The organism is Phenylobacterium sp., from assembly GCF_041691455.1.
Classification (GTDB): domain Bacteria; phylum Pseudomonadota; class Alphaproteobacteria; order Caulobacterales; family Caulobacteraceae; genus Phenylobacterium.
On sequence record NZ_JBEPUO010000006.1, the window covers coordinates 57672 to 168903 of the forward strand.

Consider the following 111232-nt stretch of genomic DNA (forward strand, 5'->3'; position numbering starts at 1 on the left):
ATGGCGGCTGGCGCCAACGCCGCCTCGCCGATGCCCACCGCGGCCCGGGCCGCGAAGAGCGCCCCGAAAGAAGGTGCGTAGCCGCAGGCGATGGTCGCCAGGCTCCAGATCGCCACGCCGGCGACGATCACTAGGCGACGGGGAAGCACATCCGCCGCGCGCCCCAGCGCCACGCCCGCAACGGCGTAGATCATACTGAAGGCTGCCCCCTGCAGCAGGCTCACCTGCACGTCAGTGATATGCAGATCGGCGCGGATCGGATCGACTAGCAGGCTCAAAATTTGCCGGTCGCTGTAGGATAGGATTGCGGCGATGCAGAACACGCCCACAGCCCACCACGCGCGGGACGCGGGCGGCCAGGGCGCTTCCCCGCCCGTCAGGCTCTCGGAGCTGGAGACGATCTTGATCGGTTGAATGGGACACCCCGCTTCGCTAAGACTTTACATATCTGAAAATGATTTGCCGCAACCGAAATGTGGGGCTTGCCATGCGCGTGTTCACCGCAGGACTGCAAAGCGAGACCAATACCTTTGCGCCGTGGCCGACCGGCGAGCGGGCGTTCGCCGAAGGGGGCATGCGCAGGGGCGGCGATGTCCTGAGGGGGAGCGCGCCGGATTACCAGACCGCGCAACGGTGGCGCGACCTCTGCGTCCGCGACGGCAACGACTTCGTCGCGGGCCTGTTCGCCTGGGCACAACCCTCCGGGCCGATCATCCAGAGTGTCTACGAAGCCATGCGCGACGAGATCCTGGCGGCTCTCCGCGAGCAGGGGCCGTTCGACATGGTGTTGCTGTTCCTGCACGGGGCCATGGTGTCGACGGGATGCGACGACTGTGAGACCGACCTCGTGCAGCGGGTGCGCGAGATCGTCGGGCCTAGTGCGGCCATCGGTGTCGAACTCGACCCGCACTGCCACCTCACCCAGGCCCTCGTGGACGTCGCCGACGCCATCGTGCTCATGAAGCAATATCCCCACGACGACTATCTGGAGCGCGGCGAAGACCTGTACGAAATCTGCCTGGCGAAGGCGCGGGGTGAGGTGCGTCCGACCTCGGCGCTCTTCGATTGCCGGATGGTGGGCTTCTATCGGACGACGCAGGAGCCCATGGCTTCGCTGGTGGCGGGCTTTCGGGCGGCGGAACAGCAGCCAGGAGTGCTGTCGGTGAGCTTCGCCCATGGCTTCCCCTGGGGCGATACGCCGAACACCGGCTCGCGGGTGTTGGTCATCACTGACGGTGACGCCGATCTGGCTGCCCGCCTGGCCGAGACGATCGGACGGGAAATCTATGACGCCCGGGAGGCGCTCCTGCCACGCTTCCCCACCGTCGAGACGGCCCTTAGCCAGGCCCTGGAGACTCGGGGCCTCGTCGTCCTCGCCGACACCGCCGACAACGCCGGCGGCGGCGCGCCGGGCGACAACACCAGCCTCTTGCGGGCGATGCTGGACCGCTGCGTGACGTCGGCCGCCCTGGGCGCCATCTGGGACCCGATCTCAGCCCTTGCCTGCGCCGATGCCGGCGTCGGCGCGACCCTGCGGCTGCGGATCGGCGGCAAGTCCGGACCGGCGTCGGCGGAGCCCCTGGATGTCGTCGCCACAGTGCGCGCGGTCCGCGAGCGCCACAGTCAGGCGGGTCTCGGCACGTCGCGCTCGGGGATGGGACTTTCCGTCTGGATCGAAGTCGCTGGGATCGACGTGGTGCTCATCTCGATCCGCACCCAGGTCTTTTCGCCTGACGCCTTCACCGGCCTTGGCATCGTTCTGGCGGACAAAAAGATGGTTGCAGTGAAGTCGAGCCAGCACTTCCAGACCGGCTTCGCGCCGATCGCGGCGAGGATCATCCCTGTGGCGACGCAGGGCGCGATCCAGATGGACTTCGCCACTTTGCCCTACGTGGAGAAGTCTGACCTCAACTACTTCCCGCGCGTCGCCGACCCGCTGGCTTGACACGCCTTGTCTTTTCGCCCGGCACCGCCAGGACTTTCGGACCTTCCAGGACGTCGCGAGGCGGCGGCGCCGGGGCCTGGGCGAGGGCTGCGATGAGCTGGGATTCCTCGCCCGAACAGATCGAAAGCACGCGGCATGGGCCCGGGCCGGCGTTCAAGTAGACGTGGCCCATTCCGCTATCGAAATAGATTGAATCTCCCGTGTTCAGCGTGGTGGGCGCGTAGAGGTCGGTGTGGAGTTCCGCCGTACCTTCAAGGACATAAGCATACTCCTCGCCCGGGTGACGAATGAGCTCGCTGAAATCCGAAATCGATCGGGCGTGAATCTCCGCGATGATTGGGATGAAGCGCTTGTTCAGCAGGTCGGCCACTGGATAGACATGCTCGTAAGGCTCGGTTTCGATCACCCGGCCTTCGCCCGCGCGCGTAATGCTGCGACGGCCCGTGACCAGGCTCAACGCCGCCGCGGCGCCTTCGGGCGAGAACAAAAGCCCTATGTCGATCTCCAGCCCCCGGCTGATCCGGGCCAGCTTGTCGTAACTGAGAGACATCTTGTCGTTCTCGACTTTCGAAAGAGTCGAAACCGGAAGGCCGGTGCGTTGGCTGACTTCAGATAGCGTCCAGCCATTGGCCAGTCGCAGGCTCTTCAGGACCGCACCCGGCTTTGCTTTCGTATTCACGCGAGATCAACTCCGCTGTCGCCCGCCACACCCTACTATGGGCTTTGTCGTCAGGTCCAACCAAGCGACCCAAGACGACCAAGTTTCGCGGCGAGCGGGAATATATCTAAACCGGAAAATGCTTGCGAAAAGAGAAATCACGTGACCTCATCGCGGCGATCAGCAGGTGTGGGGCGGATGACACGAGCTTCCCGAATTTCGGCGCTTGCCGCTCTTCTGTTCGCGCTTTCCGGCGCCGCGGGCGCTGACCCGGCGCCGCCTCCTGCCGTCCAGAGCGCCTGGCAGATGACGCACGCCCTGACGGCGGACGACGTCGGGGCCTATTTCGACGGCATGGTTCCCTCCGAAATGGAGCGCGCCGACATCGCCGGCGTCGTAATCGTGGTCGTCAAGGACGGCCAAACGCTATTCGAACGGGGCTACGGCCTGGCCGATGTCAAGGCGGGGCGACCCGTCGATCCCGACACCACGCTGTTCCGGCCGGGCTCCATTTCGAAGCTATTCACCTGGACGGCGGTGATGCAGCTGGTTGAAGCAGGCAAACTCAACCTCGACGCCGACATCAACAAGTACCTCGATTTCAAGGTCCCGCCCTACGACGGCGCGCCGATGACCATGCGGCAGCTGATGACCCACTCAGGAGGGTTTGCCGACACTTCCAAGGATCTATTTCCGCCCGATCTCAAGCATCTCAAGACACTCGGTCGGATGCGGGACGTGCCAATGCCCGCGCGCATCTTCCCGCCCGGGACCACGCCGGCCTATTCGAACTACGGCGCGTCCCTAGCCGGCTACATCGTCCAGCGCGTTTCCGGAGAACGGTTCGAGGGCTACGTCGCACAGCACATCTTCGCACCGCTCGGCATGACGCACTCGACCTTCGAGCAGCCGCTGCCCAAGGGCTGGTCGGCCAATATGTCGAAGGGCTACCGGACGGCGTCGGGCCCTCCAGGTCAGTATGAGCTTGTCCAGATGCCACCGGCGGGCGCGCTGGCGACGACCGGTTCGGATTTGAGCCGTTTCATGATCGCCCATCTGCAAGACGGAGAATATCAGGGCCAACGCATCCTGGGCGCCGCGACCGCGCAATACATGCACAGCCTGCAATTCCAGCCGGCGCCGGCGCTTCCCGGCATGGCGCTTGGGTTCTATCAGGAACCGGCGAACGGACACCGGGTGATCGGTCACGCCGGGGACACGGGCCAGTTTCACAGCGACCTGCACCTCTACCTGGACGACCACGTCGGCCTGTACATCTCGTTGAACAGCGCGGGTACGGGCGGCGCAGGCGCGCTTGGCAGCGGCCTTCGAACCTCAGTCTTCAGGGGATTCACCGACCGCTACTTCCCAGCGCCCAGGTCGGCGGCGCCGCCGACCTGGGCGGATGCCAAGACCGACGGTCGAATCCTGGCCGGCTACTACGTCGGCACCGGACGGTCCGACGCCGGTTGGACCAGAATCCTCAGCTTCCTGTTGGGGCAGACCAAGGTCTCCTCAGACCAGGATGGCGTCGTCACCGTTTCGTCCTATCGCGGGGTAAACCATCAGCTGCAGCGCTGGCGCGAAATCGGACCTTTCCAGTATCAGGCGATCGGCAGTGCCAGCCGGATGGCGGCGGTGATCAAAGGCGGCAAGGTCACCCTGGTCATGCGCGACGACTATCCGCCGGTGGAGGCGCTGCAGCCTGTGCCCACTGCCATGTCGGCGGTCTGGAACCCGCCGCTGCTGTATGTGAGCGGCGCGATCCTGGCGATCGCCGTCTTGACCTGGCCTTTGGCGGCGATCATTCGCCGGTGGTACGGGCACAGTTTCGAACTCACAGGCCGGGCCGCCTGGCTCTATCGGCTGACCCGCCTGGACTGCCTCGTCTACCTTGCCTTCGCCTGGCTCTGGTACTGGCTCATGTCTCAGCGGCATTTGGGCAGCGACACCGATTGGATCATCCGCCTCATCCAGGTCGTCGGGCTGGTGGCCGTCGTGGGTACCGTCGCACCGATCGCCAATGTCGGGCAGGTCTGGAACCAGCTTGGCCGCGGCTGGTGGGCCAAGGTCTCAAGTGTGGCAATCGCAGCGTCGTGCCTGGCCGCCATTTGGTTCGTGATCAGTTTGAAGCTGATCACACCTCAGATCGCTTATTGAGGTCGGCGCATGCAGCCCAGGTTCATCACTCGCGACGAGATCCGCCGGGTACTGACCTTCGAGGCCTGTGTGCCGCTCATGCGCGAGGCCATGATCGCCGTTTCCGGCGGCGGCATAAACCAGCCTCCACGGCAAATCCTCCCGCTGAGGAGCGGCAAGGGAGTCTTCGGCGTGATGCCCGGCGTGATCGCCGACGACCGTTTCGGCGCCAAGCTGATCAGCGCCTTCCGCCATCCGGAAAGCTCTCCGCTGCCGGCCCACCAGGGCGTCGTGGTGCTGTTCGATCCGCAAACGGGGTCACCCGCCTGTGTGCTGGACGCTGGCGAGATCACCCGCATCCGCACCGCCGCGGCCAGCGCGCTGGCCACCGACGCGCTTGCGCGGCCCGACGCCAGCCGGCTCGCGGTGCTTGGGACAGGCGAACAGGCTGAAGCCCACATCCGGGCGATTTCGGCCACGAGGCCGCTCAGCCGCATCGTCATCTGGGGGCGCAACCCGGATCATGCCCGAAGGCTGGCCATCGAGCTGCACGCCAACGAGGGCTTCGAGATCGAAGTCGCAGAAGACGTGCGGTCCGCGGTCGCCGAGGCCGACATCGTCTGCACAACCACCTCGGCGGCTGAACCCATCCTGAAGGGCGCCTGGCTGCCGGACGGCGCGCATGTGAACCTGGTGGGCTCCAGCCGCGCGGGACCGGCGGAGGTCGATGAGGATCTCGTCTCGCGGTCGCGCTACTTTGTCGACAGCCGCGAAAATGTCCTGGCTCAGGGGGCGGAGTTCATCAACGCCCGGGCCTCCGGACGGGTGGACGAGCACCACATCCTTGGCGAGATCGGCGAGGTCTTGGCGGGTCGTGTGGCCGGCCGCGCGTCGGCGTCTGAGGTCACCGCCTACAAATCCCTGGGCGCCATCGCTCAGGATCTGTGGAGCGGCTGGTACGTCTATCAAACCCTGCAATGACCCCGATCCACGCCACCTGTGAGAGCTCCAAAGATGCCCACGTTTCGTAGTAGCCTCTTTCTTGCCGCGATGGCGGCGGCCGCTATGGCCGTCGGAGCCTCGGCCGCCCAAGCGGCGCCGGCGTTCAGCATCGAGCAGTTGATGAGCGCGCCGTTTCCCTCCGCGCCAGTGACTTCGCCGCAGGGCGGCCGTGTCGCGTGGGTGTATGACGAACGCGGCAGCCGCAACGTCTGGTTCGCCGAGCCAGGGGCGAACGGAGCCTTCAGCGCCCATGCCATTACCGCCTACACGGGCGATGCGGGCGTCGATATGGGCGAGGTGAGCTGGTCTGCGGACGGCCGCCACGTGGTCTACAGCCGCGGCGGCAGCCTGGAAGGCGGCGGGCCGGTGAACACGCTGAGCCTACCCTCCGGCGCCCCGCCGCAGCAGGTGTGGATCGCCTCGCTGGACGGCGCCGCGCCGCGCGCGATAGGGCCGGGCCACTCGCCAGTGGTCTCGCCGCGCGGTGATGTGGTCGCCTATCTGCTGGGCGATCAGATCTGGACCGCGCCGGTGGCCGGCGGCCCGCCGGTCCAGCTGATCCACGATCGTGGCCGCAGCGGCTCGCCGGTCTGGTCGCCGGATGGCGGGAAGCTGGCGTTCAGCAGCTCTCGCGGCGATCACGGCTTTATTGGGGTCTATGACGTCGCGGCCAAGGCCATCTCCTGGATGGAGCCGAGCGTCGACCGCGACGTCGCTCCGGAATGGTCGCCGGACGGCAAGAGCGTCGCCTTCATCCGCATCCCGGCCGGGCGGCGCAGCCCCTTCGCCGACAGCCTGACCGCCCAACCCTGGTCGATCTGGACCGCCGACGCCGCGACCGGCGTGGCACATCAGGCCTGGATCGCTGGCGAAGGGCAGGGCAGCGCCTTCCGCTCGCTGGAGACCGAACGCACCCTGCTGTGGACCGCGAACGGGCGGCTGGTGTTTCCGTGGGAGCGCAGTGGCTGGCTGCAGCTCTATTCGGTCCCGGTGGCGGGCGGGGCGGTGACGCAGCTGACCAACGGTGACTCCGAGCTCTTCACCGCCGAGCTCAGCGAAGACCGCAAGCGGCTGGTCTATTCCTCCAACCAGGGCGACATCGATCACCGTCATATCTGGGAGGTCGCGCCCGAGGGCGGCGCACCTCGCCAGCTGACCCACGGTCCGACCATCGAGGACAATCCTGTGGTCACCAGCGACGGCCAGATCGTCGCCCTGAGCGGGGATTGGCGCCAGCCGATCCACATGGCGGCTTTGGCGAGCGGCGGCCGGCTCGTTGACCTGGCCCCGCAAGCGAGGCCGACGGACTTCCCGGCAGCGCGCCTGACCGAGCCCAAGCAGGTGGTATTCAACTCTCCCGATGGGCTGAAGATCCACGGCCAGCTGTTCATGCCGCCGCCCGGGCGCGCGCCGCGGGGTCCCGCCCTGCTGTTCTTCCACGGCGGGCCGACGCGGCAGATGCTGCTCGGCTGGCACCCGATGGACGCCTACAGCTACATGTACGCGCTGAACCAATATCTCGCGAGCGAGGGCTACATCGTCCTTTCGGTGAACTATCGCGGTGGCACCGGCTACGGCCTGAATTTCCGCGAGGCCAAGAACTTCGGCGCGGCGGGCTCCAGCGAGTTCCAGGACATCCAGGGCGCGATCACCTACCTCCACGGCCGCGCGGACGTCGATCCAAAGCGCATCGGCATCTGGGGTGGCAGCTACGGCGGCCTGATGACCGCGCTCGGCCTCTCGCGGGCGTCGGAAGACCTGGCGGCCGGGGTCGACTACGCCGGCGTCCACGACTGGAGCACCCTTGGGATCTATACCCTTCCGGGTACGGGTGAGGACGGAGGGAAGCGGGCTTTCAACGCTTCGCCCATGGCCAGCCTGGACAAGTGGACCTCGCCGGTCCTGGTGGTGCAGGCCGACGACGACCGCAACGTGCCGTTCTCGCAGTCGGTGGAGCTGGTCGAGGGGCTGCGCAAGCATGGCGTCGAGGTCGAACAGCTGGTCCTACCGGACGAGATCCACGACCTGCTGCGTCAGGCCTCGTGGATCCGCTTCTTCCACGCCACCGACGACTTCTTCCAGCGTCACCTGCGCCCCGGCCAGGACGCCGCCGCGGCGCCGGCCGCACGTCGCTAAGCAACAAACGAGGACGTCCATGCTTCCATCCCGCAAAGCCTTCGCCGGCCTCGCCTGCGTCCTCGGCCTGGCGGTCGTCACGCCGGGCTGGGCCAAGCCCAAGGCCGCGCCCGCCGCCGCGTCGGCGCTGCCCGCTGGCGCCCGCCCGCAGGAAGTCGACCAGCTCGCCCAGCGCATCCTGCAGACGTTCCAGGTGCCCGGCATGTCGGTCGCCATCGTCAAGGACGGCACGGTGCTGTTCGCAAAAGGGTACGGTGTCCGCGCGGTCGGCAAGCCCGAGAAGGTCGACGCCGATACCTTGTTCGGCATCGGCTCGAACACCAAAGCCTTCACCGTTGCGGCGCTCGCCGTGCTGGTGGACGAGGGCAAGCTGCGCTGGGACGACAAGGTCACCGACCTGATACCGGGCTTCCGGCTATACGACCCCTACGTCACGCGCGAGTTGACCGTGCGCGACCTGCTCAGCCACCGCAGCGGCCTGGGCCTGGGGTCCGGCGACCTGATGCTGTTTCCGCCCAGCGACTTCACTCGCGCGGAGATCATCCACAACCTGCGCTACCTGCCGCCGGCGTCGAGCTTCCGCGCGAAGTACGCCTACGACAACCTGCTCTACATTGTCGCCGGCGACCTGATCCCCAGGCTGACTGGGATCAGCTGGGAGCAGTTCGTTCAGACCCGCATCCTGGACAGGTTGGGGACCGGCTGCGCCGCGACCCTGACGCTCACAGCGGGCAACCGCGATGTGGCCGCGCCGCACGTGGTGATCGACGGCAAGCTGACCGAAGTCCCGCCGGACCCCAGCACGGCCTACGACCCGGCGGGCTCGATCCAATGCAACGCGTCCGGCATGGCCGCCTGGGCCAAGCTCCAGCTCGCCGCTGGCCGCATGCCGGACGGCTCGGCGCTGTTCAGCGAGGCGCGCCACAAAGAGATGTGGACGCCGCAGACCATCGTGCCCGTGCCGGACACCGGAGGCCTGACCCATACGCGTTTCCGCAACTATGGCCTGGCCTGGTTCCTGGAGGACTACGACGGCGCCGAGCGGGTGACCCATACCGGCGGTCTGATCGGCATGGTGAGCTACGTCTCCCTGCTGCCGGAGCAACATGTGGGCGTCGTTGTGCTGACCAACCAGCAGAGTGGGGCGGCCATGTCGGCCATGATGCAGACTCTGCTGGATGCATTCTTGCACCAGGCGCCCCGCGACTGGGTGGGGGTCTGGCAGAAGCGCAACGCCGAGCAGATGCAGAAGGGCGACGACGCCGACCGCGCCGCAGAGGCCGCGATCAAGGCCGCCGGCGGCCGCGCGTTCCTACCGCTGGAGGCCTATGTCGGGACCTACCACGACCCCTGGCGCGGCGACGCCACGGTGGCGAAGCAAGGCGACAAGCTGCGGCTCGCCTTCAGCCGCACCAAGGGCATGCAGGGCGACATGCAGGTGATGAAGGGCAATGTCTTCGCGGTGCGATGGGACGACAAGAGCCTGAAGGCCGACGCTCTGGTAAATTTCCGAACGGGGATGGACGGTGCGGTGAGCGGCATGACGATGGCCCCGCTGTCCCCGACGGTCGACTTCAGCTTCGATTTCCAGGACCTCGACTTCACCCGGACCGCGCGGACCGCGCCATGAGTGCGCCCTACGCCGCTGGCTCGGCGCCGACCTCTCCGTCCTCACCCGCTGGGCGCGACAGCCGCCACACGCCGTAGGTCATCAGCGGGGCGACGTAGATCGCCAGCAGGACGTAGGAGAGCCAGCGGTAGCCGTCGGCGATCAGCGACACCAGGCCCACGCGATCGGCGACGAATACGGAACCCGCCAGGATCGCCACGGTCACGGCTAGGCGCATCGGTTTGGTGAAGGTCCTGTCGTCGCCGCGCCGATAGGCCTGGGCGATGCGTTCATTGATCGCGTGCACGCCGCCCGTGCCGCTCTCGAGAAGCGCGGCAAAGATCATCACCTGGAAGAGGATGCGGAAAGCCGGGAACCCAAGTTGGTTCAGCAGGAAATCGGAGGGCAGCACCTGCTGTTGGATGGTCGGATAGAAGCCCGCCATGACGATGAAGAACAGAATGGCCGGGGCCATGGCCAGCGGCCCGGCCACCAGGCCGGCGATGACGGCGTCCTTGCGCGAGGTCAGGTGGCGGGTGACCGGTAGGATGATGATCGCCCCGATGATGTTGTAGCCAGCGTCGGTCAGGCCTCCAGATCCCCAGCCCGTGGTGGGGGTTTCGGCGGCGAACGCCGCGCCGATCCGGCCACCGAACTGCAGCAGGGACAGCACCAGGAAGACCGCATAGGTGCCGTAGAGCAGGAACGAAACGTACTTGAACAGCCGCTCGACCGAGTCGTTTCCCCACGCCGCTACGAAGGCGATCGACACGACCAGGGCAAGGGCGCCGGCGATGGGCGGCAGGCCGAAGACGGCCTGGGCGATGGCGCCGGCCGCCGCGGCGAAGGCGGCGAGAATAACCATCAGCGCCGCCAGATAAGCGACCTCGTAGAGCGGCCAGAATCGGCCGAGCAGGTTCTTGAAGAAGGTGCGGTAATCGCGGCTGGCGGTGCGTAAGGCGAAGAGGAAGGTAATGGCGCAGACGGTGCTCCAGATCACTGTCGCCAGGAGCATGCCGTAGAGGCCGCCCCGCGGCCCGCTGGGCAGGAAGTAGGACGCCAGCTCGCGGCCGGTGGCGTAGCCGCCGCCGATCACCACCGCCTTGAAGGCGAGGCCTGGAAGCAGCCAACGCTGGAACCAGTCAGTCTTCTTGTTCACGTCAATGTCCCCAGATCCCATCGATGTCAGTTTGCCGCCTGGGGTCGGCCCGCCGGAGCATCCAGGCCGGCCAATGTCGCCGCCGAAGGCGGCTCCGTGGCCTGAAGCCGGGCGGACACGGCTTCGGCCTCGCGCATGGCCCTCAGCACGTTGCCGCCCGCGACCTTGGCGATGTCGGCGTCAGACCAACCGCGGCGCATCAGTTCCATCAGCAGGGCGGGGAACTGGTCGACGCTACTCAGGCCGGTCACGGCCTCGGGGATGCCGTCGAAGTCCGACCCCAGGCCGACGTGGTCGACGCCGGCGACGGCGCGCACGTGGTCGATGTGGTCGGCGACGTCGGAGATTCCGACGGGCGGCTCCGGATGCTGCTGCTCCCAGAGCTTGAGTGCCGCGCTCGCCTTTTCAGGCTGGCCCAGGTCGATGCCGAAGGTCGGCGCATTCAGGCGCGCCTGCTCGCCGGACCGCGCGGCGGTCCAGCGGAACCGCGCGTCGGAATCGAACCCCGGATAGAAGTTGATCATCACCACACCGCCGTTCTTGGCGACCAGACGCAACACATCGTCAGAGACGTTGCGCGCATTGTCGACCAGCGCCCTGGACGACGAGTGCGAGAAGATCACCGGCGCCCGGGACACCTGAAGGGCGTCCTTCATGGTGTCCTCGGAGACGTGAGCGAGGTCGACAAGCATGCCCATCCGATTCATCTCGCGAACCACCTCGCGGCCGAACGGCGTCAGTCCGTGATGGACCGGCTTGTCGGTGGCGGAATCGGCCCACGCTGTGTTCTTGGTGTGGGTGAGGGTCATGTAGCGTGCGCCGAGCGCGTACATCTGGCGCAGCACGGGCAGCGAGTCATCGATCTGGTGGCCGCCCTCGACGCCGATCAGCGACGCGATCCGGCCGGCCTTGTGGATGCGCGCCACGTCGGCGGCGGAATAGGCCATCTCCAGATCGGAGGGATAGCGCTTGGCCAGGGCCTTCACGAGATCGATCTGCTCGATCGTCACCTGGACCGCGAGTGGTCCTTGGATTTCCACCGGAATGAACACCGACCAGAATTGTCCGCCGACATGACCTTTGTGCAGGCGGGGAATGTCGGTCATCAGCGCGCCGGCCCCCTGCTGCAGGTCCGTCAACGCCGCCTTCTCAGCGAAGCGCTCGCGCAGTTCCCAGGGCAGGTCGTTGTGGCCGTCGATCAGCGGTGTCTGCGCTAGGATGCGCTCGATCCGGGCCGCATCGGAAGCGGCGGAATCCGCCGACGCCGCGGCCGACGCCCACCCCAAAGCCATGGCCAGGGCCACCGCGCCGCCCAGGCTCATCGCCGCGCGCATGCTCGCCATCCCCATCGCCCCCGATTTCTACAATTTGCCATTTTGGAAAATTCACCATTGCATGCGTCAACACCATTCGTGAAGTTGCTTCAGTCAGCGCTGCGCCAGGCTGCGGAACCGCGGCTCGCGGGGCGTTGGGCGGACAATCGAAGGGGCCGGGGATGCGGAACTGCCAGAAGCTTTTGACGGGGGTGGCCGGCGCGGCGACCCTGCTGTGCGCGGGCGCGGGCGCGGGCGCGGGCGTGGCTCGGGCGGCGGACGGGTTCTCCATCCCCGACCTGTTGACCTATCCCTTCGTGGTCGGGCTGGTCAGCGCGCGGCATGCCGACCGCCTCGCCTGGGTGCGGGACGTCAAGGGCGTGCGCAACGTCTGGGTGGCGGAAGCGCCAGCCTTCATGCCCAGGCAGACGACCCAATTCACCGACGACGACGGTCAGGAACTCACCCAACTCACGTTTTCCGACGACGGCAAGGTCCTGGTGTTCGTCCGTGGCGGCGACCACGACGGGAACTGGCCGGCCGCCGGAAACCTGGCGCCTGACCCGACCTCCAGCGCTACGGAACCCAAAGTCACGCTTTGGCTGGCGGATCCGGAGGGCATGAAGCCGGCGGCGAAGATCGTCGAGGGCGATGCCCCCGCGGTCTCCTCCAAGGGCGATCTCGCCTATGTAAAAGACGGCGCGGTCTGGACCGCCAAGCTCGACGGAACAGGCGCGAAGAAGCTGTTCTTCGACCGCGGCAAGGACAGCGAGTTGACCTGGTCTACAGACGGCTCGAGGCTCGCCTTCTCGTCGATGCGCGACGGGGACCACGCGTTTGTCGGGGTCTTTGCCGGTGCGGACCAGCCGATCGAATGGCTGGCGCCTTCCACCGGCATCGACCGCGACCCGGTCTGGTCGCCGGACGGCAAGCGGTTGGCGTTCACGCGCCAGCCGGGCCGGGGCGGCGCGCCGGAACCGATCCTCATTCGCCAGCCCAGGCCGTGGTCGATCTGGACCGGCGATGTGGCGACGGCGGCGGCGCGCCAAGTCTGGAAGAGCCCGGACACTCTGCGCGGCTCCTACCCGGACTTCGAAGGCCAGGCCAATCTGCATTGGGCCGGCAACGAGCGGCTGACGTTCCTGTCGGAGGCTGACAACTGGCCGCACCTCTACTCGGTGGCGGCGAGCGGCGGCGAAGCGAAACTGCTGACGCCCGGCGCCTTCATGGCCGAGCACATCACCGCCAGCGGCGACGGCAAGACCCTGATCTATTCTGCCAACACGGGGGCGCTGGAGGACGACAACCAGCGTCGCCACCTCTACCGCGTCTCCGCCGAGGGCGGGCCGCCGATCGCGCTCAGCCAGGGGACGACGCTGGAGTGGAGCCCGGCGGCGCTTTCGACCGGCGTGGCGTTCATCGCGGCCGACGCGCGCCGTCCGCCGGCGGTGGATGTGGTGGCCTTCACCGGGTCCGGCCGCCGCGAGCTGGCTGGCCAGGCGCCTGATCCGAAGTTCCCCGGCGCCCGGTTCGTGATTCCGACAAAGGTGAGCTGGAAGGCGCCGGACGGCCTGACCATCGAGGGACAACTGTTCCAGGCGCCTGGCGCGAAGAACACCGCCGGCGTGATCTTCGTCCATGGCGGACCACCGCGCCAGATGATGCTGGGCTGGTCCTACATGGACTACTATTCGAACAGCTACGCGATGAACCAGTACCTCGCCGCCCACGGCTTCACGGTGCTGTCGGTGAACTACCGCCTGGGCATCGGCTACGGCTGGGACTTCCAGCACGCCGAGCACGGCGGGATGGCCGGCTCCTCGGAGTACCAGGACGTCGTCTCCGGCGGGCGGTTCTTACAGTCCGTTCCCGGTGTTGCCCCCATGCGGATCGGCATCTGGGGCGGCTCCTACGGCGGCCTGCTGACGGCACTGGGCCTGGCCCGTAACTCCGACCTCTTCAAGGCTGGCGTCGATTTTCACGGCGTCCACGACTGGTCGCGCTCTCTGGGCCGCCAGACCGGCGGGCGCACGGACCGCTATGAGGTGGGCGACCTGGCGGCGGCCATGGAGACGGCCTTCAAGGCCTCGCCGGACGCCGACATCGCCACCTGGACCTCGCCGGTGCTGCTGATACAGGGCGACGACGACCGCAATGTCCGCTTCGCCGAGACTATCGACCTGGCGCGGCGGCTGCAGGCCGAGGGCGTCGACTTCGAGGAACTGGTGATTCCCGACGAGATCCACGGTTTCCTGCGCTACGGCTCCTGGCTGAAGGCCGACGCGGCGACCGCAGAGTACCTCGCCCGGAAGCTCGGCGCAGCAACGGCCAAGTAGGACACAGCGCAAGCCGATCGCATCGCCCAGGCGGTGGTCGGTTGAATTTGCCAAATCGGAAAAAGTTTCTATTGCAACAAAGTGCGGATGGCGTTCAAGCTGTCGTTTCAATAGTTCTCGCGGGAAGATCATCATGGAACTGAGCCGACGCGCCTCGCTAGGGGGTCTGCTGGCGCTAACAGCCGGGTCAGCCGTTGCGGCGGCGAAGGTCAAGGGGGTCAAGTCCGCGGGAACCTGGTCCAAGGTCCGGGCGACCGCGAACAGGGTCGTGGCAGAGCGCCTGACCCCAGGGCTGCAGGTTTGCGTGTCGCACCACGGGAAGGTTGTCTTCTCGGAGGGGTTCGGCAAGGCGGACCTGGAGTGGGGGATGCCGATGACCCCGACCTCCGTCTGCCGGATCGGCTCGGTCAGCAAGCAGTTCACGGCCGCCGCTGTCCTGCTGCTCGCGCAGGACGGCAAACTCTCGCTCGACGACAAGTTGTCACGGTTTTTCCCAGACTTTCCGAACGCCGAGCGACTAACCCTGCATCGGATGCTCAGCCACACCGCGGGTCTCGGCAACTACACGGCGACAACGCCGCCCGAACTGGTCTGGCAGCAGTCCCGAACCGACCGCAGTTCTGCTGAAATTCTCGACCTGATGCGCGCCTCCAGCGCCAAGCTGATCTTCGAGCCGGGCACCGACTATCGCTATTCCAACACCGGGTTCGTCCTGCTGGGCCTGGTGATCGAAAAGGCCACCGACCGTCCCTACCGCGATGTGCTCCAGACCCGCCTGTTCGCCCCGCTAGGACTGACCCGCACCGCCGTCGATTCCGTCACCGAGATCGTGCCCCGGCGCGCCGCCGGCTACAGTAATGATCCCGCCGCGCCGAGCGGTTTCGACAACGCCTCCTTCACCTCGATGACCTACCCCGCCGGCGCCGGCGCCATCCGATCGACCTGCGAGGATCTCTGCGCCTGGCACGCCGCCCTACTGGGCGGCCGGGTGCTGCAGCCGGCCATGCTGAGCGCCATGCTGACTCCGGTGACGCTCAACGACGGTTCGCTGCCCACGCAGAAGGACCGCAAGGGCGAGGCGACGACCGTCCGCTACGGCTTCGGCATCGGCGTCAGTCCGATCGAAGGCCACCGCGCCGCGTCCCACGGCGGCAATATCCAGGGGTTCGCCTCCAACCTGGAGACCTTGCGGGACGCGGGCCTGTCGATCGCGATGATCATCAATTCGGATGGCGGCGCGAAGCCGACGCCAGCGTTTATCGCCGCGCCGGCCGAAATCCAGACGTCGCTGAGAACCGCGGGCCTCGCCGAGCTATGAGGCACAGTTTCACCGCTCGTATCGAGACGCACGGGGGAATCTGCGATCTCAGTCGCGTCGTCGGCGTGATGGCGCTGCTCGACCTGACGCCGAGCATACTCAACTCGTCGGGGAGTTCATCTGGCCTAACGATTGAAGCCGCGTTCGTCGCCAGCCGCCGCGAAGCCGAACTCTGCGCAAGCCGCCTGCGGGCCTTGGCCTCGGTGACCTCAGCCGACGTGGCGTCCGCGGTTCTGCGGCCGATTTGAAGAATGTGCCTCCGATCATCGTGTAGCCGATGCTGGTGAGCATCCTTACGCTCGGACTTCGCGGCGCGGCGGGTGGGGTTGCAGGCGGAGCTTGGCGGCGGCGAAGCCCTAGTTTGGCGCTGGCTGGAATTGTCCCCTGCCCAGTAATCGCGGCTCGTCACTTCTCCTTCGGGGCGAACGCCAACAATACGTTTCCCGGCGTTTCCCCATACAATCCATATCCCGAGGTCACGAACAGCATGCCGTGCCCCGCCATGACGCCGCCGGCATCGATTGAGCCGCCTTTGCCGGCGACACCGTTGATGCCGGTGAAGGTTTGGGCCGTGTCGAACTTCCACAGAAGCCGCCCATTCCGCCCATCAAGGACATAGAGAAAGCCATCGACGCCCCCTTGGATAACGGTCCCGTCGATGACGCTCGGGACCGACGAAAACCCATAGAGCCAGACACACGAAGGGATGACCTGGGCGCGTCCGGGCGCACAGCCAGGCGTGGTTGCGAAGCTCCATTTTGTGGCGCCTGTCGCGGGATCCAGAGCGTACAGGCCCGAGCTTAGAGCTGACACGTCGACGGGCTCGTCAGCGCGTTGCTCGCCGACCATGCTGATCGGCGCGTAGACGGTCTTCCCATCGTAGGCGATCCCCCAGTGAACCCCGCCAAGCGGACCGCCGGTGCCCAACGCCCGGCGCCAGATCACCTGGCCACTTTCTGGATCCAGCGCCCAGACCGTGCCCGATTTCTGGCCTGCGAAGACGGCGGGCCGCTTGCCGTCAGCGGCGCCAAGAACCGCAGACCCCCCGAAATCGGCGTCGCGATAGACCGTGTCTGAGACGCAGTTGAGTTTTTTTGGGCCGGGCGTGAGCCCACAGCCTTCCACGTAGACATCTCGGTCCGTGCCTTGACGGACCCACCGCGCTTTCCCGTCATCGAGGCCGATCGCCACGATGGCATCGGTGGTTCTCTCCACCGGGGGCGAGTTGGACTCGCCGGTGCCAATGTAGACCAACCGCCGCTTGAGATCGATCGCCGGTGAGTTCCAGATGGGTGCGCCGGAGGGTCCGTAGAGCATCTTCCCGTCGCCTCTGTCGCGCAGGGGGCGGGCGTCGGGCATGGTGTCATAGCGCCATTGCTGTGCGCCGGATTTTGGGTCGAGTGACAGCACATAGCCGTGGTTGGTGCAGCACTGAACGTCGTTCGAAACCGCAACGGCCACCTCGTACTGCGATACCGGCACGATGATGCGATCCTTCAGCACCACGGGCGTGCCGGTGATGAGCGAATAGCTGTAGACGCCGAGTTTCCGGGTCCAGATGGCCTGCCCGGTGCGGGCGTCGATCACGTGCAAGGTCGTATCGGATCCGGCGATTGCGATCACACCCCGGCCGTCCGCGAGAACGCCGTACGCCGCGCTCGTCCGCAGGGGTACATTGCCCTGCGTGCGGTAGGTCCATTTCACACAAGGCTTGCGGGGCTGCGAGACGTCGATGGCGTAGAGAGCGCCCGCATCCGGCGCTGGCATGAAGAGGGTCGCACCCACGATCGCGGGTTGCGAGCGCATGGTGGCGCCGCCGGGAATGGCGATGGACCATGCGAGCTCCATGTTGGAGAGCTGCGCCTTGGTCAGGCCGGAGTGGGCCGCTGAGAGATTGCGGGTGTTCCGCAGGTCATAGCCAAACGTCGAAACCGGAGCCGTGGCGTTTACATCGACTGCTGGGCGGCCCGTGGGGCAGGCCATGCGCGCCGACCACTCGTCCTTGGCCAGAGGGGCATTGCCGCCTGTGAGATAGATCACGAGCTGAGTTCTTTGCGCTTCGGTAAGTCCGGCTCCCTGCGCCTTCATTTTTCCTTGGGTCAGCGCGAAATTGAGGGTCGCCGCCGGCAACTTCCGCAAAGCATCCGTCGAAGGCGCACGGGTCGATCCGGATTGCTCGTGACACATCGCGCAGGCGACTTTGTAGATCGACGCGCCAGGCGCCTCTGTCGACTGCGCAGAAGCGCCCACGGGCATGAGGGCGAACCAGGCGACCGCCATGAGGAGCGCCACTTCGCCCACCCGGCTACGACTGCACGACTGCGCGCTGCGAACTCGTCCGGCGCGGGCCATGGAAAAGGCGATTGAATTGAGCATCGAAGGAGATCCTGACCTGAAAGGCGCGGGCGAACTTTGCGGACAGCTCGAGTTCGGTCAAGTCAAGACCATACCCGAACGTGAAATTATTTCAGGCGAAGTTTGTTAATTCAAAGAGATAAATTGTCATACGGCAATGCCCAAGCGGGAAAGATGCAGCATATCGCCCTTGACGCGGACCCCGTGGATGTATGATTTCTAAGGCTCGACGGCGATACGCCAGTTTGCGCGACGCCTGTCAGAGGAGGTCCGAGTGATTGGCGCAATGCTTGCGATGGCGCTCACGCATGCCGGACCCGCAGCGCCAGTGCGTTGGGAATGTCCACACGGCTACCAGGTCCATGAGGGGCTGAACGTCGATTTTCCCCACGACGGGCTGAAGCGTTCCTTCTGGGTCTATCCGCCAAGCGAGGGCGGCGGACCTGCACCCGTATGGGTGCCGCTCACTGGCACCGTGGAATCGACCAACCAGAACCTCACCTCCCCACGTAGTGGCGCTAACGCATTGATGGCCAAGCAAGGGTTCATGGTGATCGGGCCCGTTCGCCAATGCGCCGAGGGCGACGCTGCCTATCGCGGGAACCGCTGCGACGGTCTGGGATCGGGGGGCTGGACCTGGAAGCCCTGGAACGAGGGGCGTGCGCCAGACGCGAGCGGCGACCGCTGGAAACGGGATGCGGGACCGGACGCCAGTTTCTTCCGGGCCGCGATCCGCTGCGTCGGCACGGTGTGGAAGCTTGATCCGACGCGGTTCTACATCGGCGGGATTTCCGCGGGCGGTACGATGACCAACCGAGCGCTCCTGTTCGACTCCGACTTCTGGGCGGGCGGGATGCCAATTTCGGGCGAGTGGTACGTCACCAAGGACGACGGCGTGGGGCTCGGCTTCGAGGAGGCGCGGGGTCTCGTAGCCGCTAGTCCGAAGAAGATTTTCCAAGGTCGCGTCGGGCCGTATCCCTTACCGAAGCGACTAGGTGCGATGGTGGTGATTACGGTCTGGGGGGGCGAGAAGGATCTTTGGGATTGCGGGCCACCGATCGGCCTCTGTTCGGACTATCGTCCGACCACGCAAGCCGCTTCGAACTACTTCAGCGCCCAGCCGAACGTTGTGCAGGTCGCTTGTAGCGCCACCCATGGCCACATGTGGCCCCAGGTAAATGCCCAGGCGTTCAACGCCTGGGCGCTTAAGACCTTGGCGTCGCATCCGAAGGGTTCAAGTCGCGAGAGCTTCCAGCTGACGCCACCACCGGAAGGCTACCAGTGCCACGTGGGACGTTATGAGGATCACTACCCGCTACACACCCCCTAAGCGCGCTTGCAAACTGAGAACCAGCCGCAACTGCTCAATGAAGGACTGACATGCCCCAACGTCTAGAAGGCAAGGTCGCGCTGATCACGGGCGGCACGAGCGGGATTGGCGAGGCGACGACCGAATTGTTCGTGGCCGAAGGTGCGTCTGTTGTGTTCACCGGGCGCAACCGGGAGAAGGGTGCGCGTATGCAAGCCGCGCTTGGCGACAAGGCGCGCTTCTTTCGAGCCGACGTGTCGCGCGAAGAGGATGTAAAGGCCTCGGTCGATGCGGCGGTGGCGCACTTCGGGCGCATGGACGTGCTCTTCAACAATGCCGGCGGTCCCACTGCGGGCGAACCGGACTCGATCACCCAGACAGACTTCGAATACGCGATGAACCTGCTGCTCGGTAGCGTCCTGTTCGGGATCAAATACGCCACCCCGGTGATGCGAAAGCAGGGCGGGGGATCGATCATTTCCAACGCTTCGGTAGCGGCTCACCGCAGCCACATGGGCGGCTATCTTTACTCGATCGCCAAGGCCGCCGTGGTGCATGCCGGACGCATCGCCGCCGTGCAGCTCGGGACCCACAACATCCGCGTCAACACCATCTCTCCGGGCGCGATCGCCACGCCGATCTTCTTCGGCGGATCCGACGTCGCCGCGACCATGGAATCTATCAAAGTCGAGGGAAAGATGGCCCGCATGCAGGCCAATCTCGCCAAGGCGAACGCGCTGCACACCTCGGGCCTGCCTCGGGACATCGCGCTGGGCGCCCTCTACCTCGCCAGCGACGACAGCCGGTTCGTCACCGGCCAGGACCTGGCCATCGACGGTGGGATGATCGCGGGCGGCCGGACCAACTTCGAAGACCTCAGTCCCGGATCGCCCACCTGAGTCTTGCCAACCTCACGATCGGAACCCCCATGCCTCTGTCACAAGAAATCCGCCCGTTTCATCAGGATCTGCAGGACTCGCTGTTCAAGGCGAAGGACGCGCCCTGGATCGAAACCTCACCAGGGGCGGCGTGGATGCGCATCCTCTGGACCGGCTCAGAAAGCGGGAGCTGGGCGACCGTGTTCCGGTGGAAGAAGGGCTACATCGCAGAGCCGCATAAGCATCTGTCGGCGTCCCATACCTACATCCTGCACGGCCGGCTGAAGGTGCGCGATGGAATCCTCGAGACCGGTGACTACGTCTATGAGCCGAACGGCGTTCTCCATGGCGCAACCGAAGCGCTGGAGGACACGGAGTATCTCTTTATCTGCAACGGCCCCTTGCTGTTCTTCAACGACGATCAATTCACCAGCTACCTGGGGTGGGAGGAACTCGAGAAGATACGTGCCCAATCAACGCCGCCGACGCCGGCATAACCTCGGGGGCAGGTTCGAGGCTCCGGTATCCGGCCAAGCCTATTTCGTCGCTGACCAGTCGCGCTAAACCGCACCGATAGCTGCTGCCACGCGGCTGGCGAAAGGCATGCGTGATCGCCATACCCCAACCTCAGAAACGATGGATACCGTCGTGCGCTCCCCTTTGAGTGGGCGCCGACGAGATATCGGGAGCGGCGGCGTCAGCCATCAGCCTCGGAAACATACTATGACCTGAAATTTTTGATCACCTGCATTGACTCAGAGCGCCTTCCTGACATTCTCCCGACAGAATTCTACGGGCGGTCCTGCGTCATGCAGTCGTCCTGGAAAAAATAGCGGCCGGCGTTCGCGCAACCTCGTGAGCGTCGAAGCCGTAAGCGGGGGAGATCAAGAATGAGTACCATCTCGGCAAAACGCCTTCTTGCGGGCTCTTGCGCGATCGGCGTGATCATGTGGACGAGCGCCGCAGCCGCGCAGTCGGCGGCTCCGGCCCCGCCCGCCGCCAGCACGCCGGCGGCGCGGGCCGCACAGGCCGACACATCGCGCACGCAAACCCGCGGCGGTTCCAAGTCGGATCCCTACGCGACGGCGCCGACGCAACAGGACACTCGCGCAGGTTCGGCGGCCGCCGTGAGCGAAGTCGTCGTGACGGCCAACAGCCGCGCGGACACCCTCCAGAACGCCCCGCTGGCGATCACCGCCTTCACGGACGAGCGGCGCAACCTTCTCGGCATCTCGACCGGGCGCGACATCGCCAACCTCACCCCCAGCATGAGCCTTCAGGGCGAGTTCCTGTCGGTGCGCGGTGTTGGCCGTTTCGAAGAACCTGGCCAGGGCGTGGATCCTGGGATCGCCGTCCACGTCGACGGGGTCTACACCTCTTCGCCAGCCTATCTGAATTCGCCGGACTTCCTGACTGACCGCATCGAGGTGTTGCGCGGACCACAGTCCGTTTTTGGACGGAACTCGGTCGGTGGGACGGTGAACGTCTATTCCAAGCGGCCGACGACGAGCCTTCATGGCGACTTGCGCACGGGTTACAACTCGCGCGAAACGGCGTTCATCGACGCTGCGATCTCCGGCCCGATCACCGATGCCCTGCGCTACCGCCTAGACTACGCAGGCAGCGACACCCAAAAGGGGGTCATGGACAACGTCGGCGGTCCTGAAAAGCCGGGGACCGGCACGACCCGCCTCTATGGGGTCCAGTTGGAATGGGACGCCAGCAAGGACATCAACGTCTGGTTCCACTACCAGGGGTTCAGCGAGAACATTCGCAATCCTTACGGGCTGCAGAACGGCTTCGGTGAGCCGGCCGGTGCGCTCGCCAGTGACTATCTGACCGGCACCGCGGCGAATTATACGACCGCGGCCTTTGCGGGTCTCGTACCTAATCCGCAGTTCGGCCTGACCTCCAACCCTTCCGCCACCGATCGGCGGAAGATCAGCTTAGACGATGTGGGGTTTGTGCGACTTCCGAATGATCACACCTTCACGATCAACGCGAGTTGGGACCTCAAGGCGGCGACGCTGAAGTACGTCGGCGGATACAATCAGTACGACTTCCGCCAGCTGACCGACGCAGATCTGACCAACCGAAAATTCCTGACGACTCCTGGCGGGCGGCAGGTTCCCTCAGAATATACCGCTAATACGCTGCAGCGTAAGCAGTGGTCGAGCCACCAGTTCATCCTAACCTCGGCTGACGACCAGCGCCTTCGCTGGGTGGCAGGCCTCTACATCTACACCGAGCGTTACAAGACCGACTTCGACTATCGCGACCCGCTAAGCGCAGCGATTGGATCGCCGATCTTGACGGCGACCCCGGGCGCCACTTTGGCCGCCCCGAATCCATTGCGAATCTTCTATGCGCAACAAACCAACCTGCGCAGCGACAACCAGGCAATCTACGGACAGGTCGATTACAGCGTCACGCCGCAGATCAATCTCACCGCCTCGCTGCGGGAGAATTGGGATCAGCGCTGGGGATCGGCCGCGCTAACCCGGGAGGTGTTCGATCTCAACGGGTTCTTCGGCGACTTCGGTCAGGGCCAGCATGGGCTGGACGTAACCCCTGGACCCGCCGGCCAGCCAGGATCCGCCCACCTCGATTTCAGCGACTGGACGGGCAAGCTCGGCGTCGAGTGGCACCCCGACAACAGCCTCACCGGCTACGTCAGTGTCGCCAAGGGCTATAAGCCTGGCGGCTTCAATCTCGGCTCGATCGTGCCGGTGCCGACCGTCCAGTCGGAACAGCTGATCGACTACGAGGGTGGGATCAAGAAGACCTGGGGCAGCACATTCCTGTTGGATGCAGCCATCTACTACTACGACTACACAGACCTCCAGATCCCGCTCACCGTCGGCGTTCCCTTCGTCAACCCGGTGACCGGCGTTCCCGGCGTGCGCTATCAGGGCACCCTGACCAACGCTCAGAAGGCCCACTCCTTCGGGGTCGAATTGGAGTCGATCTGGTCGCCGCTGGAAGACCTCCACTTCACGTTTGTCTATTCGTATCTAGACTCCAAATTCGACGATTTTAGCACCAGGAGCCCGGGCGGCCTGATCCACGATCCGGCCGATGCTACCGACCACGTCAACTTGAACGGCAATACGCTCCCGCAATCGCCGAAGAACAAGTTCGCGGTTATCCCGCAGTACGTCGCCCACCTTCCAAGCGGCAAACTCAGCCTCAGCGCCACGTACTCCTGGGTCGACGGTCAGTACACTTCGATATTCAACACGGCGAGATACCTGGCGCCTTCCCATTCCAATCTCGACCTGCGGGCGGTCTACCAGCCGGAAAACTCACATTGGACGGCGCTCGCCTACGCGCGCAACGTGACGGATTCCAACCAATATATCTACTACGGTCCAGGCGGCATCACGGCTGGAAACGCACCCCTGCCGCAGAGCTTCTACAGACTGGCTGAGCCGCGCACCTTCGGGGCGGAGTTGCAGTACCGGTTCTAGGGTCCCAATGGGCGGCGCGCGCTTCCTCCTCATCTGCGCGCCGCTCTCTTTTGAAGCCTGGACTAAAGCGCCGCGTGTAGTGCGCCGTTCTCGACCCGCCAAGGCGTTGAGTACGATCAATTCAGCGCCCTGAGTGGCAAGTCGTGAGGAGCCCCGCATGCGTGACGTAGATGGAAAAGTGGCGGTGATCACAGGGGGGGCGAGCGGGATCGGCTTGGCCATGGCCGAGCGGTTCGGCCAGGAGGGCATGAAGCTCGTCATCGCCGACATTCAGGAAGACGCCATCGCAGGCGCCGTGGCGGCGCTGGCTGACAGGGGATTCGAGGCGCTCGGCGTCCGTACCGACGTGACCAGCTATTCCGATGTGGAACTCCTGGCACAAAGGACGTTGGAGGCGTTCGGTAAGGTCCACGTCTTGGTGAACAACGCCGGCGTTTCCATCACCGGCCCCACCTGGAAGATGTCGCTCGACGACTGGCGCTGGGTGCTGGACGTCAATCTCTGGGGGGTCGTCCACGGCGTGAAGGCGTTCACCCAGATCCTCATCGACCAGGGCGAGCCCGCCCACATCGTCAACACCGCCTCGCTCGCCGCCTTCGTCGGTATCGGGGAACACGCGCCCTACTGCGCCTCCAAAGCGGCTTGCCTGTCGATCAGCCAATCTCTGCGCTCAGAGTTGATCGCCGCGAACACGCAGGTAGGCGTTTCGGTGGTCTGTCCGGGGATGGTCGCGACCGACATCCATCGTTCCTGGCGTAATCGCCCGGCCGGTCACCAACCGTGGAGCGACCGGGAGTGGAGCGACGAAGAGTTCCGCAAGAATTCGGATGCGTTCCAAGGCGCGGGCGTCAGTGCGCAAGCGATCGCCGAAGCAACGTTGGACGCCATCGTGAACGACCGCTTCTATGTCTTCTATGGCGAGGGCGTGCCCGCCTATCTGGCGACGCTACTGATGCCAATCCTCAAAGCCGAAGAGCCCCCGCTGATCACCTGGGGTCCAGATCTGCGACAGGAGAGTTCGACGACCCCTACGACCGGAGCCGCCGGCCTGCCTGGGGGCATATGAGCGAACGAAGTCGCCCCGTTCGCCGTGGCCCGGTCACCCGGCCACACCGTCGCCGTCCGGCGTTCCGTCCCAAAGGCCGGTGAACAGCGGCCGCACGTAGATATCGACGGCAACGGAGGCGTCCACTGGCGCCCAGTGCCGCAATTCTGCGCTCGCGTTGATGAGGCCGGTGATCATCTGGGCGGCCACGTTGGCGTCAATCGCCATCACAGAGCCGTCTGCGATGCCGTCGCTCACCACGCTCGACAGGCGGGCCGACACTCCGTTGAAGCGCCGCACCAGGCCTGCCTGCATATCCTCCGGAACGGCGGTGAGCGCTGAGGTCCGCAGCAGCGGGATTTCTCCTGAGACCTCGCGAGCCACCATTGATGACGCCAAAGACGCCAGGTTCTCCAGGCCGCTTACGGTCGCTGCATCGGCGGCCAGTTGCGCTTGGCGCATAATGTCTAAGGTCCGGTCGAAGCACTGCTTGACCAGATCGTCCTTGGCCTGGTGGTGGTGATAGAAGGACCCCTTTGTGACGTTGAGCCGCGCCGATATCCGGGAGACCGAAGCACCCAGATAGCCGTGCGCATTAATCTCTTCTGTCGCCACTCTGAGAAACGCGCCGCGCGACACGCCGCTCGTGCGGTCGTCATCGTCAGACAGGGCTAAGTCCAGGGGTTTCCAATCGTCTTCGCACTTCGCCAGACCGGTGCAGAAGACGTGGAACATACGGTCGGCCATGCGCACGTAGTCTGCAGGATCATACTGCCGCAGCCACAGCACCGCCCAGAACACTTGGGAGATCAGCAGGTGGGTGCGGGCGTTCCGCCGAACGCGCTCAACGTCAGTGCCGGCCTGCAGATCCAGCATGCGCCTGAAGCGGCGGAACATGTCCACATACGCCGTTCCGACCGCCACATCGTCGATGGTACGCACGTCGTTGAACGTCGCGACGGGATCGGTTTGACCTTCGTCGACCGCCGCCAGATGCTCAGCGAACTCGCGAAGAAACCGGGCCAGGCGAGTCCGGGGCGTAGGTTCGGCCTCAGCGCTCGCCAGCAAATTGTCATAGTGACGGATGGCTTCAAGAAAGCAGGCAGCCGCCAAGTCTTCCTTGCCTTTGAAATAGTAGTTCACCGCCGTCGGCACCAGCTTCAGTTCGCCGGCGACCTCGGCAAGCGTCATGCTGCGGACGCCTTTTCGGTTCATCACCTGGACGGCCGCCCGTACGATCACCGCCTTACGCCGCTCGAACTTGGCGGGCGGCCGGACCTGCGACGCAGCACTTTCGCTGTTCATGCCTTGCCCCAACCTCACACAGCCTGTCTTACGGCGGTGCGATCTCCGCCCGCAAGTGCGGTAAAGCGCCGTCGCATACGCTCGTCCGCCACGCACGCCTTGCGCCTTCGAGCGAGGCCTGGATCGCCGGCCGTGTACAATCTTGAGGGCGTGGCATGGCGATCAGCAAGCATTGAATTCACATAGATGCCATTTTCTGCCGTGAGATGAATTGCTTAGGGTCGAATTGGCGAACGCGTGGAATCCACCCCATCAAAAGCTGAGGTGATGGTATGTCCAACTTGACAGCCCGACGAGGGGTCGGGAGAGTGGTTCGGAGCGCTGACGGCGAACGTCATGTCGTTGTTGCGTCACGAAGTCGGGTCGAAAACCAGGGGGATGCCGGATTTGGATGACGCAGACGCTCCGCCAGTCTTCATCAGCCTGACCGATCGTCTGCGCGCCAGAGCGGCCGAGCGGCCGCAGCATGTCGCTTTGATTCAAGACGAGTCGGTCGTTTCGTACGGCGAGCTGGACGCCACGACGGATCGGATCGCCGCCACTCTGCAGGCGCAGGGCCTCAGAGCGCAGGAGGTGGTTGCGATCTGCGCCTCCCCCTCGATCGCCTATGTGGAAGTGTTCTGCGGCGCCTTGCGCGCCGGCCTCGCCGTCGCGCCCCTCGCACCTTCGGCTTCGGCCGAGACCTTGGCCGCCATGGTCCGTGACAGCGGCGCAAAGCTCCTGTTTGTTGACCGCGAAACGGCCGCGCTGTTCGCCGACGACATCTCGCCAACGCAGGCACGGCAGGTGCGGCTCGACGACGATTTCCGGGGCTGGATGGTCGCAGAGGGAGCAAAGCCGGCGGCGATTGCGATCGAGCCCAACTGGACCTTCAACATTATCTATTCGTCCGGAACCACGGGCGCGCCCAAGGGCATAGTCCAACCGCACATGATGCGCACGCCCCTTGACCCGCCCGGGTCTCCATTCGGCTATGGCCCGCACGCGGTGGCTCTGATCTCGACGGGGCTCTATTCCAACACCACCTTAGTCAGCCTCTTCCCGGCGCTTGGCGGCGGGAGTACCGTGGTGCTGATGGCGAAGTTCGAGGCGCGCCGTTTCCTCGAATTGGCCGCGCGTTGGCGGGTTACACACGCCATGCTCGTGCCGGTGCAGTACCAGCGCATCATGGCCGTGCCGGATTTCGATAGCTTCGACCTCTCCGCCTTCGTGATGAAGTTCTGCACCAGCGCCCCCTTCTCAGCGGCGCTGAAGGCCGACGTGCTCGCCCGCTGGCCGGGCGGGCTCACAGAATACTACGGCATGACCGAGGGCGGGGCGGGGACCGTGCTCTACGCGCACGAGACGCCTGACAAGCTGCACACGGTCGGCAAGCCGTGGCCGCACATTGATGTCCGGCTGATCGACGACTTGGGCCGCGAAGTGCCTTTGGGGGAGGCCGGTGAAGTGGTCGGAGCCTCCGCGCTCACAATGAGCGGCTATCACAATCAGCCGGAAAAGACCCTGGAGGCGACATGGCGCGACAGCGAAGGCCGCAGCTATATCCGCAACGGCGATATCGGCCGGTTTGACGAGGATGGCTTCCTGATCCTCATGGACCGCAAGAAGGACATGATCATCTCCGGCGGCTTCAACGTTTACCCATCGGATCTCGAAGCCATGCTGAGCCAGCACCCGGCTGTGGCCGAAGCCGCCGTCATCGGTGTCCCCTCAGAGGCTTGGGGGGAGACCCCCGTCGCGTTCGTGGTGCTCAAGGCGGATGTCCAGGTGGAAGCCGAGGACATTCGCAGCTGGGTCAACGGCCGCGTGGGCAAGGTCCAGCGGCTCTCCGCCGTGGACGTCCGCACTGCGCTCCCGCGGAGCCACATCGGCAAGGTTCTGAAGCGCGAGCTGCGCGAAAGCTACAGGCCGCCGACTACGGTCTGACGGACGAGGAAACGACCGCGCACGGGATAGCAAAAACTCCGCCAGAGGGTTTGTCGCGCGGGATCAGCGGGAGAGAAAATGGCTTCGGTACATCCGGTACAATCGGCTCGTTCACAGTTCCTGACGAAGCTCTTCTATGGCTCGGGGTCCTTGGCCTTTGGAGTCAAAGACAACGGCTTCAATGTCTTGCTGCTGCTCTACTACAACCAAGTCCTGGGCCTGCCCGCGAGTTGGGCGGGTTCCGCCCTCGCCCTGGCGCTCGTGGTGGACTCCGTCGTCGATCCGCTCATTGGGTATGCCTCGGACAATACGCGCAGTCGGTGGGGTCGCCGCCACCCCTATATGTACGCTGCGGCGATTCCGGCTTCGCTCAGCTACCTGTTGCTCTGGATGCCGCCAGCTCATCTCGGCAATCTCAGCCTGCTGGCCTATCTGTTCGTGACGACGGTCCTCGTTCGCTCTTTCATCACAGTCTACGAGATTCCCAGCGCGGCGCTCGGACCCGAGCTCAACCGCGACTACGACGAACGCACCTCGTACATGAGCTTTCGCTACCTCTTCGGATGGGTTGGCGGCGTCACAATGTATGTGCTCGCCTTCGCGGTTTTCCTGCGGCCGGACGCCACTCATCCTGTCGGCCAGCTCAATCCGCACGGCTATCATACCTACGCCATCGCCGCGGCCATCGTGATGTTCGTCAGCATCCTGTCGTCGTCAATCGGCACCCATTCGGCCATCCCGTACCTCAAGACGCCGCCCGCGCGCCCGCGGATTCCGTTCGGCCAGGTTGCGCGGGAAATCGGCGGAGTGCTTGGAAATAAATCGGCGGCCGTTCTGCTCGGCTTCGGCATCGTCAGCGGCGTCTCGGCCGGGGTGACCTTCGCGCTGCAAGCCTACTTCAGCACCTTCTTCTGGCAATTGCCCGCGCAGAACATCGCTGTGCTCGGCCTGGGCAGCTATGTCTCAGCGTTCGGGGCGATGGTTGCCGCGCCGAGACTTTCCAAACGTCTTGGGAAGAAGCGCGCGCTGATCACCGTGGCGATCATCTCGGCAATTCTTGGTCCGTCCACCCTCATCCTGCGCCTCCTGGGGTTCTTCCCGGAGAACAATTCAGCCTTCTTGGTCCCCTTGATGCTTGTGATGGGGATCGTCACCGTTGGGCTGTCGATTGTCCCTCCAATCCTCGCCGCTTCAATGATGTCGGACGTCGTGGAGGACAACCAGGTGAAGTCCGGCCGGCGCTCAGAGGGCGTGCTGTTCGCCGCCAACGCATTCCTCCTCAAGTGCGTGTCCGGTCTGGGTCTGCTGGCTGGCTCCTTCGTGCTCAGCATGGTGCACTTTCCGCAGGGGGCAAAGCCCGGACACGTGGCTCCTGAAGTGCTCAGCCGGCTCGCCCTGGTCGACATCTGCGCACTCGCCGTGCTGAACGCCATCGCGATCGCTCTGGTGGCGGGCTACACGATCACCCGCGCAAAGCACGCTGCGAACCTTGAGACGCTCGACGCCACGGCTGCAGAGCTGGTCACGCAAGATCCGCGACTCCACGTGGCAGGGCCGCACTAGCAGTGGCCGCCGCGCATCACCTAAGGGACAATGAGGTCCAGATGAGCCTGTCATTGGACGGCAAGGTTGCTGTGGTCACCGGCGCCAGCACGGGCTTGGGTCGCGGGATTGCCTTAGCGCTCGCGGCTAGGGGCGCGTGCGTCGTCGTCGGAGATCTCACGACTGAGACGAGGCCGGGCAACTTCGACGACCAGGCTGGCACGGCCACCGCCGACCTAATTGCGCAGCGGGGTGGCAAGGCTGTCTTCCGTACCTGCGACGTGACCGACCGGGCGCAGGTTGAGGGACTGATCGGCGAGGCCACAAAGGCTTTCGGCCGCCTCGACGTGCTGGTGAACAATGCCGGCGTGCATCGTGGTGGGACCCGCATGCACGAGTTGACCGAAGACGACCTGGACGCCTGCTGGCGCGTACTGGGCAAGGGCACATGGTTCGCGGCCCAGGAAGCGCTGAAGGCTTTCCTCGCCCAGGGTCAGGGCGGGTCGATCATCAACATCGTCTCCACGGCGGGGCTCCGCGGGCACCTCTACCAATCGCCGTACAACATGGCCAAGGCTGCGCAGGCCAACCTGACCCGGTGCCTGGCGCTGGAGTATGGGGTCGACAACATCCGCACCAACGCGATCTGCCCGACCTATCTCAAGACCGCCATGTCGCGATCCGGCTTCAGCAGTTCGGACTACGATGACTTTGTGGTCCACGCCGTTCCGCTTGGGCGATGGGGAGAGGTCAGTGACGTCGCCAGCCTCGCGGTCTTCCTGGCCTCCGACGAGGCTCGCTTCATTAACGGCGCCCTGATCCCAGTTGATGGCGGGGAAACGGCCGGCGCCGCCGGGGGACCTCGGTAATTCGCAAAGAGTTGAAGTTTGAGCTCCACCTCCCGTCGCCGTTGAAGGTTTGAATGGTGCGGGGAGGGGCGTCGGGCCCACAGAAAGGAACCTTAAAACGATGAGCAATTCCATCGGGGCCATCCCGGCCGCTGGCGAGAAGCCACCATCCGCGGACGTAGCCGACCAACCCGCATCGCCGCCAGAACTTCAGCCCGACCCTGCACGCGTGGTTCGCCAGGTCTTGGCCTCCGAGTATCAGCCGCCGGCCGGCGTTGCGTTCCGCACCGTGACCATCATCTCGGACGGCATTCGCCTTCATGGTGAGGTTTTCACGCCGAGTGCTGCGGAGCCGGCGCACAAGCTGCCAGGCGTGGTGATGGCGCATGGTTGGGGCGGCGTTGCGGCCAGCTTCCGCGCTGACGCCGCAGACATTGCTCGAGCCGGGTATTTGGTCTTGGTTTTCGATTACCGAGGCTGGGGAGAAAGTGGTTCGCCAGTTGTGCTGCTGGCCCCAGAACCACTTCATGTACTGGGCGAAGCTGCCCCCTTTACGGCTCGCGTTCAGCCGCTCAGGGAATACGTCAATCCGCTTGAACAAGCCGAGGATTGGTTCTCCGCCCTCGATTGGATGATGGGCGAGCCGCAGATCGACACCGGTCGAATCGGCATCCGGGGCTCAAGCTATTCCGGCGGGCACGTGGTGCATGTGGCGGCTCACGACCCGCGCGTGCGGGCTGTCGTGAGCCAGGTCGGCGGATTCGATTCTCGCCCAGCAGCCGGCATGGAGCAGCCGGGACGGGACGCCGCCACTCGCATGGCCCGGGGTGAACTCGGCTACCCAGCTCCGCGCGCCTCGGCGATCTTAGGCCTGATCGGATCGCCCATCGGGCACAAAGGCGAGCGCTATGCGCCGGTTCTGGACGCCGCCCAGGTGATCGCCCCGACGCTGATCGTGCTGGTCGAAAATGAGGAATACGGCGGCAATCCAACCGCGGAAGCAGCGTACGCCAGCTTGCAGGGGCCTAAGGAACTGCGCGTACTGCCGGGGGTGACCCACTACGCTGTCTACTCTACGGAACGCGCCACTGTGGTGAAGCTGGCGATCGAGTGGTTCGACCGATTTCTCAAGACCGAATAGCGGCCAAGTCTAAGCTGACGCAGGGTCCTCAAGGCTCAGAATGAGGTCGCGCATCCCCTTGCCGGACAGGATTTCGATCCAATAGCCGTCAGGGTCTTTCACAAAGGCCAGCCCCTTCATCGCCCCGTCGTCCGGACGCTTGACGAACTCAACGCCAGCCTCCTCAAGATGGCGGCAGGTGGCGTGTACGTCTGGCACGGACACCCCGATGTGGCCAAAGCCGCGCGGCTCGGTATTGCCATTGTGATACGCGAAGTAAGGGTCAGCTTCCGTGCCCCAGTTGTGGGTCAGCTCCAGAAGGGCCGGCTGTTCGAACACCCACTGCACGCGCGCACTGCGATCGCTGGGACCCGGGCTCGAAGGGTAGCCCAAGAAATAGAGCGAGAAGCGCATCGCAGGGAAGTCATAACGGTCGAGCAGCGTCATCCCCAAGAGGTCTCGATAGAAGGCCACGGACGGTTCGGGGTCCCGCACCCGAAGCATCGTTTGGTTGAGCACTGGATTGAGGTTATCGGACAACAGTCACTCCTTCGAGTTCTGGATTTTTACGGTCGAGTAGGACTAGCCGCCAGATCGCACCTTGGGATCCGACGAACTGGCCTATCCAATGCGAGCCTGGCGTCAGCCGGGCTGGTTCGAATTGGGGCCTTCGCTTGGCTTTCTTTCTGGTGACGATGACCCATCGCAGCGGCGGAGGCTGAAGTGTTATGCGAGGCGGGTTTTGGCCTGGGCCCCCTTGCGCCGTCGGAAGGTCCGCAATTTCCTTCAGTAGACACTTGCGCGCCGCGAGGCGCGCCGAACCGTCTCATCGCGATCCTTAAGAATCTCCTGCCGGCGCGTAAGCCGTTCCTTTCGGCGGCCGAGGGTCTCTATCGCTGCAGTGAACGCCGCCCGATGTTTGGGCTGGTCGTCGAAACCCTGAGCGACCGCCTCATCCATGATGTCGAGCCGGTCGAGGTAGTAGGCGATCTCCTTTTCGGTATGCGCGACATCACGGGCGAGGCGATCGGCGCCGGCGATGTTCTTTGGGCTCGCAACCGCGCGCATTTTGGTACCGTCTAGCGCCACCAACCGACCACTGATTAGGCCGGCCTCCCGGCAGAACTGGATTAAGGCCGCGCTGGCGGCGACGATGGCCTCAGGATTGTCGTGCCGGAAAGAAGCGATGGTCCGGTAGTCGGGCGTGAGCTTGCGCATCAGCCAGAGCGCTTCGAGGTCGCGAACACAAGCACGTTCCAGATGGCGCGAGGACCGGACCTGGTTGGGGTAGCCCCAGATGTAGAGGCGCAGCATATCAGCTGGATGGAACCCAGGGCGGCCGGTGGGCGCGGCAACGGTGCGGCAGAAGCCGAGTTCAGCCAGGTTCAAGCTGGCGACAAAAGCATCGACGACGCGGACCAGCGCGTCGGACGCGACATAGTCGTCAATGCATGATGGAAGCAGGCTGACTTGGTCCCGGGCGGATCCCTCGATGAAGCTCACGGACACCTCGGCGCAGTAGCTCAGAAGATGTCCCGATTCTAAGCTTGTTCGCTGGCGCGCACCGGGTTTTGTTCCGGGCTGCGAACTTCATTGAGGCGCTAGGATCGCGCATCTCGGGGGCCCTTCCGAGCTTTTGAGAAAGGCGGAAAGTGGGCGAGCCCTTTTGCCATGTCGGTGCCTTTACAGGTCGATCTACAGATGTAATCTCATCGATGGATTACAGGAGTAAATCGCCGATGCCTCTGCCGCGATCGCTGACGAAAGTGGGACTCTTGCTTGGGGCGGTGGCAATCGTCGTCGCGGCCGGCACCGGCGGCGCTCGGGCTCTAGTAGTGCAAGCTCATGACGCCGACGCATATGCCATCCGAGCTCCGAACGGTGTTGACGAGGCCGAATTCGTTTCGATCAACGGCCTGGATCAGTGGATCACGATCCGCGGGCAGGACCGGAGAAAGCCGGTCGTGTTGATCCTGCATGGCGGCCCGGGCCAGGCCCAAAGTCATCTGATCCAGCGCATGGCGCCGATGGAAACGGACTTCGTCGTCGTCCAGTGGGATCAACGCGGGGCCGGCAGGACGCTGGCTCACGCCGGCGGCCTGGTCGACCCGGCCCTGGATCTGAAGACCATGGTGAGCGATGGGCTCGCGGTCACCGAATACCTGCGGCGGCATCTGCACCGCGACCGGATCGTGCTGCTGGGATTCTCCTGGGGGTCGCGGCTTGGGGTGGAAATGGCTGAAGCCCGTCCCTCAGACTACGCCGCCTTTGTCGGGACTGGGCAGGCCGCGGCGACCCAGGCAGTTTCCGACGCCTGGGTCTACGAACACCTGCTGGAGCGGGCCACGGCGGCTGGTGACGCGAAGGGACTCGCCGACCTGCGTGAGGCCGGCCCGCCGCCCTGGAAACCCGAGGCCGGCCAGAAGGCCTATCGAGCGTCCGCCCCTTATCGAGGCCCCGAGGTATCTTTGGCGGAGGGCACCAAGGCGGCCTTCACGGCGCCCAACTGGACCGTCTCCGATGTCCAGGCGCTGGCCCGTGGCCGCTCGGCCTACAAGGCCACCCAGCTGGAGCGCGACCTTGCGGCCTTCAACCCGGACACCTTCGGTGGGTCCTTGGCGGTGCCAGTCATCGTCATCGACGGTGCGGACGACCTGACGACACCGGCCCCTCTGGCCGCCGCCTGGGCGCGCCGCATCAAGGCACCGAAGACGGCGTTTGCGGTCATTGCGGACGCGGGGCACCAAGCCTTGGTCACGCACAACGCGGCTTTCAGCGAGGCTCTGAAAGAGAAGCTGAGCGCGCTGGGCATACGGACGAACTAGGGCCCGCTGAGCGGCGAGGCCCGCGAGTCGATCAGCTGGACGAACCCGTGGATCGAAAACGGTGAAGGGCTGTCTGCCTCATACGGCACGTTGAGCGGTCGGACGCCTCTTGCCGATGGACAGAGTTTTCGCACAGCCTGCCCCGCAACACCAAAGGTGAACGGAGAGCGGCCGGCGGGCGTGCTCGGTCCCGCCGCGGTTCCCGCGGCTCCTACGGGTCCGCCCCTTGCGGGCGCCTTCGGCGCCGGCGGCCGCTCGACGGCGCGTCCCGCCGTGCAGCGCCAGGCCAGGGCCCGTCGCGCAGGCTCCTTGCAGCCTTCCTTGGATTAGCGGTGGCTTAGGGCTCTGCCCTCGGCGCGCTTCGGAGCGCCTTCCGCCCAGCTTCGGTGTCCTTAAGGGCCGGCACGGGTCACGAAGGGCCAAAGCCCCTGCAGCCGGTTCCCCGCGAAGGCGCCCACTCCGCTTGCACACCCGGTCTCGCCGAGCCGGCATGCTTTTCCGAATGCTGAGTCTAGCGCAGATCAAAAAGCCGGCAGCGGACCGGAGTAGGCTGCATGGGGCCGGACGAGGTCACGCTCGTGGAATTGTTCCATGGCGTGGGCAACCCAACCCACAACCCGTGCGATCCGCAGCAGCGCACTCTGGTTATGCCGCAGGTCGATCTTCCGGGCGAGAATCTGGGCTGGAAGCACAAAGTCCGGCAGCCGTCCCGTCGCCTCATGCACCGCCTGCGCCGCGCGGTCGAACCGGCGCAGATCGGCGTCGTCGCCTGCAGCCTCATGCAGGACGTCCAGCAGGAGTTTGGCGCGCGGATCCCCCTTTGGATAGTTCTTCGACGCGAAACCTGGCATCGGCTCGCCCTCGCGGATACGGCGCAGGACCGGATCGCGCGGATCGGCCTCAGATTCGATCTCGTCGAGCAGGCGGGCAACGCTAGAACTCTGGCCGAAGGTCAACCGCCGCCCCGACGACGACACGAGCCCCGCAATGGCCGCCGCATAGGGCGTCACCCCAGTATTGGCGGCGGCGCGTACCGCGTAGGTGGTCGGATCGAGCTCATGATCGGCGGCCAGCACCGCGAAAAGTCGCACGACATCCAGATACCGCTCTGAAGCGCCAAGTGTCTCGATGGCGAAGACGTGGAAGGGCGCGATACTGGGCGCTTCTGACCCAAGACATGCCGCCGCGACGCATCTTAAGACGTCCGCACCGGAGCGGCGATATCCCGCTGGCGACAGGTCGTAGGCGCGCGGGTTGGCGTGCTCGACGTTGAACAACATGGCGATGGCGCGCTGCAGCGGGGTGAGATCGTCGCCGATCTGCGCGCCGGGCCCCTCCGTCGGCACCTGAGGCAGATCAGCGGTGAAAATCTCGCTTTCGGGCGCTTGCCAGAGTAGGGCCGCAATGGATTCGAGGGTTTCGGTGCGAGCCAGCTCTAACGCCGGCTGGCCGCGGTAATAGTGGCCTTGGGGCGTGATCAGGGTGATCGCGGTTGACTCGACTAGGTTGCTCGGTAAGGCCGAGGCGGGCGTTGAGTCTTTGGCGCCGTGCACGATCTTCGTCACGTCATCGCGCCAATAGTTGCGGCACTTGGATCCCGCCACCCTTTGGGACCGGATCATTCCGCGGCTGACGTAGGCGTAGACGGTAGTGACACTGACGCCCAGGGCCAGGGCGGCTTCGTCCGCCGTCATGAAGAGGTCTTCGCTCACAAGGTCCGGTCTCTCACATTGAGAAATTTTGTCCAGATTGACTCCAATTTCGGGGTCGATCAAATCTCGTCATGACACATGTGATACGCATGTACAACAATAATCAATGTCATGGGGAAATGCGATGAAGGACTATCAGGTGAGCGCGCTCGCTCTGTTGGCGGCTCTGACGCCGTTCGCGGCGCTTGCGCAGACAGCCTCCACACCGGCCGTTGAAGTGCAGGAGGTGATCGTCACCGGCTCGCACATCGCGCGGCAGGACTACAGCGCAAGCACGCCCGTCGTGACGATCGGCGCGGCGGCGGTGCAAAAGACCGGTTCGGTCACCCTCGACACCGTTCTGAAGGAACAGCCCCAGTTCGTGGCGTCGACGGGTTCGACCACCAACAGCTCGGGCAACGGCGGCCAGGCGAATATCCAGTTGCGCGGCCTGGGCCGCGCCCGGACACTGGTCTTGATGGACGGACGGCGCCTGCCGCCAGCCAACTCCGACGGCTCGGTCGACATCAACGCCATCCCAACGTCCCTGATCGAAAACGTCGAGATCATCACGGGCGGGGCCTCGGCCGTGTACGGATCGGACGCCATCGCCGGCGTGGTGAACATCCGAATGAAGCACCACTTCGACGGCCTGGAGGTGTCGGCGCAGTACGGGATCGCCGGTCATGGCGACGCAGAGGATTACAAGATCGGGGTCGCCGGCGGCGGCGACTTCGACAGCGGCCGTGGCAGCTCGGTCTTCTCCCTCGAATATTCGAACCGAAACCCGATCTATTACGCCGACCGGAGCTTCACGGCCGGCAGCCAGCGCGACTCCGTCCTGCCGCAGGGGCTGGTGTCCTTCGCATCGGGGACGCCGACACAGGCGGCGCTCGATGCGGTGTTCGGCAAGTATGGGGTCGCGCCGGGCGTCGTGAAGGCCGGCAACCAGTTCGGCTTCAACGCCAACGGCAGCCTCTTCAGCACCGGTCTCAGCGTGCAGAACTACAAGGGCTCCACCGATCCCACGCTCTTCGCCATCGGCCCCACCGCCGTGCTGGCCGAGGGACGCCAGTACCGCTACCTGCAGCTGCCGCTCGAGACCTATTCCGTCTTCAACCGGACGAGCTTCGACCTCGACGAGAACAACCACCTCTTTGGGCAGTTTTCTTACACCAACAGCGTGGGCGCGACGCAGTTGAACCCTGTCCCCGGCCCCTCAAACGCGACGACCGGTGTCCCCCTGATCCCGGTCACCAACCCCTTCATCCCGGCAGACCTGAAGACGCTGCTGGCGTCTCGCGCCAATCCGACGGCGCCGATCGCGCTGTCGAAGCGCTTCGACGTGTTTGGCCCCCGCCTGCAGGAGAACCACAACGACACGTTCCAGGTCGTCATCGGCGCCAACGGCAAGCTGCCGATCTCGGATTGGACCTACGACGCCTACGGCAGCTATGGGAAAAACTCGATCCTGATCGAACGGCCGGTCTGGCAAAGTCACGCGGCGCTGCAAACACTGCTGTCGGCTCCCGACGGCGGCGCCTCGATCTGCGCGGGCGGCTTCAACCCCTTTGGGCAGCAGGCGGTGTCGGCGGCTTGCGGCGCGTTCATCAACAAGCATTTGCAGAGCACCGCGGAAATCGAGCAGCGGGTCGTCGAGGCGAGCGCGCAGGGGGGCCTGTTCGACCTGCCGGCGGGGCGGGTCCGCTTCGCCGCGGGCGCCGACTATCGCGAGGATTATTTCAACTCTCAGGCCGATCCGCTGATCATTGCGGGCGACATCATCGCTGGCAACGGCAGCTCCTTCGTCGGCTCAACCAACGTCAAGGAAGGCTACCTCGAGCTGCTGGTCCCCATGCTGAAGGACCTGCCCTTCGCCAAGGACGTCAGCGCGGACCTCGGCTATCGCTACTCGGACTACAGTTCCGTGGGCGGTGTGAAGACCTACAAGGCCGATGTGAACTGGCAGGTCGTCGACGCCTTCACGTTCCGCGGCGGCTATGAGCGAGCCATTCGCGCCCCAAGCATCGGCGAACTCGACGCGCCGGTGGTCAATGGCACCACCATCATCGGTCTGGCCGGCAGCATCGGCAGCGGCGATCCCTGTGACGTGCGCGGCGCCTACCGCACCGGCGCGAACGGCGCCAAGGTGCGGGCGCTCTGCCTGGCGACGGGCGTGCCGTCGAGTATCATCGACACCTTCACCTTCGCCCAGCAGTCGGTGGGGAATATCAGCGGCGGCAACCCCAATCTGCACCAGGAAACCGCCGACACCTTCTCGGTCGGGGCGGTGTGGCGGCCCCGGTTCGCGGCGCCGCTGTTCAGCAACCTCTCGGTGTCCCTGGACTACTACAACATCGATCTGAAGGACGCGGTGGGCTCGATCACCGCGCCCCTGGTGCTGTCCCGCTGCTTCAACGCCTCGGGCGTGACCAACCCGAACTACGACGCCAGCAATGTCTTCTGCGGGCGGGTGACCCGCAATTCCGACGGCTCGATCAACCTGGTCAGCCAGCAGAGCCTCAATCTCGGGGGCTACAAGACTGCCGGCTATGACCTGCAGGCCGACTGGCGTTTCGAGACCAGCGCGATCGGCCTGAACGACGGCGGCGACCTCAACATCAACCTGCTGACCAACTACCTCGACAACTTCCTGATCAAGTCGCTGCCGGGCGACCCCTTCCTGCAGTTCGCGGGCACTATCGGCAACGGCCAGATCGACCCGGTCGCTATTGCCCGCCCGCGGTGGAAGTCCAATCTGGACGCCAGCTACAGCCGCGGCCCGATGAACCTTGGCGTGACCTGGCGCTATATCGGCAAGATGTCCAACGCCGCCAATGTCGGCACCCCTGGCACGGCGGCCGGCGTGCCGGCGGTGAGCTACGTCGACCTGACCGGCCGCTACAAGCTGACCGAAAAGGTCGAGCTGTGGGGCGTGATCGCCAACGTCGCCGACAAGCATCCGCCCGTCTATCCGGCCGTCGGGTCGACGGACCTGGCTACCTACGACGCGGTCGGCCGCCGCTTCATCCTTGGCGTGAAGGCGCGCTTCTAACTTCCTCCCCTCGGCGGCGATCCTCCTCTCTGGAGGGTCGCCGCCAGCTTTTTCCGACCCTAGGATTTCGCCATGTCGCCATCTCGTCCAGACGCCTGCCGCGTTCTCGTGCCCTCCGGAGTTCTTGGCTCGGGTTGCCCGCAAGCGGCCTTTGACCGGGGGCTCACGCTCGACCCGCACGTCATCGCGGTTGACGCCGGCTCGACGGACTCAGGCCCCTATTACCTCGGCGCCGGCGTGTCGAAGATGACGCGCAAGGCGGTGAAGCGGGATCTCCGGCAGTTGATGGTCGGACGCGCAAAGCTGGGCATCCCGCTGCTGATCGGGTCCTGCGGCACGAGCGGCACCGATGCCGGCGTCGACTGGATGGCGGAAATCTGCACCGAGATCGCAGCGGAAGAAAGCCAGTCGGTGAAGGTCGCGCTGCTCTATTCCGAGCAAGATCCGGAACGGCTGGCGACCTACCTGGCCAAGGGCGCGATCTCGCCGCTTGCCCCGGCGGGACCGCTGACGGCGGAGACGCTCAAGGCCTGCGATCACATCGTGGGGCTCATGGGATTCGAGCCCTTCGCCGCCGCGATCGAAGACGGGGCGGACATCGTCCTGGCCGGACGCACGACCGACACTGCGGTCCTGGCCGCCGTACCGCTGATGCGCGGCCTGCCGGTCGGCCCCTCGTGGCACGCGGGAAAGACGGCGGAATGCGGCGGGTTGTGCACGACCAAGTCGCGCAACGGCGGAGTGATGCTGTCCATCGATGCCGGAGGCTTCGACGTAGAACCCCTGGCGGCCGACAACAGCTGCACGCCGCGGTCGGTCTCGGCCCACATGCTGTACGAGAACTCCGACCCTTACGAACTGCGCGAGCCGGGCGTCATGCTAAACGCCCGCGACGCCGTCTACACGGCGATCGACGAGCGCTCGGTTCGCGTCACCGGCTCGTCCCATGTCGCGATGCCCTACACGCTTAAGCTGGAGGGCTCCGGTGCCGTCGGCTATCGCACCATGGTGTTCTCGGCCATTTCCGATCCCAAGATCATGGCCGAGCTCGATAGGTTCCTGGGCCGCCTGCGCGACCGCCTCGCGGCCGGCATCCGGTCCGTGCTGGGCTACGAACCGGACGAATACGACTTCGACATCCGCGCCTATGGCGCCAACGCGCTTGGCCAGCCTGGCGAGAGCACGGTAAGGCCCGCACCGCTCGAGGTGGGGCTGATGGCGCTGGTCACGGCCCCGACCCAGGACATGGCCACCGAGATCGCCAAGTTCAGCAATCCCATGCTGCTGCACTTCCCGCTCAATCCCGACGACCCCATGCCGAGCTTCGCTTTCCCGTTCTCGCCGGCCGAGGTTGAGCTCGGACGGCTCTACGAGTTCAAGCTGCAGCACATCGTCTCTATCAGCGATCCGCTGGAACTTGTGCGCACCAGCACCTTCACCACCCATCAGGGAGAGCGTCTTGCCGTCGCTTAAAGACGTCGCACAATACGTCCGCTCAAAGGCCGCCGGCCCGTTCTGGGTGACGATCGATATCTTCTGCGGCGACGCCGCGACGTTCGAGCGGGTGCGCAAGGCGCAGTCGCTTTCGGCTGACGCGGTCGCCAAGCTCTACGGCGTGTCGGCAGACAGCGTGCGGGTCTTCGAGGTGGAGCCTCTGAATGTCCTCAAGATCTCTTTCCCTCGCCTGCGCCCACAGGGCTCGCCGCATGACGCCGATTCCCACGCGGGCCAGTATTTCGTGCCCCTGCTGACCGCGCCGGTTCCGTGACCGGGACCAATCTCGGCGCGGTCGGTTCGCCGGACATCGCCGCGCGCATCGATCGCCTACCGCCGACGCGATATGTCTGGACCTTGGTGGCGCTGGTCTCCTTCGGCGCGTTCTTCGAGATCTACGATCTCGCGCTCTCGGCGCCGCTGAGCCTGGGTTTGCTGGCCGCGGGCATCTTCCATAAGGGCGCGGAAGGTCTGTTCGGACTGAGTGACCAGGCGACCTTCGTAGCCGTGACCTTTGCCGGGCTTTACGTTGGGACCCTGGGCTTCTCAACGGCCGCCGACCGGCTGGGCCGGCGACCGATCTTCACCTTTGCGCTCATTTGGTACGCCTTGGCGACCGTAGTGATGGGGTTCCAGTCCACAGCCATTACGATGTGTCTCTGGCGGTTCATCGCCAGCATCGGCATTGGTCTCGAACTGGTGGCGATCGACTGTTACCTTGCCGAACTGATGCCGAAGGCGACGCGGGGCAAGGCCTTCGCCATCAGCGCCTCCATCCAGTTTCTCTCCACGCCCCTCGTGGCCGTCCTGGCCTGGCGACTCATCCCGGGCGAGCACTTTGGAATCTCCGGCTGGCGCTGGCTCGCCTTCCTGCCGGCCATCGGCGCGGGCTTGATCTGGTGGGTCCGCCGCGCGCTTCCGGAGTCGCCGCGTTGGCTCGAAGCCCATGGTCGGCCTGACGAGGCAAACGCGATCATGACAGCCATCGAAACGCGGGTGCAAGCGGATTGGGGCGGCCCGCTGCCGTCACCGCGACCCCGCGCCATAGCGGCGGCCGCGAATGAGCAAGTCTCACTCTGGCGGCCCCCCTACAGGCGCCGGACCCTCACCCTGGTCGTCTTTCACCTGTTCCAGACCATCGGTTACTTCGGTTTCAGCAACTGGCTGCCGACCCTGCTGGTGTCGCAAGGGATCACCATAAGCAGGTCCCTGGCCTACACGGCCGTGCTGGCGCTCGTGCCGCCCATCGCGCCCTTGGTGTTCAGCCGCTTCGCCGACAAGGCCGAGCGAAAGTGGCTGGTGGTGTCCGGCGCGCTGCTGGCAGCCGCGGCGGGCCTGCTGTTGTCCCGGATGACGCAGGACTCGAATTTCCTGGTGTTCACGGCGATCGGCGCCAGCGTGGCGGTCGGCAACTCCCTGATGTCGCTCTCCTATCATACCTACCAGAGCGAGATTTTTCCAACTCGGATGCGCGCGCGGGGCGTCGGGCTCGTCTATTCGTTCAGCCGGCTCTCCGCGATCTTCTCGGGCTATATCATTGCCTTCACGCTTGAGGAGGCCGGGAGCGCCGGTGTCTTCGTGCTGATATCAATCGCCATGGTGATCGTCGCCCTAACCATCGGCCTCTTCGGTCCGCGCACCCGCGGCCTGGCCTTGGAGGAAATCTGATCGTCTCGCCGTCTGGGCAGCCCAATGCCGACGGCCTGAGCCGCGGCGGGCCGAGGTCGCGTGGAGTGGACCCAGGGAGAGTCCAGGCGTTCCTGGACGACGCACAGCGGTTGGGCGTCGAACTCAACAGTTTCATGGCTTGGCGGGCCGGCGATGTGATCGCCGAAGGCTGGTGGTGGCCGTATCGCCCCGATCTGCGCCACATGATGCATTCGGCGACGAAGAGCTTCTTGTCAGCAGGGATTGGTCTCGCGATCGCGGAGGGGCGTTTCGACCTCGACGAACAGGTGATTTCGTTCTTCCCAGACAGGCTGCCCAGGGTCGTTAGCCCGCATCTCGCCGCCATGACTGTTGAAGATCTCCTGACCCAAACTAGTGGCCACGCCCGGGGAGCTTCTGGATCGATCTGGCGCGGCATCGCCACCAGCTGGATCGATGAATTCTTCAAGATCCCTGTCGTCTACCCGCCGGGCTCGAAATTCAAATACACCAGCGCGTCCAGTTTCATGCTTTCGGCGATCCTCAGCCGCACGACAGGAGAGAGCGCGCTCGACTACATTGCGCCTCGACTGCTGCGCCCATTGGGGATCGACGGCCTGACCTGGGACATCGGTCCAGAAGGCATCAATCCCGGCGGCAACGGGATAAGCTGCCGCACGGTCGACCTCCTGAAGCTTGCCATTTTACATATGCGGAAAGGCACGTGGAACGGCGAGCAGGTGCTACCCGTAAGCTGGGTGGAACGGGCGACCCGTCCAGCGCGCGGTAACGCTCATGGCTATCATTGGTGGATGGGTCCGGGTGGGGCGTTTTACGCCTATGGCCTCTTTGGTCAGTTCGCAGTGATGTTTCCTGAGCATGATGCCGTTCTGGCGCTGACGGCTGCCGTGCCACCGAGCGAGGAGACGCTCCGCTCGTTAGTCTGGCGCCATTTTCCCGTTGCGTTCGAGGAGCCGAGATCGGCGGGGACCCGGGCGCAAGACGCCTCTGTCATCGCAAGCTGGACGAACCTACGACTTCTCCCGGAGCTGAAGCCTCAGGCCTCCGCGATCGCTGCCAGGGTCTCCGGACGGCTTCATGCCGCGGAGCCAAATTCCGACGGCATCGTATCATTGCAATTCGACTTCGCTTCCAACCGATGCGCCTTCCATCTTCAGGATGGGCGAGGCCACCATGTCATCAATGTTGGACTCTTGAACTGGCTGGAGAGCGAGACGACGATGTCGGGCGGCGCCCTCCATCACGGCTACGAACCGCCCCGCATGCGGGTGATGGCCGGCGGTCGTTGGCTTGACGCCGAGACGTTCGAGATGACCTGGCAATTCGTGGAGACGTCGTTTCGCGATCGGGTCGTCACGAAGTTTGAAGCTGACAGCTTGGTATTCGCGAGAAGCGTCAACATAAACTCGGGCGAGCTCGTTCGCCCGCCGATCGTCGCGCATTCGTTGGGGCTTCGTTGACACCCGCGCAGCAGGTCCGCCGTTGGCAGCACCGCACCGATCTCAATTCCTATGATGATAACCGATCGCCGATTTCACAGTCGGCCTTCGGACGAGCGAAGGTCGGCTTTCGGGCGGTGAGCCAAGGTCTCCTGGTGGCGCATTGCGGAAGCTAAAGCGCCTCGGCGTAGGCCGCATCGTTCTTCCCGCGCTTCATGTAGGGCTTCACGTACTGCGGCGGGATCAGCTTCACCTCATGGCGGAACGACTGCAACAGGCGCGCCCAATGATGCGAGCTACCGCTGGATTCGATCGCGACGAGGGTCGGCGGCAGCTTCTCGAAATAGCGGATCATCTCGGCCCGCCGGAACTGGCGGCGGACAACGACGACCTCGTTCTCATCAACGCCGTGGAGCTGGAACACCGACTTGGCGGTGTCCATGCCGATGCGTGTAGGTGTGTTCACTGGTCTCTCCTCTCATCTGGCCTAACGCCGAAGCGTCATGAAGCCGTTGGGATGAGAGGCCGTCCACATCAACACATCGTTCGGACGCCCCGGCGGTTGGTCGTTCCATATGACGATTGACCGCGGCCGGAGTCGACCGGGCCCACTATGCGTGGAACGGCGGGATTGCATTTCCCGCTGGTGCGCGGCACAGGGCGCACATGCCCCGCCGACGACCTGATCGCGCGCAGACGATGCGCTCACGCCGCCTTTGGTGGGGCCGCAACGGCGCCTTCGTGCGGGGCATGATGGCGGGGGTGGCGCTCTGCCTGGCGGTCACCTGGGTCGTGCAGCTCGTGCTGGAACACCGCAAATAAGGTCCGGGTGCAGCGTGGCTATCGCCTGCCAGATGCCATGACGTTCGCACGTTTCATTCCCTCCGAAATTGACCCTCGATGGCCCGGCTGGGGCGGACCAAAGGTCCGGCGGGTGGTCCGCGAGAGGCGTAGGGCTACGTCTCGCGCGGGCCGAGGGGAGGGGCCAAAAGAGCGGTAGCGGTCTAGGGCAGGATAGCCTTGGCGGCGGCGGGTCTTTACGCGGAGCGGCCAGTGACGAACTTCAATGTGCGGATCGAGGATGGCCTGGCCGCCCGCTTCGACGCCTGGGCCGCCGGCCGCGGCGGTCGCTCGCCGGCGCTCCGCCACTTGATCGAGACGGCTTGCCGACCAGCTGGTGGAGGCCCCGCGGGCGAACGCCTGGATCCGCGGCCCGTCAAACTGACTGTCCGTCTGTCGGCGCGCTACAGCGCCGGGCTGTCGGCCTTGGCCGCGGAGTTTGGGCTCACGCCGAACGCCTGGGTCGCGGCGTTGGTCCGGCGTGCAGTGCAGGGGAGGCCGACCTTTCGGCGGGCGGATGAACTGCTGCTCATTGCCATCGCCGGAGAGGTTCGGCGGATCGGCGTCAACCTCAATCAGATGGCCCGCGCGCTGAATACGGCGGTGCTGGAAGGCCGTGTTCTGCACACTCAGTTGGTCGCCGTCGGCGACTTTCGGCGGGAGCTTCGCGCGCACCTCACGGGCCTGCTGGAAGCCTTCGAGGGCAACCTCAGCTATTGGTCGACAGACCTGTGAGCGACTTCGAATTCCTGCCAGGATTCGAGGATGTCTGGCGCCCGCCGGTGCGTTCGCGGGCGGTGCGTCCGCGGGCCGTTCTGGGCAAGATATCCGGCAGCGCCAGCACCCGAGCAAAGCTCGCTAGGGTCGTCGCGCGGACCCCTGAGGTGATGGTCAAGGTGACCGGTCGAACCCGTGATCCGGGACACCTCGCAGCGCACCTCAGCTACATTACCCGCAACGGCGAACTGCCGGCGACGGATAGAGACGGGGGCGATATCCGGGGCGCGCGCGAGGTCCGCGACGTCGCTGCGGACTGGTCCGCGCTCGCGGCTCTGGATGGCCGCCGGCGGGCGTCGACGCCGGAAAGCGTGTCGATGATCCTGTCCATGCCGGCGGGGACCGACGCGGCCCGATTGCTCGACGCGGTGGTGGCATTTGCGGCCAAGCAGTTTGGCGACCGGCACGACTATCTGCTCGTCCTGCACACCGACACCGGCCACCCGCATGTGCATCTGACGGTGCGGGCCATGGGTGACTCCGGCGAACGGCTGAACCCGAAGAAGGCCGACCTGGAGGCCTGGCGGCAGGAGTTCGCGGAACAGTTGCGGTTGCGCGGGATCGCGGCAGAAGCGACGCCCCGGAGGGCTCGGGGCATAACGCGGAAGGCCGAGCGGACTCCAGTCCGGAAGCTGCGTGACCGTCACGAGGCGGGCGCGGGACCGCTCCCGGAGGTTCGCAGGTTCGCCTATCAGGAGGCCGGTCGCGCAGCGTTTGGCGGCGACACGGCACCGCGTCCTTGGGAAACCCAGCTGCGAACCACCCAAGTCAGAATTCGTCAAACCTACGTTCGGGAAGCCCAGATTCTTCGCAGCTCTGCAGATCCGCAGGACCGGGCCCTCGCAGATCGGGTTATGGCCTTTGTCCAGTCACTGCCGCAGCCCGATAGCCAACGGCTCGCGTTGGCTCGGGAGCTGCGGAAGGCCAATCGCGGAATTGAATTGGCGCAGGCCAAGCCCGAAGGAGAACGCTCCCGTTAGCCCGCGATCACGATTGCGGGCCCAACTGGCGGTCGCCCCTCTCAGTAGATCTGAATCCGCTTCGGTGCCCCCGGCACTCTGGCGAGATCCAACTCAAGTTCGATCAGCCTTGAGGGCAGCCAAGCACCGACCGTGAATCCTCCGTAGGACACGATAGAGACGCTGGCGCAGTCGTTGCGAAACACTGCCGTGAGGCGGTCAGCGTCGAACGAATTGTGGAGGAAAAAGATCGCCCGATCGACGTAGGATTCGGTCGAGCCTTCGGGGGCAGTTATGCTCAGCGTCATGTAGACCCATCGACCTCGAATATCGTCGAAGCTCACAGCGAGATGAAATCCATCGACCTCGGATTTGCCGCCGAAGCGACCCTTGTTCAGGTCATCGCGATGGCGGACGCGCCGGCGCAGCGCGGGCGGGTCATCATCTCGCGGTTCAGGTTTTTGACCCGCCCGTGCGGGCTGAGGACGGGTCGACGCCCGTTTTGCCGCGGTGGGCTTTCGCGTCGACAAAATGTTCGCCACGGCGAAGTTTGTCGCGAATCCCGCTGTATTGAGTGCGAGGAAAGCTCCCGCCTGAACGGTTAGAGGGGAACGTTCGGCGGCACGACCAGACCCGGCTCGTGGAGCCTTAAGTGGTTGAGGCGTCGCGGGTGACTTGGGGCGAATCTGATCTAGGTCCACGGCGCCGCGGAATAGAACCTTCGAATAGGCGGCCTGTAGACCACCGCGTGTGGGAGAGTAGAGACTGCGGTCCTTTTGGCCGGGCGCGTTGCGACGGGCCATCGTCCAGGAGAAAGTGGCGCCGATGCTGCGCCGGAATGTGATGTCCCTACGCCAGCGCTTCGCTTCAACCGCCGCTCTCTCGCGATTGTCGGCGCCCGGCGCGCCAGACGCAAGCGACGTCAGCATGTCGCCCATGAGAGTGTTGCTCAGAGCGAAATACGGCGCGCCCACCCGTCTGGCCTCGGCCAGGGCGTCGATGGCTTGAGCAGCCGCCCGTTCGCGCTCAGGCCCCTCGCTGCGCCGTCCGCGGTCGAGCCATTCGCGAGCCGCCAAGATGTGCGCATCCGCGATCCAACTCGCGGACTCCTTGGCAAAGGCGCACCAGCTATCCGTCGTGGGGATGCTCAACTCCGGAAACCGAACTGCGAGCAGAGCGGTGACGATCGCTGTCCAAGGATCGTTGCGGGAATCGAGGGGCGCTCGGCTGACGTCCCCGAAAAAGCCTCCGACGATGTCCCTGGCCTCGTCAGCGTAACCGACTGCGAGCGCCTGGCAGAGCGCTCGCCGGCCGGATTCGATGGGGATGACTCGCATGGTGACGTCCACCGTTGTCAGGGCTGAGGCCGAAAACACGATGCGAACGCCGCCCGCAAAAAGGGGAACAAGAAACCGTTCGACGCGAGCCTCCGCGATCGCAACAGACATGCGCAGCCGTGCGCCCTTGTCGGGCGCCGGGAGGATCTGCGTGGGCTGGAGCATGACCTCCACTGCGCCGTCCGCGACGAGGACGTCCGGGGCGGGTCCTCGATACGGTCGCCAGCCACCCGCTGTACGCGGGCGTGTGTCCTGCGAGAGCCCTATGGTGATCGGTCGCGCCTTGGACGACTCCCGAAGAAGGCCCGCCAGGTCGTCATGTTGTGACGTGGACGACAGTGCTCCGAGCGTGGCCGAGCTTGGCCCCGCAGGCGCAGCGACGGTGCGTCCAACGGGCGCCTCCGCAGCTGAAGGCGAGAACCCGGTTGTCCTTAAGTCGCCGGCGCGCAACTCGCTCAGACGCGGGGTTTGAATCTCCACCGTCTGGCCGCCCGGCGCGTCGAAACCGAAGCTGACGGGGCCTTGTCCAAGCGGTTCGATGATCGCTGTGTAGCCCCCGGGATCGCCCTGAATGACAAAGTTATTCTGCGTCGGTGTCGCGAACAGGTTTTCGATCCGCCCATCGGGGTGGATGAGCCGCAGGTTGGCTGCAGCGATGTCAGGCGGGGCCCGGAGCAAGAAGGTCACGTCTGCACCTTCAGAACCTGATTGTAGATCGAACGCGCCGGCACAAATGCCTTCTCCAGCGGCGCACCTCCCGCATGCGCCACGAGCCAGTGTTGCGCCCAACTGACCGGCAGTGATGTGATCCATTCCCCTTGATCGGTCGGCGGGCACGATCGAAGCGCAGGGGGCGATTTTCCCTGGTCGAAGATGTTGAGGTCGAACGCTTTCAAAGCCTCCACGGGATCCGTGCGGACGAGGATCGGAACGTCCGGAGGGGCGGCGTATGACATTATGGGCAGGATCAGGTTTTGCTGCTCGGGCTGAGATGGGTCGAAGCCCTTCTCCCGCCATTCCGGGCGGAGCCTATAGAGATAGACAAGATCCTCGAAGACGGCGCCGGCGTAATTGACCCATTGTCCGGAGCCGCTTTGGTCGCGAGCCGATGCACCGTCCAAGGCGCGTAGAACCGTCTGTGTAAAGCGCCCCGCGTTGACCCCCACCTGGGTCGTGAGCTCCCCTTCGTAGGTCAACACCTTCTGCGCCGCGGCGGACAGCAGAGCCACCTTCTGCTGGCCGGGGTCAGCCATCGGATCGGGGTCTTCCGTGAACCTCGCGCCTATCCCCGGCTTGGCGGTTTCAAATTCGACAATGAACTCCTGGCACGCGTCGACCAGCAGCAGCGCCCACTCGATGTTGTCGATCCGCTTCAGCGCCCCCGCGGTCTCGCGCACATTCAGGTAGGACCAGCGGTCCTTCACGTTGGCGTTCAGATCGGTCAGGAAGACCACGGGGTCGTTGCCGTGGACCGCACCGTGACCGGTGACGAACATCAAGGCTCCACTGCCGGGGTGGGCTCCGCATCGTTCAATCCATGCGCCCCCGGCGTCGACGACTGTCGCGGTCGTCGGCAACTGCACAGGAGCTCCAGGTGCGTTGGCCCAGGCATACGCTGGCCCGTCCTGAGGATCGGCAATCAGAACATCGACGGTGCCGAGCGGTGGGGAGAAATCCGTTGCGTGTTCGATGAGCCAGTCGACCGTTAGCTTTGCACCGTTCGCGGCGCTTTGAAGGTCTTCAACGCTCTGCAGGACCGGAGGACCCCCCGCGCCTGGCTTGGCATTCGGATAGGCTCCGACGCCAATCACCAGGGCGTGTGTGGCTGCCCCGGCGAGGTTGCTGTCGAAAACGATCGTCACGCGATCTTCAGAGTGTCGAGGTGGCTGGCCAGTCGCGCATGAAACTGTGGTCGCTTGAAATAGGTGGTGTGCGCGTCAATCAGGCCAGTCGCGGAATTGAACCCGAAGTCTTCGGCCTTGGCAAAAACGGGGGTGGCGCGGAAGCCGAACAGGTCGACGGGATCGTAGACGTTCAGCCACGACTTCACGGCTGCGGGCCCCTCGACCCTGTCTGGCGATCTAACGTTGAGGTCGTCCGATGCGAACAGCTTCATCTCCTCGAAGAGACCAGGTTGAGACCCCACTGTCAGGAACAGGTCGACGGCGGCGGGCGAAAGTTGCAGCTCCGGGTCGGAGGTCATCATGTCGTAGAGGATCACACCTCCCAGGCTATGGCCGATCAGTACCAAGCCTTCTCCCGCGCCCCGCGCTGAGGCCGCAGCCTGGATCGCCGGTCGAACGGCGTCACGGATTTTCGTCCTGATCTCGCCATCCTTCAGGTAGGTGAAGACGTCTCCAAGGAACCGGGCGACAAGCGGGTTCAGTTCGTCGCGAAACAACGCGACAAGTCCGTCCGCAGCGAGATTGCGGCCTTGGTCGAGCAGTCGTCCAGCGGCGGTCTTCAGCGAATCCACAAGCCCGTATGAGGCTGGCAATTTCGCCTCGGCCCTGACCGCCTTGATGAACGCCAGATCGTCCGCGGCGCCGGCCAGCGCCTTACTGAATCCGCCGGCCTTGAACTGCTGGGTAACAGCGGCGAACTGAGCCAGTTCATCGGTCGTGAGCTTACGGCCTTGCGAATCTGCATCCTCGACCAGTTGCGCGAAGAGCGCATCAATCGCCGCAGGTACATCGCTGGCCGCCACCGTCGCGACGGAGGCGCCAAGGGTCGTTTGCAAAGTCGACTTCGCACTCCTGCCGCCGGCAAGGCTGAAGCTCGCGACCTTGTCCTTGCCGAAGCGTGGAAAGCACTGCCCGTTCCAGGCAAAGGCGGGCACTTCGTCTCCCCACATCGGACTGCACAGATTGAGCGGTCGGTCCTTGAACGCCACCTGCCTAAAGAGCGCCTCGCGATTCTCGGATTCGATCGCATATGCGGGACTGGTCCGCGTCGCGACGCCGTGAACAAACACCACCTGAACCATCGATAACGCATCCCCACCTGAGCGATAGATTTCAGTCTAGGACAATCAGGGCGCGAGCCAAGCGGATTGCGCGCGTATGCGATGATAGGACTTCCGCGGATCGAGCCGGGCGGAAAATCGCCTTGATCGCTGAGAGCGAGATCGTTGCTTCGACCGTCTAGGGCGAGCACTTCCGCAATCGGTGACAGGCAACCCCTTGGAGCGGGTTTGAGGCGATGCTTCTTTTCAACGACTTGCGCCTAGGTGCTGTGGTCTAACGATTGCGGTTTCGTTCCGCCGTACGGCGCTGCGGATCCCGAGTCCCTTCGCGGTCCAGCAGGGTCGCCAGACGCGCCTGTGCGGAAACAAGGATGCGGGCCTGGATCGCCGGATCGGCGACGCGATCACGAACCACGGCTTCGACGATGCGCCGGCGCTCAGCACGACCCGGCATCACCGTTGGTCGCCGGCTACGGTCCGCATCGGCGGGCGCCGACGCTTCGCGCTCCACTATGCGGCGGCTTTGCGCATCGAGGCGACGCTGGAGGATCTGCAGGTCGCGTTCGCCGGGTCGGTAGCCGTCGACCTCGAGGCCCGCGGTTCGGCCGGCGAGCCAGGCTTCGCGGCGGAATCCCGTGGAGCCACTCACCTGGACCGCTGACCATCCGCGGTGCTGGGCGATGGAGACCAGGTCGCGGATCGTGTTGGGATCGGAGCGGGTGGCGATCAGCTGGCGGCCGCGGTCCCGAAAACTCGGGATCACGATGGTGGCGTCGGTGTAGTAGGCGATGCCGGCGCCGTTGCGGCCGGCTTCGGTGAGGTAGCGGCGGCGCAGGGCGTCGGGGACATCGCCAGCCTCGGTTGAACGGGCGGGGCCGCCCGGCTGCACGGCGTTCGTGACGTCGGGCTTATCGGACATTCTCGGTCTCCAGGTCGCGTGCGGCTGTGGTTTCGAGGAAGCGCTCCACCCAGCGCTCGATGTCGGCGTCCGGGGCGCCCTGCGGGGGGAGGGGTTCGAGCCCTGCGCTCGCCAGGGCCGCGACGGCGATATCCAGGCTGAGCAGGTCGTCTGATTGAGGCAGGGCTTTCGGCGCGAACGGCGCAGGTGCGGGTGCGGTGGGCGCGCGCGGGGCAATTTCGGGCGGCGCCTGAACGCGGACGTGGAACGGCCGCTCGCGGTAGTAGGCAATCTTGCGGCCGCGGACCGGTGGGGCGCCGGCCTTCAGGACGATGAGGCGGTCCGGCGGCATCTGGATCAGCTCCTGGGGGAGCATGAGGGCGCGTCGGTGGTCGGACTCGCTGAGGGATCGGCGTCCGCTGGAGAAGCCGCTCGGGCGGCTGCGGGTGCGGCCGCTGACGGTGGCGTAGCCGAGGCGCTCGGAGAGGTCCTGGGCGACCTTCAGTTCCTTGGGGGCGAAGACCACCTCAGCGCCGCAGTTGGCGATGATCTCCTCGGTCAGGTCGGGACCGTACTCCGCGCGGAGCTGGGCGGGGCTTTGCAGGACGGGGAGCAGCCGCAGGCCGTAGCCGGCGACATAGGCGAAGGCGTGGGCGATGACGCCGGCGTGACCCAGGCGCGCGAACTCGTCGAGCAACACCAGGACCGGAACCTTGTGCTTGTCGGCGGTGGGCCGCTCGCGGGTGTTGAGGTCGATCAGCTGGCTGAACAGCAGATTATAGAGGGGCGCCACCCGCGCCAGGTTGTCCGGGGAGACCCCGAGGTAGAGCGAGATCCGATGGTCGCGGAGGTCGCGCAGGTCGAAGTCGCTCTCGTCAGTGGCGGCGCAGACCCGCGGATTGAGCCAGAGGTTGAGGCGCGCGGTCAGGGTCTGCTTGATCGAGGCGAAGGTGTTGTCGGACGCCGAGCAGAAGTCGCTGATCGCACTGACGGCGCCGGGCGAGAATGGGACCCCGGCTGCGGCCCGGGCGGTCAGGGCCTGGGGCAGGCGCTTGCGCGGATCGCCATCGGTCAGCTCGCGGTAGATGGCGCCCAGGCTGAAGGGTAGGCCAGGCGTCGCGGCGCAGTAGGCGCCGACGCCGATGAAGCCGGTCCGCGCCGCCTCCGCCCAGAAGGGGTCGGCGTTGGGCGGAGCTGGGAACAGCATCACCGCCAGTTTCTGCAGCTCGTCGAGGACGGCGCCTGGGTCCGCGCGCTCCACGTGGCCCAGCGGGTTGAAACGGGCGGTGCGGCCCTCCGGATCGAGGGGGTCGAACAGCAGCACGCGCTGGCCGTGGGCCGCGCGGTAGCCGGCGGTGGCCTCCCAGTTCTCGCGCTTCACATCGAGGACCACGGTCGAGTCCGGCCACGTCAGCAGGTTCGGGATCACCACGCCGACGCCCTTGCCGCTGCGGGTAGGCGCGTAGAGCAGGACGTGTTCGCTGCCGCCGAACACCAAGGGCTGCCCGGCGGACCGGCCCAGCAGGATGCCTCGGCGGGCGCGCAGGCCGGCGCGGGAGATGTCGCCGCCGGTCGCCCAACGGGCGTCGCCGTAGAGAGAGGGGCCAAGGCCGCGGGTGATGGCGATGGCCGTGAAGCCGCCGCTGATCAGGGCGGCGAATGCCCCGACCTTCAGCCATCGCAGGACCTCCGGATCGCGCCGGAAATACCAGAACCAGCCGACAACGGCGTCCGCGCGGAGGTGCGCCGAGAGCTGGTGCAGGCCGGCAAGGGCGACCCCCAGTGTGATCGCGGTCAGGGCGGCCAGGCTGACGAGGCCCAGGCCTCCGACGCAGGCGGCCCTAAGCGGCCAGGGCGCGCTTGCGAAGCGGTTCATGCCAGACCTCAGTGACCCGAAATCGCCCGCCCGTGCGCTGCATCTGGACCACCACATCCACTAGGAGGTGGAGGAGGGCGCGGATGTCGTCGCGGGCCAGGTCGCGGCCGCCTTCGCTCTCCTTCACCAGCAGGGTGAGCTGCTCGAAGGCCAGGGCGGCGCTATCGGCGTGGATGGTGGTGATCGACCCGGGATGGCCGGTGTTGACGTTGCGCAGGTAGAAGAACGCCGTCCCGTCCCGCAGCTCCTGGAGGAGGATGCGGTCTGGGCGCATGCGAAGGGCGCTCTCCAGCAGGTGCTTGGCGCCGACCTTGGCGAGGCCCGCGCCGTCCTTCGCAAACAGCAGGTGGACGGCGTTGCGGTGCGGCACGGTGAGCTCACGGGCGTCCTCGATCGTGAGGAGCCGCTCGGTCTCTGGAATCAGTCGGACCAGGCCCTTGGCGAAGGTGGTCTTCCCCGAACCGGTCGCGCCGGAGACCAGGATATTGCGCCGGGCCTGGACCGCGGCGGTGAAGAAGGCCGGCCAATCGCCGGACGCCTGGAGCGCGGACAAGGCCGCGTCCGTGGCTTCGCGGCCCGCCGCGGCGGGCCCGACCGCCTCGAAGAGACCCGCGGCCGTGAAGTCCGCGAGCGAGAAGCTGACCGGAGACGGGCGTCGCAGGGTGATGGAGATCGCCTCCGCCGCGGGCGGCAGGACGATCTGGCAGCGCTCGCCGGTCGGCAGCACCGTCGAGCAGATCGGCGCGTCGGCGGAGACGTCCTGTGCGGTCGCCGCCGCGGCGGCCACGGCCAGCGGCTGGAGCCAGGCGTCGGTGAGCTCGGGCGCCTCGATCCACGTCCAGCCCCCGCTGTCCTCGACCGCGAACTCGCCAGGGCGGTTGATCACCAGCTCGGTGACGCCTGGGCGGTCGAGGTGGGCGCGCAACGGGGCCAGATAGTGCGCCAGGACTGCGGTGTCGCCGGCCATGGCTCAGCGGGCCTTCAGTCCGTAGACGCTGGAGAAGTCGAAGTCCTGCGCGGCGAAGATCGCCACCTCCGACCCCTGGGCCTTGCGCAAGGTCGGCGGCAGATCAATGCCATGTTGCAGGGCGATCCCGGCGGCGTCCGAGGGCGCCCGCAGGGTCTCCAGGCTGCCAGTCTTCGGCGCGACCGCGGCTGCTCCATCGTCGACGATGGAGAGCAGCATTGCGCCGCCGAACCGCTCCCAGAAGTGGCGGTCGATCTCGCCATCGAAGCCGGCCCGGCCCAAGGCGTCGCTGGCCGAGGAGGCGAGATCCAGCGCGACGCCGTTCGGCGTGACCGCCCGCGTCCAGAGCACGAAGAGGCGCGCCTGGCCGGCCTTCAGGCTGGAGCGGTACTCGCCCAGGACCTTGGTGCCCTTCTCCAGCAGCACCACCGCGCCGTTGTCGGAATAGACGTCCTGCGGGATCACGCAGGAGACATAGCCAGGGGTCGAGGTGTCCATGGCGGTCTGCAGGATGCAGGGTAGGCTGGCTCCGGCGAGGATCAGGAAGCTGCGGTCGCCGAGCCGACGCGCCCGGGCCTGGCCGATGACGGAGCCGCGCCGCAGCTGGTCCAGTTCGGTAGGCGCCGGCCGGTCGGCCGAGGCCGCCACCAGGCTCGCGAGGGACGGCGCCGCAGGCAGGGTCGTCGCCCCGCCGCCCGCGCCATAGGCCAGCAGGGGTGCGCCACGGATCGCCTGGAGGGGATTGGCGGCGGCCGGTCCTGACGACGCGGTCGGCGCGGCGGCGGGCGTCGCCGCGGGCGTCGCGCCCAGGGTCGGCGCATCTGCGCCCGGATGGGCCAGGGTCGGGGCGGCCTCGTAGGGCACGACCTGTTTGGCGGGCGTGTCCGGCGCCTTCTCGGCCGCCCGGGGATGCGGGCGTGAGGTCGCCAGCGCGAAGGCGCCGCAGCCGGCGACCAGCGCCGCTAAGACAAGGACCTTACCGGTGCGGCCGTTGGTCAGGCGGCCGGCGATCGGGGAGATGCCGCGGTCGGCGATCTGTTCGGGCGCGGCGGGCGGGGGGGTGTCGGTCATGGCTTGGGCGTGTCCTTGAAGGTCCGCTGCACATCGGGCGCCGTGGTGCCGGTGGTCGGCGGCGACCCGTAGGGCCGGAAGGCGGTGTTGAAGATGCAGAGGACCTCGCGGCCGCGCCGCAGGCGCAGCTGGGCGGCGGTCTGGTGGACGACCACGAACTCGCCACGCACGTCGAAGGGCGCGAGCGTTTCGGCCCCGTCGGGCGCCACGGCGTAGACCGCCGGAACGCCCTCGGCGCCCGGGAACCGCAGCACCGTGAAGACGCCGTTGTCGGTGACTTCGGAGGGCGCGATGGCGCTGGAGCCCTGAAGTTCGTAGGCAAGGTTGCGGGGGCCTTCGAGGACCGCGCGTTCCAGCTTGAACTGCAGGACCTGGCGCTGGAGCGCCGCCTCGGCGGCGCTCAGCGTCGCCAGGACCTGGGCCTTCTCCTGGACGGGATAGTGGAAGCGCACGACGAAGAAGGTGTCCGGGGCGCGCGCGCCGATCGGCCCGGCCCGGGTGACCAGCTCAAAGGTGTAGTGGCGTTCGGCGCCGTCGGCGGCGGCCGTGGTGACGATCAGGTTGGTGGGCGCGCGGACCGCCTTGGGCTTGGCGAAGAGGATGTTTCGCTCCGCGACCACGTCCCAGCCGGTGGTGTCACCGAGCGCCACGTGCCGGATGCTCTCGGTGTCGCCGAACTGGATCTCGGTCGCGGTGCGGAAGGCCCCCACCAGGCGCACCACCTGCTGCGGATCGTAGTCCACGGTCTTGATGCGCGGGTCGGCGTGGCCGGCGTGCGGGGTCTCCACCGCGCCCGCTGAATGCCACAGGCAGAGGGCGGTCAGCACCGCCAGGAGGAAGGGGCGGGTCATCGGCCAGTCTCCGGGTCTGCGCGGTAGCTGTCGACCTGGAAGCCCAGCGGGTTTCGCAGGCGGTCGTCCTCGGCCATCGGCGCGCGCGTGTAGTGGAAGGCCACCGTCGCGATCCAGTCGCTTTCGGTGGTGGCTCCGCCGCGTCGCTCAATGCGATGGAACCGGACATTGGCGACGCCGGCGCTGAGGAAGCTGATGGCGCGGACCTCGGCGTCCACCTGACCGTTAGTCCCATAGACAACCTGCGGGCTCGTCGGACTGGTCGGGCGGAAGGCGTCGGCCCAGCGCTGCTGCTCCGGGGCGGTGGACATGATCGAGACCTGGCGGAAATTGGCCTCGGCCGCCGCTGGCAGCCAGCCCTCCCGCGCCCTGACATAGCCGGCCAGGAAAGACTTGGTGACGGCCTCCTCATAGGTCTCGTCGTGGCGGCCGCTGAGCCCGGTCATCACCTCGACGGCGCCCGAAGACCGGTCAACCCGCACCACATAGGGGACGACAGTCTTCAACGGCGACAGCAGGGCGACGGCGCCGACCGCGACCGCCGCCAGGCCGGCCGCGGCAGCGGCCATCGTCCAGGCGAGGCACTTGGAGCGTACGGCGGCGGCCAGCCGGTCGTGATCCCAGCGCTTGGCCTCCGCGAAATAGGCCTGGAGCTCGGCGCTTGGCACCCCGCTCATCGGGCGGCTCCCAGGCAGGCCGGGACGGGCTCGACGGCGCCGGACGCCGTGGCGGCCGGTGGGGCCGCCGGTTTTGCGGCGTCGGTTGGCGCCAGCACCGACCCATAGGGGTTGGCGGGCCGGCGAGGTCCGGAGCACGCCGGCGGCTTGAGGGCAGACGACGCACAGGCGGACATCAGCAGCATTAGCGGGATGGCGACGAAAGTTGATCTCATATCTTGGCTCTCACGGGACGCAGGGAGCCCCCCTGGCGTGGTGTCTGGGCGCGGCCGCCGCCGGTCGATTGGCTGGAGAACGGCGCGCGCCCTTGCATCGCCATGGCCGCGGCGTTGCCAAAGTCGGCGAGACCGGCGCTCGCGCCACCGGCGATCCCGGCGGCGATGGCGGGGACCTGCAGGAAGAAGATCGTCGCCAGCAGGCAAAGCGCGATGAACAGCAGGCCGCCGGCGACTGGGTCCTGCCCGTCGATGGAGCCCCACTGCGCGCCGACCAGCGACAGGATCAGCTGGAAGATCGTCACGATCAGCGCCAGCAGCACCAGGTAGTTCACCGCCTGGCTGAGCCAGCCGAAGAAATAGCGGCGGCTCACTTCGAAAAGCGCGCAGGCGACGAAGATCGGACCAAGCGCGATGAGCAGGGCCAGGGCCACCTTGGAGAGCAGGAAGATGCCGAACCCGAGGGCGGCGGCCAGCGCGCCGATCACCCAGACCGCGCCGGACACCAGCAGCGGCGTCCAGTTCACCGGGGACGCCTCCTTGGAGATCTTCTCCCCGAGATATCCCACGCGGTCGAAGAACTGGTCGAAGGACGCGCCCGCCGTGGTCGGCGGCTGGCCGCTGATCGCGGCCGAAAGGGTGTCGGGCAGGGTGTGGAAGAGCGGCGTCGCGACCCAGCTTCCGTAGGCCTGCGTCGTCGCCAGCATGACGATCAGCGCCAGCTTGATGGCGCGGATAGCGAAATCGACCAGCGGCTCCTGGATGGCCCCGCGCAGGATCGCGACGCCATAGAGCAGGACATAGAGCACCAGGGCGACGCGCAGGGGTCCGGCGACCTGCGCCATGACCTGCCCGGCGTCCTGGGTCAGGAAAGTGTCCAGCTTGCCGTCGACGAAGTCGTAGGCCGGCTGGAAGATCGCGGGGCCGCCGGCCATCCTAGGCGCCCTTCCGGAAGAGCTTCAGGCGCTCGTCCTGCTTGCGGCGCACCGCATCGCGCGCGGCCTCGCAGTCGGCGTCGGTGAGCCGCTGGCGCTCGCACCGGACAAGGACCCGGTTGGTCTCCTCGGGGTGCGCGGCGAACCAGTCCACAGATCGCGTCGGCTGCGTGCAGGCGGCGAGGAGGAGGCTGAGGAGAAGCGTGTACCTCATTGGAATCCCGACCGGAACAGTTGCAGGCGCGCGTCGCTGGCCGCGGCCGCCCGCTCGCGATCGCGCTGCGACTGCAAGCGCTCTTCCGCTGCCTGCGCCATGGCCAGGCCCTGCAGCCGCATCTGGTCGTTGGCGATCATCGCGTGTTCGGCGGTGAGGCGGGCCTGAAGGTCCATGACCGCGCGGGCGTCGGGCGCGGCGTCGATCGCAGCCGTCAGGGTCTGCAGGCCAGCCAGGCGCTGGGCGCCGGCGGTGGCGGTCTGTTGGCCAAGCGCTAGGTCCCGGGCCGCGCGGTCGCCGGCGGCCTCCAGGTCCTGGCCCGAGGCGTCGCCGGTCGGCGGGGTGTAGAGGCGGTTGGCCTGTCGGATCGCCAGGGCCTGCTGGCCGATCTGCTGGAGGCTGCTGAAGTCGCCCTTGGCCGCCGCGGTGAACGCCGCGACGTCGGGCAGCGCGGCTCGAAGGGCGGGATTGTCGAGGAGGCTTGCCAGCGCCCCGACGTGGGAGGGGCTGTTGAAGCCGTCGTACAGGCGCTGCGCCTGGCTGACCTGCTGCTGAAGCTGTTGCAGCTGGCTGATCCCGGTCTGGGCCTGCTGGATCAGGCTCGCGTAGTTCATCGGGTCGTGGACGATCTCCTGCGCCGTGGCAGGACCGGCGACGAGAAGAGCAAGGGCGCACGCGGCCAGTGTGGATTTTTGGATCATCGCTGCCTCCGGGGTCGTTCGACGGGTGGACCGGCGGGCCTGTGCCGCAGGCCACCGCATCCGTTCGAACGAAGACTGCCGAAGCGCTGAGCGCGGCGCGAGGCGTAGGCCTACGCCTGGGGACGGCGTAGTCCTACGCCGGGAGGCGGCTTGCGCGGTAAGGCGCGGATCGAGGGTGAGGCCATATATGGCCAAATATCTTGCAATAATTTCAATAGTAGGCCATATATGGCCTCATGCTTCAGACTTCCATCGAACTGCTCAGCGCTCTGGGCCACGCCGTTCGGATGCGTCGCGTGATCCAGGGTTGGTCCCAGGCGGAGGCGGCCTCGCGGGCCGGCATCGGCGTGCGCACTTGGCGGCGGCTGGAGGCCGACGGCCAGGCGACGGTCGAGACCCTGGTCCAAGCCGCCATCGCGCTGCGCTGCGAGGACAATCTGCAGAAGATCTTTCCGGCGCCGGCGGCGGCCAACCTGGATGACCTGCTGCAGCGCCAGGCCGCCGAGGCGGCGCGGAGCCCGAAGCGGCCGCGGCGGCCAAGGCCGACGTCTTGAGGCTCGCGCCCGGCACGCCGCTCGCGGTCTCCCTGGCCACGGATCCGGCTGCCCCGATGCCGGTGGCCCGGCTCGCCTGGGACGGGGGTCTCGCGCAACTTGAATGGTCGCCGCAAGTCCTGGCGCGCCGGCTCGCTGTGGCGGCGCTCTACTATCCGCCGGAGCCCGGCCTCCAGGCTGCGCGGGGCGCGGCGTTCGGCGGCCTTCCTGGCTTTCTCGCCGACAGCCTGCCTGAAGGCTGGGGTTACCTGCTGATGCGCAAGCGCCTCGCCAAGCTGGGCGTGGATATCGCCACGCTCTCGCCCCTGGAACGCCTCGCTCTGGTGGGCCAGCAGGGCCGCGGCGCGCTGGCGTTCTCACCGGCGACGACGCCGGACGAAGACGTCGAGACCCTGGACCTCGACGCCCTGGCCGGGGAGTCCCGCGAACTTCTACGCGGCCAGGAGAGCGCCTTGGCCGACACGCTGGCCGGCCTGGCCGGCGGCTCGGGCGGCGCGCGGCCCAAGGTCCACGTCGGGTTCGATGGCCAGGGCCGGGTGTCGGTGGGCGAAGGCGAGGCGGCCTCTGGGTATGCGGCGTGGCTGGTGAAATTCGCCTCGCCCGAGGATCCGGTCGACATCGGGCCCATCGAAGAGGCCTACGCGCGGACGGCCGAGGCGGCGGGCCTGCGGCTAAGCGAGCACCGCCTGATCCCGGCCAAGGCGGGGCCTGGCTTCTTCGCGACGCGGCGGTTCGATCGGCCTGACGGTGGTGGACGGGTGCATATGGTGTCCCTGGCGGGCGCGATCGAAGCCCCGTCGACACTGCCATCGACGAGCTACGACACGTTCCTTCGCGCCACCCAGGCGATCACCCGCCATGCCGGCGATGTCGCGGAGGTGTTCCGGCGGATGGTGTTCAACGTGCTGGCCGTCAACCGCGACGACCATACCCGCCAGCATGCCTTCCTGATGGACGGCAAAGGTGAGTGGCGGCTATCGCCAGCCTTCGACCTGACGTTCTCGCAAGGACCGGGTGGCGAGCACTACCTCGACATCGCAGGGGAAGGCCGCAAGCCGACGCGCGCCCATGTGCTCAAGGTGGGCGCGCCACATGGTCTCGACGCCAGGCGTGCGAACGCGGTGATCGAGGAGGTGCGCGCCGCGGTCGCCGATTGGCCGCGGCACGCCGGCGCCGCGGGCGTCTCGGCGGCCTCAACGATTTCAATCGGAGCGGCCCACGCCCGCGTCTGGTCTGACTTCGGCTGAGATCGTCCTGCCCACCTGACCTGGATGGGTCGCAGTAGCGCCGGCGCCGCCGTCAGATGAGCTTGCGGGCCGCGTGGAAGGCTTCACGCCAGGCGGCGGGATCATCGCCGTGCTCGGCGCGCAGCCGGTCGAGGAGGGCGACGGTCTCCGCGCGCCCCGAAAGCACCGCGAGCGCATCGTCGAGGCCGCCGAGATCGAGCTCGACCACCACCGAGTTGAGGCCTTGCTTGACGAGGAAGCGATGCTGCTCCGGCGCCAGCTCCTCGCGAACCAGCGAGAACTCCCGGTGTGTCAGGCCGAACCCTTCGATGTAGTCGCGGGCCTGGGCGTGGGCGTTCGGCAGGAAGATCTGCGTGGCGCACTGCTCGACGATCGTGTGGGCGATCGGCGAGCGCAGGACGTCGGCCGGCGACTGGGTGCCGAACACCATCATGGCGTTCTGCTTTCGCCAGGTCTTCAGGCCGTCCTCGGCCAGGCCCCGGAAGGCCTCGTCGCCAAGCGCCTTCCAGAACTCGTCGATGTCGACCACGAGGCGGCGGCCATCCACCAGGCCCTGGAGCCGATGGAAGAGATACATCATCAGCGGGGTGCGAACCTCCGGGGCGTCCAGGACGTGGGTCATGTCGAAGCCCATGAAGCGGGCGTCGAGACCGAGCGCGTCCGTCTCCCCATCGAGGGCCCAGCCAAGGGCCGCGCCGCGCCGCCAGCGGTCGAGGCGCGCCCCCACCCCCGCGGCGTCGCGCTGGCCGAGCAGCGAGCGAAGCGCGGCGAAGGAGCGTTGCGCCGGCGGCAGGGGGCCAAGGGCGGCGATGGCTGCGTCGATCGCATGTTCTTCCGGCGGGGTGAGCGGCCGGTCCGACGGCGTCACCAGCTGGCGGACGAGCGCGCCGAGGAAGGCGCGGTTGGCCGGGGTGAACTCCAGCGCCTTCAACGGCGCAAGGCCGGTGGGCTCGCCGGGCTTGAGGGTCAGGTAGGTTCCGCCGCAGGCGCGCACGAAGATCTCCGCGCCGCGGTCCTTGTCGAAGATCACCTGCTGCACGCCGAGCTTCTCCAGCTCGGCCAGCATGAAGTTCTGGACGACCGTCTTGCCCGAGCCCGAAGGCCCGCAGATGAAGGTGTGGCCGAGGTCGCCCACGTGGAAGTTGAAGTAGAAGGGCGAGCCGGCCGAGGTCCGTAGCAACGCCACGGCCGGGCCCCAATGATTGCCAGAGGGCCGCCCCGCCGGATGGGTGTGGAAGGGCGCCAGGCTCGCGAAGTTGCGGGTGGTGATCGCGGCCGGCCGGAGGCGGTAGCGGAAGTTGCCGGGGAACTGCGACCAGTAGGCGGCCTCGAGTCCGAGATCCTCGCGCGCCACCACCAGGCCGGAGTCGGCCATCATGGCGCGGGCGCGCGAAAGGTGCTCGGCGAGTGCGGCGCGGTCGTCGCCGTAGACCGCCACCGACGCCTGGTGCTCGCCCATCGCGAAGCGGTTCGAGGTCAGGTCGTCGAGGGCGGCGTCCAGGCCCTCGACCTGGGACGCGGCCCGGTCGCGGGCCGAGAGCAGCTGGTTCTGCTTGCGGCTCATAACCGCTTCCGCGGCCGGCTTGGAGAGAAAGGCGAAGGATTGCGCCGCCACGAAGGGGAAGGGGGCGGAGAGAAGGCCGTCCCAGAGCCCGGGGCGCGTCTGGGCCGGATATTCCTTGATGCCCAGCACGGCCCCGAACCGCGTGGTGTCGGCCGCCCGGACTTCCAGGGCCTCGCGGCCGAAGATCAGGCGGGCATTGTAGACGGCGCCGCCGAGATGGCCGGCGATCAGCGGCACGCGTTCGGGTCGGCCGGTGATCAGCAGGCGCAGCATCTCTAGCGGCTCGGAAAAGGCGAGACCGAGGTGATCGTAGGTCGCCAAGGGGGTCGGGCCATAGCGGCCAAGATGTTGGACAAGGTCTCCAGCCGCCTCCTCCAGACGGCGCAGCCCGACGCCTTCGTCCGCCGCCGCCTGTCCGCCGAAGCGGGCCAGGAGCGCGTTGGCGCGGCCGGTCGCGTCACGGGTCGGCCGCCAGACGAGGGTCAGGAAGAGGTCGTTGACGAACAGCTGGCGCCGTCCGAGGCGCGCGCGGTAGGCGGCGTCGAGATCCCTGGCGAACGCTGAGCGGTAGTCGCCTTCGGGCCAGATCTTGTCCGGCCGCCGCACCAGGTGGTGCCAAAGCGCGAGCTGGTCGGACGCCAGGTTGCGCCAGACGCCGTTGAGCTTGGCGTGCCAGTCGTTGAGGTCGCGGACGTCGGCGGTCTCAAAGCTTGCGCCCTCGAGGCGGAAGCAGAGCATCAAGGCGCCGCTGTCCAGCGCCAGGACCTGGTCGGTCACGTGGCGGGCATAGGGTAGGGCGAGGGTCGCCGTTCGTTCGCGCTGCAGGAGCGCATCGGCGTCGAGCCGGCGCACGCTAGGCACGGGCCACCTCGCGCCAGGTGCGCGGACGGCGCAGGGGAAGCGGCGACAGCGAGCTGCCGCCCCACACGCCGCCGTTTCGCGAGCGTCCCTTGGTCTCAAGCCAGAGGTAGAGCACGCGGAAGGCATTCGCGTCGGAACGGCAGATCGCCCGGAAGGCGAGATGCAGCGCCGGCGCCAGCAGCAACCAGAGCATCGAGCCGGCTGCCAGGAACGCCACGCAGGAGACGACCACGTTGAGGCCCATGGCCTCCATCGGCACGCCCAGGACCATCGCTGGACGGGTGCAGGCGAGGAAGAGAGGTTCTTCCTCCAGGCGTTCGACGGCGGCCTCAGGCATGGGATCCGCCGGTAATCACGTCGACGATGGTCGCCGCGCCGAAGATCACGATGATGGACATCACCACCGTGGCGGCCCGGTGGAGATCCAGCCGGCCGAACATCCAGCCCGCGGCGCAGCCGATCACGGCCAGGATCGCGATCAGGCGGACCACGCCGCTGTTCATCAGGTCGACGATGTTCTGCAGGAATGTCGTCAGGTTGCCGCCGACCGCGCTTGTGGTCTGGGCAAGCGCGGGGCTCGCGGCGGCCAGCAGGGTGATGGCCAGGGCGACGCGCGAGGCGACGCGAGGACTGAGGGTCATGGGCTTACTCCATTGGCGGGGGTGATGACGAAGGCGCTCGCTGTCGGCGCGCCGAAGACCGCCCAGGGGGGCCGCTCGCGCGGTGGCGGCGCGGGTGGATGTCGCGGAGGCGTCTCAGGCGCCGCCAGGGCCGGGACAATCCGTCCCGCGGCGGCAGCGACCTTGGCCACGTAGCCATTGGCGAAGCCGCGGTCCGGGCGGCCGGTGTTGTAGTAGGAGAGCGCCGTCAGCAGCCCCTCCTGCTCATGGCCGGCCGCCGGCGCGGCGCGCTGGTAGTCACCGACGAGCACTTGGGCGGCGGCGCCGAGATTGCGGCAGGGTTCAAAGGCGGCTTCGACGCTTAGTCCCAGCCGGGCGAGGTTGCGGACGTTGATCTGGCCCAGGCCGAGATCGACGTTCGCGCCGTCCGCGATCAGCCGGCGGGCGGCGGCGGCAGCGGCGGCCGGGGTCGCGAACGACAGCCGTCGCGGCATTGGCCCGTTCACCCCAATGACCAGGGGGTCGAACCCGCTTTCCACCTTGCCGATGGCGAGCAAGGTCGCAGGCGCCACCGCAGGGGCGCAGGTCGCGGCAAGGATCTGTAGCGCGGCGAGGTCGAGGGGCATGGGGTCTCCGTTCGAAGCGGAGACTGGCCGAGCACCCGAGGCGGCGCGAGGCGTAGGGGTACGCCCGGGCGTAATCCTACGCCGCGGGCTCCGGCGCCCGGGTGCATCTGTCAGGGTTCGACGGGTGAACGTCGAGATTTCGCGCCGGATCAGTGAACCACCGCGCAACAAGTTTGCGCACACCGCGCAGTATTTACAGATTCAGTGCAGTTGCGGGACCGGACTCGGAACCCCAGGTTGCTTAATCTATTCTGTCAGAATTCGGAGACCGAGTCGGGCCTCCGGTAAAGCAGGAGTACAGCAATGACTTCGAATGCGTTGTCGTTTCCGCACAAGGTCTCTGAACTCACCGTTGCCCGTCGTCATCAGGCCCTCACGTTGCGCCAGGTCGAGATCCTCTACTGGGTGCAGGAAGGCAAGACGGCCTGGGAGATCGGCCGGATTCTCGATTTGTCGGCGCGCTCCGTCGACGGGCATCTGCGGCGCATCTACGCCCGCCTCAATGTCCGGACACGGCTGCAGGCCGTTCTCCACGCGCAGGATCTGGGGCTCCTGGTCCGGCCTTCGGCAAGGAGCCCGGAGCCTCGCTACCTATCCTCAGGTTCGTCGTCAGGATCGTGAAGATCTCCGCCGAGCGCCGGGTCGGTCATCCACTCTTCGACATAGGCGTCATCCTCTCCGAGCTTTTTGGTGAGCTCGCCGAAGGCGCGTTCGAAAGCGCCGATGACGCTGCGCGGGTCGAGGCGGGCAAGGTCCCGGCCGGACTTCTTGCGGAAGCGCCGGACGGCCAGGACCATGACGCTCGTGAATTTGTTGTCGAGGCAATCGACCGCGAAGTCCGCGGACTTCATGTCGAGCGCCAGCAGGATCGCGTAGCCGTCGGCATCCACAGCCTCGGCAAAGGCGTGGATCGTCGGGCCGTCCTCCCGGCCTCGGGCCGACTCGAAATGCTGGTACGAGCGCAGCGCCATCCCGATCGATCGCGCGACCTCGGACGAGCGGAGCCCGCGCCGGCGGCGGATCGCCTTGAGGATCTGCGACAGGAGCAACTGGCGCTCCGTCAGCGGAGGGGGCGACACGGCATTCATCGGCGCGGATGCAACAACCTATGCTTGCTGAGCGCAACCTATACCATCGGCGCGGGCCCCGCTGCCAAGCCGCATCGATGGTCGTGCCGATCGATGGTCGTCCGCACACCCCGCTGCTGGGCAGAGGGCGGGGGCGGCGTACCCTTACGCCTCATCCGCGCGGCGGCGTTTGGACTAGGCTCAAGACCTCAACCCGTCGAACCTGGAGGTCTTCAATGTGCGTGAGTGACGCCTTGGTCGCTGTGACCGACGAACGGAGCCAGTCATGATCGGCCGGTCGCCGCGCCGCATGAGCGACGCCGATGCGCGCACGCTGCGGACGGTGCGTCGCAACGAGCTGCGCCTTATCGTACCGCTCGCCGACACCACCATCTACGAACTGGAGCAGCGCGGGGAGTTTCCGCGTCGCTTCAATCTCACCGCCCGGTGCGTCGTCTGGGACCTGGGAGAGGTCGAGGCCTGGCTCTCCGAGCGGCGGCGCGCCTCGGAGACCGCCGAGCTCGGCCGTGCGCCTTTCCCGGATGTCCGCAAGCGGCGGGCGAGGCCGGTGGCGGGCGCGCTAGGTCGACACCCACACGCTTGACCGTTCCATCCGGGCGGCGTGAATATTGCGCATGGCACGATCCAATCCGAAGGCAGAAGCGGCCGTCTGGTTTGCGACGCTGAGCCGCCTGCCGATCAGTACGGCCGAGCTGTGGGACTTCCACGCCTGGCGACGCAGGCCCGCCAACAAGGCCGCCTACCTCGAGGTCGAGCGCGCCGAGCTACGCCGTCCTAGCCGCTTCGCGCCACAGCCGGATCCCGAGGGATTCCGCGTCATTGACAAGCTCACCGGTGAGCCGGCGACATTCGCCAACACGCGGTACGCCGGGATTTCGGAAGAGGACGCGGACGCCATCTGCGACGTGCTCAATCGCAGGGCCCGGCAGCAAGCCGTCGAAGGGCGGGCCTAGAGCGCGCACCCTTGCCGGAGTCAGGACTTCGGCGGCGCCGGGGTGTCGTTGAGAAGCGGGTCCAGGGCGTCGGCTTCGGCGCGCGCCCAGTCCGCCCAGTACGCCACCCGCCGGGCGGACCCTGCCGCCTCGGCTTGGGCCATCACCTCGGCCACAAGGCCACGGATGTCGCGCGCCGTCCGCGAAGCGTCGGCCTGGGCATAGAGCAGGCGCCGCCGCTCGTCCTCACGCGCCTCGCGGCGTTGGCGCAACAGCTTGCGCGCCTTGGCCCGGCGCTCCCGCGCGTCGCGCTCGGCGTCGCGGCGCCGCTCCAGGCACCATCGGTAATGCTGGAGGGCGGCGACGCGATGTTCGGTTTCCGCGGCCGACAGGATAGCGACCGAGATCTCGTCCATCTGCGCTTCGAGCGTGTCCTCTGCGGTGTCTGCGAAGCTCCGCTGGGCATGACCCGGGCCTGAGTGGAGCACCAGCTCGAGGCGGCCTTCTGACCCGGTCGCCGGATCCACGGCCTTGAGGCTCAGCGTCAGCCAACGCGCGCCGCATCGGACGCGGAACTCGTCCGGATCAGTGGGCCCATGACGGAATTCTGCAAACGAGGATCCAAGCCGTTCCCGGAGGCTCGTCAGGAGAACGGCCGGTCGACGCCGCGCCGGCGTAGGTGGGATGACCTGGGCGACGACCTCCGAGACGGTCTGGGGTGTGAGTCGGCAGGGGGTCAACGCGCCGATCGGCGCTCTAACCTATTGATTTAGTAGGTGCCGAAGGGGTCAATTCGCCAGCTGATTCACCCGGCTCGGCGTTCCCTTTACCGAGTGCATCATGCCGATGCCGAGTGTGCGTCAGGTGTTTGTCATCGACCCCGACGGCGTCACCGTCGAACTCAATTTCCCTTCTGGAGCCTGACCACCCCTGACTGAAAGCGCGCGGTAGGAAGGTTCGCTTTCCACCGCGAGGCCGATGACCGCTTGCGACAGAATGTGGAGGTCAGAAAAGCCCCTCAGGTGGGCAATGTAGAGCTTGGTGTGAATCGGCGCGAGGTTTCAACGCCGATCGGCGCGATAACACATTGATTTAATTGGTTATTTAGGGGTTGATCTCTCGCGCCGATTCACGTGTCTGGAGTTTCCAATGTCGGCTGGCCTATAGACGAGGCTGAAATCGCATATTTTGCTGAGCAGTGATGGGCACCTACAGGATCATCTACACCGACCATGACCGCCGCCGACGGGGCGTACCTTTCCTTTGCCCGAACGATGACCACGCGATCCGATACCTGGACCTGCACCACGAGGGCCGGCCATGCGAGTTGATGTGCGGGGATCGCTTAGTTGCGCGGCGGCCCTCCGCCAAGGGGTAGGAGCTTTAGCTCAGCTGACTACGTGTGCTGGGCTTCACGTGGGCCATGGCGATGGCTTGCCTACCGCCAGGTCATCGAGATAGCCAAAAACCGGATGGTGGACGTCCTCGGCAATCTTGACCATTCGCCCCACCACTCGGAAAAACGTCGGGGCGGGATCTCCCGTCAACCCGGCATACTCAGCGCGGATCCGCTCCCAAGTCGTAACGGCCATGACGACGTAGTCGGGGGGCTTGCCTTCAGCAATCGCGGCGCTGAGACGGTCCTGCAACTCGGACAGTTCGGTCATAGGCTTCCAGGTCGCGAGGCTCTCAAGCACATCAGGCTCACCAGCAGCCACGACCCTGACAATGCGCCCTCACTATTTTCCTGAACTCGCCGACCGCCCCGCAAGCTGCGTCATCGCCGCAATACGCTCGCTGAAGGGCTTCATCGATTCTGTCGCCGACGCGGTGACGAGTTGGGATAGCTTCACGACCTCGGCCATGTAGGCGTCCATGGCGCTTTTGGAGTAGGCCATTTGCAGCTCCACGACCTCCTGTGGGGACTTGGCGCTTGCCAGCGATTTTCCCGCCGCGGTCTGGTCTTCCAAAGTCTTCTTGGCAAAAGTGATCGCTTCCATCCGCAAGGTTTCAGCGCCTTTTGTCGCGGCCGCGACCGAGGCGACCAGGGCTTCAAGATTTTTCTGCGAGTTAGCGTTCGCCTCGTTGCCTCGTTAAGGGCTGACAGCGTCTTATCGATGCCTACCTTGTGAATCGGCGCGGGGTTTCAACGCCGATCGGCGCGATAAAATGTTGATTCAATGGGGTATGCAGGGGCCAATCTCTCGCGCCGATTCACACCCACGGCGCGCTGGCATCTGGACGAGATGGTCGTGAAGATCCGTGGTCGGCGTATGCTGCTGTGGCGCGCCGTCGACGACGAGGGCAAGGTGCTGGATGTCCTGGTGCAGAAGCGTCGGAACAAGGCCGCAGCCTTGAAGCTCCTCCGGAAATTGCTCAAGAACCAGGGGAACCATCCGGAGACCGTCGTGACCGATGGCCTGGCGTCCTACCCGGCGTTGTACGCACAAAGGCACCATCAGCACAGACTATTCCGCCCCGCTGATGGGCTTGGAAAACGAGGCGGTCGCGATCGGCTCGACGGTCCGAGGCTCACCACGCCTCAAGACCTCGCAAAGCTGCGGCGTGAAAGGTCTCGCCATGGCGCGCGACGTTTTCTTGCCAATTCAGGTCTGGAGGGCAATACGCCGCCGTCAATCTGGCCATTAGGCCCTCTCGCGTCTGTCGTTCCCCTCCCGCAGTTCCCAAACGCAGCCACCGATCAATCATAACCGCCTCAAACGCCTCAAAGCTTGTGACCGTACCAATCTCTATCGGCGCACCGGTGATGTCGGTGTCCGGCAGCCATCGCTGCAGCCCCTCAAACAGCAGACCTGACCAATCGGGCGTTTCTCTGGATTCAAACGCGTTTTCCGGTCCCTGCAATGCAAGACCGGCCCACCATTCAGCCATTCGCGCCCGGGCGGGGTGGTCCGATGGCTGCAGGGCCATGATTAGGGGTTCGCCATAGGCGCCGGCCCCGGTGTGCCATTCCAGGAACGCGAGCTGACGACAGCTCGATAGCTCGGTCTGGACGATGCGCCGCAGGACAATATGGGATGGCGAAGGTCTGTAGCCGCCAAATGCCAAACCGTCCGCATGAGTGTACTGGCCGCCGGTGAAGGCGGTCAGGGCTCGCCCGTGACCGAGTTCAGCGCTGAGCTCCCTGTAGAGCTGCTGCACCCGTTCGAGCATCCCGTCTCGCCAAAGATCAGGGCATACTTGGCGATGTATCAGGTCGTAGTCTGGATTGGTGGGTCGAGGCCGGTCAAAGTTGCAGAAGTTGCGCGAGAGATCGACGTTTTCAGCGTCTACTCGGTGACCATGCGACAGACCCCAAGGATTGAGCGCATGCACCAGGACAATGCTGCAGCTGTCGGGAAGGGCCTCCTCCGCAAGCGAAGCCAGGAATGCCCTCTGAGCGACCGAACCCGCGTGGCCCTCAGCGCCATGCGTCCCGGAGATCGACAACAGGACCTTGCTCGAATGGGCGGGTCCGATCACCCCCCAGTCGATAGTCAGATCCTCCGCATCGGCGCCCAGACCCGGGATCGGTGCGACCTCCAGACGCCCACCAGCCTGGCGCACGCCGCGGCGAAAGGCGGCTCGCGCCATCTCAAAGGACGACTCAAACGCGATCAACCCGGGAGCCCCGATACGCTGTCTGCGCGGAAGAGTGGGAAGGTGAGCACCAAGCTCAGGGCATAGAAGCCGGCGGCCAGGAGGGCGACGGCGGACATCCCGAATTGTGCAACGGGCGCGGCCAAAGCCGGCCCCAGCGCCGATCCAAATGCCAGCATCGCCGCACCCAGAGTGCTCCAACGCCCTGTGGGATCCAATCGCGCCACAGCTCCGAGCACGAACGGCAGGCCGAAGAACCAAGCCGTCTTGATTAGAATTGCGCCGGCGATATAGGCGGTCTGGCTCGACGCTGCCAACAGCAGGGTCGATGCCAGAAGCCCCGCATAGGCGGCGACACTGGGTCCCAATCGACCCCAGCGGCCACTGACCAATAGGGCCGCGCCCGAGCCAAGGATTGCGCCCAAGACGGACACGCCTAACAGGAAACCGACCTGCGTACGGCTCATACCCAGATTAACCCCCATGCGCTCCTGGAACGACCAGAGCGTCGTGTGGCCGGCATACAGAAAGAACAGGGCTAGGACTCCGCACGTCGCTGGAACCGCCCGACTCCGGGTTGGCGGTGACCGCTGCGCTCTATGCGTAGCCGTTACGGCTGGAGCCCTTGGCGGCAGGGCGGACGTGCACGCCAACCCGATCGCGGCCACCACCGCGAGAACTGTCGCGATACCGATCAGGCCGTAATGTTCCGAAATCCATCCCGAGGCCGAGAGCAACGCTGCCGCATAGGTCAGGTTGATAAAGTTGGCGAGGCCCCAGGCTTTCTGAGGGTCGGGGCGCGCCGCGAAGGCCGCGAATACCGTGGACGCCGCCAAGCCTAAAGCTAAGCCGAACACCGTGCGAATGAGGATGAGCGCCCAAAATCCCGAAGCGCCGGCAGTCACCAGGCTGGAGACGATCATTACCGCCAGACCCGCAGTGGCCAATCGCCGTCGCGGCAACTTGTGAAGCGTGACGTAAAACAGCAGCAGGCCGCAGGCATAGGCGAGATTCTCGGCCGCTACCGCCAGACTGGCGAGGCCTGCGGTCAATTTCAGATCGTCGATATAGAGCCCGACCAGAACGGGGGCGAGCGTGGCGCTTGTCAGCGCGCCGGTGGCGATCACCATCAGGCCCGCAAGGCCCCATGGAGAACCGCCGCCCGCGCCTTGCGCTGTTCCGCCGCCGTCCGGGGGGGATGCGATCCGGGTCCCGAATTCAGCTGACATAAGTAATCGCTTGGGGGGCCGTGTAAGCCGCCATTCCCTGAAAGCCCCCATCCACGCCATACCCAGATTGCTTTCGCGGCTCGAAATAGCCGCCCGATCCCAATCCAGGTTTTGCCTGGGGCGTGGTCATGACATCGACCGACCCCACCGTCAGCCGCTCGGCCACGGCCTCCGCAAGGTTGCGGTCTGCCGTCCACAAAGTACTCGCCAAGCCGTAGTCGCTGGCCTCCGCCAGACCCACGGCCTCGTCGATGTCTGCGTATTCCTGGACCGCTAGAAGCGGGCCAAACGTTTCTTCACGCCAGACTGGGGCGTCGGCGCCCGGATTGAGGATCAACTCAGGACAGACAAAGAATCCTCTGGGATCCAGCATGCCCAGAGGGCAGGGAAGGACGAGGTGCGCACTCGCAGCTCTCGCCGTCTCACGGTATCCAGCTACCGTCCGATGCTGCCGTGAACTGGCCAGCGGACCCAAGGCAGTGGTCGGATCGGAAGGATCACCAACACGCCAGGCCTCCGCTGCAGCGGCCAGACCGGCGACGGCCCGATGCAATTTGCCGCTTGGCACGAGCAGCCGGCTTCGTGACGCACACCACTGTCCGGTGTTCCAGAAGGCCGACCAGAATATGGCCGGCCAGATCTCATCTTCGTCAATCATGTCCTGAGCAACGATCTGCGCTGACTTGCCGCCGCACTCGAGCGCCACAGGTTTCAGTCTGAGAGAGGCAGCGGTCTGGGCGATCGCCCGGCCCGTCTGCGTCGACCCCGTGAAGGTGATCATATCGACGTCTGAATGGGCCGCCAGGGCCGCGCCGGTGGTATCACCCCGGCCCAGAACAACGTTGAAGACGCCAGCCGGCAGACCCGCTTCGCTGGCCAGTTGGCCTAGCAGCACCGCAGATCGAGGCGAGAGTTCGGAGGGCTTGAGAACCAGACAGTTACCCGCCGCCAGAATGGGTGCAGCACGCACCAGCACGTTTGCGACGGGGAAATTCCAGGGCGTGATCGCGCCGACCACCCCCCTCGGACGCCGTGCGACACCGTCCGCGCGCACGGCAAGGTCGCCGATAAGGCTGGCACAATAGCGGACCAAGCCGGGACCCTGGGACACCAGCGCCCGTGCATCGGTAATCGGGCGGCCCACCTCAAGGGTCTCGAGCCAGGCCAACTGGTCAATATTCGCTGCGATCCGTTCGGCCCAGGCGAGCAGATGACCGCTTCGTTCGGCGCTGCGCAGGCGTCCCCACCCGCCGTTGAAGGCGTCCCGGGCCGCCATGACGGCGATGTCGGCCGCCTGCCCGCCGCCGTCGTCGATGAGGCCCTGATCCAGGCCTGTGGCCGGATTGATGCTGGGAATCCCTTCGCCACGGGCTACCCAGGGCGCACCGTCGATCCACGAATGTCGAAAGCCGTCCAACAGGGCCGCCGCGTCGATGGTCATGAATGCTCTCGAAAAAGGTCGGCCGCCCGATCACCGATCATCATGGCTGCGGCCTGGGTGTTACCGCTGATGTGGCGTGGGAAGATCGATGTGTCGGCCACGAAGAGGCCCGAGACCCCGCGCACCCTCAACTGAGAGTCGACCACGGCGCGATCATCTTCACCCATCCGGCAGGTGCCAGCCGGGTGATAGATGGGACTAGCCGCCAGCCTCAGCTGTCGCTCGCCTTCTGAGCACCCGTCTCTGAGATCGGGCCATTCGATCTTCTCGAGGACGGCTCCACGAAGGCTCGGCGCGTCCGCGATGCGGCCGCAAAGCTCAACGCCGCGCTTTAGGGTTGCGAGATCGTCGGGATGATCGAGCAGCCGAGGAAAGATGAGCGCGGCGTCGCGAGCATCGTTAGTGGCCAGGGCGATACGCCCACGGCTCTTCGGATGGCTCACGCTGGCGACCACGCTGATCATTGGAAATGCCGCCAATCTGCGAGCCGCGCCGTGACCGACGTGTCCAAACGGCGTCATGTGAATCTGGACATCCGGCGCATCCTGGTCGGGCAGGGTACGGGCGAAGGCGACGGCCTGGGCGGTAGGCGCCGACGCGGGACCGCCGCCGGCCAGCCATCTTAGGAATGCAGCCCCCATGCCGAGCGGCGTCGCCCACTGGTTAAGGGTTGGCGTGTTCACCCGAAGCCCCAGCCAGACGCCGACGTGCTCCATCAGGTTCTTGCCGACCTCCGGAGAGGCAGCGACAACTTCGATGCCCAGGTCGCGGAGTTTCGCGGGGTCGCCGATCCCCGATAGCATGAGGAGCTGCGGCGTGTTGATCGCGCCGCCGGACAGGACCACGCCCCGCCGCGCCCGCAGTGTCCGCATCACGCCGTCCTGTTCGAAGGACACCGCCACCGCGCGCCCGTCCTCGAAGATTACCCGATGAGCCTTCGCCCCTTCCAACAGCGCCACGGCGCCGCGGCGCACAGCAGGTCTGAGGAAGGCGTCGAACGCGTCACGCCGTCGGCCTCGCCGCAGGGTGCCCTGCACGAGTCCCACGCCGTCCTGCACCGGGCCGTTGTAGTCGGGGTTGGTCGGGAGGCCGGCCTCCGCCGCGGCGGCGAGGAAAGGTCGGGTGAGCGGATGAACATAAGGCAGACTGGAGACCGACATCGGTCCGTTTGCCCCGCGCGCCTGGCTGACTTCGAAAGGGCTCGACTCGATCCGCCGGAAATAGGGCAGGAGGTCGCTATAGCTCCACCCTGTCGCCCCAAGACCACGCCAAGCGTCATAGTCCTGCGGAGCGCCGCGTACAAAAATCATCCCGTTGATCCGCGTGCTGCCGCCGCGTCCGAGCCCGCGCGGCCAGGCGTCGACTCGTCCGTAACGGGTGGGATCGGGCTGCGCGGAATAGCACCAGTCGAAGGCGGGATTGCCGTTGGTGAACACGGTCGCGGCCGGAATGGCGCTAATTTTTGGACCCCTGGACCTGCCCGCCTCGAGAACGGCGATCCGGTTGCCCGGCCGGGCGGCCAGGCCGCCGGCGACGGCGCAGCCAGATGCGCCGGCGCCGACGACGATGTAGTCGAACGTCTCATCTTCCGGGCGCGTCATGGCGCTTCGCGCGCCGTTCTGAGTTTCAGGTCGACCATTTGCAGGAAGAAGCTTGCGCCGATCGGCAGGAGTCGGTCTTCAAAGTCGTAGTCCGCCGCATGGAGCATCGGCGTTGCGTCCGAAACGCCTGCGCCAAGCAGGACGAAGGCCCCCGGCCGCCGTTCGAGCATATATGCGAAGTCTTCCGAACCGGTGACGGGCGCCAAATCACGTCGCACCTGCCCAGCCCCAAGGACGTGCTCGAGCGCCGCCGCGGCCACCGCTGCCTCCGTCACGTTGTTTACGGTGGGGGAGAAGATGATCTGAAACTCAAGATCGACCGTGACGCTGAACGCCGCGCCGACGCCCAAGACGATCTGGCGCATCTGGGTTTCGATCGCCATCAGAGTCGCGGCGTCGAACGCGCGAGCTGTGCCGAGCAGGGTGACCGAGTCCGGGATCACGTTGAACGCGCGTCCGCCATCGATGGCGGCCACGCTGATCACGCTCATCGCCGCTGGATGGAGCCTGCGCGCAGGGATCGCCTCGAGGGTCGCCACCATACTGGCCGCCGCCGAGATGGCGCTCGATCCGAGATGCGGGTTTGCCGCGTGGCCGCCCTGGCCGCGCACCACCACCCGGAAGGTTGCCGCGCCAGCGCAGGCTGTCCCCGAGTGAACCGCAGCGCTCCCGAGCGGCAGCTGGGGGGCGTTGTGAAGTGCAAAGATTGAGTCGCAGCCGAAACGCTCGAAGAGTCCGTCCTCGATCATCGCCTTGGCCCCGCCCAGCCCTTCTTCCGCAGGCTGGAAGATCAGATTGACTTGCCCGGCGAAGTCCCGTCGCTCGCTCAGCACGCGCGCGGCGCCCAGCAGCATCGCCGTGTGCCCATCGTGACCGCAGGCGTGCATGCAGCCGTCGCGGCGCGATCGGTGAGCCCGGCCACCGTATTCCTGGATCGGCAGGGCATCCATATCCGCGCGCAATCCCAAGCCGGGGCCGTCGGAATGACCGCGAATGATGCCCACAACGCCAGTGCCGGCAATGCCGGCGTGGGTCTCAACGCCCCAGGATTCCAGGAGGCGGACGACCTGGTGCGAGGTCTCAATTTCTTCGAACCCCAGCTCGGGATGCTGGTGAAAACGGCGGCGCCAAGCTGTCATGTCGCCGACCAGGGGCGTCAGAGCCGGATCGAGGTTCATGTTCGCTCCCCACGGCATTGTGCACCCTTGTGCAGCGCCGAGCTCCAGGGATCGTAGCGCCAGCGAGTGGGGTCAGGTTATGCGGCCGACCGGGCGGTTATTCAGGCCGCACAATTTTGGCCGGTCCGTCCCGGGCGACGGAAGGCGAGACACCATGGAAAGCCTTATATGCGAGTGAGAAATTGCTGAGGTGGCCGTATCCACAGCGTTCAGCTACCTCGCTGACGGAATGGCCCCCTTCGCTCAGCAGGCTCTGGGCGCAAGCCATTCGCTCCCGTTGCACCGCTTCGCCGACGGTCTCCCCATAAAAGGCCTTGAACGCAGCGGTCAGCCGGGTGCGATTCAGACCCACCGATCTGGAGAGATCGGCCACGGACGGCGGGGCGTCGAAACGTTCGCTGATGATCGCGCGGGCCTGCTGGACGCGCCGCACCTCGCGATCCATGAGGCCGTGATCCTGGGTCGTCCGGAACTGCGAGAGGAAGAAGTCCAGCATAAGGCAGGAAAGCTCATCCGTCTTCGCGCGCTTGTACCGTTCCTGGGCCCACGGCGATCGACGCAGGCTGAGGATCGCCGCGGTGCAATGAACCGCCGCCCGCGGAATCTCATGGCGCTGAAACAACAGGCGTTGTGACAGGAACGCGGTCGCCGCCTGCACTTCGCGGGACCCGACTTCGCATCCCGCGATGCCACCGTTGGCCGTACGCGGAAAGAACACCGTCACGGAACGATCCTGAACAGCCTTCGGGATCACCTGCCGTTTTACCACCCCGATGGGCTGGTGAGCCACGACGAGGCATTCTCCATCGGCGGTCATGTCTGGACCGGCGCCAAAGTGGTACTCGCCAGCGCCCGCGAGCTGAAGTTTGAAGGTGAGACACTCCTGGCCCGGCAACTCTTCGTTGATCCCAGTGTTGGAGGACCCGTCGCAAATCAGATAGCCAACGTCGTCCTTCGGCCGGCGCAGTTCGAATCGGCCACTGAAGTTGTCGAAGATTTCTCCGTCGAGCATTTGCATCAGGACCTGTCGTTGGGACTGCGGCGACCTCTACGGGCCAATGCGATCACCAAGTTCAACTTCGCATCGTCGCCACGCGTTTGCAAACGCGGGTCGTTTGACCGCCATGATCCTCACGCGGCGGAATTATTGCGTCCGCCATAAGGCGTCATTTCCGCCCATAACGCGTCGCTCTCGTAATGCTGCAAACAATCGACGGCTGAGGAGGCGCAGCGCAAGTCGCAGATTCGCCGCCCGATCAGCGTCGACTTTTCCAGAATGGGGTGGGGATATGCAAAAACTACTTGGCGGCGCCAGCTTGATCGCTTTGGCGGTCGTTGTGGCTGCGACCGGCGTTTCACCCGCTCGGGCCGCGAACACCGCAGCCACACAGGTTGACGAGGTGGTTGTCACCGCGCGCAAGCGGTCAGAACGAATCCAGGAAGTCCCGATGACGGTGACCGCCCTGTCGGCCGCCGATCTCGAACGCAGCAATCCGCGGGATTTGAAGGATGTCCTACGCCAAGTGCCGGGTCTCTCGTTCTCCGGCGCCGACCTCGGTCAGAGTCGATATACCATTCGAGGAATCAGCTCGGCCTCACCCAGCCCGACCGTCGGGATTTACCTCGACGACGTTTCTCTCGTGACGGTGACCACCAACTTCAGCGGGGCGATTGACCCAGTCTTCTTCGATTTCAGCCGGCTGGAGGTTTTGAAGGGTCCACAAGGAACGTTGTACGGCGGGAACGCCATGGGCGGCGCGATCAAATACGTCAGCCATGCGCCCGACCTTTCCAACCTTAGCTTAGATGTGGCCGGAGGTCTGGCCGGGGTCGCCCATGGCAAACAGTCTTATAATGCTGAGGCCGTGTTGAACCTGCCGTTGAAGGCCGACGTTCTGGCCCTGAGGGTCGGGGTGAACTATCGGGGCGATGCGGGCTATGTGGACAATATTCCCAACGCCCCGGCGGTGAATTATCTCACCAGCACCTCCGCGCCGCCGAATCCCCTCTCGCCGCTCACAAAGCCCTCGCTTAGCACGCGATCGGATGCGGACCAGAATTCAGACAATGTTTACGCCCTGAAGATGGCGCTACTCTGGCAACCTGACGCAAGTCTGGAAATCACACCCCAACTCTTTCACCAGAACTATCACCAGAAAAACGCGTCGATCTTCTGGACCAATCTCCCTGCGCTGACGAGTTCGTTTCGCCTGGCGCAGCCGACCCGGGACGGGCTTGATGTTTACTCACTGTCCGCCGTCAAACATTTGCGCGGAGTCGATCTCACCTGGCTGACCGGTCAGGTTGATCGGTCGGTGGCCTGGGACCGTGACTATTCATTCTATATCGGCATCCTGGCGCCGGCATTCTACGGCCTTAATTCGCCTAATGCGTCCGACAGCAAGACGAGGACGTTCAGTCAGGAGCTGCGAGCGTCGTCGTCGGACCCGGCGGCGCGACTGCGCTGGACTGCGGGCCTCTACTATTCCAAGCAAAAGGATGTGCTTGACCAAGCTGTGAATACGCTTGGTGTTGGCGCGGCGCTGGGAACCGGTACGGACACCGTCTATCACGGGGTTGCCGCCACGCGCACCACTCAGTACGCCGGGTTTGGCGAACTGACCTACGCACTCCTACCGACCCTGGATGCCAGTCTTGGCCTACGAGCCTTCCGTGTTGAGCAGTCGGTGAACACCACGGGCGACGGCATCTTGAACGGCGGTCACACTCACGCCGCCGGGAGCAGCAGCCAAGACGGCGTGAATCCCAAATTCGAACTCTCCTACCGTGCTGCGGACAATCATCTGATCTATGCCAGTGCGGCGAAGGGTTTTCGTCCAGGCGGCAGCAATCCATCCGCCGTCGCGCCTGGTCTATGTGCAGCGGACCTCGCCAGTCTCCACCTGAGTTCGGTCCCTGCGGGCTATCAGTCGGACAAGCTGTGGACTTACGAAACCGGAAGCAAGAACCAGTTCCTGGATCGCCGCCTTACCGTAAACGGAGCCGCTTACTACACCGACTGGCAGAATATTCAGCAGAAGATCTTCCTTCCAAGCTGCGGATTTTCCTTCACCGGAAATGCGGCTACAGCGGTCGTCAAGGGCGGCGAAGTCTCGGCGGAATATGAGGTCATCGAGGGGCTTACGCTAAGCGGAACGGCCAGCTACGCCGACGCCCGTATCACACGCAGTTCGGTCGGCATTTCGGCAAAGGTGGGCCAAGCGGTACTCGATACGCCAAAATGGATCGCGAACACTGCGATCGCTTACCGGTTTCCCGTCCCGGGGCAAGGGCTTGGCACGTTCCGCGCAGAATACCAGTACCGGAGTTCGAGCCTCCGAGGATTCGAGACTACCCTGCCCGTGAGCACGCCTACCGGTGTCACGACCGCGCCAAACATCACTCAGATTCAGTCGGGCTACGAGCAGGTAAACCTCGACCTGGGTCTTGCCTACGGCCGCTATAAGTATTCGATCTATGTCACCAACGCGTTCGATCGTGGGCCTCGGCTGGACTACGATGTGATCAATGGCCTGACCCAGGCGACGACCGTTCGACCACGCACCATTGGGATCAGTCTGAGGGCGGGCTTCTAACGACTCAGTCGTGAAATGGCCGTTTTGAGTTCGGCCTGCAGCGCGGCGCTACGGTGTAGGTCAGACTGGCGCCGCTCATCGCTTGTCGGCGAAGACCTTCACCCTGGCGCCTATCGCTTCGAGACAGATCTCCTGCAGTCGCTCGGGTCGGACGTGCCAATCCGTGAGGACCGCGACGGCGTTGGTCTCGAGCATGGCCCGAAGGTGCTCGATATAGGCGTCCAGCTTTGGGTGCGTCCGCTCGGCCCTCTCGTACTTGAGCGCTGTCTGACCCGACCGCAGCCCCTAGCGGACTACGTTGTGCGACAGCCCCACCTTCCGCCCAACCGTCCTCGCCATCAAGGTCTCCGTCTCGATCCGCAGCTGACCAATCCGCCGATCTGGCCATCAGAGACTCAAGAACAGGGGAGCCCTTTCGACGTCGATATCCCCGAGATGGGATCAGTGTTGCACGCCGATTTCCGCCGTCTACAACGACGTCTAGAGCCAGCCCCACCTGATCCGCTGACCGACCTTTCGACCGTTCCGGGCCGAGGTTCACCAGACGTGGGCGGCAGCCACCGCGGCGGCCTGACGGAATTTATGGGGGCGAGCCGCCTCGGTTCGGTCAGGATCTTTGGTCGGACCTCAAGCGCCACCCCGGGGAAGCAATTCGGAGATGTCCTCGGCATTGTTGTCCAAAAGCTTGCCCATGGCCGCGCGGGCAGCGCGCGGATCGCGAGCATGTACCGCTTCGGCCACGACCTTGTGCTCGACGAGGTTTCGGATGAATCTCCCATCGATCGCCATCACCAGCTCGAAGTTGGCGCGCAGAAGGACCTCGAAGCAGCGCATGACGGTCTGCAACAAGGCGTTGTGCGAGGCCTCCGCGAGACGCCGATGGAAGCTGATGTCCGCCTCGATGGCGCGTTTGCGGTCGCCGGCGTATTCTTCCATCTGCTCATAAGCTTCGAACACACGCAGGATCTCGGTCGTCGTGGCATTGGTGGCAGCCAGCGCCGCAATCTCGGGCTCCAGGAGTCCGCGTAACGCGGTCAGTTCTGCCACGGCCCGGTCGCGATGCTTCGGATGGAGGAGCAGCCAACCGAGTACGCTGGGATCGAGGAGATTCCAGCTCGACTCGGGCAAGACGATCGTGCCGGCCCGACGCTCGGTTCGCACGAACCCGCGGCCGGTCAGGATTTTAACCGCTTCGCGAACGGCGTTGCGGCCCGCGTGGAACTGCGTCGCCAGCTCCTGTTCAGTGGGAAGGTTGGCGCCAGAGAGATGATCGCCGCGCACGATCTGCGACCCCAGGGCATCGAGTATTTCATTAGTCCTGCTCGCGGCCGGGCCCATTACCGTTGCGGAAGACTTCTCGGCACGCCGATCTGGTAATTTCATGGACTGGAGCCTGGCGCCGATGAGAATTTTGGAGCCTATAATCTGATTGCTGGCCCATGCAAGGCGCGTGTATGGGATGTTATGCCCTATTCATCCCATGAAATAGCTGCTCGATTTCGACTGGATGGTCGGGTCGCTCTGGTCACTGGCGCCGACCGTGGGATCGGCCAGGCGATTGCAGACGGGCTGGAAGCGGCCGGCGCCAAGGTCATGCGCCATTGCAAGGCGGCAAATGGTGACGCCGATATAGATGCGGCTTGGCTCTCAAGCGACCTCGCTCAGCGCGACGGCGCGGAGGTCCTAGCGAGACAGGTGCGGGCGCGGACGAGCCGGCTGGACATCCTAGTCAACAACGCCGGAGTCGAGCGCCCAGGGTCTATCGAGACCCTAAATCCAGACGATCTTGACGAAACCCTCGCGGTCAACGCCCGGGCGCCGGTTCAGCTGGTGGCCGCATTGTTGCCTGAGTTGTCCGCGTCCAAGGCTGCATCCGTCGTTAACGTCACGTCGATCCACGAATGGGTTCCCTATCCGGGCAACGTCGCCTACGGCATGGCGAAAGCTGCCCTGGCGATGTTCACGCGGACGGCTAGCATCGAACTGGCGCCGAAAGGCATCCGGGTGAACAATCTCGCTCCGGGAGCGGTGGCGACCGACATCAATCGCGAGCTTCTCACGGAGATCGGTCACGAACGCTTCGCCAGTTGGATTCCCGCCGGGCGGGTGGCGGAGGTCGACGATATGGTCGGGCCGGCGCTCTTCTTGGCCTCCGACGCCTCGCTGTACGTCACCGGAACGACGCTCGTGGCCGACGGTGGGTATGGCCGCAATGTCGTCCGATACTGATCGCCTCGATGCCGCGTTGCAGGGTGTGGCGCTTGGTGAGCCCCTCTTGGAAATGTCGCCCCGCGAAGCGGTCGCAGATCAGTTCGGCTACTCTGGTGACGAACTCAACACGGCGGTCTATCTGGCTAGGTTCGGTTATACGACCAGCTTGGTGCGCGCAGTTGGAGTCGCTTCTTTGAGCGACAGCTACCTTAAAGTTCTCGCAGCAGAGAGCTTCGACGCGCGCGAACTGGCATGGGGCTCGGGAGGGGAGACTTTCCTTTTCGATTTCGTCAGCCCGCGGGCGGAGATCGTCTTGCGCCAAGTACGCCGTGCCGTCGTTGTCAGGGCGCGTGGTCAGTGTGATCGTTTCACAGCTGCGGCCGCAAGGAATGTCCTCGCCCCTACGGGCGCCGGCGATGCGTTCAACGCCGCCTACTTGGTGATTGGGGGCAGCCGTGGCTCCAGGCCTCAGGCTGTAAAGGTCGGTCGCAGAGTGGCCGAACAGGTCATCGCCCAACGGGCGCGGTCTTGCCCCTCGCCGTCGTGCACAGCCTAAGGAGCCTTATCGCATGAGCCGCCCGCTACGTTCACGCACTTGGTTCGAAGGCAGCCATCGCAACAACTTCATCCACCGGGGTTGGTTGCGCAATCAAGGCACGCCGTCCGATCAGTTCGACGGTAGGCCGGTGATCGGCATCTGCAACACATGGTCCGAACTGACGCCTTGCAACGCTCACCTTCGTGAACTGGCCGATCACGTGCGTCGCGGCGTTCTGGACGCCGGCGGCTATCCGCTGGAGTTCCCGGTCATGTCGCTAGGAGAATCCCTGATGCGGCCCACGACGATGCTGTTCCGCAATCTCGTGTCCATGGACGTCGAGGAGTCGATCCGAGCCAATCCGCTCGACGGGGTCGTCCTGATGGCGGGTTGCGATAAGACCACGCCAGCGCTGCTGATGGGCGCGGCCAGTGTCGATCTTCCGGCGGTCCTGGTGTCCGGGGGACCGATGCTCAACGGCAAGTTCCGGGGCCGCGACATCGGATCGGGGACAAGCCTCTGGGAGTTCAGCGAACAGGTTCGCGCGGGCGAAATGTCCTTAGATGCGTTCCTCGACGCGGAGATTGGCATGAACCGCTCGGCCGGACATTGCATGAGCATGGGCACGGCCTCGACCATGGCCTGTCTATCGGAGGCCATGGGCGTGACCTTGCCGCACAACGGTGCGCTGCCAGCCGTCGATGCGCGCCGTCAGACCCTGGCGCGGCTTTCAGGGCGGCGGATCGTCGATCTCGTGAAGCAGGACCTGCGCCTGTCGCAGGTGCTCGACCGTCGATCCTTCCTCAACGCTGCCGTCGCCTGCTCGGCCCTGGGCGGGTCGACCAACGCTATCGTGCACCTGCTGGCGCTCGCAGGTCGTCTCGGCGTGAGTTTCACACTCGACGACTGGGAGATGGCTGCACACGATGTGCCGTGTCTCGTGGACCTGATGCCGACGGGACGGTTTCTTATGGAGGACTTCTGCTACGCGGGCGGCGTACCCGCCCTGATGGTCGAGCTTGGGGACTTCGTGGACCGCAGCGCCGCTAGCGTCTGGACCGGGACCCTCGGCGCGAGCCTAGCCGGCGCGCGTAACGACAACCGGGACGTCATCCGCCCTCTGTGCGATCCAGTCGCGCCGGCTGGCGGCGTGGCTGTCCTTCGCGGAAATCTCGCGGAACGCGGCGCGGTCATCAAGACCTCGACGGCCAGCCCCGCCCTGATGGAGCACACAGCCCGCGCCGTGGTGTTCACAGATGCCGCCGATATGCGCGCCAAGGTCGACGATCCCGATCTCGACGTTCGACCCGACGATATCCTGGTGCTCCAGAACGTGGGCCCGCGGGGCTATCCCGGCTTTCCCGAGGTCGGAAACCTCCCAATCCCCAAGCGCCTTGTCCAGATCGGCGTCCGCGACATGGTCCGAATTTCGGATGGGCGAATGAGCGGGACGGCCTTCGGCACCGTCGTACTGCATGTCGCGCCGGAGGCCGCCGTCGGCGGCGCTTTGGCGCTAGTGCGCTCCGGAGATCGCATCGCCCTATCGGTGTCCGCCCGCCGTCTGGATTTGATGTTGGAGCCGGAGGAACTGGCCGCCAGGCGCGCCGCCTGGACGCCTGCCCCGGGCCCCGCGAGCGGCTATGCCCAGCTCTACACACAGCACGTCCTGCAGGCTGACGAAGGCGCCGATTTCGATTTTCTAGTGGGATGCCGCGGCTCGGAGCCGGCGGCTGATTCCCACTGAACAAACCGTGCGAGATAGTGTCCTACCCGCAGGTTTCCAAGGAGGAAGTCCAGAATTCGCCGGGTGCGTTACATCACGCCGTAGGTGTCGAAGGCCTGCTGGCTGGTCATGCCGGCGCTCAGCGCCTTGGCCACCAGGTTTTCGCTCCGCACCTTCTCCAGGGCGCGAGTGACGGTTTCCGCCACCGCATCCTGCGGGACCACCAGAACCCCGTCGCGATCACCGAAGATCAGATCTCCCGGCACAACGCTCACCCCGTCCACTTCGATCGGCCTCCGCCAGCCGGAGACCTCGCCGCGAACCCCTTGATCCTGAGCATAGGCCCCAAAGGACGCCACGGGGAAGTCGAGCGCCAGGATGTCGCTGGTGTCGCGATGGTAGCCGTGCAGCACGGCGCCCGCGGCGCCGCAGGCCTTGGCGCGGGTGGACATCAAGCCCCCCCACAGGGCGTAGGTCGGCGACGAACCGGCGCATATGTAGACCTCGTCGGGCTGCAGGTCGTCCAGGGCTTCAAACATCCGCCCGAACGGCTTGCCAACCCGCTGCTCCGGATCCTCGGGCAGATCGCGCTCTTCCACCGGCATCGCCCAGCCGACGATCCGCATCACCGGCGTGATCGGCCTTAGGCAGGGCCGCAGGAATTGGCGAGTGAGACCCATTTGGTCCAGCACGTCGCCTATAACAGCCGTGAATAGCTCCGCCCGCGCCACGGACAGCAGGTGCTGCAGGGGTTCGATCGCTTTCACCATCCGTCAGGTCCGCCTTCAATGGAGCGTCCCGCCGTCTCTGGGAGCAGCAGGATCGCGAATGGAATCTGAAGGGCGAGCACGCCGGCGAAGAGGCCGAAGGAGGCGGCCGCGCCCCAGGTGTCACGGATCGTCGGGAAGACTTGGTTGACCAGGGCTCCAGCGCCCCAGACTGCGACGGTGAGCGCCGCTGCGCCCACGCCCCGTGTTGCGGTGGGGAACAATTCCTGGACCACGACGAACTTGATCGGTCCGATCCCGAACGCAAAGCAGATGACGAAACCGCAAATCAAAGCCACCAAGCGCGGACCCGCGCCGGCGCCGATAGTCAGCGTGATGCCCACCAAGCAGGCGACCGCCCCCGCCGTGCCGGTCAGCAATAGGGCGCGCCGGCCCACACGATCAATGAGTGTCAGGGCGATGAGGGTCGCCAGCATGTTGACCGCGCCGATCGAGACGATGCCGCTGAGCGCGCCGCCGAACGCGAACCCTGCCCGGGAAAGGATGCTGGGACCGTAATAGAAAACAACCGTGATGCCGCTCAGTTCCGAGAACACCGCCAGGGCCAGCGCTAGACCAAGGGCGCGGCGATCCTCAGAGAGCAGACGCCCAAGTGCGCCCTTCGGCGCAGCATCGACGGCGACCTCAGCCAAGGCTGCGCGGGCCTCGGCCAAAGGCGCAAACCGACCCAGGATCGCCAGCGCCTCATCCGCCCGGCCGGCTCGGGCCAGCCAGCGGGGGCTTTCCGGCAGGGGCCAGGAGAGCGCCAGGAAAGCTAGGCTCGGCACCGCCTGGGTCGCCAGCATCAAGCGCCAGAGTTCGACTTGGGCGCCGCCCGGCGGGGCGGCGAACCGCGCCGCGAGCAGCGCATTGCTGATCAGGGCGATCAAGATGCCTAGGGTTATCGCGAATTGGAACAGGGTCACCAGCCGGCCGCGGCTCGCGCTCGGTGCTATCTCGGCAATGTAGAGGGGGCACACCATGCTCGCGACGCCGACGCCGAGGCCGCCGACCATTCGCGCGGCGATGAGTAGGGCCGCGTCAGGCGCCAGCGCCGCGGCCAGGGCGGCGAACAGGGTGAGCCCCCCCGCCAGCAGCAGGTTAAAGCGGCGGCCCAGTGCGTCGGTCAGCCAACCGGCAGCTGCGGCGCCGACCATGGCGCCGATCAGCGCAGCGCTGACGAAGAGCCCTTCAAGGCCGGCATGCAATCCATAGCGCGCGCGGACGGCATCGACCGTGCCTGAGATAACGATCTGATCAAAGCCGAACAGGAACCCGCCCGCAGCCGCGGCCGCACAGACCAGTAAGAGGCTTCGGCCGTGCGCGCCCGTCTCAGGGAGGCTCAAGGCACCCATCGCGCCTCGGCCAGCGCCAGCTTGATCTTCAGTGGGAGATCTCGGGAAGAGCCTCCTACCGACACAGTGTAGTCCCCAGCGGGCAATCTCCAGCGTTGCGCTGCTATATCCCAGATGGCCAACGCCTTAGGGTCGACGTGGATCTGCACAGTGCGCTTTTCTCCGACGGCCAGGTTCACGCGGGCCCACCCCGCTAAGCGTCGGGGCGGGCCGCCTGTCGACGCTGGCAGGCTGACATAGAGTTGCGCCACCTCGGTTCCAGGAACCTTTCCGGCGTTTGTCAGCGAAAACGTCGCCGTAAGGCTGTCGTCGAAGGTGGCGCTCAGCCGATCATAGCCGAAGCTCGTGTAGGAAAGGCCGTGTCCGAACGGGAATAGGGGTGTCTTTCCTTGGGCGTCGAACCATTTGTAGCCCACCAGCACACCCTCGGTGAGGCGGACGTCGACCCGCTTGGGATGAAGCACGTCCTCGAGCTCGATGCGGTCCTTCGCGACGCCAAGGATCTTGGCGCGGGGCAGATCGGCCTCGCTGGCCGGGAACGTTAGAGGCAGCTTCCCCGAAGGGTTCACCGCGCCGGTGAGCAGATCGGCGATGGCCTCCCCGCCTTGTTGGCCGGGATACCAGGCCTCGAGGACGGCGCCGACCTTGGACACCCAAGGCATGAGCACCGCCCCGCCGGTTTCCAAAACCACCACCGTCTTCCGGTGGGCGTCGGCGACCGCGGCGATCAGGTCGTCCTGGCCAGCGCCCAAGGTGAGGTCCGGGGCATCGGTCCCCTCGGTGCGGCGTCGCCCGGCGAAGACGATGGTGACATCGGCAGATCTCGCGAGCCGGGCGGCTCTGTCCGGCGCCTCGCCGGAGTCGAACTGGATGTCCGCGCCCGGAAGCCGCGCCCGCAAGGCTGCGACCGGAGAGGAGCTTACCCACACGGGGATTCCGGCAAAGCCAAGCGGACCCGACGGTATGGTCTGGGGCGGGATTGCGTTGCCGCCTACCGGATTGACCTGGGACGAGCCGCCGCCGGACATCACGGCGCGATCCGCATTGAGACCGATTACGGCGATGCGCAGGCGCTTGGCCGGCCTCACCGGCAGTACGCCGTTGTTCTTCAACAGCACGGAGCCTTCCTGCGCGCTGCGAAGCGCGACCTCGGCTCCGGCCGCGGGGTCAATTGGCGTCACCACCTTGTCCGCCATGGCTCCGACGGCCATCAGTGACCGGACGATGCGCCGGACCATATCATCCAGCCGCCAGGCGGGCACCTCGCCAGCCTGGACGGCGACGGCAAGCGCGGGGCCAAATTTCGTGCCGTCGAAGAATTCCTGATCGAGGCCGGTGTTGATCGCTTTGGCAGTGCTATGGGTGCCACCCCAGTCGGACATCACCCATCCCTTGAAGCCCCACTCGCCCTTCAGCAGCCGGTTCAGCAGTTTGTTGTTCTCGCAGGCGTAGTCGCCGTTGACCTGGTTGTAGGAGCACATCACGGCGCCGACGCCGGACTCTTTGATCCCGATCTCGAACGCCAGGAGCTCCCCCTCGCGCATGGCGCGTTCGTCGATGACCTCATTGACCCCGAAGCGATCGGTTTCTTGGTCATTCAAGGCGAAGTGCTTGATGGTCGCCACGACGCCCTGATCCTGGATTGCTCGCAGTTGTGGGGCGATCATCTTTCCGGCGAGGATCGGATCTTCACCGTGGTACTCGAACGCTCGGCCACCCCGCGGATCGCGCGTCAGATTAACAGCGCCGCCTAGCGATACGTTGAAGCCTTCCTGGCGGGTCTCGCGGCCGATGACTTCGCCATAGGCGTAGGACAGTCCAGGATCGAAGCTGGCCGCCAGGGCCAAGGTTGAGGGCAATGCGGTAGATGGCCCGTTGGCCCGACGGCCGAGGTCCGTGACGCCCAGCCCCGCCCCGATGAGCTGAAGGTTGGGAACGCCGAGACGCGCGACGCCCTTGGCGAATCCATCTCCGCCCCGCGCCTGGGGATCGGCTTTGAACGGACCCACGCTCAGACCCCACTGGCCGGTGACGAGCCCGATCTTTTCATCCAAGCTCATCTTACCCACCAGCGCTTGCGCTCGAAGGTCGAGACCATCTTCTACAGCGGCCAACGGCAAGGGCGAGGGCGTGAGATCCGCCGCGGATGCTGCGTGTCTGAAGATGCCGATACAAAAGACCGTCGCAAGAAGAGCGGCCGGCCCGTGCCGGGGGCGACCAACGCTCGAATGCGTCATCGGCGCACGCTGATCTTTATACCTAAGGTTCGCTCAGCATCGCGATTAACGAACTGAAGGACCCCGCCAATCGCGTCAAAGGGCAGCCCCGAAAGACTTTGGGCGAACTGCTTGTCGAACAGGTTGTTCACGAAGACGCTCAAGGTCGTCCCGAGCTTCTCATTGCTGACGCCTGCGGTCAGGTTGACCAGGCCATAGGCCCTCTGCACCGTGGGATTGGGGATATTCGCCGGATAGAGCGCGAAAGTCGTGCTGCTGCGCCAGTTGAAGAGTCCCTGCGCGAAACCTTCCCACGTCCCGCCCTCAAGCGCATGGCGATAGTCGAAGTTCAGATTGCCGGTCCACTTCGGCGCACCCGGCGCATCGCGGCCCGAGGCATCGAACGACGTCCGGTTGGCGCCGCCCGCGAGCAGCGGGCCGCAAAATGCGCCGGGCGTTGTCACGAGCGCGCCCGCCGTCGGACAGGAAGCCGCGAGGAAGCTCTCGAAGTAGGCGTCGTTGTAAGATGCCGAGCCGCCCAGCGTCAGATTCGCGGTCGCCGCAAAAGTTGCGTCGCCTTCGAAGCCCTTGGAGATCAGCTTGCCGGCATTGCGGATCGCGTAGGAACTGAGTCCATTGGGCTGGGGCTCGACCACCTGGGCCTGGAAATCCTTGAAGCCAGTGTAATAGGCCGCAAGGTTCAGTCTCAGTCGGCGTTCGAAGAGCTCTGCCTTGTAGCCCGCTTCGAAGCTGGTGGGCACTTCCGGCCGCACTCGGGTGAAATCCTGGGGCGTCGTTCCAACTGGAATGACAACGTCCAGCAGGTTGTTGAAACCTGGGCCTTTGTAGCCACGAGTCACGGTGGCGTAGAGATTGCCGCGCTCGCCCACGTCCTGCGCCAGGCCCGCCCGCCAGGAAAGGCTTGTGTCGCTGGTCTCGACGTTGAAGGCGAGGGGCGCGAAGGCCGCGCCCAGGACGAAATTGAACGCGTTGGCCCCGGGAGTTCCAACCCGTGCGAAGTCCATGCTCACCCGGGTGTCGGTCAGTCGCGCGCCAAGGATCAGGCGCGTGCGGGGCGTGAAGTTCACATTGGCCTGGCCGAAGGCGGCCTCGTCGCGAACCCGGATCGTAGTGTTGACGTCGCGGCCGAAATTCTGCGCCGCTGGCAGCACTACGCCCGGCGCCAGGGTCAGGTTCGCGCCCGCAGCCTGCGCCTGGGCCAGGCCGATGGTGAAGCGTCCGACCTGCTGGAACGACCCGTCGTTACTGGAGTCGTAATAGAAGAGGCCTGCCACGAAATCGATGAACCGGTCTTTGGGTGACGTCAGCCGAATCTCCTGACTGAACTGATTGAGGTTGTTGCCCCCATAGTTGCGGTCGAGAACATTGAGCGGCGAAAGGTCCGCGTCGTTGTTGTCCTTCTGGTCCCAGGTTCGGTAGCCTGTGAGGGACGTCAAGGTGTAGGCGCCGAGCTTGTAGTTCACCTCCATGGACCCGCCCGCGTTCTCGGAGAGGTTGAAGATTTGACCACGCAGGTTCACATCCCGCGAGCCCGGACCCTGGCTGATCGGTCCGGTTATGGATGACAGGAACGCTGCCGACGCCCGTGGGTCGGTGGCCCGCGTGGCGAACTGGTTCACGGTCCAGACGCAGCAATCGTTGTTGCGTTTGGACCAGTCGGCGCGGAGGACGATGTCGAGGGCCTCGGTGGGCACCCAGCGGAGTTGGCCACGTACGCCGTATTCGTCCCGGCCGTCGTAGTCCTTGCCGGTGCCGATGTTGTGGACCAAGCCGTCTTCCTTGGTGAGATAGGCTGTCAGGCGTCCCTGAACATCCTTGGACACTGGACCTGAAACGGACCCAGCGGCCTTCACCTGATTGCCGGATCCATATGAGACATCCGCGGCTAGGCTCGGTGTCATTGTCGGCAGCCGCGTGACGATGTTGATCAAACCAGCGCTGGCGTTGCGCCCGAAGAGCAGGCCCTGCGGACCGCGCAGCACCTCCACGTGATCGACATCGATAAGGTCCGCGAGGCCCTGGCCCGCGCGCGCCAGCGGGATGCCGTCCACGACCGTGCCGACGCTTTGTTCGATGCCGTCAGCAAACACATTTGTTCCGATGCCGCGCACCTTGAAGCCGGCGCCGCGCGGTGTGTTGTAGCCGGCGATAGTCAGACCGGGCGCCAAGCGGGGCAGGTCCTCGGCCGAGTTCAAATTTAGCCGCTCGAGGGTCTGGCCCGACGCCACGGCGGCGGACACCGGGACATCAATAAGGTTCTCCGCCCGCCGCGTGGCCGTCACGACGACTTCGTCGAGCTGCGCAGCGGCCGGCGGGATCGCGGCCCGCGCGGCACCTGCAAGCCCAAAAGTGACCGCCACGCTGGCAAACAGAAACGATCGATTGGCGCCCAAGCTTTCCTCCATTGATCCCTTATATGGGAAATTTCATCCCACCTAACAGATTCATAGAGGGATTTATGAAGGGGTCAAGCGCAGCAATTGCGTAGTACGCCTCCGGCACGAGAGGCAGAGTTCGTAAATCAGCAGAGCCTGACGGGGCGCATTGAGTCTGAGGCGTTGCAGATTTTTAACCTCCGGTGAGGGCCGTCTATCGTCGACGGGCCCGGCCGGCGATACTGCAGAGCTAACCAAGTGGTTAGGAGCGGTGTTAGCGGCGCAGCATGACGTACTCGGCATTGATGGGCACGGCCGCCGCCGGTTCGCTGAGGACCAGAAGCCGGCGGTGCTGTCAGCAGCGTTGGCGCCGGACGCGAGCGTGGCCGACCGGGTCGGTCCCAACTTCGAGGCTGGGCCGGCGCGCGGCAGGCCGACGCCTTCAGCGACTATGGCGAACTCTACGCCGCCACACGTCAGCCAGCTCTGATCCTGGAGGCGGCCTGCTGGGCTCGCGCGCGGCGCAAGTTCTTTGTGCTGGCCGACATCGCCGCCAGCGCCCGGCCCACGGCAAGGCGCCGGCGGTGATCTCACCGATGGCGCTGGAGGCTGTGCGCCGCATCGATGCGGTGTTCGAGATCGAGCGGGGGATCAGCGCCGGACCGTTCGCCAGGAGCTCAGCGCTCCTTTGGTCGCCGAGCTGCAGGCGTGGATGTTCAAGTAGCGCGGCCAAGCTCTCACTCGGTAACGACCTAGCACTACTTTGGCAGATTAGAGATTTGGTAATGAAGGTTGGGTGACGCTCGGGCCTGGAATGGCGGGAGCGTGATTGATGGAGCCTGTGACGCCGTCCTGGCGAGCGGAGTTGGAGACGTGGCTGAATCCGTTTGTCGAGGCTTTGGGCGATCGGCGGCGCGGGCGGATGTGTCCGTTGTATGTGGCGGGGTTGATCGGCCCGGGAGACCGCAAGAGCATCCAGCCTATGGCGGCGCGCCAAGGGGACGTCGGCTACGACCAGCTGCACCACTTCGTGGCGGCGGGAACCTGGGACAGGGCGCCTCTTGACGCGGTTCTGCTTAAAGAAGCCGACCGTCTGGTTGGAAAGGAAGACGCCTTCCTGATCATCGATGACACGGCGCTCCCAAAGAAGGGCCGTCATTCCGTCGGGGTGGCGCCCCAGTATGCGTCTTCACTCGGCAAGACCTCCAACTGTCAGTCATTGGTGTCGGTGACGCTGGCCTCACGCGAAGTGCCGGTGATGGTTGGCTTGCGACTGTTTTTGCCGGAAGGTTGGACCGACGACGCGGAGCGCATGGCCAAGGCTGGCGTGCCCAAGGATCGACAGTCGGCTCTGACAAAGTCGGAGATCGCCATAGAGGAGATCGACCGGATCATCGCCTCAGGCGCGCGCTTCGGCTGTGTGCTCGCCGATGCCGGCTACGGCTCCAGCGGGCCCTTCCGCCAGGCGTTGAGCGAGCGCGGCCTCTTGTGGGCCGTGGGCCTGTCACGTCGTCAGAACGTCTATCCGACCGACATCGCCGAGATCTTCCCCGTCGCGAAGACCGGCAGGCAGCGCAAACACCACATCACCGACCGGCCGCCGACCTCCGCGGCGGAGATGCTCGCGAGCGAGCCATGGCGCAAGGTGAGCTGGCGGCGGGGGACCAAAGGCCGGCTGACCTGCCTTTTTGCAGCCCGCCGCGTCCGCATCGCCGATGGCCATCGTCATCGCATGCTCGACAACCGCGTCCAGGCGATGCCCGGCGAGGAGGTCTGGCTAGTCGGCGAGAGGCGATCGACCGGCGAGCAAAAATACTACGTCTCGAACCTGTCGCCCGACACCAGCCTCAAGGCGCTTGCCGCCACGATCAAAGCCAGGTGGATCTGCGAGCAGGCGCACCAGCAACTGAAGGAAGAGCTCGGGCTTGACCACTTCGAAGGCCGATCTTGGAAAGGACTACACCGACACGCCTTGATGACGATGATCGCCTACGCCTTCCTTCAATCCCGCCGCCTCACCGCAGCGGGTCGGAAAAAAAAGAGTCTCCGGCCCACCGCCGCAGCCCAGCATGCCAGCCATAAGGCAAGCCATTCTCGATCTGTTCGCCCGACCTCCACCGCAGCGTTGTCCCCACTGTGACAGGCTGATCAAAAGTGCCGCCAAATCAAATCTGCCAAAGTAGTGCTAGGCTCAGGACTCATAGCCAGAAGAGCACGGTAGCCGCGAGTGCGATGGCGGACAGGAATACGGTCGGGCATCGATCGTAGCGGGTGGCGACGCGACGCCAGTCTTTGAGCCTGCCGAACATGATCTCGATGCGGTTGCGGCTCTTGTACCGGCGCTTGTCATATTTGATGGGTTCGATCCGGGACTTACGTCCGGGGATGCAGGGTGTGATGCCCCTGGCCTGCAAGGCATCCCGGAACCAGTCCGCGTCATAGCCCCGGTCGCCCAGCAGCCACTGCGTGTGAATCGGCGGGGGTTTCAACGCCGATCGGCGCGATAAAATGTTGATTTAATTGGGTATGCAGGGGCCAATCGCTCGCGCCGATTCACAGGGCTGGCCCTTCACGACGGTGCTTTGGCCGCGCCGGACAAGGGTGATCTCACGCTCTTCCGAACCGTCGATCCTGTCTGCGCCGTAGGCCGCCACAAAGGCCGCCGTCTTCTCCACGCGAGCGATCAGGTCGTCGAAGCTCGTCTCGTCGTCCGCCCAGGCGGGTGGTTCCTCGCCGGCCAGCCGCGCGATCGATCCCTTGGCGAAGTCGGTGCAGATCTGCACCTGCCGGGCGAGCGGGAACATGTCCGGATAGAGCCGCGCCTGCAGCAGCGCCACTGGATCGTAGCCCTTGGCCTCAGCCTGGGCGGCAGCCTTTCGCAGGACCGTGCTCAAGCCCTTGAGCGCCTGGGTGAAGACCGGCGCTGAGGCCTGGTGCATGGATAGCGGCATGGTGACTCTCCGCAGCGTCCAAGCGACCCCGCCGCGGGGTCCTACAGGCTAGGCCGCAACCTGTCGCGGGCGGGGTGACCGCCCGACGGTATCTGAGTTGCCGGAAATTCCGACAGACGATAGATTGCGAACGCGCGGTGAGCCGCATGCGCGTCGGGCTAGATCTGCGATTGACGCCGATAGTTGGCGAACGGGCAAAAAAAATTTCGCCTCTAATTTCCCAATAAAAACAATGGGGTTAGAAAACGCCGGCGGCCTACTCGGGTAATTCCAATTCAGCGTCCAAATCTCACAATATAATCAAGGACTTATGGTGAGTTTTTATCATAGAGTGGGAGTGAGCGTCGCTTTAAAATACGAACTCGTTAGGAGTGGACAGGCGGGCGTGAGGCTGCCGTTCTCTGGTATCGCAACCAATCGCTCGCCGCGTTCGGCGGTGCTGGTGGCTTCGCCTGAACGACAGAAGGGATCGCTGGCGAATGACCGTTCGTGAGTCATGGACGACGTTCGCGAAGTCCGCTCCATGGCCGAGCGCCAAAGTCCGCTTTCGGCGCATTCCCGACGACGCGTCGGCTGTAAGCCGGGTGATGGCGTTCGAAGGGATTGCTGCCCCTGGTAGGGCAACCGATTGTCCGGCGATCGACCTACCCGCCGGACATCCAAGGAGCTCGCTATGTTGAGACGCAACCTCTTGAAAGGCGCCGCCACCCTGCCGCTGGTCATGGCTCTGGCGCCTGCCCCGGCCTTTGCCGCGCAAGGGCGCAAGCGGGTGCGGCCCGGAGACGCGCGTTGGCCGGACGCGGCGGCCTGGGCGGGTCTGGGAAAAGCGGTCGGCGGTCGGCTCGCCAAGATCGACTCGCCGTGGGCGGCGGCGGCCACGGCGCCAGGGAGCCCGGAGACCGCGGCGCTGTTCAAGGCGGTGCGCAACAGTTTTCACAACAGCGAGACACCGGCCTTCACCCAGAGCCTGGGCTGGACCGATGCGTGGACGTCGAAGCCCAGTGAGTATGCGGTGGCCGCCGAAAGCGCGGCGGATGTGGCGGCGGCGGTAAAGTTCGCCCGGGCGCACGATCTGCGGCTGGTCGTGAAGGGCGGCGGGCACAGCTACCTCGGCGGTTCCAACGCGCCGGACTCGCTGCTTATCTGGATGAAGCCCATGCGGGCGATCGAGCTGCACGACAGCTTTGTCGGCAAGGGCTGCAAGGGTCCGGGCGAACATGCCGTCAGCCTGGGCGCCGGCTGCATCTGGCTGGAAGCCTATGACGCGGTGACCACCAAGGGCGGTCGCTACGTCCAGGGCGGCGGCTGCACGACGGTGGGCGTGGCGGGGCTGGTGCAAGGCGGCGGGTTCGGGAGTTTCTCGAAGGGCTTCGGCACGGCGGCGGCGAACCTGCTGGAGGCCGAGGTGGTGACGGCGGACGGCCAGGTGCGGATCGCCAACGCCAGCTCCAACTCCGATCTCTTCTGGGCGCTGAAGGGCGGTGGCGGCGGGACATTCGGGGTGGTGACGCGGCTGACGCTTCGGACGCACGAGCTGCCGGCGACCGTCGGGGCGGTGAACGCCGAAATCACCGCCGCCAACGACGACGCCTACCGCGCCCTGGTCGAGCAGATGCTGAGCTTCTACCGAACAGATCTTTTGAACCCGCATTGGGGCGAGCAAATCCATTTCCGCTCGCGCCGGCGACTGGGCCTCAGCCTGGTCTTCCAGGGCCTGAGCCAGGCGCAGGCCGCCGCGGTCTGGAAGCCGTTCCTCGATTGGCTTGCGGCGCGGAGCGGCGACTATGCGTTCGGCAAGCCGCAGATCTCGGCGTTGCCGGCGCGGATGTTCTGGAACGGCGCGATCATGAAGACGCTGTCCGGCGTCGTGAAAATGGACGACCGCACGGAGCTGACTCCTTACGCCTTCAAGGGCGAGCGCTATGTCTGGGACGGCGATGCGGGTCAGGCCGGGCAGATCATCCACGGCTACCAGTCGACATGGCTGTCGAAGGACCTGCTGGAGCCGGCGCGCCGCGCGGCCCTGGTCGACGCTCTGATACACGCCGCCAACGGCTGGAGCGTCTCGCTTCATTGCAACAAGGGCATCGCCGGGGCGACGCAAGAAGCCCAGGCGCGCACCCTGGACACGGCGATGAACCCGGCGGTGGTCGACGCCTTCGCGCTCGCCATCACCGGCGCCGAGGAGCCCGCCGCCTACCCGGGCGTCGCCGGCCACGAGCCGAACGACGGCAAAGGCCGGATCGACGCCAAGCTGATGAAGGCCGCCTGGGGGCCGCTGCTGGCGCTCCAGGCGAAGCCGGCCTCCTACGTCTCGGAGACCGACTACTTCGAGGCTGATTGGCAGCAGGCGTTCTGGGGCGAGCACTATCCGCGCCTGCAGCAGATCAAGCGGCGCTACGACCCCGAGGGCCTATTCTTTGTCCATCACAGCGTCGGCTGCGAGGCCTGGAGCGCGGACGGATTCACGCGGGAAGCCTAGACCTAGTCCCAGCGGTTGGCGTTCTTCGGGAAACCGGGACGCTGCACGCGCACGACGCAGAAGCGCTGGCCGGTGGGGGCCTCCATGACCACCCAGCGCTCGAGGCGGTTGACGACCTTGGCGCCCAGCCCTTCCAGGCGCGCCACCTCGGCCGCGATGTCGTCGGTCTCGATGTCCAGGTGCACGCGGCTCTCGTGGTCCACGCGCTGGATCTGCACGATCGGCTCGTCGGGCGGCGTCTCCAGCATGCGATAGGGGCCGCGGGTGCCCGGATGGTCGTTGTCCACGGGCCGGCCGAGCGCCTCGCCCCAGAACCGGGCGGCGGCGTCCACGTCATCGGTCTTGCAGTCGATCAGCACCGCGCAGAGGCGTGAATAGTGCATGTCGGCGCTGGTCCTCAGTTGCCGCCCTCTTCCTTGATCTGGCCGCGATTGCCCTCCACCGCCTTGCCTTCCTTCTCCGCCTGCCGGGCCCCGGCCAGGATGCCGGTCATGGCGTAGTTGCCCTCGTGGCAGGCGTATTCGTAGAGCTTGTCCTTGGTGAAATTGAACGCTTCCTCACCCTTCACAGGCGCTGAGAAGGCGGCGGGGTCAACCACCTCGAACTGATAGAGGATCTGCTGGGGCGAGACGCGGGTAAAGCGCTCGATCACCTTCATATTGTCTTCCGGCCCGCGCAGGCCCTCTTCGCGGCGCAGGTTGGTGGTTTCCACCACCAGGGTGTCGCCGTCCCAGCGGCCGATGGAATCGCCCATCCAGCTGCGGACGCCGGCCGGCGGGTGCGTCCCGCCCAGGTGAACGATGCGCGCGTCGTGGACCATCTCCACCACAATCACCACCGCGTCGCCGGTCTGATGGATCTCGTAGTGATTGTTGTAGAGCACCGGCATCATCGGCGGTCCGGAGGTGCCTCCAAAGCCGACGATGCAGCGCTCGCCCAGCGCCCGGTTCTCCGGGTTGTCGAAGTTGCCGCCCAGCTGGCCGCGGGCGCGCGCCGCGCCGGCCCCGGCGGCGGGGCCGCCCGGCAGGCGCCCGTTGGCCGGCGCGGTGAGGATCGATGTGCGCGCCTCCCCGCCGATGCGGATGAGCCGGGTGCCGGGGTCCGTCCAGAAGGCGTTATAGCCGCAGGCCGGGCCCGTGGCGCCGCTCTGGCATTCGGGCAGGTCGTCGACCTTCTTGATCGAGGTGTCGGTGTTGGCCCGCAGGCGCGCGTTGCGCTGGTCGCTGGCGCCCTCGATGGTCTTGGCCTCGTCCGGCGTCAGCACCAGGCGCTCGCCGTATTTCGGGTCGCGCTCCAGCCGGGTGATGGTGGCGTTGCTCCAGACGCCCGAGAGGTCGGGCTGGCCGAAGGCGTTGCGTTGGGCCTTGTACCCCTTGGCGACCGCCGCGGGGCTGGTCTGCGCGGCGACGGGCGCGGCGGCCGCCAGGACGGCGGCCATAAGGGCGAATGTCAGAAGGCGACGACTCATCGCAAGAGATCCTCCCAGGCCGCCATTCTAGGATGGCGTGCACGGCGGCAGGGGAGGCCGCTCGCCGGGTAACGTCAAGTCCGCGGGCGCCGGCGCCTACTGCGCGACCGGGTGGATACGTCCGGCGCTCCGTCCTGTAGACCTGTCGTCCGACAGGCGCCCGCCTGCCGATTGGAGTGCGCCGCCTCGCCGGAACATCGGGTCTTCTTCGCCTTGCAGCCGGACGCCGAGGCCGCCGAGAGGATCGTCAGCCTGGCTGGCGACCTGCGCCGGCGGCATGGGCTGAAGGGCCGCCCGACGCCGGCGTCGCGCCTGCACCTGTCACTGAATTTCATCGGGACCTTCCGCGGGCCGCCGACGCGGTCGGTGATGGAAAAGGCTGCGTCCCTGGCGGCCAAGGTCTCCGAGGCCGCCTTCCGGGTGACCCTGAACCATGTGGAGAGCTGGAAGAACGACCCGCATCCGCTGGTGCTGGTGGGCGACGAGGGCGTGATCGGCGCGCAGATCCTGCACGCCGCGATCCACAAGGCCCTGGTGGCCGGGACCATGGCGCCGCGCCGCGAACCGCAGTTCTGGCCGCATGTGACCCTGCTCCGGGACAAGGCGCAGGTCCCAGGGGCCTTCGCCGAACCGGTCAGCTGGATGGCGCGGGAGTTCGTCCTGCTGGACAGCCCCTTCGGCGAGGGCCGGCATGAGGTGCTGGGGCGCTGGCCGCTCGCCGGCTGAAGCGCCGCCTATCCACGCCCGTCGGCTGTGCTAGCGTGAACGCCCGCCCGACTGAGGGCGCGCAAGTTCGCGGGGGCGAGCCATGATCCTGGGTATGTCCGTTGGAACGTTCACGACGCTCCACGTCATCATCAGCCTGATCGGCATCCTGGCCGGTCTGGTCGCCCTTTTCGCGATGATCGCGAACCGGCGGCTCGACGGCGTGACCGCGCTCTTCCTCGTCACCACCGTACTGACCAGCGTGACCGGGTTCTTCTTCCACTCCAAGGCCATCGGCCCGCCGCACATCGTGGGCGTCATTTCACTGGTGGACCTGGCGATCGCGCTCTGGGCGCTCTACGGGCGCAGGCTCGCCGGCGCCTGGCGTCCGGCCTACGTCGTGACCGCGGTGGTCGCGCTCTACTTCAACTGCTTCGTGGGCGTGGTGCAGGCCTTCGCCAAGCTTCCGGCCCTGAACGCCCTGGCCCCCAAGGGGACCGAGCCGCCGTTCGTCGCCGCGCAGGGGGTGACCTTGCTGGTCTTTGTGCTCCTGGGCTACCTGGCCGTCCGACGGTACCGCCCGGCGAGCTGACAGCGGACGCGCATGACGACGATCTACGGCATCAAGGCCTGCGACACGATGCAGAAGGCCCGCGCATGGCTGGCCGATCACGCGGTCCCCTACGACTTCCACGACTACAAGACCCAAGGCGTCGACCGCGGGCGGCTGGAAGGCTGGGCCCGCGCGGTGGGCTGGGAGGTGCTGCTCAACCGCTCGGGCACGACCTTCCGCAAACTCGCCGACGCCGACAAGGCCAACCTCACAGAGACCAAGGCCATCGGCCTGATGCTCGCGCAACCCTCGATGATCAAGCGGCCGGTGCTGGAAACCGACGGCGGCCTGCTGGTCGGCTTCAAGCCGGACGCCTACGCCGCCCGCTTTGGCTAGTTGCCTGAGACCCGCGGCGCCGCTAACTTTGTGTCTCTGTCTGGAGGCCTGAGCGCCCATGATCAGCATCATTCGTTTGAGGCCGTAGGCCGACCGGGCGTTTCGCCCGCCGTCGCCTGCCGATCTGTCGGGACGCGCGTCCGCGCGACCGGCGTCTCGCTTCATTCGAACGGACGCTTTCCATGCCCAAATCCCAAGACCCGCGCGCTGCTGCGCGCCAACCCACGCCCTACGCCGACCTGAACGCCGTCCTCGCCCATCTGGTAGAGGGCGCCCGGCGGCGGCTCGGCGACAATTTCGTCGGCGCCTATCTGCAGGGCTCCTTCGCGGTCGGCGACTTCACCGAGTTCAGCGATTGCGACTTCATCATCGTCACTGGGCGCGACCTCACGCCCGAGGAGCTGCCGCCGTTCCAGGCGCTGCATGCCGAAATCCACGAGCTGCCCTACGCCTATTGGCGCACCGGGCTCGAGGGCTCCTACCTGCCGGCCGCCATCCTGCGGCGCTGGTCGGAGGACCCTCGCGATCCGCCGGGCGAACCGCGCGGACCGGACTGGGCCGACCCCGGGACTTCGGGCAGCCCACCGCGGGCCTATCCGCTCTGGTACCTCGACCATGGGGCGGAAACCCTGGTGCGCTCGGAGCACGACAACACCCAGGTCGTCCGCTGGTGCCTGCGGGAGAAGGGGGTGACGCTGGCCGGCCCGCCGCCGCGCACTTTGATCGATCCCGTGCCGCCCTCAGCCCTCCGCGCGGAGGTTCGCCAGACCATGGACCTTTGCCTGTCGCTGGGCCTGAAGCCGATGGAGCTGGTCGCGTGGCAGGCCTTCTGGGTCGGTCTCTTCTGCCGGATGCTGCACACCCTGGCGACCGGCGCGGTCTGGTCGAAGAAGGCCAGCATGACCTGGGCCCAGGGTGCGCTCGATCCGGCCTGGCAGGGGCTGATCGCCCGCGCCGCGGCGGTGCGGAAGGGCGACACGGCCCTGTCCGGCGCGCCGGCCGACCCCGCCGAGATCGCGGCCACGCATGAGTTCGCGCGCTATGCGGTCGAGTTCGCCGACAAGATGCAGCGAGCGCGCGACATCCTCGAGCGGCGGGTGGCCGAAAAGCGGACGGCGCCGGGCGGATTCCAGGCCGGACGGCCGGGCGGGCCGCCTGTGGGCGGCGGCCGTCCCGGCGGCGGAACGTTCACCCCGCCGCCCATGCGGCCGGGCAGCCGCCGAGGGCGTGGCTAGGCGGCCGACCTAGGCGTAGGCTCTCCTCCTGCATCCGATCGACAGGTCGGCGGCGACTTAAGGGGGAAAGGCGGCTGAGGGAAAACCTGGGCCGCCACGTGTTCAGGGAGCTTGAGCTCATGGAAGACATCTTCCGCAGCTATTGGTGGCTGCTCTTTCCGATCGGCGCCTTCGTGTTCGGGGCCTGGGACCGGTGGCTCGCCTACCGACGCAGCCGCGACCACCTGGACCTGCTGAAGTCCTACGCCGCACAGGGCAAGGAGCCGCCGCCGGAGCTGGTGCGCGGCGTCCGCGAGGACATCCAGGACGACGGCCAGGCCGGCTATCCCGGATACGGCTACGGCGGTTACTGGATGCATCCGCGCCATATGCGCCGCGCCTATCGCCGCTATTACCGCTGGGGACCCTACTGGCAGTGGCGCAGCGTCTTCGTGACCGGCGCCATAGCGGCTGGCTTCTGGTGGGCGTCGGAATGGTCCGACTGGCCCGGCACCTACGGCCCCTTCCGCCTGGTCGCGATCATTCTGACCATTGTGGCGCTGGGTAATCTTGTCTTCGCGGTGCTGTCGTCCAGCCATCGGGACAGATGAGCCCGGCGAGCCTCGACGAGGCCCTGGTCGCCGCCGCCCAGGGCGGATCGGCCGAGGCCTTCTCGCGGCTCGTGGAGCGGCACCAGCAGGCGCTGCGGGCTTTCCTGCGCCGTGCCTGCGGCGACTGGGCGAGCGCCGACGACCTGGCGCAGGAGACCTTCCTGGCGGCCTGGTCGCGGATCGGGCGGCTGAAGGCCGGGGCCAGCGTGCGGGCCTGGCTGTGCGGCATCGGCTACAACAAGCACCTGACCGCCGTGCGCTCGGCAGGTCGGGAACGGGCAAGGGCGGCGCGCTACGAGGAAGACCGGATGGCGCCGTCCGAGGCGGCCCCGGAGGACCGGCTGGCTCTGGAGGCGGCGATGGCCGATCTCCCGGCCGACCAGCGGGCCTGCGTGGCGCTCTGCCTGGCGGCGGATTTCAGCCACGCGGAGGCCGCGGAGGCCTTGGATTTGCCGCTTGGCACGGTGAAAAGTCATGTATCGCGGGGCCGCGCGCGGCTCTTGCAGGCGTTGGGAGTGTGCGATGACGCAAGCTGACGACAAGCTGAAGGCCCTGTTCGCGCTCGACGAACCGGCGCCCCGCGACCCGGTCTTCTCCACCGCGGTGATGGAGAAGGTGATGCGCCGCCGGTTCCAGGAGGACGTGGCGCTGCTCTCGGCGGTCAGCGTGGCGGGCGGCGGCGCGCTCTGGGCGGTATGGCCGATGCTGCAGCCGGCGCTGGTCTCGGTGTCGCAAGGGCTGTTCCCCGCGCTGGGCGCGGTCGCCCTGGCGGCCTGCGCGGCGATGATCCTCGGCGGCCGGGCCCGTTCGGCCCTCGGTCTGGAATCATGAACACGATTTCACGCTATAGATTGCATCTGACCGCCGCGGCTTAAGTCTCTTCCTCATCAGAGACGGGCTGGAACGGCCTGCCTGAGATCGAGAGAGGAGATCACCTTGGACTTCATTTGGATCCTAGTGCCCTTGAGCCCCTTCCTGCTGGTCGGGGCCCTGGTGCTGGTGCCGGCTTACCTGCGCAGCAGGGAACGGCAGAAACTTCAGGAAACCCTGCGGATGGCCATCGAGAAGGGCCAACCCCTGCCGACGGAGATCGTCGACGCCATGTCGACCAACGTCCAGACCATGCGCATGCCCCCGTCACCGGGCCGCGATCTGCGGATCGGCATCATCTGGATGGGCGTGGCGATCGGGCTTGCCGCCTTCGGCGTCGCCCTTGGCTTCGAAGAGCCTGACGCGGTCTTCCCGCTGGTGGCCTGCGCCTGCTTCCCGGGATTCATCGGCCTGGCCTTCATCGTGCTGGGCCTCATCAACCGGACCAAGGCCTGAGGGCCGGCAAAGCCGGGGGATCAGCCCATGACGGGCTCAGAGCATTCACGCTACGCCAGTCTGCACGACGTCGAGCTTTGCAACCTCGCGGCGACGGGTGAGCGGCGCGCCTTCGGGGAGCTGGTGCGCAGGCACGGATCTTCCGTACGCGGCGTGCTGCGCCGGATGGGCGCGCAAGGCGCGGAGGCCGACGACGTGGCCCAGGACGCCTTTCTCACCGCCTTCGAGCGTATTTCGGAATTCCGCGGGGAGGGCACCTTCGCGGCCTGGGTGAGGAAGATCGCGGCCCGGCTCTATCTGCGCCGGCTGCAACGCGACCGCAGGCTCGGCGCGATGACCGCCGAGGCGGTCGAGGAAGAAACCCCGCGCAGCGACGCCCATGCGGCGATCGACCTGGAAGGGGCGTTGAAGGCGCTGAATGCGGCGGAACGGATTTGCGTCACCATGTGCTTCGGCGCAGGACTTTCTCATAGTGAGGCGGCGGAGGCCTTGAACCTGCCGCTCGGAACGGTCAAATCCCATGTCAAACGTGGTCTGGAAAAACTCAGAACGCGACTGGCGCCGGACGACGGCGCGGTTCTTGAAGGGAGGCGCGGCAATGGTTGAGATCGAATTCGAGCGCCGCCTGGAGCGTCTTTTCGCGGAAAGCCCGGAGCTGCCCGACGCGGGCGCCTTCGCCCAGCGGGTGGAGCGCAGGCTGGACGCGGGCTGGACGGCGCGGCGCTGGCTGATCGGCGCGGCGGGCGTGGTCGGCGGCGTGATCGGCGCGAGCCAGCTGATGCTGTCCAACGTCTTCCAGCGGGTCGAGACCGCCGGGGATTCCGCGCGCCTCTTGTCCTCCAGCATCAACCACATCTCCACCGGGACCGACTGGATGGCCGCGCTTTCGGGCGGCGGCGCCGTGGTCTGGGCCGCGGCCGCCATGGCGGTGGTCATGATGGGTTTCGTGCTCACCCGGGTTATCGGCGAGATCTGAGGCCATTTATCGCCGCCGCGGCCCGTCGTCCCGCTTTGGGAGGATCGGTTGCGGCGCGAACCGGCGCGCTATAGGTTCCCGGCCTCTAAAGCGCGGCGCCAAAACCTGTCCGGAGTCCCCGATTGAGCGATCTATTTGAAGAGGTCGAGGAGCAGCTTCGCTCCGACCGTTACCGGACGCTTGCGCGCAAGGGCGCCCCGTGGGTGCTGGCCGCGGCGGCGGCCGCCCTCCTGGCCGCGCTCGCGGTCTGGGGTTGGCAGGCCTACAATCTTCAGGTCACGGACAAGGCCTCGGAGCAATATTCCGCCGCGGTCACCGCCCAGGCTCAGGGCGACCAGGCCAGGGCCGCGCAACTCTGGGGCGAGGTCGCGAAGTCGCCGTCCAAGGCCTATAAGTCGCTGGCCCTGATGCAGCTCGGCGCCGCCAAGCTCGCCGACGGCAAGCCCGAGGACACCAAGGCCGCGGTCGCCTTGTTCGACCAGGCCGCGAGCGCCGCACCGGCCGATCTGATCGGCGACGCCGCGCGCCTCAAATCCGCCTTCGCGATCCTCGACACCGCTCCCTTCGCGGAAGTGGAGGGGCGTTTGTCGCCGCTGATGAAAGACGGTCATCCCTATCGGGTGCAGGCGCGTGAGGCGCTGGCGTTCGCCAAGCTGATGAAGGGCGACGCCGCCGGCGCGCGCAAGGACTTCGTGGTGGTCTCGCTGCTGCCCGACGCGCCGGAGAGCGCCCGCCAGCGGGCCAAGGCCGCGATGGACCTGATCGACACGGGCTCGGCCAACGCCGTGCCAGCGGCGGTGAAAGCCGCCCAGAACCTCCCGCCGCCGATGCTCGTCGGCCCCGGCGGAATCCCGATCGGCCTCGCGCCCCAGGGCCAGCCGCAGGCGCCCGGCCCGCAATGACGCCCAGCCGCAAGAGTCTGCTCGCCGTCCTGTTGATCGCCGCGCTCGGCGCGAGCGGTTGCTCGACGCTCAACAAGGTCAATCCGTTCCACGGCAAGGGCGGGCCGAAGGAAGTCGCCACCGAAGGCGAGCGCATCTCCATCGTCGCCGCCGACCAGAAGCTGGAGCCGGCCGAGGCGCTGAAGGGCGTCGACTTCGCCCTGCCGCTGCCGCAAGCCATGGCCGACTGGCCGCTGCCGGGCGGAACGCCCGAGCAGTCGACGGGCAACCTCAACGCCGCCCCCGGCCTCTCCGTCATCTGGCGCAAGGGCTTCGGCATGGCCTCGAAAGCCGGCCAGCTGATCACCGCCCCGCCGGTCGCGGCGGGCGGCAAGGTGTTCGTCATGGACGCCCAGGCCACGGTCTCGGCCCACGACGCCCAGAGCGGCGCCACGGTCTGGCGCATCAACATGCGGCCCAACGACAACAAGCGCGACCGCGAGGGCTTCGGCGGCGGCCTCGCCTATGCCGACGGCAAGCTCTACATGACCTCCGGCTTCAGGCTGGTGGCCCAGATCGACGCGGCCACCGGCCGGGTCGGCTGGCGCGCGCGCACCGAGCAGCCGATCCATGGCGCGCCGACCGTGTTCGGCGGCCGGGTGATGGCCGTGGCGCTCGACAACACCCTGATGACCTTCGACGCCGCCACCGGCGCGCCGGGATGGACCTATCAGGCGCTGTCGGAATCGGCCCGCATCCTCTCCTCGTCGAGCCCGGCGGTTTCCGGCGACACCGTCGTGGCCTCGTTCGGCTCCGGCGAGCTGGTGGCGCTGCGCACCGCGAACGGCAACGACCTGTGGAACGAGGCCCTTTCGCGGGCCAGCCGAACCAGCGCGCTCTCCGAGATCCGCGACATCGCGGGCCGGCCGGTGATCTACCAAGGCGACGTCTTCGCGGTCAGCCACTCGGGCGTCTTCGCCGCCACCGACCTGCGCACCGGCCAGGCGCGCTGGAGCCTGCCGGTGGTGGGCATCACCTCGCCGCTGCCGGAAGGCGACGTGGTCTATGTGACGGCCGTCGACGGCCGGCTGATCTGCGCCTCGCGGGAGAGCGGCCAGATCTACTGGATCCGCGACCTGAACGCCGGCTACGTCGCCAAGAAGAAGGGCGGCTTCTGGTTTATCGGCGGCAAGAAGGTGCTGAAGCCCATCTGGTCGAGCCCGATCCTGGTCAACAATCGCCTGATCCTGGTGGGGTCCGCCGGCCAGCTGGTGGCGCTCAACGCCAAGACCGGCGAGATCGAGCGTCGGGTCGATCTCGGCGCGCCGGCGCTGGTCGGGCCGATCGCGGCGGGCGATTCCATCTTTGTGGCCCTGGACAACGCCCAGCTGATCGCGCTGCGCTGAGCTTTGGGCCTATGCTGACGCCATGGCGCTGAAACTCGCGATCGTCGGGCGTCCCAACGTCGGCAAGTCCACGCTGTTCAACCGGCTGGCGGGGCGGAAGCTTGCGATCGTCGACGATCAGCCGGGGGTCACCCGCGACCGGCGCTTCGGCACGGGCCGCATCGGCGACCTCGACCTGGAACTGATCGACACCGCGGGCTTCGAGGATGTCACCGACGACAGCCTGGAAGCGCGGATGCGTATCCAGACCGAGCTCGCCATCGACGAGGCGGACATCGCGCTCTTCGTCATCGACAGCCGCGATGGCGTCACCCCGATGGACGAGGTGTTCGCCGAGATCCTGCGGCGGCGCGACATGCCGGTGGTGCTGGCCGCCAACAAGGCGGAAGGCAGGGCCGGCGACCAGGGCATCCTGGAGGCCTTCGGATTGGGCCTGGGCGAGCCGGTGCCGATCTCCGCCGAGCACGGCGAGGGCATGGCCGACCTCTACGCGGCGCTGATCGCCGTCGCGCCCGACCAGAGCGACCACGATGAGGACGACGGCGACAAGGCGGTGAAGATCGCCATCGTCGGGCGCCCGAACGCCGGCAAATCGACCCTGGTCAACAAGCTGATCGGCGAGGACCGCATGCTGACCGGCCCGGAAGCAGGCATCACCCGCGACGCCATCCCCGTGGACTGGACCTGGGACGAACGGGCCGTGCGGCTGGTGGACACCGCGGGCCTGCGGCGCAAGGCCAAGGTGCAGGAGAAGCTGGAGAAGCTCTCCACCCACGACTCGATCCGCGCCATCACCTTCGCCGAGATCGTGATCCTGGTGATGGACGCCACCCATCCCTTCGAGATCCAGGACCTGCAGATCGCCGACCTCGTCGAGCGGGAGGGCCGGGGGCTGGTCTTCGTGCTGGCCAAGTGGGACCTGGTGGAGGATCCGCAGGCTAGGCTCGCAGAGATCATCGATGAGGCCCAGCGCCAGCTGCCGCAGGTGCGCGGCGCTCCGATCATCGCGCTCTCAGCGGAGACCGGCCGCGGCCTCGAGAAGCTGATGCCGGCGGTGTTCAAGACCCACGCCGACTGGTCGACCAAGGTGAAGACCCGCGACCTCAACGACTGGCTGCGGATGGCCACCGAGCGCCACCCGCCGCCGGCGGTGAGCGGCCGACGGATCAAGCCCAAGTACATGGCCCAGACCAAGTCGCGCCCGCCGACCTTCGTGCTGTTCGCCAGCCGCGCCGACCAGTTGCCTGAGAGCTACCGCCGCTACCTGATCAATTCGATCCGCGAGAGCTTCGACCTGCCGGGCGTGCCGATCCGCGTGACGGTGAAGTCGAACAAGAACCCTTACGCCGAGGGCGAGGAAAAATCCGGGCAGGGTTCGGCGCGCGCGCCGTTTGGGCTGCCGACGACGGGCCTGAAGGCCAAGACCCGGATCGCCGCGGCCGCCAAGTCCAAGGCCGGGGCGAGCGGCAAGCCCAAGCCGTTCGGCAAGGCCAAGCCCCAGGGCCCCAAGGCCAAGGCCGGCAACCCGCGTGGGCGGGCTGCCAAGCTGTTGCGCCCCGGCGTCAAGCCGAAGCGAGCGTCCCGGCCGCCTTCCAGCGGTCGAAGACCACGTTAGCGGTCGGCAGGCCGAGATCGGCCTGCGCCAGTTCGACGATCAGCGGACCGATCTCGGCCGGATCGGTGACCGACAGCGGATCCTCGCCCGGCATCGCCTCGGCGCGCATCTTGGTGCGCATGGTGTTGGGGTCGAGCAGGACGGCGCGGATCTTGGTCTGCTCCAGCTCGTCGGCCCAGGTGCGCACCATGTGCTCCATGCCCGCCTTGGTCGTGCCGTAGGGGCCCCAGAAGGCCTTGGGACGGGTGACGCGGCCGGTGGTGAGGAAGATGGCCCGCCCGGCCTCGGAGGCCCGCAGCAAGGGCTCGGTGGTGCGGATCAACCGATAGGTCGCCGTCAGGTTCAAGGCCACCACCTTGTCCCAGTGGTGCGGCTCCAGGTGGCTGATCGGCGTCATGGGGCCCAGCATCGCGGCGGCGTGCACCAGGACGTCCAGCCGCCCGAACCGCTGATGTATCGCCAGGCCCAGCTGGTCGAGGCCGTTTCCCTCGGTGATATCGAGCGGCACGAGTGTCGCGGGCTCGCCGGTGGCGGCGCGGATTTCGTCGTCGAGTTCGGTAAGGCCGCCTTCGGTGCGGGCCACGGCGACCACATGGGCGCCGGCCTTGGCCAGCGCCAGCGCGGAGGCGCGGCCGATGCCGCGGCTCGCGCCGGTGACGAGGGCGATTTTCTCGGAGAGGGGATTCGAAGCGGACATGGGGCCGCTTCCTAGCCGAGCGGCGCGTCCAAGTCTGCCCGCTTTGCATAGCGCTGGGCGATCACCGCGCAGGCCATCAGCTGGATCTGGTGGAACAGCATCAGGGGCAGCAGCGCTAGGCCAGCGGTGGCGGCAGGAAAGAGGACGCCGGCCATGGGAACTCCGCTGGCCAGGCTCTTCTTCGACCCGCAGAAGACGATGGCGATCTCGTCCGGCTTGTTGAAGCCGAACGCGCGGGCCGCGAAGAAGGTGGCGGCGAGGACGGCGGCGAGCAGCGCGCTGCAGAGGATCAGGAGACGGGCCAGGTCGAGCGCGCCGATCTGCGACCACACGCCCTCGACCACCGCGCTGGAAAAGGCGGTGTAGACGACCAGCAGGATCGAGCCGCGGTCGACGATCTGGACCAGCCGCGCGTGGCTCGCCACCCAGCCGCCGATCCAGCGCCGCAGGAGCTGGCCCGCCACGAAGGGCGCCAGCAGCTGCAGGACGATGGCCCAGGCCGAACCGGCGGAGATCGCCCCCTTGGCGTGCAGCAACAGGCCCACCAGGATCGGCGTGACGACGATGCCCAGGAGGTTCGAGGCCGAGGCGGCGGCGACCGCGGCGGCGACATTGCCCCGCGCGATCACGGTGAAGCCGATCGACGACTGGATGGTCGAGGGCAGGCACCCCAGGAAGATGATGCCGCCCGCCAGCGCCGGCGGGGTGATCTGGGCGGGCAGGGCGGCCACGCCCAGGCAGAGCAGCGGGAAGAGCCCGAAGGTCGCCGCCAGGACGAGGAGGTGCAGCCGCCAGTGGGTCAGGCCGCCGATCACCGCCTCGCGGCTCAGCCGCGCGCCGTGCAGGAAGAACACCAGGCCGATGGCGATCTTGGTCGCCCATCCGAACCCGACCGCGGCCTCGCCCCGGGCCGGCAGGAACGAAGCGGCCACCACCATGGCGACGATCAGCAGCAGGTAGGTATCGATCTTCAGGCGGCTCAGCAGGCCGCCGAGCCGTCCTTCGCTCACGCGTCGACCAGGAAGGAGAGCTGGCGCTCGGAAAGCTCGTTGCGACCCTCGGCGATCTCGCGGTCGAGCAGGCGCGTCGGATAGTCGCCGGTGAAGTAGTGATCGGTGAACTGCGGGCAGGCCGGATCGCGCGGCGCGGAATCCATCGCCCAATAGAGGCCGTCGACGGAGAGGTAACCCATGGAATCGACGTCGAGGATCTTGGCGATCTCCTCGACGGTGTGATTGGCGGCGAGCAGCTTGTCCCGGTCCGGCATGTCGATGCCGTAGAAGTCCGGCCACTTCAGGGGTGGGGAGGCCGAACGCAGGTGGACCTCCGCCGCCCCGGCCTCGCGCACCATGCGCACCACGCGGATGGAGTTGGTGCCGCGCACGATGGAGTCGTCGATCAGCATCACCCGTTTGCCGGCCAGCACCGATCGATTGGGCGACAGCTTCATCCGCACGCTCGACTCGCGGGTGGCCTGGGTCGGCTGGATGAAGGTGCGGCCGACATAGTGGTTGCGGATGATGCCCATCTCGAACGGCAGGCCCGCTTCCTGGGCGTAGCCCAGCGCCGCGGGCACGCCGGAGTCCGGCACCGGCACGACGACGTCGGCGTCGACGCCGGTCTCCTGGGCCAGCCGCCGGCCCATGCGCTTGCGGACCTCATAGATCGAGCGCCCGTTCACCACCGAGTCCGGGCGGGCGAAATAGACGTATTCGAAGATGCACGGCCGCGCCTTCTCGGCGGGGAACGGCTTCACGCTGGTGACGCCGTCGGCGTCGATGACCACCATTTCGCCGTGCTCGATGTCACGGACGAACTTGGCGCCGATGATATCCAGCGCACAGGTCTCAGAGGCCAGGATCGGCTTGCCGTCGAGGTCGCCCAGCACCAGCGGCCGGATGCCCAGCGGATCGCGCACCCCGATCAGCTTCTTGTTGGTCAAGGCCACCAGGGCGTAGCCGCCCTCGATCTGCGACAAGGCGTCGATGAAGCGGTCGACGAAGCGGGATTTCCGCGAGCGGGCGATCAGGTGGAGGATCACCTCGGAGTCCGAGGTCGACTGGAAGATCACGCCGTGGCTGACCAGCTGGTCGCGGAGCGTCAGGAAGTTGGTCAGGTTGCCGTTGTGGGCCAGCGCCACGCCGCCGGCCTCCATGTCGGCGAACATCGGCTGGACGTTGCGGATGAACGAGCCGCCGGAGGTGGAATAGCGCGTGTGGCCGATGGCGAAGCGGCCAGGCAGGCGCTCGGTCAGGTCGACCCCGCCAAAGGCCTCGCCGACATGGCCCATGTGCCGTTCGGTATGGAAGCGCTGGCCGTCGAAACAGGCGATGCCGCAGGCTTCCTGGCCGCGATGCTGCAGCGCGTGGAGGCCGATCGCCGTGAGGCCGGCCGCCTCGGCCGTATCGAACACCCCGAACACGCCGCATTCCAGCCGGGGGGAATCGTCGAGCGGGTCCCGGTGGGAGGGCGACCATCGCTCAACAGCGCTCATCTGGACTTCTCCACCAGGTCTTCGATCTCGCGGCGTTGCCGCGCGTCGTAGCCTTCTGACTTCAATCTGTCATCAAGCGCCTCATGCGCCGTGCTGTGCAGCGCCCGGTCGAACGCCGGTTTCAGCCGGTCGGCGATGTCCAGGCCCTTGGGCGCCAGCGCCGACAGCATCCGGCCCATGTTCTGGGCCAGCGGCCAGGTCGTGGAACCCACGATCCAGTGCGGCTGCAGATCCTTCGGCGTGGCGGCGTTGAACATCAGGTTGAACGCGCCCAGCACGATGAGGCCGCGCACGAGGCCGATGGCCAGGCCGACGCTGCGGTCGAGCGTGCCGAGGAATCGGGTCTCCTGCACCCGCCGGGCGATCGCGCCGCCGATCAGCCGCAGGGCGACGTAGATCACGACGAAAGTGGCGATCAGGGCGAAGGCGGCCGCCAGCCAGTCCGAATGGAAGAGCTTGTGGCCGAACGGGGCGGTGATCGGCAGGCTGTAGATCGCCAGCACCGCGGCGACCACCAGCGCGACGATGGCGGCGATCTCGGCCACGGCCCCGCGCCAGAAACCGACCAGGGCCGAGATTCCCAAGAGGACCAGGATGATGATGTCGAACTGGGTCATGGCCTAGTCCCACGCCCCTTCGCCGATCCGCCGCACGGCGTCGGCGAGCCGGCTGGCGCCGGTCACCGTCATCGCGCCGCCGCCGTCGAGGTCCGCGGGGCCGAGCGCGCGGCGGAAGCCGAGCTTGGCCGCCTCCTTCAGGCGGCTGTCCATCCGGCTCACCGAGCGGACCTCCCCGGAAAGGCTGATCTCGCCGAACACCACGCAGTCCTGCGGCAGCGCCTGATCGAGGCCGGAGGAGGCCAGCGCCGCCGCCGCCGCCAGGTCGGCCGCAGGCTCGGTGATCCGCAGGCCGCCGGCGACATTCAGATAGACGTCGCGGTCGCCGAAGCTGAGGCCGCAGCGCGCCTCCAGCACAGCCAGCACCATGGCCAGGCGCCCGGAATCCCAGCCCACCACCGCGCGCCGCGGCGTCCCGTAGGCCGAGGGCGCGACGAGCGCCTGAAACTCCACCAGCACCGGGCGCGATCCCTCGATGCCGGCGAAGACCGCCGCGCCCGCCGCCCGCTCGCCGGAGGTGTTGAGGAACAGCGCCGAGGGGTTCTTGACCTCGGCCAACCCGGCGTCGCCCATTTCGAAGACGCCGATCTCGTCGGTGGCGCCGAAGCGGTTCTTGGCGCCGCGCAGGA

General features: G+C 66.2%; 96 protein-coding genes and 5 pseudogenes (1 of these 101 running past the window's edge). 51 read left to right on the forward strand and 50 right to left on the reverse strand.

The genetic code is table 11. From position 1 onward, the window contains the following. Positions 1 to 329 carry the 5' portion of an MFS transporter gene (locus ACESMY_RS10925; RefSeq protein WP_372784616.1) on the reverse strand. 931 nt of this gene lie to the left of the window's left edge, so only the first 329 of its 1260 coding nucleotides appear in the window; it begins with the start codon at positions 327 to 329; its stop codon lies off the left edge, out of view. Positions 330 to 487: 158 nt separating this feature from the next. On the opposite strand from ACESMY_RS10925, the gene ACESMY_RS10930 reads away from it, so the two are divergent. Further along, positions 488 to 1945, forward strand: coding sequence for a M81 family metallopeptidase (locus tag ACESMY_RS10930; RefSeq protein WP_372784617.1), 1458 nt, complete (start codon positions 488 to 490; stop codon positions 1943 to 1945). Here the strand turns inward: ACESMY_RS10930 and ACESMY_RS10935 are convergent. Next, positions 1908 to 2624, reverse strand: coding sequence for a helix-turn-helix domain-containing protein (locus ACESMY_RS10935; RefSeq protein WP_372784618.1), 717 nt, complete (start codon positions 2622 to 2624; stop codon positions 1908 to 1910). The two genes, ACESMY_RS10930 and ACESMY_RS10935, sit on opposite strands and share 38 nt — an antisense overlap. A gap of 177 nt (positions 2625 to 2801) precedes the next feature. Between ACESMY_RS10935 and ACESMY_RS10940 the strand changes: the two genes are divergently transcribed. From ACESMY_RS10940 to ACESMY_RS10955, 4 genes are all read left to right on the forward strand, one after another. Beyond that, positions 2802 to 4763 (forward strand): serine hydrolase domain-containing protein, encoded by a 1962-nt coding sequence (locus ACESMY_RS10940; RefSeq protein WP_372784619.1) that lies wholly within the window; start codon positions 2802 to 2804, stop codon positions 4761 to 4763. Positions 4764 to 4772: 9 nt separating this feature from the next. Next, positions 4773 to 5723, forward strand: a complete 951-nt coding sequence (locus ACESMY_RS10945) for an ornithine cyclodeaminase family protein (RefSeq protein WP_372784620.1) — start codon at positions 4773 to 4775, stop codon at positions 5721 to 5723. An 84-nt stretch (positions 5724 to 5807) separates the two neighbouring features. Next, positions 5808 to 7880 carry a prolyl oligopeptidase family serine peptidase gene (locus ACESMY_RS10950; protein WP_372784621.1) on the forward strand — a complete coding sequence of 691 codons (2073 nt, stop codon included), beginning with the start codon at positions 5808 to 5810 and terminating at the stop codon, positions 7878 to 7880. A gap of 19 nt (positions 7881 to 7899) precedes the next feature. Further along, positions 7900 to 9510, forward strand: coding sequence for a serine hydrolase (locus ACESMY_RS10955; RefSeq protein WP_372784622.1), 1611 nt, complete (start codon positions 7900 to 7902; stop codon positions 9508 to 9510). Between the two features lie 7 nt (positions 9511 to 9517). Here ACESMY_RS10955 and ACESMY_RS10960 read toward each other — a convergent pair whose 3' ends face one another. Both ACESMY_RS10960 and ACESMY_RS10965 read right to left on the reverse strand, forming a co-directional pair. Next, a complete protein-coding gene (locus ACESMY_RS10960) occupies positions 9518 to 10648 on the reverse strand; it encodes a hypothetical protein (RefSeq protein ID WP_372784623.1) in 1131 nt (376 codons plus the stop codon). A gap of 26 nt (positions 10649 to 10674) precedes the next feature. Then, positions 10675 to 11991, reverse strand: a complete 1317-nt coding sequence (locus ACESMY_RS10965; RefSeq protein ID WP_372784624.1) for a dipeptidase — start codon at positions 11989 to 11991, stop codon at positions 10675 to 10677. 152 nt (positions 11992 to 12143) lie between these two features. On the opposite strand from ACESMY_RS10965, the gene ACESMY_RS10970 reads away from it, so the two are divergent. The 3 genes from ACESMY_RS10970 (at position 12144) to ACESMY_RS10980 (ending at position 15863) form a co-directional block, all read left to right on the forward strand. Next, positions 12144 to 14297 (forward strand): prolyl oligopeptidase family serine peptidase, encoded by a 2154-nt coding sequence (locus tag ACESMY_RS10970; protein ID WP_372784625.1) that lies wholly within the window; start codon positions 12144 to 12146, stop codon positions 14295 to 14297. A 268-nt stretch (positions 14298 to 14565) separates the two neighbouring features. Beyond that, positions 14566 to 15615, forward strand: a complete 1050-nt coding sequence (locus ACESMY_RS10975) for a serine hydrolase domain-containing protein (RefSeq protein WP_372784626.1) — start codon at positions 14566 to 14568, stop codon at positions 15613 to 15615. Between the two features lie 68 nt (positions 15616 to 15683). Continuing rightward, positions 15684 to 15863: a hypothetical protein gene (locus ACESMY_RS10980; protein WP_372784627.1), complete on the forward strand. Its 180-nt coding sequence runs from the start codon at positions 15684 to 15686 to the stop codon at positions 15861 to 15863. Between the two features lie 157 nt (positions 15864 to 16020). Here the strand turns inward: ACESMY_RS10980 and ACESMY_RS10985 are convergent, their stop codons facing one another. Further along, entirely contained in the window at positions 16021 to 17991 is a 1971-nt protein-coding gene (locus tag ACESMY_RS10985; protein ID WP_372784628.1) for a PQQ-binding-like beta-propeller repeat protein, read from the reverse strand. 265 nt (positions 17992 to 18256) lie between these two features. Here ACESMY_RS10985 and ACESMY_RS10990 point away from each other — a divergent pair, with 265 nt between their 5' ends. The 5 genes from ACESMY_RS10990 (at position 18257) to ACESMY_RS11010 (ending at position 24693) form a co-directional block, all read left to right on the forward strand. Then, a complete protein-coding gene (locus ACESMY_RS10990; protein WP_372784629.1) occupies positions 18257 to 19300 on the forward strand; it encodes a hypothetical protein in 1044 nt (347 codons plus the stop codon). 50 nt (positions 19301 to 19350) lie between these two features. Continuing rightward, the gene (locus tag ACESMY_RS10995; protein ID WP_372784630.1) at positions 19351 to 20178 is read left to right on the forward strand and encodes an SDR family NAD(P)-dependent oxidoreductase; all 828 of its coding nucleotides are present in this window, start codon (positions 19351 to 19353) and stop codon (positions 20176 to 20178) included. 29 nt (positions 20179 to 20207) lie between these two features. Beyond that, positions 20208 to 20654 (forward strand): cupin domain-containing protein, encoded by a 447-nt coding sequence (locus tag ACESMY_RS11000; protein ID WP_372784631.1) that lies wholly within the window; start codon positions 20208 to 20210, stop codon positions 20652 to 20654. Positions 20655 to 21047: 393 nt separating this feature from the next. Beyond that, positions 21048 to 23627, forward strand: coding sequence for a TonB-dependent receptor (locus tag ACESMY_RS11005; protein WP_372784632.1), 2580 nt, complete (start codon positions 21048 to 21050; stop codon positions 23625 to 23627). A gap of 157 nt (positions 23628 to 23784) precedes the next feature. Then, on the forward strand, positions 23785 to 24693 hold the full coding sequence (locus ACESMY_RS11010; protein ID WP_372784633.1) for an SDR family NAD(P)-dependent oxidoreductase: 909 nt from the start codon (positions 23785 to 23787) through the stop codon (positions 24691 to 24693). A gap of 33 nt (positions 24694 to 24726) precedes the next feature. Here the strand turns inward: ACESMY_RS11010 and ACESMY_RS11015 are convergent, their stop codons facing one another. Then, positions 24727 to 25977: a TetR/AcrR family transcriptional regulator gene (locus tag ACESMY_RS11015; protein WP_372784634.1), complete on the reverse strand. Its 1251-nt coding sequence runs from the start codon at positions 25975 to 25977 to the stop codon at positions 24727 to 24729. Between the two features lie 378 nt (positions 25978 to 26355). Here ACESMY_RS11015 and ACESMY_RS11020 point away from each other — a divergent pair, with 378 nt between their 5' ends. The 4 genes from ACESMY_RS11020 to ACESMY_RS11035 all read left to right on the forward strand — a co-directional run bounded on the left by ACESMY_RS11020 (position 26356) and on the right by ACESMY_RS11035 (position 31434). Further along, positions 26356 to 27903 (forward strand): class I adenylate-forming enzyme family protein, encoded by a 1548-nt coding sequence (locus ACESMY_RS11020; protein WP_372784712.1) that lies wholly within the window; start codon positions 26356 to 26358, stop codon positions 27901 to 27903. 78 nt (positions 27904 to 27981) lie between these two features. After that, positions 27982 to 29466 (forward strand): MFS transporter, encoded by a 1485-nt coding sequence (locus ACESMY_RS11025; protein WP_372784635.1) that lies wholly within the window; start codon positions 27982 to 27984, stop codon positions 29464 to 29466. Between the two features lie 41 nt (positions 29467 to 29507). Continuing rightward, the gene (locus ACESMY_RS11030; RefSeq protein ID WP_372784636.1) at positions 29508 to 30314 is read left to right on the forward strand and encodes an SDR family NAD(P)-dependent oxidoreductase; all 807 of its coding nucleotides are present in this window, start codon (positions 29508 to 29510) and stop codon (positions 30312 to 30314) included. 100 nt (positions 30315 to 30414) lie between these two features. Then, the gene (locus ACESMY_RS11035; RefSeq protein ID WP_372784637.1) at positions 30415 to 31434 is read left to right on the forward strand and encodes an alpha/beta hydrolase; all 1020 of its coding nucleotides are present in this window, start codon (positions 30415 to 30417) and stop codon (positions 31432 to 31434) included. Positions 31435 to 31443: 9 nt separating this feature from the next. On the opposite strand, the gene gloA is transcribed toward ACESMY_RS11035, so the two are convergent. Next, positions 31444 to 31953 (reverse strand): lactoylglutathione lyase, encoded by a 510-nt coding sequence (gene gloA / locus ACESMY_RS11040; RefSeq protein WP_372784638.1) that lies wholly within the window; start codon positions 31951 to 31953, stop codon positions 31444 to 31446. Between the two features lie 246 nt (positions 31954 to 32199). Next, positions 32200 to 32916 carry a transposase gene (locus ACESMY_RS11045; protein WP_372784639.1) on the reverse strand — a complete coding sequence of 239 codons (717 nt, stop codon included), beginning with the start codon at positions 32914 to 32916 and terminating at the stop codon, positions 32200 to 32202. Between the two features lie 236 nt (positions 32917 to 33152). Between ACESMY_RS11045 and ACESMY_RS11050 the strand changes: the two genes are divergently transcribed. Then, a complete protein-coding gene (locus ACESMY_RS11050) occupies positions 33153 to 34238 on the forward strand; it encodes an alpha/beta fold hydrolase (protein ID WP_372784640.1) in 1086 nt (361 codons plus the stop codon). A gap of 521 nt (positions 34239 to 34759) precedes the next feature. Here the strand turns inward: ACESMY_RS11050 and ACESMY_RS11055 are convergent. Then, positions 34760 to 35950 carry a citrate synthase gene (locus ACESMY_RS11055; RefSeq protein WP_372784641.1) on the reverse strand — a complete coding sequence of 397 codons (1191 nt, stop codon included), beginning with the start codon at positions 35948 to 35950 and terminating at the stop codon, positions 34760 to 34762. 124 nt (positions 35951 to 36074) lie between these two features. Here ACESMY_RS11055 and ACESMY_RS11060 point away from each other — a divergent pair, with 124 nt between their 5' ends. The 5 genes from ACESMY_RS11060 to ACESMY_RS11080 all read left to right on the forward strand — a co-directional run bounded on the left by ACESMY_RS11060 (position 36075) and on the right by ACESMY_RS11080 (position 43606). Continuing rightward, the gene (locus ACESMY_RS11060) at positions 36075 to 38984 is read left to right on the forward strand and encodes a TonB-dependent receptor domain-containing protein (protein ID WP_372784642.1); all 2910 of its coding nucleotides are present in this window, start codon (positions 36075 to 36077) and stop codon (positions 38982 to 38984) included. 72 nt (positions 38985 to 39056) lie between these two features. After that, positions 39057 to 40457, forward strand: a complete 1401-nt coding sequence (locus ACESMY_RS11065; RefSeq protein WP_372784643.1) for an acyclic terpene utilization AtuA family protein — start codon at positions 39057 to 39059, stop codon at positions 40455 to 40457. Beyond that, entirely contained in the window at positions 40444 to 40752 is a 309-nt protein-coding gene (locus ACESMY_RS11070) for a DUF4387 domain-containing protein (protein ID WP_372784644.1), read from the forward strand. The genes ACESMY_RS11065 and ACESMY_RS11070 overlap by 14 nt, the downstream gene beginning before the upstream one ends. Continuing rightward, positions 40749 to 42146, forward strand: coding sequence for an MFS transporter (locus tag ACESMY_RS11075; protein WP_372784645.1), 1398 nt, complete (start codon positions 40749 to 40751; stop codon positions 42144 to 42146). The genes ACESMY_RS11070 and ACESMY_RS11075 overlap by 4 nt, the downstream gene beginning before the upstream one ends. Positions 42147 to 42211: 65 nt before the next feature. Then, complete coding sequence (locus ACESMY_RS11080) at positions 42212 to 43606, forward strand: serine hydrolase domain-containing protein (RefSeq protein WP_372784646.1); 1395 nt, start codon at positions 42212 to 42214, stop codon at positions 43604 to 43606. A gap of 154 nt (positions 43607 to 43760) precedes the next feature. Here ACESMY_RS11080 and ACESMY_RS11085 read toward each other — a convergent pair. Next, positions 43761 to 44027, reverse strand: a pseudogene (locus tag ACESMY_RS11085) (IS110 family transposase); the annotation flags it as partial. 257 nt (positions 44028 to 44284) lie between these two features. Between ACESMY_RS11085 and ACESMY_RS11090 the strand changes: the two are divergent. From ACESMY_RS11090 to ACESMY_RS11100, 3 genes are all read left to right on the forward strand, one after another. Then, entirely contained in the window at positions 44285 to 44407 is a 123-nt protein-coding gene (locus ACESMY_RS11090) for a hypothetical protein (protein ID WP_372784647.1), read from the forward strand. Between the two features lie 231 nt (positions 44408 to 44638). Next, positions 44639 to 45160, forward strand: a complete 522-nt coding sequence (gene mobC / locus ACESMY_RS11095) for a plasmid mobilization relaxosome protein MobC (RefSeq protein ID WP_372784648.1) — start codon at positions 44639 to 44641, stop codon at positions 45158 to 45160. Further along, positions 45157 to 46182: a relaxase/mobilization nuclease domain-containing protein gene (locus tag ACESMY_RS11100; protein ID WP_372784649.1), complete on the forward strand. Its 1026-nt coding sequence runs from the start codon at positions 45157 to 45159 to the stop codon at positions 46180 to 46182. The genes mobC and ACESMY_RS11100 overlap by 4 nt, the downstream gene beginning before the upstream one ends. 41 nt (positions 46183 to 46223) lie before the next feature. Here the strand turns inward: ACESMY_RS11100 and ACESMY_RS11105 are convergent, their stop codons facing one another. The 12 genes from ACESMY_RS11105 to ACESMY_RS11160 all read right to left on the reverse strand — a co-directional run bounded on the left by ACESMY_RS11105 (position 46224) and on the right by ACESMY_RS11160 (position 58868). After that, positions 46224 to 48185, reverse strand: a complete 1962-nt coding sequence (locus tag ACESMY_RS11105) for a pYEATS domain-containing protein (protein WP_372784650.1) — start codon at positions 48183 to 48185, stop codon at positions 46224 to 46226. Then, the gene (locus ACESMY_RS11110) at positions 48182 to 49360 is read right to left on the reverse strand and encodes a hypothetical protein (RefSeq protein WP_372784651.1); all 1179 of its coding nucleotides are present in this window, start codon (positions 49358 to 49360) and stop codon (positions 48182 to 48184) included. Before ACESMY_RS11110 ends, ACESMY_RS11105 begins: the two co-directional genes overlap by 4 nt. Then, positions 49357 to 50484: a hypothetical protein gene (locus ACESMY_RS11115; protein WP_372784652.1), complete on the reverse strand. Its 1128-nt coding sequence runs from the start codon at positions 50482 to 50484 to the stop codon at positions 49357 to 49359. The genes ACESMY_RS11110 and ACESMY_RS11115 overlap by 4 nt, the downstream gene beginning before the upstream one ends. 253 nt (positions 50485 to 50737) lie before the next feature. Next, positions 50738 to 51382 carry an LPD7 domain-containing protein gene (locus ACESMY_RS11120; RefSeq protein WP_372784653.1) on the reverse strand — a complete coding sequence of 215 codons (645 nt, stop codon included), beginning with the start codon at positions 51380 to 51382 and terminating at the stop codon, positions 50738 to 50740. After that, positions 51372 to 53237, reverse strand: a complete 1866-nt coding sequence (locus ACESMY_RS11125) for a type IV secretory system conjugative DNA transfer family protein (protein WP_372784654.1) — start codon at positions 53235 to 53237, stop codon at positions 51372 to 51374. The genes ACESMY_RS11120 and ACESMY_RS11125 overlap by 11 nt, the downstream gene beginning before the upstream one ends. Beyond that, positions 53203 to 54204: a P-type DNA transfer ATPase VirB11 gene (gene virB11, locus ACESMY_RS11130; RefSeq protein WP_372784655.1), complete on the reverse strand. Its 1002-nt coding sequence runs from the start codon at positions 54202 to 54204 to the stop codon at positions 53203 to 53205. Before virB11 ends, ACESMY_RS11125 begins: the two co-directional genes overlap by 35 nt. A gap of 3 nt (positions 54205 to 54207) precedes the next feature. Beyond that, positions 54208 to 55275, reverse strand: coding sequence for a type IV secretion system protein VirB10 (gene virB10, locus ACESMY_RS11135; protein WP_372784656.1), 1068 nt, complete (start codon positions 55273 to 55275; stop codon positions 54208 to 54210). Beyond that, positions 55272 to 56126 carry a TrbG/VirB9 family P-type conjugative transfer protein gene (locus ACESMY_RS11140; RefSeq protein WP_372784657.1) on the reverse strand — a complete coding sequence of 285 codons (855 nt, stop codon included), beginning with the start codon at positions 56124 to 56126 and terminating at the stop codon, positions 55272 to 55274. Before ACESMY_RS11140 ends, virB10 begins: the two co-directional genes overlap by 4 nt. Next, positions 56123 to 56803, reverse strand: coding sequence for a virB8 family protein (locus ACESMY_RS11145; protein WP_372784658.1), 681 nt, complete (start codon positions 56801 to 56803; stop codon positions 56123 to 56125). Before ACESMY_RS11145 ends, ACESMY_RS11140 begins: the two co-directional genes overlap by 4 nt. Before the next feature lie 211 nt (positions 56804 to 57014). Then, complete coding sequence (locus ACESMY_RS11150; protein WP_372784659.1) at positions 57015 to 57953, reverse strand: type IV secretion system protein; 939 nt, start codon at positions 57951 to 57953, stop codon at positions 57015 to 57017. A gap of 1 nt (position 57954) precedes the next feature. Further along, the gene (locus tag ACESMY_RS11155) at positions 57955 to 58167 is read right to left on the reverse strand and encodes an EexN family lipoprotein (protein WP_372784660.1); all 213 of its coding nucleotides are present in this window, start codon (positions 58165 to 58167) and stop codon (positions 57955 to 57957) included. Then, positions 58164 to 58868: a type IV secretion system protein gene (locus ACESMY_RS11160; protein WP_372784661.1), complete on the reverse strand. Its 705-nt coding sequence runs from the start codon at positions 58866 to 58868 to the stop codon at positions 58164 to 58166. The genes ACESMY_RS11155 and ACESMY_RS11160 overlap by 4 nt, the downstream gene beginning before the upstream one ends. Before the next feature lie 236 nt (positions 58869 to 59104). Between ACESMY_RS11160 and ACESMY_RS11165 the strand changes: the two genes are divergently transcribed. After that, positions 59105 to 59422 (forward strand): helix-turn-helix domain-containing protein, encoded by a 318-nt coding sequence (locus ACESMY_RS11165; protein ID WP_372784662.1) that lies wholly within the window; start codon positions 59105 to 59107, stop codon positions 59420 to 59422. Then, a complete protein-coding gene (locus ACESMY_RS11170) occupies positions 59419 to 60669 on the forward strand; it encodes a type II toxin-antitoxin system HipA family toxin (RefSeq protein ID WP_372784663.1) in 1251 nt (416 codons plus the stop codon). The genes ACESMY_RS11165 and ACESMY_RS11170 overlap by 4 nt, the downstream gene beginning before the upstream one ends. Positions 60670 to 60721: 52 nt before the next feature. On the opposite strand, the gene ACESMY_RS11175 is transcribed toward ACESMY_RS11170, so the two are convergent. Genes ACESMY_RS11175 through ACESMY_RS11190 form a run of 4 tightly spaced genes read right to left on the reverse strand, consistent with a single transcriptional unit; the run spans position 60722 to position 64340 of the window. Continuing rightward, positions 60722 to 63094 (reverse strand): VirB4 family type IV secretion/conjugal transfer ATPase, encoded by a 2373-nt coding sequence (locus ACESMY_RS11175; RefSeq protein ID WP_372784664.1) that lies wholly within the window; start codon positions 63092 to 63094, stop codon positions 60722 to 60724. Beyond that, on the reverse strand, positions 63087 to 63431 hold the full coding sequence (locus tag ACESMY_RS11180) for a type IV secretion system protein VirB3 (RefSeq protein ID WP_372784665.1): 345 nt from the start codon (positions 63429 to 63431) through the stop codon (positions 63087 to 63089). Before ACESMY_RS11180 ends, ACESMY_RS11175 begins: the two co-directional genes overlap by 8 nt. Then, positions 63424 to 63735, reverse strand: a complete 312-nt coding sequence (locus ACESMY_RS11185) for a TrbC/VirB2 family protein (RefSeq protein WP_372784666.1) — start codon at positions 63733 to 63735, stop codon at positions 63424 to 63426. The genes ACESMY_RS11180 and ACESMY_RS11185 overlap by 8 nt, the downstream gene beginning before the upstream one ends. Beyond that, positions 63732 to 64340, reverse strand: a complete 609-nt coding sequence (locus ACESMY_RS11190) for a lytic transglycosylase domain-containing protein (protein ID WP_372784667.1) — start codon at positions 64338 to 64340, stop codon at positions 63732 to 63734. Before ACESMY_RS11190 ends, ACESMY_RS11185 begins: the two co-directional genes overlap by 4 nt. 303 nt (positions 64341 to 64643) lie before the next feature. Between ACESMY_RS11190 and ACESMY_RS11195 the strand changes: the two genes are divergently transcribed. Then, the gene (locus ACESMY_RS11195; RefSeq protein WP_372784668.1) at positions 64644 to 64961 is read left to right on the forward strand and encodes a response regulator transcription factor; all 318 of its coding nucleotides are present in this window, start codon (positions 64644 to 64646) and stop codon (positions 64959 to 64961) included. Here the strand turns inward: ACESMY_RS11195 and ACESMY_RS11200 are convergent. Then, complete coding sequence (locus tag ACESMY_RS11200; RefSeq protein WP_372784669.1) at positions 64928 to 65419, reverse strand: helix-turn-helix domain-containing protein; 492 nt, start codon at positions 65417 to 65419, stop codon at positions 64928 to 64930. The genes ACESMY_RS11195 and ACESMY_RS11200 overlap by 34 nt on opposite strands. A 274-nt stretch (positions 65420 to 65693) precedes the next feature. On the opposite strand from ACESMY_RS11200, the gene ACESMY_RS11205 reads away from it, so the two are divergent. Both ACESMY_RS11205 and ACESMY_RS11210 read left to right on the forward strand, forming a co-directional pair. Then, positions 65694 to 66011 (forward strand): helix-turn-helix transcriptional regulator, encoded by a 318-nt coding sequence (locus ACESMY_RS11205; protein ID WP_372784670.1) that lies wholly within the window; start codon positions 65694 to 65696, stop codon positions 66009 to 66011. Between the two features lie 31 nt (positions 66012 to 66042). Beyond that, a complete protein-coding gene (locus ACESMY_RS11210; protein ID WP_372784671.1) occupies positions 66043 to 66381 on the forward strand; it encodes a hypothetical protein in 339 nt (112 codons plus the stop codon). Positions 66382 to 66401: 20 nt separating this feature from the next. Here the strand turns inward: ACESMY_RS11210 and ACESMY_RS11215 are convergent, their stop codons facing one another. The 3 genes and pseudogenes from ACESMY_RS11215 to ACESMY_RS11225 all read right to left on the reverse strand — a co-directional run. Further along, entirely contained in the window at positions 66402 to 66776 is a 375-nt protein-coding gene (locus tag ACESMY_RS11215; RefSeq protein WP_372784672.1) for a hypothetical protein, read from the reverse strand. Between the two features lie 996 nt (positions 66777 to 67772). Continuing rightward, entirely contained in the window at positions 67773 to 68027 is a 255-nt protein-coding gene (locus ACESMY_RS11220; RefSeq protein WP_372784673.1) for a hypothetical protein, read from the reverse strand. 72 nt (positions 68028 to 68099) lie between these two features. Next, positions 68100 to 68429 (reverse strand): annotated as a pseudogene (locus tag ACESMY_RS11225) (phasin family protein); the annotation flags it as partial. A gap of 156 nt (positions 68430 to 68585) precedes the next feature. On the opposite strand from ACESMY_RS11225, the pseudogene ACESMY_RS11230 reads away from it, so the two are divergent. Next, positions 68586 to 68798, forward strand: a pseudogene (locus tag ACESMY_RS11230) (DDE-type integrase/transposase/recombinase); the annotation flags it as partial. Between the two features lie 94 nt (positions 68799 to 68892). Here ACESMY_RS11230 and ACESMY_RS11235 read toward each other — a convergent pair. The 6 genes from ACESMY_RS11235 to ACESMY_RS11260 form a co-directional block, all read right to left on the reverse strand. Continuing rightward, positions 68893 to 69981: a DUF2817 domain-containing protein gene (locus ACESMY_RS11235; RefSeq protein WP_372784674.1), complete on the reverse strand. Its 1089-nt coding sequence runs from the start codon at positions 69979 to 69981 to the stop codon at positions 68893 to 68895. Next, complete coding sequence (locus ACESMY_RS11240; RefSeq protein WP_372784675.1) at positions 69978 to 71090, reverse strand: MFS transporter; 1113 nt, start codon at positions 71088 to 71090, stop codon at positions 69978 to 69980. Before ACESMY_RS11240 ends, ACESMY_RS11235 begins: the two co-directional genes overlap by 4 nt. An 88-nt stretch (positions 71091 to 71178) precedes the next feature. Then, positions 71179 to 72630: an aldehyde dehydrogenase gene (locus ACESMY_RS11245; protein ID WP_372784676.1), complete on the reverse strand. Its 1452-nt coding sequence runs from the start codon at positions 72628 to 72630 to the stop codon at positions 71179 to 71181. Then, entirely contained in the window at positions 72627 to 74231 is a 1605-nt protein-coding gene (locus tag ACESMY_RS11250; RefSeq protein WP_372784677.1) for a GMC family oxidoreductase, read from the reverse strand. The genes ACESMY_RS11245 and ACESMY_RS11250 overlap by 4 nt, the downstream gene beginning before the upstream one ends. After that, positions 74228 to 75409 carry an amidohydrolase gene (locus tag ACESMY_RS11255; protein ID WP_372784678.1) on the reverse strand — a complete coding sequence of 394 codons (1182 nt, stop codon included), beginning with the start codon at positions 75407 to 75409 and terminating at the stop codon, positions 74228 to 74230. Before ACESMY_RS11255 ends, ACESMY_RS11250 begins: the two co-directional genes overlap by 4 nt. Positions 75410 to 75506: 97 nt before the next feature. After that, positions 75507 to 76427 (reverse strand): helix-turn-helix transcriptional regulator, encoded by a 921-nt coding sequence (locus ACESMY_RS11260; RefSeq protein ID WP_372784679.1) that lies wholly within the window; start codon positions 76425 to 76427, stop codon positions 75507 to 75509. Between the two features lie 271 nt (positions 76428 to 76698). On the opposite strand from ACESMY_RS11260, the gene ACESMY_RS11265 reads away from it, so the two are divergent. Continuing rightward, positions 76699 to 79005, forward strand: a complete 2307-nt coding sequence (locus ACESMY_RS11265; RefSeq protein WP_372784680.1) for a TonB-dependent receptor — start codon at positions 76699 to 76701, stop codon at positions 79003 to 79005. A gap of 627 nt (positions 79006 to 79632) precedes the next feature. Here the strand turns inward: ACESMY_RS11265 and ACESMY_RS11270 are convergent. Then, positions 79633 to 80388, reverse strand: coding sequence for a FadR/GntR family transcriptional regulator (locus ACESMY_RS11270; RefSeq protein ID WP_372784681.1), 756 nt, complete (start codon positions 80386 to 80388; stop codon positions 79633 to 79635). Positions 80389 to 80469: 81 nt separating this feature from the next. Between ACESMY_RS11270 and ACESMY_RS11275 the strand changes: the two genes are divergently transcribed. Both ACESMY_RS11275 and ACESMY_RS11280 read left to right on the forward strand, forming a co-directional pair. After that, a complete protein-coding gene (locus tag ACESMY_RS11275; protein ID WP_372784682.1) occupies positions 80470 to 81234 on the forward strand; it encodes an SDR family NAD(P)-dependent oxidoreductase in 765 nt (254 codons plus the stop codon). A 551-nt stretch (positions 81235 to 81785) separates the two neighbouring features. Then, positions 81786 to 83498 carry an IlvD/Edd family dehydratase gene (locus tag ACESMY_RS11280; RefSeq protein WP_372784683.1) on the forward strand — a complete coding sequence of 571 codons (1713 nt, stop codon included), beginning with the start codon at positions 81786 to 81788 and terminating at the stop codon, positions 83496 to 83498. A gap of 68 nt (positions 83499 to 83566) precedes the next feature. Here the strand turns inward: ACESMY_RS11280 and ACESMY_RS11285 are convergent, their stop codons facing one another. The 4 genes from ACESMY_RS11285 to ACESMY_RS11300 form a co-directional block, all read right to left on the reverse strand. Then, positions 83567 to 84247, reverse strand: coding sequence for an RraA family protein (locus tag ACESMY_RS11285; RefSeq protein WP_372784684.1), 681 nt, complete (start codon positions 84245 to 84247; stop codon positions 83567 to 83569). Next, a complete protein-coding gene (locus ACESMY_RS11290; protein ID WP_372784685.1) occupies positions 84241 to 85590 on the reverse strand; it encodes a sugar porter family MFS transporter in 1350 nt (449 codons plus the stop codon). Before ACESMY_RS11290 ends, ACESMY_RS11285 begins: the two co-directional genes overlap by 7 nt. Further along, positions 85587 to 87659 (reverse strand): glycoside hydrolase family 3 C-terminal domain-containing protein, encoded by a 2073-nt coding sequence (locus ACESMY_RS11295; RefSeq protein ID WP_372784686.1) that lies wholly within the window; start codon positions 87657 to 87659, stop codon positions 85587 to 85589. Before ACESMY_RS11295 ends, ACESMY_RS11290 begins: the two co-directional genes overlap by 4 nt. A gap of 173 nt (positions 87660 to 87832) precedes the next feature. Beyond that, the gene (locus ACESMY_RS11300) at positions 87833 to 90229 is read right to left on the reverse strand and encodes a TonB-dependent receptor (RefSeq protein WP_372784687.1); all 2397 of its coding nucleotides are present in this window, start codon (positions 90227 to 90229) and stop codon (positions 87833 to 87835) included. Positions 90230 to 90547: 318 nt separating this feature from the next. Here ACESMY_RS11300 and ACESMY_RS11305 point away from each other — a divergent pair. Both ACESMY_RS11305 and ACESMY_RS11310 read left to right on the forward strand, forming a co-directional pair. Then, a pseudogene (locus ACESMY_RS11305) lies at positions 90548 to 90969 on the forward strand (transposase); the annotation flags it as partial. 74 nt (positions 90970 to 91043) lie between these two features. After that, the gene (locus ACESMY_RS11310) at positions 91044 to 92351 is read left to right on the forward strand and encodes an IS701 family transposase (protein ID WP_372784688.1); all 1308 of its coding nucleotides are present in this window, start codon (positions 91044 to 91046) and stop codon (positions 92349 to 92351) included. Between the two features lie 58 nt (positions 92352 to 92409). On the opposite strand, the pseudogene ACESMY_RS11315 reads toward ACESMY_RS11310, so the two are convergent. Both ACESMY_RS11315 and ACESMY_RS11320 read right to left on the reverse strand, forming a co-directional pair. Continuing rightward, positions 92410 to 92673, reverse strand: a pseudogene (locus tag ACESMY_RS11315) (transposase); the annotation flags it as partial. Between the two features lie 54 nt (positions 92674 to 92727). Continuing rightward, positions 92728 to 93162: a DUF1993 family protein gene (locus tag ACESMY_RS11320; RefSeq protein WP_372784689.1), complete on the reverse strand. Its 435-nt coding sequence runs from the start codon at positions 93160 to 93162 to the stop codon at positions 92728 to 92730. A 673-nt stretch (positions 93163 to 93835) separates the two neighbouring features. Between ACESMY_RS11320 and ACESMY_RS11325 the strand changes: the two genes are divergently transcribed. After that, a complete protein-coding gene (locus ACESMY_RS11325; RefSeq protein WP_372784690.1) occupies positions 93836 to 95644 on the forward strand; it encodes an FAD-binding protein in 1809 nt (602 codons plus the stop codon). A gap of 2 nt (positions 95645 to 95646) precedes the next feature. Here ACESMY_RS11325 and ACESMY_RS11330 read toward each other — a convergent pair whose 3' ends face one another. Beyond that, positions 95647 to 96027, reverse strand: a complete 381-nt coding sequence (locus tag ACESMY_RS11330; protein ID WP_372784691.1) for a VOC family protein — start codon at positions 96025 to 96027, stop codon at positions 95647 to 95649. A gap of 14 nt (positions 96028 to 96041) precedes the next feature. Further along, entirely contained in the window at positions 96042 to 97112 is a 1071-nt protein-coding gene (locus tag ACESMY_RS11335) for a hypothetical protein (RefSeq protein WP_372784692.1), read from the reverse strand. 171 nt (positions 97113 to 97283) lie between these two features. Here ACESMY_RS11335 and ACESMY_RS11340 point away from each other — a divergent pair, with 171 nt between their 5' ends. The 13 genes from ACESMY_RS11340 to der all read left to right on the forward strand — a co-directional run bounded on the left by ACESMY_RS11340 (position 97284) and on the right by der (position 106795). Next, a complete protein-coding gene (locus ACESMY_RS11340; protein ID WP_372784693.1) occupies positions 97284 to 97838 on the forward strand; it encodes a 2'-5' RNA ligase family protein in 555 nt (184 codons plus the stop codon). 82 nt (positions 97839 to 97920) lie between these two features. Then, a complete protein-coding gene (locus ACESMY_RS11345) occupies positions 97921 to 98409 on the forward strand; it encodes a hypothetical protein (RefSeq protein WP_372784694.1) in 489 nt (162 codons plus the stop codon). A 12-nt stretch (positions 98410 to 98421) separates the two neighbouring features. Next, entirely contained in the window at positions 98422 to 98766 is a 345-nt protein-coding gene (locus ACESMY_RS11350; RefSeq protein WP_372784695.1) for an ArsC family reductase, read from the forward strand. Positions 98767 to 98948: 182 nt separating this feature from the next. After that, positions 98949 to 100001, forward strand: a complete 1053-nt coding sequence (locus tag ACESMY_RS11355) for an aminoglycoside adenylyltransferase domain-containing protein (RefSeq protein ID WP_372784696.1) — start codon at positions 98949 to 98951, stop codon at positions 99999 to 100001. Positions 100002 to 100120: 119 nt separating this feature from the next. Continuing rightward, a complete protein-coding gene (locus tag ACESMY_RS11360; protein ID WP_372784697.1) occupies positions 100121 to 100591 on the forward strand; it encodes a hypothetical protein in 471 nt (156 codons plus the stop codon). Continuing rightward, positions 100588 to 101127 carry an RNA polymerase sigma factor gene (locus ACESMY_RS11365; RefSeq protein WP_372784698.1) on the forward strand — a complete coding sequence of 180 codons (540 nt, stop codon included), beginning with the start codon at positions 100588 to 100590 and terminating at the stop codon, positions 101125 to 101127. The genes ACESMY_RS11360 and ACESMY_RS11365 overlap by 4 nt, the downstream gene beginning before the upstream one ends. After that, entirely contained in the window at positions 101114 to 101422 is a 309-nt protein-coding gene (locus tag ACESMY_RS11370; RefSeq protein WP_372784699.1) for a hypothetical protein, read from the forward strand. The genes ACESMY_RS11365 and ACESMY_RS11370 overlap by 14 nt, the downstream gene beginning before the upstream one ends. Positions 101423 to 101527: 105 nt before the next feature. After that, positions 101528 to 101917 (forward strand): DUF6249 domain-containing protein, encoded by a 390-nt coding sequence (locus tag ACESMY_RS11375; RefSeq protein WP_372784700.1) that lies wholly within the window; start codon positions 101528 to 101530, stop codon positions 101915 to 101917. 27 nt (positions 101918 to 101944) lie between these two features. Next, positions 101945 to 102523: an RNA polymerase sigma factor gene (locus ACESMY_RS11380; RefSeq protein WP_372784701.1), complete on the forward strand. Its 579-nt coding sequence runs from the start codon at positions 101945 to 101947 to the stop codon at positions 102521 to 102523. After that, a complete protein-coding gene (locus ACESMY_RS11385; RefSeq protein ID WP_372784702.1) occupies positions 102516 to 102893 on the forward strand; it encodes a hypothetical protein in 378 nt (125 codons plus the stop codon). Before ACESMY_RS11380 ends, ACESMY_RS11385 begins: the two co-directional genes overlap by 8 nt. 122 nt (positions 102894 to 103015) lie before the next feature. After that, positions 103016 to 103795: a hypothetical protein gene (locus ACESMY_RS11390; RefSeq protein WP_372784703.1), complete on the forward strand. Its 780-nt coding sequence runs from the start codon at positions 103016 to 103018 to the stop codon at positions 103793 to 103795. After that, a complete protein-coding gene (locus ACESMY_RS11395; protein WP_372784704.1) occupies positions 103792 to 105180 on the forward strand; it encodes a PQQ-binding-like beta-propeller repeat protein in 1389 nt (462 codons plus the stop codon). Before ACESMY_RS11390 ends, ACESMY_RS11395 begins: the two co-directional genes overlap by 4 nt. A gap of 22 nt (positions 105181 to 105202) precedes the next feature. Continuing rightward, entirely contained in the window at positions 105203 to 106795 is a 1593-nt protein-coding gene (gene der / locus ACESMY_RS11400) for a ribosome biogenesis GTPase Der (RefSeq protein ID WP_372784705.1), read from the forward strand. Here der and ACESMY_RS11405 read toward each other — a convergent pair. From ACESMY_RS11405 to ACESMY_RS11425, 5 genes are all read right to left on the reverse strand, one after another. Next, a complete protein-coding gene (locus tag ACESMY_RS11405) occupies positions 106743 to 107492 on the reverse strand; it encodes an SDR family NAD(P)-dependent oxidoreductase (RefSeq protein ID WP_372784706.1) in 750 nt (249 codons plus the stop codon). The genes der and ACESMY_RS11405 overlap by 53 nt on opposite strands. A gap of 11 nt (positions 107493 to 107503) precedes the next feature. Next, the gene (locus tag ACESMY_RS11410; protein ID WP_372784707.1) at positions 107504 to 108502 is read right to left on the reverse strand and encodes a bile acid:sodium symporter family protein; all 999 of its coding nucleotides are present in this window, start codon (positions 108500 to 108502) and stop codon (positions 107504 to 107506) included. Then, complete coding sequence (gene purF, locus ACESMY_RS11415; protein WP_372784708.1) at positions 108499 to 109986, reverse strand: amidophosphoribosyltransferase; 1488 nt, start codon at positions 109984 to 109986, stop codon at positions 108499 to 108501. The genes ACESMY_RS11410 and purF overlap by 4 nt, the downstream gene beginning before the upstream one ends. After that, positions 109983 to 110603: a CvpA family protein gene (locus ACESMY_RS11420; protein ID WP_372784709.1), complete on the reverse strand. Its 621-nt coding sequence runs from the start codon at positions 110601 to 110603 to the stop codon at positions 109983 to 109985. Before ACESMY_RS11420 ends, purF begins: the two co-directional genes overlap by 4 nt. 3 nt (positions 110604 to 110606) lie before the next feature. Next, positions 110607 to 111232, reverse strand: a 626-nt coding sequence (locus tag ACESMY_RS11425) for a magnesium chelatase domain-containing protein (RefSeq protein ID WP_372784710.1), incomplete at its 5' end; no start/stop codon positions are given.

Coding starts and splice junctions, on each gene's coding strand:
- ACESMY_RS10930 (WP_372784617.1), top strand. CDS start 488: ATGCGCGTGTTCACCGCAGGACTGCAAAGCGAGACCAATACCTTTGCG.
- ACESMY_RS10940 (WP_372784619.1), top strand. CDS start 2,802: ATGACACGAGCTTCCCGAATTTCGGCGCTTGCCGCTCTTCTGTTCGCG.
- ACESMY_RS10945 (WP_372784620.1), top strand. CDS start 4,773: ATGCAGCCCAGGTTCATCACTCGCGACGAGATCCGCCGGGTACTGACC.
- ACESMY_RS10950 (WP_372784621.1), top strand. CDS start 5,808: ATGGCCGTCGGAGCCTCGGCCGCCCAAGCGGCGCCGGCGTTCAGCATC.
- ACESMY_RS10955 (WP_372784622.1), top strand. CDS start 7,900: ATGCTTCCATCCCGCAAAGCCTTCGCCGGCCTCGCCTGCGTCCTCGGC.
- ACESMY_RS10965 (WP_372784624.1), bottom strand. CDS start 11,991: ATGGCGAGCATGCGCGCGGCGATGAGCCTGGGCGGCGCGGTGGCCCTG.
- ACESMY_RS10970 (WP_372784625.1), top strand. CDS start 12,144: ATGCGGAACTGCCAGAAGCTTTTGACGGGGGTGGCCGGCGCGGCGACC.
- ACESMY_RS10980 (WP_372784627.1), top strand. CDS start 15,684: ATGGCGCTGCTCGACCTGACGCCGAGCATACTCAACTCGTCGGGGAGT.
- ACESMY_RS10985 (WP_372784628.1), bottom strand. CDS start 17,991: ATGCTCAATTCAATCGCCTTTTCCATGGCCCGCGCCGGACGAGTTCGC.
- ACESMY_RS10990 (WP_372784629.1), top strand. CDS start 18,257: ATGCTTGCGATGGCGCTCACGCATGCCGGACCCGCAGCGCCAGTGCGT.
- ACESMY_RS10995 (WP_372784630.1), top strand. CDS start 19,351: ATGCCCCAACGTCTAGAAGGCAAGGTCGCGCTGATCACGGGCGGCACG.
- ACESMY_RS11000 (WP_372784631.1), top strand. CDS start 20,208: ATGCCTCTGTCACAAGAAATCCGCCCGTTTCATCAGGATCTGCAGGAC.
- ACESMY_RS11005 (WP_372784632.1), top strand. CDS start 21,048: ATGAGTACCATCTCGGCAAAACGCCTTCTTGCGGGCTCTTGCGCGATC.
- ACESMY_RS11010 (WP_372784633.1), top strand. CDS start 23,785: ATGCGTGACGTAGATGGAAAAGTGGCGGTGATCACAGGGGGGGCGAGC.
- ACESMY_RS11015 (WP_372784634.1), bottom strand. CDS start 25,977: ATGAACAGCGAAAGTGCTGCGTCGCAGGTCCGGCCGCCCGCCAAGTTC.
- ACESMY_RS11020 (WP_372784712.1), top strand. CDS start 26,356: ATGCCGGATTTGGATGACGCAGACGCTCCGCCAGTCTTCATCAGCCTG.
- ACESMY_RS11025 (WP_372784635.1), top strand. CDS start 27,982: ATGGCTTCGGTACATCCGGTACAATCGGCTCGTTCACAGTTCCTGACG.
- ACESMY_RS11030 (WP_372784636.1), top strand. CDS start 29,508: ATGAGCCTGTCATTGGACGGCAAGGTTGCTGTGGTCACCGGCGCCAGC.
- ACESMY_RS11035 (WP_372784637.1), top strand. CDS start 30,415: ATGAGCAATTCCATCGGGGCCATCCCGGCCGCTGGCGAGAAGCCACCA.
- ACESMY_RS11050 (WP_372784640.1), top strand. CDS start 33,153: ATGCCTCTGCCGCGATCGCTGACGAAAGTGGGACTCTTGCTTGGGGCG.
- ACESMY_RS11060 (WP_372784642.1), top strand. CDS start 36,075: ATGAAGGACTATCAGGTGAGCGCGCTCGCTCTGTTGGCGGCTCTGACG.
- ACESMY_RS11065 (WP_372784643.1), top strand. CDS start 39,057: ATGTCGCCATCTCGTCCAGACGCCTGCCGCGTTCTCGTGCCCTCCGGA.
- ACESMY_RS11090 (WP_372784647.1), top strand. CDS start 44,285: ATGCGCTCACGCCGCCTTTGGTGGGGCCGCAACGGCGCCTTCGTGCGG.
- ACESMY_RS11115 (WP_372784652.1), bottom strand. CDS start 50,484: ATGGTTCAGGTGGTGTTTGTTCACGGCGTCGCGACGCGGACCAGTCCC.
- ACESMY_RS11120 (WP_372784653.1), bottom strand. CDS start 51,382: ATGTCCGATAAGCCCGACGTCACGAACGCCGTGCAGCCGGGCGGCCCC.
- ACESMY_RS11125 (WP_372784654.1), bottom strand. CDS start 53,237: ATGAACCGCTTCGCAAGCGCGCCCTGGCCGCTTAGGGCCGCCTGCGTC.
- virB11 (WP_372784655.1), bottom strand. CDS start 54,204: ATGGCCGGCGACACCGCAGTCCTGGCGCACTATCTGGCCCCGTTGCGC.
- virB10 (WP_372784656.1), bottom strand. CDS start 55,275: ATGACCGACACCCCCCCGCCCGCCGCGCCCGAACAGATCGCCGACCGC.
- ACESMY_RS11140 (WP_372784657.1), bottom strand. CDS start 56,126: ATGACCCGCCCCTTCCTCCTGGCGGTGCTGACCGCCCTCTGCCTGTGG.
- ACESMY_RS11145 (WP_372784658.1), bottom strand. CDS start 56,803: ATGAGCGGGGTGCCAAGCGCCGAGCTCCAGGCCTATTTCGCGGAGGCC.
- ACESMY_RS11150 (WP_372784659.1), bottom strand. CDS start 57,953: ATGGCCGGCGGCCCCGCGATCTTCCAGCCGGCCTACGACTTCGTCGAC.
- ACESMY_RS11155 (WP_372784660.1), bottom strand. CDS start 58,167: ATGAGGTACACGCTTCTCCTCAGCCTCCTCCTCGCCGCCTGCACGCAG.
- ACESMY_RS11160 (WP_372784661.1), bottom strand. CDS start 58,868: ATGATCCAAAAATCCACACTGGCCGCGTGCGCCCTTGCTCTTCTCGTC.
- ACESMY_RS11165 (WP_372784662.1), top strand. CDS start 59,105: ATGCTTCAGACTTCCATCGAACTGCTCAGCGCTCTGGGCCACGCCGTT.
- ACESMY_RS11180 (WP_372784665.1), bottom strand. CDS start 63,431: ATGCCTGAGGCCGCCGTCGAACGCCTGGAGGAAGAACCTCTCTTCCTC.
- ACESMY_RS11185 (WP_372784666.1), bottom strand. CDS start 63,735: ATGACCCTCAGTCCTCGCGTCGCCTCGCGCGTCGCCCTGGCCATCACC.
- ACESMY_RS11190 (WP_372784667.1), bottom strand. CDS start 64,340: ATGCCCCTCGACCTCGCCGCGCTACAGATCCTTGCCGCGACCTGCGCC.
- ACESMY_RS11195 (WP_372784668.1), top strand. CDS start 64,644: ATGACTTCGAATGCGTTGTCGTTTCCGCACAAGGTCTCTGAACTCACC.
- ACESMY_RS11205 (WP_372784670.1), top strand. CDS start 65,694: ATGATCGGCCGGTCGCCGCGCCGCATGAGCGACGCCGATGCGCGCACG.
- ACESMY_RS11210 (WP_372784671.1), top strand. CDS start 66,043: ATGGCACGATCCAATCCGAAGGCAGAAGCGGCCGTCTGGTTTGCGACG.
- ACESMY_RS11215 (WP_372784672.1), bottom strand. CDS start 66,776: ATGGACGAGATCTCGGTCGCTATCCTGTCGGCCGCGGAAACCGAACAT.
- ACESMY_RS11220 (WP_372784673.1), bottom strand. CDS start 68,027: ATGACCGAACTGTCCGAGTTGCAGGACCGTCTCAGCGCCGCGATTGCT.
- ACESMY_RS11240 (WP_372784675.1), bottom strand. CDS start 71,090: ATGGTGATCGCCACCGGCGCGCTGACAAGCGCCACGCTCGCCCCCGTT.
- ACESMY_RS11245 (WP_372784676.1), bottom strand. CDS start 72,630: ATGACCATCGACGCGGCGGCCCTGTTGGACGGCTTTCGACATTCGTGG.
- ACESMY_RS11250 (WP_372784677.1), bottom strand. CDS start 74,231: ATGACGCGCCCGGAAGATGAGACGTTCGACTACATCGTCGTCGGCGCC.
- ACESMY_RS11255 (WP_372784678.1), bottom strand. CDS start 75,409: ATGAACCTCGATCCGGCTCTGACGCCCCTGGTCGGCGACATGACAGCT.
- ACESMY_RS11260 (WP_372784679.1), bottom strand. CDS start 76,427: ATGCAAATGCTCGACGGAGAAATCTTCGACAACTTCAGTGGCCGATTC.
- ACESMY_RS11265 (WP_372784680.1), top strand. CDS start 76,699: ATGCAAAAACTACTTGGCGGCGCCAGCTTGATCGCTTTGGCGGTCGTT.
- ACESMY_RS11270 (WP_372784681.1), bottom strand. CDS start 80,388: ATGAAATTACCAGATCGGCGTGCCGAGAAGTCTTCCGCAACGGTAATG.
- ACESMY_RS11275 (WP_372784682.1), top strand. CDS start 80,470: ATGCCCTATTCATCCCATGAAATAGCTGCTCGATTTCGACTGGATGGT.
- ACESMY_RS11280 (WP_372784683.1), top strand. CDS start 81,786: ATGAGCCGCCCGCTACGTTCACGCACTTGGTTCGAAGGCAGCCATCGC.
- ACESMY_RS11285 (WP_372784684.1), bottom strand. CDS start 84,247: ATGGTGAAAGCGATCGAACCCCTGCAGCACCTGCTGTCCGTGGCGCGG.
- ACESMY_RS11295 (WP_372784686.1), bottom strand. CDS start 87,659: ATGAGCTTGGATGAAAAGATCGGGCTCGTCACCGGCCAGTGGGGTCTG.
- ACESMY_RS11310 (WP_372784688.1), top strand. CDS start 91,044: ATGGAGCCTGTGACGCCGTCCTGGCGAGCGGAGTTGGAGACGTGGCTG.
- ACESMY_RS11320 (WP_372784689.1), bottom strand. CDS start 93,162: ATGCCGCTATCCATGCACCAGGCCTCAGCGCCGGTCTTCACCCAGGCG.
- ACESMY_RS11325 (WP_372784690.1), top strand. CDS start 93,836: ATGTTGAGACGCAACCTCTTGAAAGGCGCCGCCACCCTGCCGCTGGTC.
- ACESMY_RS11330 (WP_372784691.1), bottom strand. CDS start 96,027: ATGCACTATTCACGCCTCTGCGCGGTGCTGATCGACTGCAAGACCGAT.
- ACESMY_RS11335 (WP_372784692.1), bottom strand. CDS start 97,112: ATGAGTCGTCGCCTTCTGACATTCGCCCTTATGGCCGCCGTCCTGGCG.
- ACESMY_RS11345 (WP_372784694.1), top strand. CDS start 97,921: ATGATCCTGGGTATGTCCGTTGGAACGTTCACGACGCTCCACGTCATC.
- ACESMY_RS11350 (WP_372784695.1), top strand. CDS start 98,422: ATGACGACGATCTACGGCATCAAGGCCTGCGACACGATGCAGAAGGCC.
- ACESMY_RS11355 (WP_372784696.1), top strand. CDS start 98,949: ATGCCCAAATCCCAAGACCCGCGCGCTGCTGCGCGCCAACCCACGCCC.
- ACESMY_RS11360 (WP_372784697.1), top strand. CDS start 100,121: ATGGAAGACATCTTCCGCAGCTATTGGTGGCTGCTCTTTCCGATCGGC.
- ACESMY_RS11365 (WP_372784698.1), top strand. CDS start 100,588: ATGAGCCCGGCGAGCCTCGACGAGGCCCTGGTCGCCGCCGCCCAGGGC.
- ACESMY_RS11370 (WP_372784699.1), top strand. CDS start 101,114: ATGACGCAAGCTGACGACAAGCTGAAGGCCCTGTTCGCGCTCGACGAA.
- ACESMY_RS11380 (WP_372784701.1), top strand. CDS start 101,945: ATGACGGGCTCAGAGCATTCACGCTACGCCAGTCTGCACGACGTCGAG.
- ACESMY_RS11385 (WP_372784702.1), top strand. CDS start 102,516: ATGGTTGAGATCGAATTCGAGCGCCGCCTGGAGCGTCTTTTCGCGGAA.
- ACESMY_RS11395 (WP_372784704.1), top strand. CDS start 103,792: ATGACGCCCAGCCGCAAGAGTCTGCTCGCCGTCCTGTTGATCGCCGCG.
- der (WP_372784705.1), top strand. CDS start 105,203: ATGGCGCTGAAACTCGCGATCGTCGGGCGTCCCAACGTCGGCAAGTCC.
- ACESMY_RS11405 (WP_372784706.1), bottom strand. CDS start 107,492: ATGTCCGCTTCGAATCCCCTCTCCGAGAAAATCGCCCTCGTCACCGGC.
- purF (WP_372784708.1), bottom strand. CDS start 109,986: ATGAGCGCTGTTGAGCGATGGTCGCCCTCCCACCGGGACCCGCTCGAC.
- ACESMY_RS11420 (WP_372784709.1), bottom strand. CDS start 110,603: ATGACCCAGTTCGACATCATCATCCTGGTCCTCTTGGGAATCTCGGCC.